Source organism: Candidatus Nitrosocosmicus oleophilus (assembly GCF_000802205.1).
Classification (GTDB): domain Archaea; phylum Thermoproteota; class Nitrososphaeria; order Nitrososphaerales; family Nitrososphaeraceae; genus Nitrosocosmicus; species Nitrosocosmicus oleophilus.
Genome location: NZ_CP012850.1, coordinates 115,343 through 230,685 on the forward strand (window position 1 = coordinate 115,343; position 115,343 = coordinate 230,685).

Below are 115,343 nucleotides of genomic sequence, written 5' to 3' on the forward strand. Positions count from 1 at the left end.
AGAAGGCGCCCACTAACCAATAGACAGTAAAAATAAATCCCATAAGGATAGAAAGAAAGGATAAGCAGTATAAGCAGTATAAGGCAATCGTTCCCTAGTTGCCTTTAAAATTGTCTAGTCTACTCATGTTACAGTTTACTCTTTTTCTTTTGTATATTGTCAGCTATTAACATTGCATCATTCACAGATTTAGAAGATATTATCCCTATTTAATATTGAAAGAAAATTATGGCTATTGCATATATGACCTTCAAATGAACAATAAATTTGTTAGTTTGATAAGAGTTCTGATCCACACATGTTGCAATATTTCGAATGTGTAAGGTTCACAATTTTACAATTTAGACATTTAATACTAAATCTATTTTCGAATTCCTTTTGAACTCTATCAGAAGCAATCGATTCTATGTTATTAGCAAATTCATCCATCATTGTTTTGCATATTGAACCAAGAAAAATTGATGTAAATGGATCAGCGGCTAAATGATATTTACCTCCTTCGCGTTTTTGTACATTTATTGCAATTTCAGCAAATTCTCCCTCATGAAGACCTAGATGTTTAGTTGAATAGAGTTTGTCAAGGTTTGACTCTATTTTATGAAAGAAATAATATTCCTGAGGATAATTTTTCTTAAACCAATCGGTAAATTTTCTCCTTGCTTCTTCACTAGGCATTTCACATAACATCTAGAAACGAAAATATTTAAAACATCGACTTTTACATCTCATTATTGGCTCTTAGTGAAATTTTTTTAAACTAATTATATAATTATGATAATATTTGATTAATTATTAATTTTCGAATTAAGAAACTAGGCAGCTATAGGCCTCTCTTCCACCTTTTCAATTTCTGATAATTGCTTGGATATCTTCTTTTCCTTCTTTATTGTTTTTTCTTGATAATCTTTCGGACATATAATATATTCAAAACAGACCCCATACAATATCTTTGGAAACATGATTCATATAATTAGGCTTGAAAGAGAAAAAATAAAGGAATTTTATTCTTAGATAGAGGTAAAATTAACAAATCCAATTCGCACAAGCCATACTATAAATTTTGAGTTCCAAATCCAATATAATATTAATTTTTCAATGGTAGTAATATTTGTGTGAAAAAAATCCAATAGATCTGTTGTTGATCAATGTTACTATCATTGAATAATTTTTTTTTTAGTTAAAAATATGATCTTCAATACATAAACATGTAGAAAATTTTCACTCATGGAATTGCGTTTTTGTCCGCTAACTATTATCGAATCAAACAACTCGGTTTGTTTCTTGTCTTTGAGACTACATTTTATATAATCTGTTAACTCATAATCAGCTGAAGGTTTGATGTTATCGTTAGATATCACTAATCATAAGGAGTGAGATGTGTACCAATTAGAAAAAAGACATACTATTCCTATCATATTGGATTTCTTGAATGGTTTAAAAAATGTTTGACTATTCAATTCTAATTATCTAGCTATAACGGCGTTTACAGATAACATTTCCATTTTATTGATTCAGTAAAAAAATTAACTTTCTATTTGTTACTTAAATAATGCACGTCTCAGATCAAAGGACTTTGTTTTTATTTTTATATACAACATCGCTATTTACTATAGTAGTTGAATATCTCCGAACAAACTACACTTCATAATCGAAAAACTGATTTGATATATGACATGGATACTGCAGTGAGTTACGGAATTCGATTTTTAGAAAATGTTAGTGAGAGAATGGACATTTGTGTGGATAAGAATGGGCCTTCTATAATCATAAAATCAGATATTTATAAGAGTAATTATGTTAAAGCAAAAAATCGAGGTGCAAAAATCAGATTCATCACAGAGATTACAAAAGACAATATCCAATACTGCAAAAAGCTGGGTGAATTTGTAAGTGAACTCAGACATCTTGATGGAGTGAAGGGATCTGTATGTGTAAATAATTCGGAATTTTTAGGTATGTCAACTTGGAATGAGACAAAACTTTTGAACCCTGTTATTTACAGCAATGAAAGAGAAGTGATTGAACAACAACAATACATATTTGAAATATTTTGGAAAAAGGCTGAACCTCTTACACAAAAACTAAGAGAAATAGAAGAGGGAATCGTCCCCGAATTTATGGAATCAAGGAATAGTCCGGTTGATATACAAAATAAAGTCTTTGATCTTTTAAAGTCTGCTGAATCTGAAATTCTGGTAATAATGTCTACTTCTAAAGCATTTCACAGACAAACTGAATCTGGTACTTTTAAGTTGTTAAAAGAGCTAGGAAACACCAAACCATGGATAATTATTAAAATTCTAACCCCAAAAGACAATGAAATAGAGAGACTAATAACAATACTAAATAAGCCTAATTTTGTAGTTCGATGTATTGAACCATTATCCAAGGTATCAATTTTGGTAATAGATAGAAAGCAATCTCTCGTTGCTGAAACCAAAGACGATACAAAACAAATCATATCAGAGGCGGTTGGGTTTGTAACTTATTCAAATAGTCCACCCACAGTACTATCCTATGTAGCAATATTTGATAGTATTTGGAAACAAACAGAGATCTATCAACAACTAAAAGATGCACATGAAAAATTAAAAATTCATGACAACATGCAAAAGGAATTCATAAATATAGTGGCTCACGATTTAAGAACACCTCTTACTCCTATTATCGGACTGACTGAATATGTGAGAGATAAGACAAAAGATGTACATCATATGGAATTACTAGACAGAGTAGTAAAAGATGCAAAAAAATTATCTTATTTGAATGAAAAAATTTTGGATGTAACTAAATTTGAAAGTAAATTGTTTAAACCAAATAAAGAGGTTTTTAGTCTTAACGAATTAATAGTGAACGTTATTAAAGAATTAGAACATATCTTGGATGATGCAAAGAAAATAAAATTTGAATACCATTTTGATACCGAATATCTAGTGGATGCGGATAGTAGAAGAATAGGGCAAGTAATTTCTAATTTAATTGATAATTCTATTAAATCAATTTTGGAACAAGGTACAGGAAGAGGAGTTATATCAATATCTACGAGCATTGAAAGGATAACTAGTACCATTCCCAATTTAGGAGGCGACTATTACCCTCAACATATGATCATTGTCAGTATAAAAGATACAGGTATTGCATTAGATAATGAGATATTACCTAGATTGTTTACCAAATTTGCGACAAAGTCTTTTCAAGGTACAGGGCTGGGACTATATTTATCAAAAAATATCATAGAAGCGCACGGAGGTAAAATCTGGGCTGAAAATAATAAAGATAGATTCGGAGCCACTGTTTCGTTTAGTTTGCCATTAACAAATAAAGTAATCTAAAAAAGTTCTTTGATTTATATTTCTACATGAAAGTTTAAACAATAAATAATTCGCAGCAGATTTTACATGGAGAACAATTACGCCCTACAAGTGATTATGATTAAACTTTAAAATACTGATATAAATATGTCGATAAAATCTTTGTAGCATCATAAATCTATGGTTATGACATCAAATACGACAGTCTAATTCTTACAAGGATAAGGGTTTATTGTTAGAACAGGTAAAAGTTATACATATAAAATATGAAATTTTGTCATATTATGTTTACTATTATATCATCATAGACTGTGGATTGCCTTTGTTCTTTTTCCTTATTGGAATCATGGCTTGGAGTTTGGTTCTTTTTATCATTCCCGTAAACATTTGAGGAATATATTTTATATATGTTTTATCACAAAACATAAATACATTCAAACATATGATTTCTTTTGTGTGAAAAAATTAGCAATATTTAGTAAAATATTCAAAAATATATATTGACTCAAGGAGCTATCATTTGATCAAATCTATCATTCCATTTTCTATTACCATGCAAGTAAATGAAATACGAAAATTGTATAGAGAGATGACAAGCTTATCCAAACCGCATACTAAAAACCATCATTTTTTGGTACACCATTATAAGATTTACAAATAGGACATTGCAATATTATGTCGCGATAATTATATACCATTACATTTTCTAATAAGATAAATTCTCAATATCCACAAATGTGGGATTCGAGTGCGATGCCTTTGAAAAAGATATCTTTATCATCCAGTGTAAAAATTGTCTTCGTTTCAGTGTTCGGTGGCGATATGACTTGTAGTTTGACTATTTTAGTCACATGACATTCATTTACATTATCGGATTTAAGGCATCTTATTTTTCTCATAAAGAAAGAAAATCGAACAATACTACTCCAATCATGAAGATTTATTCTGACCCTTAGATTGGCTTAATTCGGTGAATATACCTTCTAAAATGATTGTTGTTTCTGTAACAGGTTTAGTTCTTACTTACCCGCAGAGATCAACTTCCTTGTTGTACTGGTATCACAATAGAAGGAAAAACAAATTGTAGCAGTTATACAAAATCATGTCATGTTTAACAATTCCTTGGCTTCGTAGAAAGCAGATAATTCTTTTGATATGTGATCAGCGAAAATTCCAAGTAATTCGAATTCGATAGGTGATAGAGTTTTTCTACTAAACATTGCCAGTACTCCTATAGGTTTTCCCGCATGAGTTATTGGATAACCTGCAAATGATCTCAGCTTTTCTTTTTCCGCCCATATAGGATACTTAATTCTTGGATCGTTTACTACATCATTTGTTATGACGGGTTTATTTCTTTTAACAATGGTGCCAATTTTACTGGTTAATCTTATCGATACTTTGGAAAACTCGCCGTTGTTGTTTCTATATTTTCCAGAGCTGAATTTTAAGATAAGATTTGTGCTATCTTTATCTAGCAACCACATTCTTGCAAATGTGGCATCAAAATATTTGACCAAGCTGTCTACTGTGAGTTGGAGCTTTGTGTTCAGATTTTCTGATTTCCTTAATGAATTTATTATTTTGTAAATTCTAAATTTCTTTTCGTTGGATTCTTGTTCGTCTAATATAGAATAAGGAGTTGCTTTTAGTATTTTAGAATCATAAGTTCGGTATTCTGAAACTAACTCTGTAAAGCGGCTAATAAAATTGTCACTTTCCAATTCATATTGTTCTATAGAATCAAAAACAAAATGGCAGATGAAATCAAAGTCCCCACTCATTCTAGCAGAAAACAAACAGAAATCTGAATTGTCAATGTATTTGCTTAATTTTTCCATGAGGTCAGAAGTATTTCGGGTAATTTTGAATTTTAAAAGAATGGTTCTGCTTATTTTATCCGAGATAAGGGATGGATTGAAGATGGGTGAATATCCCAAAATAGTATTAGATTGCTCTAACCTTTTTAACCGATATCGTATGGCTCTCTCCGTTATTTTATGTTCCATTTGACGAAGATGGTGTGCAATTTCAGCCACAGGTATACGAGCATTTTTACTCAGATCTGAAAGGATTACTTTGTCAATTTCATCGATCATCTTTATGACAAACTAAGATAAATTGATGCTTATTTCTATTTCGGAAAAAATAGAAAATCTAATTTTATGTCTATCAGGAAGGCTCCATAACATCATTTCCGTTTCAGAAATATTAGGACATTTTTTGTTTCAATGAAGAATAATACTTTGACTTTCGTATAATATATCATGCAACTAGATTTGTTTGAAATTGACAGAGTAATTGATGATATGGCAAGGGGATATGCAGCTCCATGTGCTACAACGTGGTTTAAGGTAACAAACAACAAAAATCCTACAAAAGAAGAGTATAGAAAAAAGGTGGTAGAATTTATGAAACATTTCGAATATGTTTTGGCCAATTTGTATCCTTCAAACACGCAAACAGAATATCTCAGAGATTACGTAAAAGGTGGACTAAGAAAAGCAATACATAGCATAAATAGTGGAAACAATAAAGAAGTAGAAAGACGTTATACATACTACACGGATTATAGCTAATATCCAAAATAAAAGGCAGATAGAGTATGTTAAAGTTAGCAATACCACTAATTATCATTTTTATAATCGCAGGAGCTTTAAGCTTTTCACTAGCGTTCACCTATTACCCAAAGAAGAATGTGAATGTCAATGTTGACGGTATCTGTTATGAAATTTTAGGACCTGCTTACAGAGACTATAAAGAACTTGAAGCTGAAAGAGAATTACGAGTCTTAGTACATGAATACAATGCTATAGAAGAACCAAATTCAGTTATCCCTATAGTGTATACAGGAACAAGAGATCAGGCGCAGGAGTTTGTCTCAATGTATAATGTCAAAGTAACCGACAACCAAGAAATTGGTGGGGAAATGTATTATACTAATGACTATATCGGTAAAACAATCATTAAAGGAGAAATATCAAAAACAAATTTGCTAAAGGTTATAGCGGATTTATCTTCACCCAAAAGAGTCTTGAATGAAAACGTTCTTTACCATTTGGGAATACAGAATAACACTTTCTTAAGTTCGGACGAAAGAGAAAAAATTTCTTCAGATTCAACTAGCTTTATGCTTGAAGGAATACAAAAGATATTAGAAAATAGAAAAGATAGTATCAGGCAGGCAGAATGCCGAAGTCAAATTCAAGTATGACACGTAATTAACAATTCTTGGTTTCTGATATCGGGGAAAATAGCAAAATTTTATGAGAAATCTGGAAAATGAAGATGAAAAATGTAGGTGACCATTTGAAACTAAGATGATAGCAAAGATCAGAATTGAGAACTGTCAAGCTATCCTCGTTATTCCTTTTTTTAAACTCTTGGTTTTATCGTCTTGTTACATCTCTTAATAATTAAACCCATGTAAAAGACCCATCCTCATTGTGGATCAATGGATATAAGGTTAATTTATTGCAAGTTGGGTAATTACAAAATATCTTGAAGGTCAATGCGTACAAATGTGAAGATCTTTGTTCATAGTTGCGGATTCTATTAGTAAGAACACACCTATACTCTTTATTGATGTTGACAACAATGTTTACTATTTCTTTTTTCTTCCTGGAAAGTAGTTCAGGCACAGCAACAGTAACAGCAACAAAGAAAGGAAATAATGGATAACACTATAAAAAAGATGGCATAGAAATTTGGAATTCCTCAAAAGTAGAGTATGGGTGTACCAATCATACGTCGACGAGGAAAACAGAAAAGGGATGTTTGCATTGTAGCAGTTAAAAAAGTTTGTTAGATAACTAGGCATATTCTTTACGATTTTCATTTTGTCATCATTTTTAAAGCTATATAAACAATCTATTCAAAAATCCTTAAACATATTAAATTCTCACTCAATCGATATTGTCATAAGCCATTACAATAGACGCTGTAAGTAAAAAGATATGCAGGCTAGATTCGGATAAGTCTTATTCAACACAAACTCCCGCTACTGCGACCTTTTTGAATAAGTGGGGTGACGCAACAGTACCTGGAGGATATCCAGACATTCTGTCGTTTGGATTCATAACTTTGTTAACTGCATTCTTGAACTGAGCTGCCGATTCCCAAATTGCATAGTTAATGAATATTCCGCTTCCACCAATTCCTCTATGTAATTGTGTGGAGATGAACCCGGCCTGTACCTTAAATTTCTCTGCTTCTTCGGCCCATGCCTTTACAAATTCATCGGACTCGGAAGGATTTACATTGAATTTGTTTATCAATATAACTGGACCAACATCTTCATTCATTTGAGAGAAAATCGATACGCTTTCATCCATTTCAACTACTTTAGGCATTTTCACTAATAGATACTATGAATATTTCAAGCTTATGTATACAAGGGTAATGTTTTTGCGTTTTTTAGGATGATTGAAATAAGCCCGATAGGGAAATAAGTATTTCTTTTTACTAGTTGTGGTCCTTTCTAGATTGTCAGTAAAGAATACATGACTTGTACTATCAGTAGTATTTTCGTAAGTAATGCCATAGGGAGATAAAGGTCTGTAGAGCCTGACTCAGAATACACATAATTGATAGAGAAATTTCAAAATATGCGATTCGTTTTATCAATCAAGGTAGCAGGTAAAAGAGGTATAGAAAGTGATATTAAATACGGTTACGTACAAGAATCCCGAATTAAGATATCTGATAGGTAATGATGCAATCCAAATGACTGAAGTAAAGGAACGTCAGACTAGGAATGTGGCGTTCTTGTTAAGTAGCTTCCACGTGTTTGATAGAGTTCAAAGTGTCGATAGTCGATTTGATTCTTGTTACATTAGCAGATCCTTTGTAGCTTATCTTTTGTATTCTATAAACAACAAGATGAAATATATCTCTAAATAAAGAAAACATTAACGCAGATTTCCATTAATTAACGTAAAAATGATGGAACTAAAATGAAATTCCATACTGTTATTGTTTTTTATTAGAGGTTATATCTTTCCTAGTTCTTCGTAGAATTCTTTGTTTGCAATTGACTATGATATAGAGGCTTGCCATTGTTTTTCAATAGGTTTAACAGCTAATTCAGCTGTTCTATTAATGGTACTTCCCCATTCTCTTTCAATTATTTTCTTAATTTTATCCAAATGGATTTTCTTTGGTGCTGTAAAATATGAGTTTTCCAATAGTTCCTTTGTTGTTTTGATTAGATCCCTTTTATAGATAGAACAGCTGTAGCTATCATTGTGTATCGTTTGGCGTCTTATCGCTTCTCCAATTCTAATGGACGTTGCACAATTTGAGTCACCTTGAGTCACATCGAGTCACATAGAGTCTCTATCATTTCCTAAATCACTTAGTGTTATTAACTATAATAAGGTAAGTATATAAACTGGTAAGTGATTAACTTGTAAGTAGATAGAGGATTGTTAAGTTGGTAGAACTCAAAACCTCAGAGCAATATCAAGAAAAGAAAGAAAATGCAAATCATAAAAAGCTAATAGAGGATATGGAATGCAAATGTTGTCCTGTATTTAATACCTTTAATATAATTGGTAAAAAATTTTCTCTCTTAATATTACGCAATATGCTTTATGATAAACAAAAACGATTTAACGAATTTTTGAATTCTATAGAGGAGATCAACCCAAAAACCTTGTCAATAAGGCTAAAAGAAATGGAAAAAGATGGTCTTATTAAACGTCATGTATACAACGAAACTCCAATTAGAATAGAATACTATCTTACTCAAAAAGGTAAAGAACTACAACCAATAATGGAACAGATGGCGTTGTTTTCGCTCAAATACTGTTGCGATCAAATATTTGACAACCCCGATCCTATTAAAATTGAAAAGATAACCGCCAAATCTATAAGAAAGTATTTGTAAATTAACAAACCTTTTGTATTTGATTTGGAATCGTTATATCTAGATTCTAATTTGAAAAGCTTATAGAAAGAGAAAAACAGAAATTATTGGCAGAATTAATAATTAGATTACTAACTATTTTCCTAAAAGATATTATATATTACATGTTTTATTTACTTTCTTAGGCCCCCGTATAGCCCATCAATAAGAAGCAACAATTAAAATGAATACCTATATATTTTATTTTGGTATCTCGATTTGGTATATTTTAATAAATTATTCGGAAGTTAAAAAGAATAACTTGGGATGATAATATTTATTCATTTCGTATGACTGAGTCAAAACAATTATCCCTCTGTAATCATTACTTCGTATAGAATCTATAGGTCAACTTTTTATATCCCTTCCTAATAACTATATAATCTCACAATTTCTATCTACTTACCAAATCGTCACCTACTATTTTAAATACTTACTTTATTATAGTTAATGAGATAAGGTAAGTTGATATGATCAAAGATAAGAGTGAAAAAAATAATATGATTAACCCAACGACGGTTGTTAGTCGCCATGCGTGGTTAACTTTAGCAATTCTTAGTAGTACCCTATTAACAGTTTTTTTCTCAGAAACCATGCTTCTTCCAGCAATACCAGAAATAATAGACGATTTGAATATATCTTTTGGAACTGCTGCATGGATATTCAGTGCATACTTAATTGTAGCTGCAGTAATGACCCCAGTTGCTGGCAGACTATCAGATCTTTATGGGAAAAGGAAAGTGTTACTATCATTACTTGTAATATATGTAATAGGACTCGCTGCTGGCGGATTTGCAGATAACATAACATTTCTACTTATTAGTCGCATTATTCAAGGGTTTGGGCTAGCAGCTGTCCCAGCAGCATTTAGTCTTCTTCGAGATACATTTCCGCCTGCGAAATTATCTATTGCTGTAGGAGTCTTTGGTTCTGCATACTCAGCTGGTTCAGTAGTTGGACTATTAGTTGGAGCTAGCATTATCCAAGCCTTAGGTTGGCATGCTACTTTTCTGGCCATAATACCTTTTTCCGTATTGGTAACATTATTGATTGCCAAATTTGTAAAGGAATATGAAGCACCAAAGCGATCTAACGGTTCAAAGATACAAATGGAGATATCAGAGAAGAAGAAAAAGTCATTATCTATGGATATTAAAGGTATAGTAGCTCTTTCGGTTACAATATCTTCATTTCTCATTGCACTTACAGTTATTCAAATCGGTGTAAACAATGAAAATGTATTACAAATTGCTGGAGCATTCATAATATCTGCAATTGCATTATCCATCTTTGTTATCATAGAAAGAAGGGCAAAACCTCCATTTGTTAACTTGAGACTGTTACGAGATAAAATCCTTCTACCTTCATTTATCTTACTAATAGCTACAGGAATCTCAATGTTCATGATTTATCCCACAATAGTCCAGTTAGTGAGGAGTCCAGCTCCATTAGGTTTCGGAGGTGATTCGATAGACGCTGCAAACGTTCAACTACCCTTCATGATCAGTTTCTTGGTGTTTGCAAGTATCACTCCATTTTTTATAAATAAGATTGGCAGTATAAAGCCAATAATAATTGGTGGAATCATTAGCCTACTTGGAACATTTGGATTACTAATGTTCCATGCTACCGAGTTCATAGTTTCTGTAGACTTGGCCATAATCGCCATAGGTCTATCACTTACAATGACTACAACTTGGAATATAATAGTGTCCTCCTCTCCAAAAGAATTTACTGGGATATCTGTAGGAATTGGTGCACTATTGTTATTCATAGGAATGGCAATAGGTCCTGCTCTGGCTGGAGTATACATGGCTGATCATGAGAATATTGGAACCTTAGTATCATATCCATCAGCTCACTCATATGATCTGGTTTTTTCAACCACTGTATTACTGTCGGCAGTATCCCTTGGATTTGGGCTTATACTAAGAAGAAAGACGATATATACTGTGGTTTAAGCACCGATACCAAGATCACAACCCCAATTTTTTTAGAAACATCTTAAAACATAATAACAAGACTGTTATTGTTTTCATGTCGTGAGATTAAGTGTCCTTAGACAGCGGAGTTCTATGAATTAGATACTATAATATCCCATTCCACAATACAACATAATTCAGTTTTTAGTCATCATACCAACCTAAAGGTTTCTTCATCATACTATTCATAAGAACTATCTTATCTTGCGAATCGATAAGGAAATAACCATAAAGGATTTGGTGGATTGATTATAGACAATAACAAAATTAAGGTGGTCAATGTTCTTATTTACGAGGTATCATCCTAAATCGTTTGAGGAATTTTTCATCTCCTTTGGTTCTTATAATAAACTGCTCTCTATGTAATTTTAGTGGTCGGTCCTCAGGTTTTGTCAATTCAATTCTTATTCTTGATAGAGTATTAATTCTAAAAATCAATCCTTGCGATGGATCGATGTTTATTTTGTTTGGGACAATTTCTTTGGTATTGCTTTCTATATTAATTGGTATAAGGATTTTCTTCATCTTCCCAAGTTCTGGATAGTTTATAACTAATTCTGCCTTAGCACCATTTAGGGTATTTGTTATCAAATAAGTACCGGGTCTAATTACCATCGCAGAGAAAATCACTCCATCCTTTAGTTCTTTGCTATCAAATGTTTTTATTTGTGATCCCTTTTCGAAGCGATAAATCTCTATCGAATAACCACCGGCGCCTGTAGAGACATAAAAAACCGCATAGTCCCCTTTTCTTAGTGTATAAGTGCTCATAATATTGCTTAAATCGATGTTTATCTGATTAGAAGTATCACTTACTTGCTTATTTACATCAGTGAGTTGAGAGGTCTCCTTAGAATTTATCGTAGATAAAGACGATAACCTACTAGATGGTCTTTCATCAAGAACATTTAATTTAAATCTGCTAACTATACCTGAACCTTTCATTATTATACCCTGATATTCTCCAGGATCTGTAAATTTACAAACAAGGGTAGAATGTGGTGTGAGGGACCCACTATCGATAGTGGTTTGACTAAACAAAAATCGGTTTATTTTAATGTTCATATCTAATTACCCACATCCCCTTCAAGGATCAACTCATTACCATTACCATCGATCCGAACATCCAAAAATTCAATTGGTAACTTTACTGGAATTAAAGGTATGGCAGAATTTCCCTCAAGAACTTCCAAGGGATCCTTGAGTTCCAGAATCGTAAGCGCTATGAATTGAGCCAGCTTATCAATCAAATCCTGGAATAGACCAACATTACTAATCAAACTTAAAATAAATTCACCCACATCGTCTCCAATATCTAGAATGTTTCGGATTATTCCTTCTATTCCACCAAGCACGGTATCTATAAAAGATATAGCCCAATCAGGGAGTCCCAAAGAACTAAGAAGACTGACAATTGCATTTGTAATCAGATTATGAAATAAATCTCCAATTGTGTCTGCTACGTCAATTATATCCAAGTCGATTGGAAGCGTAGGGACTAAGGTAAGTTGCCATCTGTTTGGAATTCCAGAGCCAACTCCATAAAACACCTTTGGAATTACACTCAAAGTAATTTCAGATGTTATTAGTCCACCCAAGTTCAAGGGTAAAGAAATATCAGGTGATGCTTCAAAAAGATCAATTGACGGAGCACGAATCAAACATCCACCAAATGGATTTGGAACGAGGCAAAAGCCACCAATAGTTTGTGTTGGAATATCTATGCCTATGTTAAGCTGCAATGTGTCCCATTTCACGTCTAATTCACTTATTAGAATAGAACCATTATTCCGCAGATCGATTGTGCCATTCTCTAAATGAGCCGAAACTGTATAACCTACTGAGAATATACCAGAGCCGCCCGTGTCTGATACTGAAAATTTAAATCCTTCAAGAAGGGCACCATATATTTTTTTAAATGTAGTTTCGGATATAGCAGCGGTTAGATCAAAGGTGCCTGTTCTTGATCGCGGCCTCACTGTTCTTGTTATTGTTCCACTGCCGCCACTACCGCCACTGCCGCCACTGCCGCCACTACCGCCACTACCGCCACTACCGCCACCATTTGGTGAGAATACGATATCCAAGTCCAAATTGTCTAAATTGATAAATGTTTTTAATTGATCATCTTCGATTGCAGGATTACTAGGAACGGTCGTAGTTCCTGAAAGCTGCAAATTTCCTGATACTTGGAAGTTACCATTGGATGGAGGAATAGTAATTATCCCAAATGTCAATTTGGAAATAATCTCAGCAACATGGGGAAAAATTCCATGATTAAGTACAGATTTTGCATAACATTCGATTGCATTTTCCAATCCTTGGGGTTTTAAATCCACTATCTCTATCCCATCAATTTTGAGCCCTATTTTTTGGTTTTCTGCTAATCCAGAGATTTTGCATCCACCTATAGCATACAAATCTAGACAAAAACATTCTAGTTTGGAAGTAGACGGTCTGGTATTTGGAGGCCTTCTAAGAACAGGCAAGTCCCCGAGACAATCCAAGCCGGCACAAACTTTGAAATGAGTAGCCAAACGTTGATTTGCCAATGGGACAAGTTCTGAAGGTAAAGGAAATACATTCCCTTCATGGAAATCTATTTCAGCTTTAGAAAGTTGAATTGCAAAATTTATTGCCAAATTGTTTGAACTAGATTGGCTTAATGGTAGACCAATGACAGGAATTGGTTCTAGTATTGTTAAAAGAGGATTCTGTTGTCTGTTTACTTCTTGCACAGCTATAATTTTTTCACACAATAGATTTGGATTTGATGCTAAAAAGGAAGTACCAAAATTAAAAAGAGACGGGCGCTGTTGCATAAGATGTTTAACCACTCTATTAATTCCTGCATCATGAAGAGCTGCATAAATATCACATTTTTCTGTAAGACTCAATAAATCCTACAACGTAAAGATATACTTATCTTTTGCTTTAGGATTAGTCGGGAATAAGATTTGATAATTTCAGATAAGATCTTTTGTCGAGATGTTAGCACAACATTGTAATTAATTCCAAGTGTAAGGCTAATTTGAGACTTCTTTTATAGCCTTGACAAAACTATCAAAGTTATTATTCAACGATATTTTGTTATCAACTGTTTTAGCCAAATTAAATGCTGGGTGTCCATTATCCAATATGTAGGACCACTGCCAAAACATTACGCCATGCGGTAAAAACTTCTTGAATGTTTTCAAATATTTGCTATGCTGGCTTGAGCTTATTTCGATTCCATCTCCAGTACCTGAGTTATACTCACCAGCTATGAAGGTATCAATTTTCATTAGTTTTACTATTAATCTAAAATACAACATTACTATGTAGTATGGAGGATATGGATGAATATCAAACATGATTTTATTTCCCACAGCAAGGGAGGGCTTAATTCTAGCCTGTGTCCAAGGAAAATTAAATGCACTGAGACGGCCAGCATAAGTATAACAAAATAGCAGGATCTTGTCTGTTATTTCGGCAACCTTATTTAACAAATGGTCATAATACCTTGAAACCTTTTTAAAATCACCGTGCCTAAATACCTGAGGTTCATTTAAAAGTTCAAATGCGATAGTTGATGTTTTGTTATTTACCGTCTCAATTACTTGCTGAAAGTATTCTATCTGTAAATTCCATCCATCCCTTCCATCCAAAGACTTTATCGTTTTATCCCACCAATTATTCCAAAATTTTTCTACATCTTCTCTAGACGGGGGTTTAAAGGAATTAGGTTTAGACGAGTTGTTTTGATATAGCTGAGATACAATAGAATTTGGAAAACCTATTCCATATCCAAGAAACGAAGAGCATTCCCATTGGTGGTTATCATATAAACACGATACATTGCTATTATCAGCCTCATCTGAAATAAGATTTAGTTCTTGAATAAAACCTTCTGGATCTTTTTCATAAGACTCCCAATAAACAGGAATTCTTACAATATCTATACCATGCTCCTGGAAAATTTTGAAGGAATCTTGTATATATCGTTGTGGGGGTATGAGTTTTGAACGATTTTGATAATCAGAGATCTTGAATCCGTCAAAATTAACTCCAATTTTCATTGTTTGTCTAACCCCCATTGACATTAATTATAAACATTTTTAGCTTCCAACTAGGATATCGATTACCAGACAAACTAGAGTTTAGGAGTCAATTGATGTGACTTTACTGATATCACTAAATGATGATTACGAACAATGTCTAGTTGATAACTTATTGACAATAGTTCTAATCTATTAGGATTATGTTCTCTGTGGTGGTTGGGTTCTAATACAAATATGGACTTCAATTCAAACAGAGTGGGAAGGGTTAGACTAGATGGAAAAGTACATCCTTGGCTATTATTGCAATTCTAGTTTATCTCGCAAGTTATCTGGTACAAGATTATTGGAAAAAAGAATCAATATGCTACATAAGAACGACTCTATATGTCTGCATTACAACATTCATATGCTTACCTTTTCACCAGAAACGGGAGACCGACTTTTGCGAACTGCGTAGTAAATCGCTCCAAATCCCATACTAGTTACGATCACCTGGACTATTTGACCAAAGTAGGGAATGGGAACTGCGTACAAAAGATTAAGTATGACAAATCCAATCAAAAAAGAAGAAATATTGTGGAGATCTCCTGACGACTTTCGTCCCAATAACTCGAGGATTTTTTTTCCGATAACAAATGATATCACCAAAGATGAGAGGATTAATCCAATAAGAAGAACTAATAAACCAAATACCGATACTGGCATCCCTACCACAGTGATTGCCGATAGTACTATTACAACCACGAACAATATGATTAAGAGAAATCCCACCACCGTGTTTTTTATTATAGATTTTTTCATAACCAATCGAACTGAATCAAACTGTTTAGGTAGTAACTTGACAAGTATAATACCTAAGATACCAAATCCTATAACAAACAAAATACCAAAAAGACTAAGCCAACCCTCTATATCCGGCATCATTGAGTCCTGGCTTCTTATCTCTAGGTCTCCGACAGTGCCATTGTTTTGGAAGTCATCAGTCATTGCTACCAGTTGTCCTGATATGTTGCCCTCGTTGTTAATAGATCCACCTGCAACATATGCGTCTTTATTTACCACAGAGGTAGGTTCGAAATGTACGCTGTTAGCTGCTAATATCACATTTGTTGATTCTCCCCCTAAATCTATTATATTACCAGCAGCCACGATTTTTCCTGAAACATCTGCATTTACCGTTACTTGTCTTCCGGCTAAAAGAAGGTCACCCTCTATTGGTGCATTGACATCAATAGTATTGGCAAATATTATCGCTCCTCTGACAGGGGCGTCGACATATACTGTTTCTCCAAAGATTATCACTTCATCTTGTACAGGTTCTTGGATTGAAATCTGATTTCCCGAAATAACTTGAAAAGCAAAGGCGTTATCTGGAATAACTAGTGGTACTAGAACTATAGATGCCATACATAAGATGAAAAAATACTTTATTCTAGCGGTCATGTCATTTTGAAACACCTTATGAGATAACCAGTTCTGAGTCAAATTCAAATTCATAGAATAAACACATTTCATATTTTCCATTCTATTCACATTTTATTAATACTTTAATTTAAGCAAGCAAGAATGTGGCCTAATGCTCATTTAATATATACAGAGGATAGTTTGGGATGCATTAACTAACAAACTGCAAGTCAAATGAGAATAAAGTAGTTAAGTAGCATTATGGACAGGTAAATTGACACTATCACAAATGCTGATCTTATTGAAGGATATTAAATCGAGTTTTTTAATCTCTTTTTATTATATACCCAAGGTTTTCCATCTAGGTAATTACATTAGAAATTTCTTTAGCCCAAGGACTTTTATCAGAAAGTTTTCTCTCAATTTCTTTTATTATTACCTCTTTGTGGTATTCTATACTAATGGGAATAAAGACATCTGTCTTTCTAACACCAGGATAAGATTCTATTCTTTTGACATTTGCGTCTAAAGCAAATACATCTTTGCTAAAATAGAGCCAATAAACAACATCTTGCTGACTGAGCATAGGAGAGTAGATACAAAAAGAATCCTTAAGATCTTCATAACTTCTTTCAAGTACCTTTGCATAGGAACCTTTTTCGATATATGTTGAGACAACAGACACGATATATCCTCGTATAGCAGTAAAGTTAAATTGTAAAGTGAAATCAAGTACATGGTTTTCGATCATCTTATCGAGCCTTCTAGCGACTGTTTTTGATGACATGGAAATTTTTTCGGAAATATCTGAGATCTCCATCCTAGGATTGTCCAAGAGACATTTAATTATTCTAAAGTCAATAAAAGTAGGATGCTCTTTAACATCCGGAAATACAGAGGTTTGGTTTTGTAGCAAAATATCTGGACCAATCATATCGACGAGTAATTTAATTTTCTCTTCGGCCTCTTTTTTGATGGCGAATTTGAAGGTGGAAATACCACCAAGAACATGTCCCGTATAAAGTATATCTCCTAACAAGCTAAGAATGCGTTTGGTGTGGTCTTGGTCGGCAGCTTTACTATTCATCCTTATCACTAATAGGCAAAACTTGCTATAACCGAGCACCAGTGGATTCACCTTGACAATAAAACTATCTATTACTCCGCAAGCTTGCATTTTCTTAACTCTAGCCTTTACACTTTTTGACGTCAAGCCTACCTCATTGCCCAATCCATTGTAAGACATCCTACAGTTTTTTGATAATGACTGGAGTATCTTTCCATCTAATTCGTCCAATGTAGTTGTTGTCAATACCTTATAATACTAATATCAGACATGAATAAAAGATTAACTTCCTATATTGGGATCAATACTACCACCAAGGATAAGAATAGGAACAGCATAATATTTGCCATGTCAACGAAAAAGATGACTAAAGAACATGAAAAAGTAGCTCTAGTCACTGGAAGCTCCAGCGGAATTGGATTTGAAACATCGCTATTATTAGCAAGAAATGGATTTCATACATTTGCCTCAGTAAGGAACCCCGAAAGGGCCAAAGCAATAATAGGTGTTTCTGACAAAGGTGAACTGCCAATACAAGTGGTTGAATTGGATGTAAACAGTGACAAATCGGTAAATGCCGCCATCAATAAAATTAAGGATGAAGCTAATAGAATTGATGTAGTTGTTAACAATGCAGGGTATTCACTCATTGGTGCCTTAGAGGATCTCTCGATGGATGAAATCAAGGAGCAGTTTGAGACTAACCTGTTTGGTACCATACGGGTAATAAAGGCAGTACTACCTATTATGAGAGAACAACATGCAGGAACAATTGTAAACGTAAGTTCTATGGCAGGCAGGGTTGGCTTTCCGCTCTTTCCAGCATATAGTAGTACTAAATTTGCTCTCGAAGGTGTATCAGAATCTTTGCGCCTTGAAACGGACCCACTAGGAATAAAAATTGTACTCATAGAACCCGGTACTATCAAGAGTAATTTTGCAAGTAATGCCATAGTGGGAAAAAAGGCTACAGAGCCTAGCTCACCATACGCATCATCGATTGAGACATTACTAAAATCTACAACTCGTTTTATCAATCAAGGTACTCCTGCAGAAGAAGTAGCGAAAGTGATATTAAATGCGGTTACAATCGATGATCCCGAGCTAAGATATTTGGTAGGTAATGATGCAATCCAAATGATTGAAGCAAGAAAAGCAATGCCCGATCAAGAATTTGGTACCCTTGTTAAGAAACATCTTCTTTCTCAATAAATAAAAGGACTTATAGATTTCATTCTTTTTTTATACAAATTTAAAGTAAGCGAATGGTTTCAAAAATCTACAGTTGATTCCTCATGGGAGAGGATTAAGTTCCAAGTAGTAGTTCCTAATAAAAGTAGTTGATACTCACTCGTCGTACTCATGCCAAATCTTTTTTAATTAGGTTTATCATGCGCTAAAGATTTTTAATTATGTGGTCAAAATCAAACGGTCATTTTTATCTCAGTATGATACAGAACCCAAACTCATAATATCGCAATGATAATGTAAAATGAATTTAACTGAAAAACTCTCCACTATCTCTTATGAAATCTATCAGATAAAGAACTTGAGGAATTTATTAAGGAATATTTTAATCTAAAATATTGATGACTGGAGTCTTATAATTCGATGTGAATAAACTCTAGATTGGCTCATTAACTTTGAAATCATATTCCCAATCTTGATGAGTATCACAGGAAATTGTGGTAGGGATGAAGAATTCACTAACTAATATCCGTTTAAGCTTTTCATTTTTTTAATAGTTCTCGACTTCTTACCAATCAAAATGTTAGCCCTGAAAATAGTGACCATGGATTCAATGGATTTAACCTTTTCAAAATGATAATCTGACCATAATATCAAGATTTATTAAAAAAAGGGTCAAATATATGCTAAATCTTTATAAAAAAATCTATAAAAAGGGATAGGAATGCTCGAAAAATAGATTATTCCATTGGTGGCCATTGTCGAGCAGCGAATGCGTAAGAATACAAACTTAAGTGGGGTGCAGCTCAGTATCGAAATCAAATGAACTCGAACTTGGTTAAAATATCTAAGTCCATAGGCCATGGTTTGTACTTATACTTTCTAGGTTAATCTTATATGAAAACATCTAATCCCAGTGTTATAATCAACTGCTCTCTCTAATTTTCTGCCAAAGTATTCTTAAATGATTTTTTCAACCAGATAGGAGTAATTATAGTAGTAGTAGCCACCATAATAATTATTGAGGTATAGATATCTGTAGAGAGTACTCCCGATGTCACCCCTACACCGGCCACAATCAATCCAACTTCGCCACGAGATATCATCCCTATCCCCACTCTCATCGAGCTCGTTTTGTCCTTAAGAAATATTAGAGATGGTAACCCACACCCGACTAACTTTGTGGAAATTGCTATTGCTATGATTATTCCAGAAATTACCAAAACATCCATATTAATACCTCTCAGGTCAACCTGAGCACCTATTATTGCAAAAAATAATGGTGCAAAAATAAATTGCAACTTTTGAGCATATTCTTCAACTTGTTTGACTAACTTGGTGCTGGCCACGGCCATTCCTGCAGCAAATGCACCTACAATTGGAGATAGACCTACATAGGCTGCAACACCTGCAATACCAAAGAAAATAGCTGTGGTAATTCCCTCTATACTACCTTTTGACTTCCACAATTTTTCTCTATGTAATATTCTTGGAACAAGAAAGATAGCACCAATGAGTAACACTGCGAATAATCCAAGGATTTTGAGAATAATAAATAATATATCCATTATTTGAGGTGCGGTGTCACCTGATTGCACCATAGTAACAACAACCGATAGTACGGCTATCGCAAGTATATCATCGACTATTGCTGCTCCAAGTATAAGTCGTGCCTCTTTTGATTGCATCTTTCCTAATTCAGTTAATACCTGAATAGAAATTGCTATACTTGTAGCTGTTAATGCTGTGGCTATGAGTAGTGTTTCAAATGAACCGAGTCCATATATTGAAAGAACTGCGAACCCAACAGAGAATGGCACGATTACGCCGATTGCGCCAACTGTAAATGATGCTATTCCACCTCTCAGAAATTCTCTTGGTGTAATCTCAAGTCCAGCAATAAATAAGATTATGATGGCGGCTAATTCTCCGATATATTTGACTGTTTCATCAAGAACCACCAAAGGTTCACCACCAAATAGTGGGAGTCCACCCAAAGCATAAGGACCGACGATTATGCCTGCCAATAATTCACCTAATACCACCGGTTGTTTTATCCGTTGGAATATTTCTGCTAATATTTTGGCAGAAAATAGAAGAATAGAAAGTGAAATGATAATATGAATAAAGACAGATTCGGAAGCCATAGACTACAAGTTTCCTTCAATATTTTCATTATAATAGTATAACAGTAGAGTAGATTGTTTTTTTTTTTTGATTGTACCCAACGAGCAAATTCTACATACACTATGCTTAACAATCTTAGAACAAACTTTTTGGTACGTCATCTAATTCGTAGTAGTAACCTAATATATTATCAACTGTGTGTTCTAGTTGAGTATTACTGTTTATTAGAACGAATACAGTTTTCTCAAATTCATAGATTTTTAGTATTCGCAAGTTTTCATATTCTAAAACTACCCATTTTAATCTTCCAAGAGTACTATTATTTACCATTGTTGTATGCATTACTTTATCTGTTTGATATTTTTTATCATTTCGGATATGGTTCATGTTCAGACCTAAAGCTGGGACTATTATAGAATCAACATAGTTTTTATCGATGTTGGAGTTCTTTGCAACATACAGTTCTTTCATTTGGGAGGATACCAAAATAAAAACAGCTAAAATGTCATCATCAACTTCTACTAGATGCCTTATTTTATCATAGTTTTTATTTTCTGCATTATGTTCATTCACTCTAATTTAGTATGAATTTAGACGGATAAATCGTTTTAATTTAAATTCCCGAAATCGTAGTAGGAAATAAAAATTCTTGTAGGAGTATAAACTTAGTTTAAAACTTATGAATTTCCTTAATCTAACTTAATTCTTATACTTGTATTTTTTTCAAGCTGAATAGATTAATTTACATATGTATGAGAGAAAAAACTACAAATTTTTGAAGCAAGCTGATTCCTAGTTTAGGAAGTATTTAGATTTGCTTGCAAATAAAATGAAAGAATTATCATGATATAAAAACACTCAGAAAAAAATCGTCTTTGAAAACCAAAAAGATTTCTGGCTATATAACCAGTGGAGGTTTATATCTCTTATTCTGGTTTCTTTGCGTAGTCCCCCATACCAGTAAAGTCAATAGAAACACATGGTTCATCCCCAATCACCCAAGCATCGTGCCCTGGCGGGATTATGGCAGAATCTCCTGGTCCCCCTTCAATTTCCGTTCCATCATCCATCCTTACTTTCATTCTTCCTGAGATTATTACTGAAGTATGTGGAGCCTGACAACTGTTTGTTTTAACTAGTGGTTTGACACATTCCCCCCAACTCCAACCGGGCTCGAGAGTTGCTCGACCAATTATGACATTGCCCAGGTTTACAATTTCAACCTTTCCCTTTGCAAAGGTTCTTACTTCATCAGGAGAGTCGAAACTTTTTGCTAGTATTTTTGTTGATGACATCTTTATTATCAAAAGTAGGTTTGTATTACTTTGATTATAAGCATTATTCCATATCTGTTCCAAATTCGTTCCAGATTTTTGAATTACTCCGACTATTTGTATTTCACAGAATGATTTCCTGTTATATCATGAAGTATCGATGTACGATCTTACCTTTAATTTAAACAAGAATGAAGATGATATGAGTAAAATTTTTCACAGATTATTACTATTAATCACAGTAAGGTGGATCGACTGATTTCTTCCAATTTCTTTGTCATTAAACTTTTAGTTCAGCACTACCAAATAGAACTGAAAAATGCCTTACACCATATTAGAGCGGTATCGTACTTTGATAAATCAGTACCAGGAGGTATATCGTAATTTTGATTTCCATTATTAGCTTTTAGTCTCCCAAGATTCACAAAATCTACTGCACTTTTATCTGTTGATAAATAAACATACAAATCAGGTCCATTTGTTACTTTTAGATTTTCTAATCTCAGTACATTTGTATTGTCCTGGAGGGGAATAATTTTTGCTGTACCTTCTGCATTGTGAATTCCATCATTAACACCGACAAATGCACCTGAAATTAGTGGTTGATTTGATTCAAATGAAATAAAAGTTTTATTCATAACTTCATCAATCTTGCGGCTGTTGTCATTATTTGAATTTGCATATTGAATCATCAGCTGGTTTTTCTGAGAATTGCTCATGTTCTCTGCGACTCTGACCCTCTCATCCTCACTCATCTTGTTATATTTCTCAAATGAAATTGAAGAAGCCGAATTGGAAGGAAACTGCTCATTTATTTCTGTTGATATGAACAATGGCGAGGCTAGATAAAGTGCTATCATCAAGCCGACGATACCAAGTGTTGGATAAGCAATTTTCTTAAATAGGGAGTAATGTCCATTACTTTTCATAATGAACAGATTAGATTGAAAGGTAATAAGGGATCTTCCCTATTAGACCCAAATCTATTCCAAATATTGGTTTTGGTTTTGGAATATTTTTTTGCAAAGTACAGTTAGTTGTAATCATGCAAAATAAGATCCTAAAATTGAATTAAATGGTTTGATATATGTATCGAATTTCAGATCGTTCCGGTCTTATCCGAATGTAAAAGTATATATCTGAAATCCCTTGCCTTTAACATCAATGATTATAGATCTTGGTTCATAGTCGTCGTAAAGTCCTACATTGTATAGCCGTTGTTTGTCCACCGTAACGTTTCCATCCTTTCCGATATCAATAGCGTGATTATCAGTGTCTATTTTTGACCTGTTGTTCTCCGAAATAGACACTTGCTGACCATTACCTGATGCAACAATGTTGATCGCTTTTGCGTAATAGGTCAGAATGATTTTACCATCATCACTAATTAATTCCATATTATCTTTATTGTTCTTCCAAATTCCGTCAAAGTATACGATATTAGGTTCCAATGACGTTTTATTTGGATCAAATTTGTAGTCTACTGATTCATCCGGTTGGAAGCTCTCTATATTACCCAACGGGGATCTGGCCGTAGAATATCCAAGATATATTTCAGGCGAGAGATTTTGACTAAGGTTTGTATAATCAAGACTATCTGATGTCATATTAGTCAGCATTGATTTGTTTAGGTTAAATGTTATTTCGGTCTGGTTTTCTAATGAGGCCCTTTCTGCAAGTAGTGTTTGAATAGTTTTTTCGGATTCATTGTATCCACCTTCTCCAATGTGATCGTCTCTAATATATCCCTGAGAATCTATAAGATAATGTCTTGGCCAGTAATTGTTGCTATAAGCATCCCATGTCTTGTGTTCGCTGTCGAGGACTACAGGATATTTGATACCAAATTCTTTAACAGCATCCTGTACATTCACCAGATTTTTTTCAAAATCAAACTCTGGTGAATGTACCCCGACAATAACAAAACCCTGGTCTGAATATCTATCATACCAATCGTTAAGATATGGAATAGTTCTGATACAGTTTATACAGGTATATGTCCAAAAATCCAAAAGTACTACCTTGCCTTTTATATCTGACAGTTTTACAGGTTGGTTGTTTGCTGTATTTATGTAAGAATCAATTCCAGTCAATTCAGGAGCCTTTACAAACCCACTTTTATCTATGCTAGTAAACGCTGTTTTATTTAACTTTACGGTTATCAGATCACCACTCTTAATTAATGACTTGTCGACCATGTCTTCTAATTGCTTTTGTTGTAAATAGCTTTGAGAGGTATTTACATAAAAGTTAAAGTAAATCCCAAATCCAGTAATTAACGAGATTACCGCAACGGCAGTAAGAATTGCACTGATATTATCTTTGTTCATAATTTAATCATCTCATCTCCTAATCGTCAATTGCCAATCAGCGGTCCAATGAATGGAATATTAACGAAAAGGGTTAATTGGTTGAAAAATATTAACAATCCTATTACTATTAGAATACTCCCCATTATGAGATTGAAATATTTTAAATGTTTTGTCAGCTTCTTGATTACTCCGGTTGCTTGTGAAAAAAACGCTCCTGTAATTAAGAACGGTATTCCCAAACCTAATGAATATGCCAATAACAAGTTGTAAGCCGTTCCAGGGTTTGTGGCAGCTAATGTAAAAGTACTGCCCAAGATGGGTCCTACACAAGGGGTCCATCCTGCGGCAAAAGCTATGCCAAATACAAAGGAAGTGATATAACTTGTCTTGAATTTAGGAATTTTAGTAAACTTTCTTTCCATATTAAGTCGACTTATTTTTAAAGATAAAATCAAATTTGTACCAAATGCGATAATAACAATCCCTCCTATGTAGGACAAATATTGTTGAAAATTATTTCCAATGGAAGTAGCAAAAATACTATTCAGAATGACACCCAATACTGAAAATACGAGTGAAAATCCCAGTACGAAATAAACTGTGTTGATAAAAATATTTAGTCGTGCCTTTTTTGAAATAAATACTATTTGATTACTATTTTGATTTTTATTTTCTTGGTGGTTACCTTGGACATTTTGAATGTAATCATTTGTTGCCTCTCTAATTGATGAGCTGGACAGATAGGACAAAAATCCAGGAATAATGGGCAGAATACATGGAGAAAGAAATGAGCCAAGACCTGCAAGACCTGAGAGTAAAACGCTAGTTTCTAATGCCAATATAACATCACCAACCTCCTTTCTTTGTAAGGTCCGTGGTTGCAATTACAATTGTCAATGCAATACAAATCAAAAGGTTTTTGTTCATGGAAACATTAATCATAAAAATGCATTAATAGTTATTTCCAGATCTATACCAAATCTATACCAGATCTTAATTGACAAAAAGGATATTTGATTTTATTTAAAGGACCGGTGAGTCATACACTGCTCCTAAAAAACAACAATTCGAAAACGAGAATAGATGATTGACTCTGGATTTTATTCCAGAGTTATCTTTAGGAATATGATAAAGCCCGCCATTTCAGCAATGGAAATGGTTAGCAGATAAGGTACAAGTACATCCGAAAACAGCATGGACATGATAATATATGAATAAACAGATATTATGCTGTTTATCATAAGTAAGCTGCAAAAGAAGATCAAGCCTAAAGTAAAGTTGGCCCTGCTGTTTCGGTAAATTTTTGCAAATGTAAAAACCAAAGCACCTAGTAATCCCAAATTCACCAAATTGATAAGTGCATTGATTGTACCCATCCAAACATCCATTTAACTAAATCGTATGTAATTGCAGTGTATGTATTTATTTATTTATTTCCAGATCTGTTCCATATTCTAATCTAGGTTTTGTTTAGTCTGGATTTTTGGATTTTATCTCTTACTTCTTTAAATGCCTCCATGTTTACCTCTAAATAAGTTGATATAAAGTACAAAATACCATATTTTTCTCCTTCTTTTGTAATTAAATTATTTTTTTCCAACACGTGTATATGGTGTTGTATAGCCTTATAGTCAATTTTGATAATATCAGATAATTGATTGATATTGTATGGTTGCTCAAATAGCAGTTCTATTATAGAGATTCGATTCATGCCGCCCCTTGACCCTGCAAATAAAAACCAAAACAGTTTCTTAGCGTTAGGGTCGGCCATTATCCATCTTATTTTTGTTTAACCATTTAATAGATACTCTATATAATAAGTTTGACATATTTGGTATTGAATTATCAAGATCCAGATTAAGCAGTTCTCATTTATGGGGCTTAAGTTCCTTGTGATAAAAAGTCGTGATGCAATTTAAAACAGGATAAATATTTGATATTGCTCATTTAATTTTTCGAGTCTGAACTGGTTCCATTCACGTTTTGTCAAAAAATGTCTCCAGGGGATTTAAACTGTAATATACTGAATTTTTGAAGTAATGTTTAGTTTTACTAACCTATCATTCTCTGATGTTCTGTTAATTTATCAGTTTCACCAATTATAGGATATTGGGGTTTTCGATATGCTTTTCTTGTAAGATATTTAATCTGATAAACCATGAATCGTGACCTTAGTTATCGGTCGATTTAGTTTGGATAACTTCTTGATAGTTGCAATTACTTTAATACCATACAAGGCTGTTCGAATCAAATCCTTACTACATACAGATGGATCACAGTTTTGTAGCCGTAGTTGTTATTTTCCAGTAGACAGCATGAATACAATTAGATAATCAATTTGTCTTAAAATGTAAATCTATTGAAGGTATTTTGTCATGGTATGATGACTATGTAGCAGGTATCAACTCAAAAAAAAATTTGATTTGACGCCAAAAGTTTACATTTTAGTATGATATATACAAAATCGTGAAATTAATATGAAGTATCTATACGTTTCTGAAACTAAAATAGATATGCTTTATCCTCAAATACTAAAAACCATCTTGGACAACATTGATGATGAATCGAATATTAATACTGGATTTGGTTCTACTTTAACAGCAATTCCGGATAGTGGAAAAACGCTCTATGACAAATTAGATTTAGTTTCTAGTTATATAGAAAAGGAAGGTACTGTCGGGACAGTAGATTCCCCCCTACAATATTTCAAGGGAATGCTTCCTATGCGTTGGGGCTCTTATGGTAGGGATGAAAAGTCACAATTGGTTTATTTTGGCGGTATTACCGATACTGGAACAGTATTGGGCCTCGGTGGATCAATGCATCATGTTTTAGAAAAAGAAAGAGGAGGTTCTCATGCTCAATCGCATTCATTATCTTTTGCGTTAGCAAACAAATTAAGTGTGGAATTAAATATTCCTTTGACTCCTGGAGATAAGTATGAGATAGAGGGACAGAGTAGAGCATTTGCTCTCAACGATGAATCTTATCTAGAGGCTGTATCGCTTGCAACACATCAAATGGAGGGGCCTTTACAAGATCTGGAATTTCTGGCCCAAAGACTAGTTGCAGGTGGTGAAGACAGAAAAGTTGTATTAGGAACTCCCATCTATGTTGCAGTCGCAGGATAAACTTTATCATTATAATTTATTAACCAAACGGGATTGCACTAGGTATGTGAAAATGCTATTGATTATTTACTTTGATTATCAAAAGAAAGATTTTACTACCTTCTTTAATGAAATCGGGTTCAAATAAAGCGATTCAGACGATCCTACCATAAATCGGACTCTTTAGTAGTATCCCGGGTAACAAATGCAATGGGCTGCTCTCCCCTAGCTTGTCGTGCTGATACTTGTTCTATAAGTTGTGACTGTGATCATAGATATTGCACTCAACCACTAAACAATGCAAATGAAGTTAATACAAAAACGATTTTATTCATCTTTGTATTGATTTGGGAGTATGTATTGAATCTTCTCAGACTTGAAAAAGTAAAGTTGTTCCTATTTAACTTGACACTATATACCAATGCCATGTAAATGAAAAACTGGATACAGAATCCGTTAATTGATCTCTATAATGATACTTACTGACAAATATATCTACAATGGGAAACTACTGGTATCATTGTGCTGAGGATTGTGATGGGTATATGCCTTGATTGGCTGTGTTGCCAACACTATCTACCGCCTTTTTGTGCTGCTGCGTTGTTTCCAGTGTTTGTTTGACTTTGTATGTTTGCGTTGTTTCCAGAACCAGCAGTATTGCCACCAGATACTACATCACTACCTTGGTTAGAGGATTGTGATTGGCCTATGCCTTGATTGGCTGAATTGCCACCACTACCACTACCATCTTGTTGTGCCAGTGCATTGTTTCCGCTATTTTGTTGGTTTTGTGCATTGAAATTGTTACAAGAATCAAAAGTTCCCGAACCTGATACACATAGAGCATTTTGGTCAGAAGATTGTGCTTGATCTATTCCTTGGTTAGCTGTGTTGTCATCATCGTCATCGTCATCGCTGCCACCACTTTGTGCTGCTGCGTTGTTTCCAGTGTTTGTTTGACTTTGGTCACTTAGATTGTTACATGAAAAAAAGGTGCCGTCACCTGATACACAAACACCGAGTTGGGTTGATATTTGTGATTGGCGTATTCCTTGAGATGCTTCGTTACTATCATCATTGGAACTAGAACTAGAACTATCGTCGTTACTACTGTCACTATTACTACTGTCACTATTACTACTGTCACTATTACTACTGTCACTATTACTACTGTCACTATTACTATTGCCATTGTTATTATCGAATACAATATTCTCGGCGGATTGGAGATTAGTTACACATACAGCTTCCAACTCACCATTATCGTTAAATTGTGGTGCCAGTTTAAAAGACACTACGTCTTTAACGCTGGTTCCAGGTTTTATTGTCAGGTCAGCTCCACTCAAGGCATCTGTGCCTGAGAATGAAGATGGAAGTTTTGTCAGGTCAGCATTGTCATCTCTAATATCGACCTCTCCGGGGGATTCAAAAGTTATAGATTCTACCTTTGAATCATTTCCGCAATTATCAGAATCTTGGCTCAATGTTACATAGTGATTATGCCATACTGGATCACTGGCATTTGATTGTTCTTCACTATCTTGAACTCCTGCATGAGTTGTACTAACTACCACAGCATCTAATCCCTAGTCAGTTAATACACCATATCCAAAGGCACCTCCATCACCATTCGTTGGGATGTGTCCATGAGTTTCAAGAAATGCACTCATTTCGTCTGAATCTGCACCTATCGTTGCTTCTCTGATATTGAGAAAGTCATTCTTATCTCCAGCTGAATTAGAAGACGTAGATGAAAATGCTAGACTTGAAGGTGATATCGCTAATACTAAAAGCATAAAAATAACAGGAATGAATTGATAATTCACTATTCAATGCAATATAGCGAAATATTTATACATTTTGTATTGTTATAACAAATTTTACAACTATTTCGAATTTTATGTAAAATACAACAATACAATATGATTTAGCAAAAGCAATCAGGTACACTAAGAGAGCCTGAGAGTTTGCTACGTAATTATGAAGTTAAACAAGCATGGATTCGAATTAGAAAAAATATTAAAAAATATCTCCCAATTAAAGATAAAGAAACCAAGCGAGAATGACCTTGATTAGAATGTGTTTTAATAAACTGAAGTGACTAGCGACAATACCCAATTTACTTGGTGAAATTAGATAACCGGTCCAATCTATTTGTGGTTATTATGATCGTGAATTGAAAAGGCTTGAGTGCACTGTGCCTAATCAATAAATAACAATAACAATACTTATATAATTATTCTTACCAAGTTAAAATATTTTATGACTGAAAATGAAAAATTTAAAAACATATATGAAAATGCATATAATCAGCAAAAACAAACCATGGAACTAAATTATACTCAATTCAAAAACATGATTGAAAATGCATATCTTCAACATATACAATCCATTGAACTTTATTATACTCAATTGAAAAACATGATTGAAAATGCATATAATCAGCATATACAAATGATCAAAACGAATGCATCTATAATGAAAAGCTATTCTAGCATGTTTGGAAATAACGAAATAGGGAAAAATATTGAAAAGATGGAATCAGATTTTTTAACTCTAAATGAGGAATCAAAAAAATCAATGATCGGTCAATTAGACCTCATTAAAGATAATTACCTATCTAATGCTGCTAAAATAAATGAAGGATATCATAAGATGCAAAGCATTGATAAGTTTGTTCCCAATCCTGATGGCTCAGTGGGATCCAAATAGAAATTTAAAGAAATAATTTTAGTTGAATAGTTTATTTCACTATTCAATCATGGGTTTTTAGCAGGTTACGGGTAAAAAGAATGAAACTTTTTTTGTAGAAGTAGTCTTTCACTTTATGACGGCTACATAATATGCCAAGTTCATCCAATTTTCATTTGTATCCAAATTTCAGATAGAGGTTTTGGCATTTACTACATAGACATCGAAGAACGATGTATCAAAAATTCATGATTCTGAAAGTGCATTCTGAAACGCATGCAAATTAGTGAATTAAGGTTACTAAACCTTCCGTCCCAGTGAGCGTACCCGTTACGTAAGTCCCATTGTTTGAAGGATTATACGTCAGTGCTAATGGCACATTATTAATATTTACTGTTTCTGATATATCATTACTAATACTGTCTATAATAGAAACAGAATTTGATACCACGTTAGCTACGTAAATGTTGTTGTTAGCTGGATTAAATTCCAATGCAACAGGTTCGGTACCGACCACAGTATTGCCAAGTAATGTTTGATTTGATCCTCCAATTACCGAAACAGTTCCGGAACCGTAATTTGCTACATAGGTATTTTCGTTAGAAGGATTAAATACTATTGCTTGCGGTAACAGGCCCATCTCAAGATTGTTGATTACAGTATTATTAGTACTTTCAATAATGGAAACTGTTCCTGAATCACGATTAGCTACGTAAATGTTGTTGTTAGCTGGATTAAATTCCAATGCAACAGGTTCGGTACCGACCACAGTATTGCCAAGTAATGTTTGATTTGATCCTCCAATTACCGAAACAGTTCCGGAACCGGAATTTGCTACGTAAATGTTGTTGTTAGCTGGATTAAATTCCAATGCAACTGGATCACGGCCAACATCAACTTCCGTTATAACAGTATTAGTATTACTGTCAATTATTGAAATAGAGTTAGAAATCTTATTTACTACGTAAATGTTGTTGTTAGCTGGATTAAATTCCAATGCAACTGGATCACGGCCAACATCAACTTCCGTTATAACAGTATTAGTATTACTGTCAATTATTGAAATAGAGTTAGAAATCTTATTTACTACGTAAATGTTGTTGTTAGCTGGATTAAATACTATTGCTTGTGGTGACATACCCACCTCAATGTTTTTAATTACAGTATTATTAGTACTTTCAATAATGGAAACTGTTCCTGAATCACGATTAGCTACGTAAATGTTGTTGTTAGCTGGATTAAATACTATTGCTTGGGGAAATTTTTCTACCGAAATGGTCGAAATCACACTGTCTCCAAAGACATGGTCCACTCCTTTTGATGAAATTAGAATCATAAGCGTAAAAATTAATCCTGCAAAAACTATTGAGAACATGTTTTATATTGTGTTATTACAGGTGATATATATAACAATTTCATAAATGTTTATGGCTCTGATGAATTGACTTAATCCCTGAACCAATAAGTTTGTGTCATATGTGGACTTTTTATTTTGATTTCTCGGTGAGGATGTCAACTTACTAAAGCATTCAAAATGGTTCGACGGGGCGCTAGAGATTTGATTATTAAACATGGTTCAACGAATAAGAATACTTATGACAGAAAAATGGACTGTATAAATTGGGTATTATGGTGTTGGAAGTAGTAGAACTTTCCATTACCCCGATTGAACGGTCTCCCTAGGGCTACCGGCTGAACGTCAGCGGTTCCGGCTTCGTACCAAATCGAACGGTGTATTGGCGGTTAGGGGGGTGAGGACCATGGGTCTGAAGATTTTATCAGCGCTCCTAGTGGCGGCTGAGTAGTCGGTCCAGACGAGATGTTCTTCTTCACTGATACCGCTACTGGCGCAAACTTGAATGAGGACTGTAGAGGCCAAGACGAGACCTTTGCCGACGCATACTATACTTATCCTGGAGCATCTCACCGCAAGTCCAACACGATCAAACGCAACTTCTGAATTCCGATTGCGGCAGCGATGACTGAATAAAGCATCCATAAATTCGAAATCCGAGCGTTTGGCAATGAGTTAAGCTTTGACAAATAAGAGGAATTTATCTATTAAGATAAGTTACAACATCGGAGTTTTTCAGAGGACTAAATATTTTTTTATTTTGACATTACGACTAGATATTTGATGCCTCCTTCTTGTGGTGTTGTAGATACGTCAATTATTTGAAACTCATCTACATTTTTTATCAAATCTGCAAGCCTAAAAATGTGATAATTATTGAATGATTCTAGAGCTAGGGTATTGGCACTTTCAAAAACAACTTCAACTATTCTTCCACACTCTCCATTATCATTACAAAAAACATTAGCAGGTTCGTTTAACAAAGTTTGATTCCAACTAGTATATTGTGGAATCGTAACTTGATTTGATGTACTGGTTGAGGATGGATTCTGTGATTGGAGATCAGTTTGATTTACCTCTGAAGTGGCAGGAGGAGTTGGTTGAGAATAACTGTAATTTATTCCTGCAATCCCAAGGGTTATAAATAATGCAGTTGTCAAATAGAATAATTTTGAGTATTTTTGAGTAAAGATTTTCATTTATAAAATTGAATCTTCTCCCCTTATTATTTTTTGATTTTCTAGACTTAGATATCTACAAACTATTTTTTGATATTGATATTTTATTTATAACTCTTCTAAGGAATGTGTAACCAAAATAAATTTTGAAAACAAATAACAGAAATAATTCAATTTGATAATTTTATAAACTATTATGCACAATGAATGACAAATGCAATTGTCTTTTTGATTTTTTTATAATTTGGTATATGTCGAATACAAAAATAGTTTCAATTAATGAACAGAACCTTCTATCAGTGTCACAAGTTTAAATCTAGACTTTTGCTTTATTTTTCAAAATTGGAGTAAAGTATAATTTCCACTGTATTTCACCTCTCCTAACCTCGTAAACGTAGTAGGTTGATTGATAATTATATTTAATCTAAAATACTTAATATTTGGTAATCATATTGAGCAATTATGAGAACAAAACTCAAAGAATTCATTGACAAAACACCAGATACTTATCATACCTTTGAAAGTGCTCACTATAATCTGCATATAAATTCAGGTAGAGAATATCTTTCATTATATGGTCAAAACGCTACTAGGCCTGATGTAATTATATCAAAAGATAATCAGGTTGATGATTTAGAGATAAAACACGAACCCAATAAAAAACAAGTCATCATATATAGAAAGGGGATTGAATTCATAAATTTTGAGTATCTAAGTCATTTCACTGTTAACTTTGAATTATCCAAAAATTATAGATGAGAAATGATATTATGGTAAAAACCATTCCTACCCAATCCCATGTTGACAAATGGCATGGTTATCTCTATATCTTATTAGCTGGTATTCCCCTATTAGGATTGATTATATAGTATGATACAGAGAGATGGATTCAATTATTAAAAATCTCTTGATAAGTTATTTTAATAAAATATTAAATCCATTGTTTGATGTTGATACTAAAGAAAAGAATGAAAGCTAAATCTCTGTGATTGTTAAATATCTTGATTTTTTTCTACGTATTCCCTTAAAATCTGTATTCCTTGGTCCCCCCTATTTTTAAAAATCTGTTTCTTGGTCTGGGGGTCTTTCATGTTTATTCTTATGATTAAAGCTAATTATACATAATGTTCTAATCCAGCGAGTTTTAACGATGGCAATCTATCCTCTAACCACCAAAGCCCAAGGATGTTGTAAACAATATTCCCTAGACCAAGGAATATCCAATACATTCCACGATATTCCAGAATCTACTGAGCTGTATATTCCCCTGTTATTCAAACAATAGAATTCATCCTTGATCTTGGGATTAGCTTGAAGAATAGAAATTACTGTTCCCTTGGATTCAGGTAAACCATTATTAGACAACGTCCATTCTTGATTTTCTCCGTTAGAATCACGTCTATATACAAAGGTCTCTAGATCTTGAATAGCATGTGACTTCCAAGCATTACTAGCTGCTGATACTACTATATTTGAAGGATCATCTGAATTTACCGCAACACCATAAAGATAAGTATGATTTCCTAATCCCTTATTTTCTCTATACCATGTATTTCCATAATCTCTGCTTTCAAAATATCCATCGCCTGCTGCAGAGTAAAGTCTTTGTGGAACCTTCTTATGAGTTCTTAACGTGTGAGTATCATATGGTCCGTCTTTTACTTTGTCTTTCCACGACTTACCTCCATCAGTACTCTTGATTAGTGCTCCTGCCTCAATTGCAACGAAAATATAGTCTTTATTATTTACATCAGGTTCTATCCAACGAACGTGATGAGTCCATGGTCTGGGAGGAAATGACCATGCCGAAGATGAAGGTAATTTGTTAAATTCATCGATTTTTTCCCATATGCTACTTCCATCAATTGACGAATAAATTATACTTGGTTCCATTCCTACAAATAACTTGTCAAACTCCTTTTCACCTTTTTCCATAGGGCTTGTAGCAAGAGACATAATGTTACAACCAGAGGTATTTAACGAGGTTTTCTCCCATGTATCACCGCCATCATCAGTTTTCCAAAGTCCATTATCAAAAGTACCACAATACGCTCTCTTAGAGTTTTGAGAATCCAATGCCAGGCTGCTCGGACTCAACCCTTTTAAGTGTTCTCGAACTCTCCACCCATCTTTTGAAGAATCCACTACCAAAAGTGAGTTTTGTAGTGAAGCTAAGATAGTAGTCAACTATAATAATCATTTTTACTCCTAGATAACATTATTTGAGAATTAATTTAGAAGGTATATGAAATGCCAACCTGACGACGAGTAGATACCCAGGACAATCATCCTCACAACTCTGTTAGTTCGCATCCATTGGAAATAGTAACAAACTTGATTATAAAGGTAGGTTGAAATAAAATGCCGATAAAGTAACAATTTAGGATTGTCACGAACATACCAAATAAAGAATTTTCACTATCAAGCCAATGGTAAAATATCGATTCAACCTAAAATTAAGAGTGATCGAAACTCCATCTATCAGTCAATACAATACGTATTTTTTTAGTTGTCTTGTTAATACCTTTTATTTGAGAAAGACAAGGAATGCATTTCCAACATTAAATACAATTAAGAAGATTCCGATAATCCGGATTGGATAGGATGAATGTCAATATTGGAACAAAGAGTGGTTTTGTCTATGATTTGAAAACATAGTTCAAAGAGCAACATCTACCTCATACATCCCATAGATTCATTACTTTTCCTTTGAGTTCTTCTATTTATTGATACATTCTCACGATGGGAGAGCCAAGAACAAGCGAAAAACCTTAAATAATTCTTCTCAAACAACTGACCCATTAATGGAAATTATCTTCGATGAGTATGACATGAGAAAATTGCCACCTAGAGAGCGACTAGACAAAATTACATATATTTTAAGAAACGAAAGAGACGAATCCATTCGATGGGATTCTGTTTGGCTTGCAGGAGAGATTACTGAAGTGATTGACACAAGTGATCCTATTTTTGCTGAAATAGCCGACCTGATGGTTTGGGTCTTGCTTAATGACGATAATGGGATTGTAAAACATGAGGCTGCTTTTCAAATTGGCGTGCGAAACATGAGAGCGAAGATTCCTTACCTAGTTAACTCTGCTCTAAATGATAAAAATGAACTTGTAAGACACGAAGCTATAGAAGCTTTGGGTTTGATGCGAGCCCACGAATGTAAGGAGGATTTGAGAAAGATGTTAGATGATCCTAGCGATGCAGTTAAAGAAACTGCTGTTTTTGTACTAAAAAGACTTGATAGGCTGACAAATAGAAGAGGCTATAAAGTAGAGGCGATACTGTAATAGATCTAATCATCAATATTATCAAGTTTGGCTTATGACATTTCTTTATGCTATAGTTACTAAGAATTGGTGAAAAAGACTTTGACATGGAAGAAGCTATATGTTGGGAAAACGAGTGGCACAGGTGAAGGGCTTTTTACAAAGGTAAACTTTAAGAAAGGAGATCATATTTTCACCTGGGAAGGAACATTGAAAAAGGGTAGATATCCTTACTATGTAGGCTCCAGGTGGTTACAAATAGAAAAATACCAGTGGATCGCTCCGCTTAGAAGTAATCCTGGCTGTACATAAATCATTCTTGCAATCCAAACTCTGGGATCAGAAATTCCGTAAATATTGTTGCAATGAAAAATATCGAAGAAGGTGAAGAAGTGACTTTTGATTATTCGACTTCGGAAAGTGAAAATGGATGGTATTTGAAGTGTCATTGTAAAAATAAGAATTGCAGACGCATCGTTAGATCTTACATGCATTTATCTGCAGAATTAAAACTAAAGTATAGAGACTTTATTTCTGAATACCTCAAATGATCTAGTATACTTGCTAATCTAGAGGAGAATAATGGGAAGATTCTGCTTTGTTGCATAATTCCTTATTCTCCGGTTATCATCATGATCATCATGTTATATTCTTCTAAAAATGTTATACAATGATACTTTTATCATGATCTCCTTTACCATGTTTTGAAACCTGTTTGCTGATGTGTATTCACCAAACATTCTCTTTATAGCTGAGAACACAGTTTCAGATATCCATCTCTGTCCGTATTTTCTTTTTGTCTTCCATTTCAACAGATCCTTTGCTTGTAACTTTACTTCGTTGTTCCTTAACCTATTGTTTTTAGGAGAAACAATAGAGTTCCTTCTTACCTTTATACCTGGATTGATCTTTTTGTCCTCAAGATACACAAAGTTTGGATTTGAATCATAGGCTCCATCAGCTAGTACCGATTTTATCTTTACAGTGTTTGGTTCTCTCGAATCCAAAACATGATTGACTAGTTTCTTTAGCATTTTCCCATCATGTACCTTCTCATCTGTCACTTCCAAAGCAATGATTTTCCTGGTCTTTATGTCTACAGCAACGTGGATCTTGAGATATCCTTTTCTATTTTGTGTATTCCATTTCTCATCCATCCACTGACCTCTGTTAGTAATCTTGATACCTGTACTGTCTATTGATATTATTAGGTCATCATCGTCATCCATCTTGTCTCTTTTAATATCGATGTTTAGCTTGTTGATTCGTTTACAGATGTGACCATAACTTGGTGGATTAGCAGGTAACCTTTTTCCTGTGGCCTTAATTATACCTTGGGTTTGTCTGTATGGTAGGTGAAATAAATAGCGAATGTAACCAATGGCCAAGATGAAAGAATCTGGAAATACAAATGGTTTACCCTTTTTGTTTATATTCATATTCTCTATCTCTGAACCCCAACCATCAAGGAAATCATACGAGAAGAGGATCTCACCGCGTTGAACTAATGAGCGATTGTAAGAGGGCCAGTCTATCACAAATAATCAATCTGTTCATTCCAGCTAAATATGTTGAGTTAGGCGACAAAGCAGAAGATTCCTTCAATATTCCCATGTAAGATGAAAAATATCGCAAAGGATGATCACAGTGAAATTAAATCCAGTTAGGAGAGACACACGGAAATTTACAAGATAGAAATGTGAAGATGTGAAGATATATGAGATAGGAACTCGTACTCAGAATAACGACGGCCTCGTTTTATTTGTGTAATACTCATGGTTATCTTTGATTGGGCTGGACTTTTAGAATGTTTTTGATATTACTGCTGTAAAATCATTCTATATTTGTATTAATATAGATACATAATACCTTGAAATTTTTTTAATACCATTACGAAAAAAACTAAACTACCAACCCTGTAGATGAGCATTGTGCTAAGGAAATCATACGAACACTAGAGTCAAACTAATATCGGCAAGAGACAAAATGAAAATGATATGACAGTACAAAGGATCAGGACACATCAAATTAAACTGCATTGTACAATAAATTGTCGATGAATTTAAATAATTTGTAGAAGATTGACATTCAATTGAGCAGAGCAAAAAATATTGAATCTGCTTTTCAAATCAAGTATAAAACGAAGTATTTGCTCTTCGGATTTATTATTGCAATAGCTGCAGCTATCGTAATTATACATATAATACTATATAATACTAACGATGATAGATACATAGGCACAACTTCAGCAGTTTTGTTGGGATCATCCACCTGTATGGCACTGTTTATAATACTTTCAAATCCCAGAAATATAGAAGTTCAGAAATTTAAACTCGTTTTCGTAGGAGTATCCCTCTGGTTCCTTGGTGAATTCTCCTACACGTATTATCAAATTGTCTTGGGTATAGATGCTCCATACCCGGGTATCGGAGAAATTTTCTATGTTGCAGGATATGTGCCTCTAATTCTTTTTACCTACAGATCATTTAAGACTATAAACAGAAACGGCATTATAAAACATAGTTCGATAGTAATTGTAGTAACACTAGCATCTATTTTGCCTGTAATATCAACTATCCAAATTTTTAGTCAAGAAGTAAATTTTCAAATCCAATTGCCCGACATAGTGATTAGTACCATAACTAACTATGGTGATATCGTTTTACTCTCTCTTTCAATACTCATTCTAACCAAGTTACCCAGAAGTAACCCATATATCTATCATTGGATATTATTTACCTCTTTCCTGATATTAGCAACCATCACAGATCTCATCTACTTAACCGCAGCGATTGTTGATGAAGAATTTCTTTCAAAGACTGAATGGACATGGAAAGCGATGTGGGCGTTGGCCTATCTATGCATTCTAGCTTCATTATTTTGGTATTATAAACTGATTCAAATATTAAGCGAAAACTCTGCAGAGTACTACAGCCGATTGCTGGAAATGTCAGGCTATGCAGCAAAATATGATAACAATATTTCAGTTGAAACCAAAGGAGAACTTCTCAAGGAGGATCAATTGCATACTGATAATATGCAAGATTTCAAATTGGTTGAAAATCGTATTAATGAAATAATAAAAGGTGCAAAATACGAGATCGCTATTTTATTTTGTAATTTAACCTCTTTGAGAATAAGCGAAACCCATAGTATCCTAGAATTTCTAAAGGAAAAAACAAGGTCGAATATTTAGTAAGGATTCTTTTTCCGTCAGGTGTCGACGACAGAATTATTGATAGTTATAGCGAGATTGCCAATGTACGGATCTTTGAAAGAAAAATAGATGATGATAATATTATCATAGTACCTGACTATAATAAAGTATTACTGACTTCGACTTCTACCGCAGATCCTATCAAAGACGACAAGGAACCAGCATATTTTGTATCATATTCGGATAACGAAAGAATAGCCTATGCATACATAACAACGTTTGAAAAATTATGGTTACTTCAAACCGTAACGAAATTGGAGGTAAGATGAAATCATTTACTACTTGAATTTTAACTATCATACTAGTCCCTCTGTGGAGAAAAAGATTGATCTCCCCCTTGATGCAATTCCTCCATCTAAATATTTCCTGTTTTATCACAGAAGTTTTGAGAATCTTGTGTACAAACTAAAATCCCAAATCTACATAGGCACAATATATAAACCTCACATATATTGAAGACTTTTGAAAAATCAGAATTCAATTATCTTGATCTGTTTTTCTTTACGAATTCATAAATATCTAAAAAGAAACTGAAATTTCTTAAATATGTATGATTCTTAATATATTTCAGAGTATGAATACTATAGATTGTATTGCCACAAAACTGGATATAAGAGAATTTAATGATGAGAATGTCTCGTCAAGCATAATATCTACAATTCTTGATTCTGCCAGGTATAGTGGCAGTGGCCTAAATACTCAACATTAGAGATTCATAGTAACAAAGGAAAAAAATAACCTAAAGAAATTGTCTGAAGATAGTATTAGCGGGCAATGGATAATTGGAGCAAATTTTGCTATCATAATATTAACAGATCCAAAATACGGTTTTCATGTACTGGATGCAGGAAGAGTTATACAAAATATACAATTATCTGCCTGGGACAACGCTGTTGGTTCAGGATTATATACTGGGATAAGAGAAGATAAAATGAGAAACGATTTCAATATCCCATCTAGTTTGAGCATCTCTGCGGTGGTAGGTTTTGGGTATCCTAAAAAGTCCATTACAGGGAAGAGGAAAAATCGCAAACCATTAAACGAATTGGCTTACAAAGAAGTTTTTGGAAATTCTGATAATTTGCTGTAATCGGTCACAGAAAAGAATCAACAAAATTTATTCTGATATGACATCCGATGAGGAGTGTGCGGGTTTCCGTTGCAATTTTCCGCATAAAGGAGGTCCAAACAGGATATTTCAAGATTTATTTACACTTTTCAAATACTGAATATTCAAAATGAATTATTATGAGATACCGTTTATGTAAACAATCTGGTCAATATTATTGATTTAGACCTGTCCTCTATTTTTAATATTTGATATTAGATGTTTAACAACGCGTTTCGTATGATTAGATTCTATGTACAAATTTAGATAGTATCAGACTGTATTCCTTAACCAAATTAGTTGCACATTTTTGAAAATGCTTCTTCAGCTGCCTTTTTCATTTCCTCTTTTGTTAGATCCTTGATGTGTGTCGCTATTGACCAGATATGTCCAAACGGATCCTGGATAGTTCCATGTCTATCACCATAGAACCGATCTTGAACCGGGAATAACGATTTTCCCCCTTCAGTTACTGCAAGATTAAATGTTTTGTCCACATCTTCAACATATAGATACAGCGATACTGGACTTCCACCAATGGTTGTAGGCGATAAACTTTTCATTTCTGGAAATTCATCTGATAGCATAATCTTTGAATCACCGATCAGTAATTCTGCATGAGCTACGGATTTGTTATCCGGCATCATCATGGTTCCCTTGTCAATTGCTCCAAACACTTTTTTATAATATTCAATTGCCTTTAGTCCATCCTTTACTATTAACATAGGTGTGATGGAATGATACCCATCTGGAATTTTTTTCACTTCGTTCATTGATTATTTTATAAATTGCTTAAATTTATGATAGCTTGTTTAAGTTTGTTGACAGTTTGTTAACTATTGTGATTAAATGTGTATAGCAGTAATACTCAGTGTAAGTTTTTAGTTGTTAGGTGTCCCAACATATTATTAAAATGTTTTAAAATACATTGGATACAAAGATCTGAAATTTTCAAACATAAATAGAAAGGTTAATCAGGATATTAGATATAAGCAACAACTAATGCTTCCATTTATTTTCCCAATCCTTTTGGTTTTAATTTCTCTTTACTTCATAGTGGAGCAAAACTGTCCCAGAGTCAAATGCTATTGATTCAACAAGGGATAGTTTACGAACCTCTTTCAAGTCCCCAAATATGGTCTTTCCATTCCCAATTGCAACAGGATTGATAAACAAATAATACTCATCAATCAAGTTTTCTTTAATCAAGGAAGAATCAAATGAAGCACCACCATAAACTATGATATCGCCACCTTCTTGGCTCTTTAAGTTTGTAATTTCTTCCTTTAGATCGCCAGTTGCTATTTCAGTATTTGGCCACTCAGATTTGGTTAGTGATTTAGTAAAAACAATCTTTGGTGTTTCTATCATTTTTTTAGCAAATGGATACCAGGGGTCATCGGGTTTTTTCACAAAATTAGACCAAGTTGTTATAAAGTCATCAGTCATTTTCCTTCCCAAGAGAATGGTATCAACTGGTTCGTGTAACCTGTCTTCATATTCTCGGAATTTTTCATCCCAAGTAAAGTCTATCCAGTCCATTTCATTATTGGGTCCTGCAATACAGCCATCAATGGACATTCCTACATGTAGTTTTAATTTTCTCATAGCCTTGTTATTATCACTCATCTATATTCCCCCAAAATTTTTAATTTGAAGATGCTGTATTGTACGTGTCAAATTTCATTGACTCAAAATATTCTTGCAAATTAGGATTAACCATTGGTATTAGGACATGAAGGGCCCTAATAACTATAGAAGGGATCAAAAGTATAGTTGAAATTCATCTCGCTCTGTCAGTGAATAACGATCATGGGCATAGTCTTTCCAATTGGAGATAGATTCACAATTAAAGGAATTTTCTTTTTGACAGATACCACAATTAAAGTTCATCATTCAAAGAAAATTTCATACTTGTCTCATACAAAAAGATTATTTCTTGTTGTTGATTCTAGTATGAGTTACGGTATTGATATCGATTCGATAGTAAATAGTTTGAATTATTATGTTATCTTCAAATAGAGTTGCATTTCAACTTTAATGAATGAAAGTACATTCATGGATCTTCCCTATCTATAAAAAAATATAATTACTTTATAGTTGGCCATGTGTTTCAGAAACTAAGTTAACAATGTCTCTTCCAGGATTTAACAATATCTCCTTACATTCGACTGGTAAATCCTTGGCTAAAATCTTTTCTTTGTATTTATTGTAAGCATGAACTACCTCATCTTTTTTCATTCTATAGAGTAATTGTTCAGTTGTAATAACTTCTCTAGCTTCATTAATGATCTCATCGCCTTCTTCCATGGACATAATACCTTCTGAAATTAAATCTTCTATTCCAAATATTAGTTCCATCCTGTCAATTGAAATCCGGGCATCAAATTGACCTGCTTGTATCAATTTTCTAACACTATTTGGAGTAAAGTCTGTAACTTTGCCAAATGTTGCCTCAGGAGTTTCAAGCCTATCAATTCTCCATACCTTGGATATTCTAGGTTTTCCCAAAAAGAGATCTCTGTTAGTTGTGAATTTGTATTCACCTATTCGTGCAATCGTTTTTGCTTTTTTGTTTAAGATCTCATCAATTTCGGTAGAGAGACCTTTGGACCTTGCAAGGTTTATAAGATCTCGTGTCATGTTGACAAAGTCTGTAAAAGCATATGCTACCTGCTCATCATATGCAGTTCTATCGTGGAAGAAAATATCGTTCTCCCTATCATCTACTAGATCCTTGTCTGTGGGAATATCTCTAGGTGTAAGAGGATGCAAGTTGACTATAAATACTTCGAGTTCTGGAATGCGGGCTATCAAGGCGGTGCAGCTCTCCTTGGCTTCTATCTTATTTTGATTAATTTTTGTATATTCCATCCAATAATTTCGATGTGCTGATAAAAGTTCTCTTAATGGAGTGTTACTAAGATAACCCCCATCCCAAAGTTGTCGTGTAGTTCCAGTATGAGAATCTTCAATATGAGAATGATTCATGGCGTATTTACCCAGAGCACTGGCTAGTACCTGATCTACTCCTATACCGTCATAGAAAATCAAGTGTCTATTCTCAGAGTTTCCGTATTCAGAATACCATCTACCTTTTTTGATATTCTTGCTACTATTTTCATTATTGTCTAATTCGGAGTCATAACCAAGAGTACTATTATCTATACCTTTATCATCCAATCTATGATCATTTTTTTCAGGTGCATCATGTAATTTCTCATAGCTATCGAACACTACAGTAGAACTAAAATCTTGAATATCAACGCTAGTAAGTAATAGTCTTGGTTGTCCATCTTCTAATCGAGTCTTTATAGGAAAATCTACAAACTTTGATAAGTAATCTTTTAATGGGGTAAAATCATATTTCCACCATGGTAAGAAATCGGTAAACGGATTTAGAAATTTTGAACCTAAATGAGGAATAGATTTAAACATATTTGGAACTCCACGCGGACTAAAAGCAAATTCAAAAATGGACCAAAACCTTCTAGCATTTTCTGCATCAGCCAAATCCTGATTGAGTATTTTCATATTATCCCAGTAGATTCGAACTAATGAATTCCTGTGAAATAAGCTGTCTGCTATTGATGAACACATAAGTCCTTCCCAAAATTCTAAAAGTTTCTCATCTGAGCCATCCCAACTATTATTTTCTAGATAGTGCCCAATCAAAACAGTTGAGTTTATCGCACCTATCGAAGTGCCTGCTACTATATCAAACAATCTTCCATCCAAGCTTTCCTTTCTCGCTTTCCTATAGATTTGTTGATAAGTACCCGCTTCATAAGCGCCTAATGCTCCTCCACCCTGAAAAACAAGAGCTCTCTGAAAATAATTATCTCCACCTATGGACATTTAAGATATTCTCCAAACCTTTTTTTGTTGAATATTAGTACTCCAAATTCCAGCTTATTCATAGAATAGGTATCCATGTATTCAAATTTAATCTTTTGAATAGATTTATTATCAATGATTAATTTGAGATAGAGAAAAGAAAATAATTTTCTATAACGGTTTGCGTAAACATGATTCAAGATTGAATACATTATCTATTAATAGTAACGCATCACTATATAGCAACATGGTAGATACGACTGAACAAATCACTTTTTCAAAAAAATAAAGCTAATGGAATTAATGTAAGGTATTTTAGAAAAAGCTCAACAGAATAGAGAATATGGAGAAAAAACCAGATATTCCTATGTTGGCAACGGGCGGGGATGTAGCTAGAGGCAATTATACTGCAATAACACTTCAATTAGTTGCAAACAGCGTTACAGGCATAACGTTACCAAATATAGTTCATGTTAACACCCCTTGAGGAGACCCAAACTTTCATATCAAACAAATACATTAATTTTTTAAATAATATTATTTTTTAGACTTGGATCGTTTTGTGTATTAGCAACAGCTTCCATCGGTGGTAATTAAGTTCCTAGTAGCAATTGGATTTATATTATTACAGTTTACTGATAAATTAGAGTTTTTAACACACACCTATGCTCCCGCTCATGTTTGTGTGTCATCTTTCATTAACAATACTTAGAATATTGCCATCGGGATCTCTAAACCAGGCAAGCTTCATCTTACCATCAATATGAATATCCCCTTCTATTGTTACGTTCTGGCGGCTATAGTGTTCGAAGGTGACATTCTTTGATTTCAGTGTTGGTACAATATCTTCTATATTCTCACCTACATACCAAGTTACTGCTGTAGCCTGATTGGTTCCAGCATATTGTGACTGATAAATGAGGAGGTCAGTAGTACCGCTCCTGAGCAATATCGAGCTCAATCCTTCGGCCCCAACCTGTTTCAGACCCAGTATTTCTTCATAAAATTTTTTGGCTATACTCAGATCCTTAGCAGCAATATTTACTGTAAGGTTTTTGTCTCCCAACATTTCGATGCATTAAATGCTATGATATATTAAATAATCATTGCGGGCAATACACTCCATAATTCAAAAGATTAGCAAATTTTGATTGCCTAGGAACAACGAAATTGTTGATTAAGATCATGTAAAGCATTTCCGATTCTACATTTTTGCCTAGATGTAAGTCAAACGATAATTTATCGATTAAACTAGTAATCCCTAGTCTCGTTTTTATATAGTATCTTCGAGCTTTGAATTCAATAAATGAGACACATCACGTGAATATGTACTTTTTAAATATGATAATTAACAATAATACATCTAAATGCTATTTGATAAAATAACAAATGATAGAAGGAAAGTTCTATCTTTTTCTACCATAGTTGTAGCATTGTCTTTAGGTTTCTATCTAGTACCGAATACAATTGATACGATGGTTACGAGCGGTCAGATCTTTGTTAGCGCTTTTGCTCAACAAGTATCGCCAGATATGCCTAATACTGATGACAGTTTTACAAATGTAGATATAAATAATAATACTCTATCGTCAAGTAATAGTTCGGGTCAACCTGCAGAAGAGGATTTAATTAAACTGTACGATAAGGTGGATCAGTCTGTAGTTCAAGTGACACAAAAATCAGATATACCGGGCAAGTCTAGGCTTGGTTCGGGTTTTGTATATGATAAGGAAGGACACATAGTTACCAATTACCACGTCGTGGCGGGAGACAATATTAGTAAAGAGTTTGACATAACGTTGACTGATGGTTCCACATATAAAGCAAAAGTTGTAGGTACGGACCCTTACTCCGAGATAGCTGTTTTAAAGATCCCAGTAGAAAATAATACCCAAGTGAGTGAGAAGCTAGTACCATTACAGGTAGGAAACTTTTCTGATGTTAGTGTAGGACAAAGGGTAGCCGCTGTTGGTAATCCATTTGGATTGTCAGCATCTATTACTGAAGGAATTGTAAGTGGCTTGGGAAGACTACTTCCTGCTTTATCTCCTGAAATGGATCAAATACCCCTAGTTGAAGATTCACCTGCTTTTTCAATTCCAAATATTATACAAACAGATGCTGCAATAAACCCTGGAAATTCCGGTGGACCGCTACTAAATATGAATGGTGAAGTAATAGGAATCAATACAGCTATATTCTCTGCTACAGGTGTGTACTCTGGAGTAGGTTTTGCAATTCCTTCTTACCTAATACAGAAGGTAGTACCATCCCTTATTACTACAGGGGAATATCAACACCCCTATTTAGGGATATCGGGAACAGACATTGATGCAGACATTGCGGAAATAATGGACCTTAAGAATACTACCGGGTTTCTCGTTATACAGGTTACCGCTGGTAGTCCTGCGGATAAGGCCAGCATACATGGAGGATCGATATTAACAAAAATAGACGGAAGAGATGTAGAGCTTGGAGGAGATGTAATAGTAGGAATTGATGACAAGCCTATTAGAAAAATAGATGATCTACTTTCTTATCTAGATAAAGAAAAGAAGGTTGGAGAAAATGTCACTCTTTCAATTGTAAGAAACGGGCAAATAGAAGAAAAAGTTTTAACCTTGGCAGATAGACCTGCATCTACAGTTTTAGGCAGCGAACTTGTACAAGAAACACAAGAGGATAGACCAGCCCTTGGTATTAATGGTATTAACGTTACACCTGAAGTAGCCTTACAGATGAACGTACCTTCTAATATTACTAATGGAGGTAAAGGATTCTTAGTAATTGACGTCCTTAGGAATAGTTCAGCAGAGAGCGCGGGGGTTAGGGGAGGATATATCGCCTCAAATATTGATGGCAACCAAGTAGAGCTTGGAGGAGACATAATAATTGGAATTGATAATACCACTGTAGGATCGGTAGATGATATTAAAAAAGCACTTTCTACAAAACAGATAGGAGATAGTGCACAACTCACTATTTATCGAGATAACAGTACACTAAATGTTCCGGTAGTATTAAAGAAGGAATCACATCAGGATTTGGTAAAAAATACCACGCCTCTACTCCCTCCTTATACTTTACCACAGAATCCTGGAGATTCTTCTCCATTACAACCTTTCAATCCATTTAATGATTTTGGTGATGAGGGCATCTATAATCAATGTGTCGAGATAATGGGCAAGAATAATTGTGACAGATTATTTGGGAGGTAAGAAACAAAGTATTATTTTTTAGTCCCACAATTTTGCTTTGACAATTAGTCAATATCTTATAGTTGGCTAACAGTATTTTTACTATTTTTTTATTTTTCTTTAATACTTTTCTTAATAGTATTCTAAATCTTTTTTATATATAATCAATCTTCTCAAATATTTTGTTTCTTTTTGCACTAACCAATCATTCAATGACTACTTATAAGTAACAATTCTCAGTCATAGGGATAAAGTTTCCTGCGATAATTGGGGTTCTAATATTACAAATAGTAATCAGAGTTGTAAATTATATACTATTCTGCATGAAAATAATCATTGTTTGAAATCTTGAATTTAATATAAATATTATCTCGAGAATGAGATAAAGCATATATCTCAAAACAAGAACATATAGGCATAATATTATTTCTAAAAATGATAATTGGTATAGTAATAACTTAAATTCTCTACCAAGGGTAATTGCAGGCATAATTAGGTTTAGAGTTTGAAAGTATTCAAACTAGACAAATCTTGATCATTGTCCATGGATGTCGATAAATATCCTTAGTTTTATTTTATCTAACTTTATCGTCATAGATTAAGGGATTTGTTAATTCTTAATTTGTTATCTAAACTTTTAGTTTCAACCATTATGTTATATTAAAAACTTTTGCTACTACTCATTGAATATAGTTTGCATTAAATTCATAATATTTGTTAAATATCTTTATCATAAAACACAATTATGATTGAAAATAATGGTAGTAAGACTAATTATTTTTATGATGTCATAGTTATTGGTGGTGGTTCTGCCGGTTTAAGAGCTGCGATTGAGGCTCACGACAATGGATCAGTTGTTCTTCTAATTAGCAAGAGTAAACAAGGTGATCCTCATACGGTACTTGCAAGAGGAGGAATCAATGCTGCACTTGGTATTATGGACCCCAAAGATAACTGGATGATACATGCCTCTGATACCTTAATAGAAGGCGAACATATTGCGGATTATGAGAGAGTTGAAATTCTTTGCAAGAGTGCTCCTGAAGCTGTCTCTGAATTAGTTAACTGGGGTGCTAGATTTCATATGGAGGAAGATGGTAGACTAACACAACGTTTCTTTGGAGCTCATACATACAGAAGAACTGTTTTTTATGAAGATTGGACTGGCGATGAGATAATCCGTGTACTAATGCAACAAGTCAAGGAAAGAAAAATCGATCTCATGGATAATGTCTATATTACAAAGTTGCTATTTAAAGACAACATAGAAAACGTGGATGGACATCCAAATTCTTCATCATCCAAAATAAAAGGAGCAATCGGCATGGACATCAAAGACAAACAACTTGTAAAGTTTAATTGCAAATCTTTAATACTTGCTTCAGGTGGATATACAAGAGTTTATTCGATAAGTAGTTCTAGAAATTATGAACACTATGGTGAAGGAATTGATCTGGCATATGAAGCAGGAGTAGACTTGGTAGATATGGAAATGGTTCAATTTCACCCTACGGGTATGGTATGGCCTGAAAATTCATTAGGTACACTTGCTACTGAAGCTATCCGAGGAGAAGGAGGTATTTTACTGAATTCAAAAAATGAACGGTTTATGAAAGAATATTATCCAGAAAGGATGGAACTGGGTCCTCGAGATGTAGTTGCACGAGCTATTTACAACGAGATAGCAGAAGGAAGAGGTACTGTCCATAAAGGAGTTTGGTTAGACGTCACTCATCTTCCCTTAAAAAAAATTTTGGACAGATTGCCCACGATGTATAAACAATTCAAGGACATAGCCGGAGTCGATATTTCTAGAGAGAAAATGGAAGTTGGTCCTACTGCACATTATTCTATGGGCGGATTATCAGTAGACATAAATTGCAAAACAAAAGTTGAGGGTTTATTCGCAGCAGGCGAGGTAATAAGTCAGATTCATGGTGCCAACAGGTTAGGTGGTAACAGTCTACTAGATACCTTGGTTTTTGGAAAAATAGCTGGGAGGGAAGCCTCGATTTTTGCAAAGCAGTTACCGACCCCACAAGAAGATAATCCTTCAGAGTCGGAAGCATATAATGACATACAAAAGTTTGAAAAAGATCTTTTTGTTGTATTGGATAACCCATTAAGTTTTCGCAAAGAAATACAAGATATAATGGATCAAGTTGCAGGAATAGTAAGAAGTGCATCAAGTCTTCAAAAAGGGTTAGAAAAAATTCTAGCTTTAAAGGATAGGTTTTATTCTCAGATTCGGATATTTCAAAAAAATGAATTAAATAATGAAAACCTCATCAAGAATTTCATTATGACTTTGGAAGTCAGATCATCTTTGGTCGTATGCGAGTCGATAATAAGGAGTGCTTTTATGCGAAAAGAAAGCAGAGGTGCGCACTTTCGTTCTGATTTTCCAAATATCGATAACGATGTATGGCATGTTAATATCTATTGTACCAAAGTAGGTGGAAAAATGATACTATATAAACAGAATGTTAAAGAAGTAAAAGGTATCCTGAAAGAAGTAATAAGAGATCATTCAAAACCCATTCATAATAATGAGTCCGAATAAGGAGTAACAAACATCATTACGTAGTATTAGGACTTATCAATTTTGTTACTGTTGTAGTCTACCTCTTAATAATGATAGGCTGGATTACAATTAGCATTTCTATTGTGGACATTATGCTAAAAACCACCTCCTCTTCCTCCCTTGACCATGAAAGAGATAATTACAGTGTTGCAATTCCGTGACCCGGCGCGATTCAATTGGTCACGTTGAATGAGTTATTAGATGTACTTTCGGGAAGTTTTTCTAAAGTCCACTGTTGACCCAAGCCATTATTTTGTGTCCAAGTTTGTATAAAAGCACCGGGAAGAGGGTTTGATGCTCGAATTTCAAGAACCATGCCATTAAGTTTACTCTTTATGAAACCATCACCGGTAATTGTCCACTGCTGACCCAAGCCATTATTTTGTGGCCAGGTTTGTATATAAGCACCTGGACGTGGATCTGATGCACGAATTTCAAGAACCAAGCCATTAAGTTTACTCTTTATGAAACCATCACCGGTAATTGTCCACTGCTGACCCAAGCCATTATTTTGTGTCCAAGTTTGTATAAAAGCACCGGGACGTGGATCTGATCCTGGAATATCAAGAACCAAGCCATTAAGTTTACTCTTTATGAAATAAGTTGTTTCACTGTATGCATAGTTTAAATGATTTGAAGATAACAAGAGTATGCTGACTATTCCTAAACCTAAAGATATTGCTGTAATTAAATGATAGTTGTGTGTATTTCCCTTATTTTTTGTCATGGTGATTGATGTACTGTGTGATCCTGGAAATATATAAACAAATTAATCTTAGGGATCATATTAATAATGTTTAACCACTATAACGTATTTCTAACTAAATCCTTTGATTCAATTATGAAGTTTGATTATTATTAAAAAGTCATTATTTCCTTTAAATTAATACTTGGTATCCAGTTCATATCATCATGATCTAAAATTAGTGTTAAACAATCTCTATTTTACAATAATGCAAATTAATCCATAATAAATATCTAAAATCTGGAGAATATAAACTGGTGGAGATTTTGATGTATAAATGAAACGAAAGTCCTTTCCCTTCGATTTAACTTTAAATCCTACAAGAGGGAATATATAAAGGTCATAAAATATGCGAAAGAGTAGTACCTATTGCACCATGCTTATTTTCGTGTCAATTTCTTGTATGATTTTTGTAATATATGCGGATGCACAATCGTCAACTAATAATAGCATAGACATCAGTGGTATTTACTTGTCAGACAAGCAGACAATTTATGATGTTAAACAAGCAAATAATACGGTTTGGATATTAGGTACTGCAGCTCCAAATGTTAAGCCAAGTACCATTGCAGACATTTTTAGTGGAACGTTAGCAAATAACAATAGTAAAATAATCGGAAAATGGATAGACTCTCCATTATCAAATAAATCTAATGGTGGTAATGTTGATTTTGATCTTTTGATTGACGATTCGAATAATAATAATATGACTTTAACTAAGAACCTGTCAACATCAGGATCAAACAACGTTTATCCAGCAAATATATTGACCAAATATGACCCCAGTCTTCATGGTCCTTTAACAATTTATGTGTCAATGGAAAATTTATTGGTCAATGAAGCACGTGCTCCTACTTCCGATATTTTATACGTTGGCATAAGTGGTCAAAAGAATAATGACAATCCTTTAACCGCAACTAAATATTTAGGAGCTAGAGGAGATGGTTCAAACATAACAACAAATCTAAGAATTGGACCTTTTATAATGAATAATGAAAATGATTCCCTTAAAGTAGAAATATTGGGACTAAATAAGGCAGACAGTACAATATCATTTACAATAATCAATCTTAGAGATACGCTTAATCAACTAATGGAACCATCATACAATATTTCTGATTTGGTTCAGGCGACAAACGTCATTAGGTCCCTATCACCAGGATTAATTCCAGGAGGATGTAATGGTTTGGTATTCATAGATGAGATACCTTTATCGTCGGAATTTTTAAGAAATTCAACTGCCTTTAACGAACAACACAATATAGAAAAAACCTATCCTGGAACGACAAGTCCACCTGGATGCGGACCACCATCAGAGTATGTCGTTAAACTATCCATAATGGCTCAGAAATAATTCTACAAACTCTCATCCATTGAGATCATGTTTATTGTGATAACAGGGTTCCATTACAACCGATATAAAGACGTCATTCGATTAAAGTTTCATTGAATTGTAAGGAATGCAGTATTACTAAATATTTTCCATTGGAAGACTAAACTACTGATTCAATTCTATCTTAATTAGATAGAAGGATACGTAATATGGTCGATACTATTCTAGTTACTGGTGCTATCGGAACTGTTGGAAGCGAAGTTGTAAGACAACTTTCCAAAGTCACGAAAGGTATTGTTAGAGCTGCAATTTACTCTCCAAATAAAATTGATACTCTCAAACAAATTGTTAATCAAAGTATCGAATTTGTAAATTTAGACTATTTGGGATGAAAAACAGTTCAAGCTCTTGCTAACGTTCAAAAGATTTTTCTAGTAACAACACCTTTGCCTAATTCCGTAGATATAGTATCTAAATTAGTAAAAGAAGCCAAGAATAATGGAATAAAGTATATAGTAAAATTATCAGTAATGAATTCTGATGCTCAACCTGGGTATGCAATGGGAAAATTACACAGACAAGAAAAAAAGATTATAGAAGAATCAAAAAAACCACACACCTTTTTACGTCCAACTTCATTCATGCAGAATTTTGTAAATTATTTGGTCAAACCAAAAGAAATCAAAATGTTTTCTACTTTCACTGATATGACGTAAAAATTGGTTTTGTAAATGCTTGAGACATTGCGACTGTGGCAGTAAAGATACTTACTTTCGACTAGGACCAATATACTTATGATTATAAATCATTTAATGTTACTAGTCAAGATATGCTTTCTTATAGTCAAGCTGCAGAAATCTTGTCCAAAGAAATTGGAAGGAAAATATCTTACATAGATATCACTGGAGATACGCCCGCAACGGAATGAAGCAGAATGGTGTGAGCGATTGGCTGATTGATGTTATCATGGATAGTTTGAACTTTATTATTAGAGGTGTATATGGGTCACAAACTAGCGATGTGATTGAACAGATTACAGGACGAAAACATATCTTTTGACCAATTTGTCAGAGATTATTATCGTCACTTCAGATAAAAAAAGAAGTGAGAAGACGTGTATTGAAACAGGGTGGCTAAACTCTAATCAGTTTGAATTGGAGAACATTTCCATAAATTTTGTCAATGTAACATGATATACCAGAGACTATACCAGAGATGGGCATTAGAATGGTATTATTGGTTATGATTTGGTTTTGCCAAAATCCCATGTAGAGAAGAACTTGGGATTTATTTCGATGACTACACCTTCTTCGCTCTTTGAACGATCCATAATAATTTTTGCTACCGGATGATCTAATGATCCTAAATATTTCAAAATTATCATTTCTACTGTAGGTATGATGATCTTGGGGTCTTCGAAAATGGTAGCTACACCTTTGCCTTTTACACCTTTATATGGACTGTTTCCATCTTCAACACAAAAATAAATATTGGGTCTTTCTCGGACATTCCGACTCTTATTAGTTGATTTACCTGTCATAATGAATAGTTTTTTCTCATCTTTATTGTAGTAGAACCATACAGGTTGAATGTTGGGATCGCCCTTATCATCAATGGTAGCAAACTGTAAGTTTAATTTGCTTTCGAGGAATCGATCAGCCTCCTCCTTAGTCATGCCAGGAATCTCAGGACTTGCATTAAGGATCTTCACAATATTTGAGATCTTGCCAACATAATAAAAACATCGTATGATCTATGTTGAGAGAGTTAGTTCTATGATCATTTTTGGGTTGATTAGTCATAATGATATACATCGTAACTCTACGGATCTATGACTAATTTGTTAGACATTAAAAGAAACCTTACTTATCGGTTAGTTCTCATCTATATGGATTAAGTTCCTGATGATAACAGGATTCTTATATTAAATATCGTAATTAGCTGTTTAGTTATGGACAAGAAGCAGAATAGTCTATCCTTAATACTCTTTGTTATCATTGGATTATATTCGGCACATTTACTAGGTGAATTTTCAAGTGCAAAAGGAACTGTAGTTGGCAATAATCAAGATAAAGTTCTTGTGATGTATGCTGGGTCGCTTGTAAAGATATTTGAAGACGTAATTGGACCTGCGTTTCAAAGTGAATCTGGATATCCATACATCGGAGAAGGAAAAGGCTCTGTTCAAGTTTCAAATTTGATTAAGGATGGATTCAGGGCACCTGATGTATTTGTTAGTGCTGGAACGGTACCAATGACAAGGCTAATGAACACTACTCCCCCCTTAGTAGATTGGCTTTTAAAGTTTGGATCAGCTGAAATTGTAATTGCTTACTCGCCCAATAGTCCACACTTTGGTGACTTAGAGAGAGCAAGAATGGGTGAAATCCCTTGGTACGAAGTTGTTTCTCAAGATGGTTTCAAATTTGGCAGAACAGATCCTGAGTTAGATCCAAAAGGATACTATGGAATAATTACCGCTGAATTAGCAAATTCCTATTACAATGATTCATCTATCAAGAATAGAACATTTGGAGAGGATAGAAACCCCAAACAGATATTTCCAGAAGAAACACTCAAGACTGTGTTAGAAACTGGTTCATTGGATGCAGTCATAGCATACAAGCATGAGGCTATATCAAGAGATCTTCCCTACATCACTTTACCTAAGGAAATTAATCTAGGTGATCCCACATATTCTGATTTGTATAAACTTGCAAATTATACACTGCAATCCGATCAAAAAACAATTTACGGTGAACCAGTCGAGTTCTCAATCACCATACCAGAGACGGTGAAGAATATGGACGGTGCAATCTCTTTTGTAGACTTTATGCTTTCTAAGAATGGTTCACAGAAACTTAAAAGTCAAGGCCTTAATCCGATTAACATAACATCTGAAGGAAATACCAATGAGATTCCTTTGCCTATAAAAGAGGCAATTCCATAATAAGGCAGGCAGTCTTGTAGTCTTGTCCATTGTTGAACAAATTGTATGACCAGGTAGCCTTGCTCATCCTGTGGGGAAAGTCCCTCCCTCGTGATAATATGGTTCCAATGTAACTTACTATCAAATCTCACCCTTCCTCATTCGCTAACAAGGTGAAATGACGGTCTAATTCTCATTCTCTAGAATGAGAGTAGCTTTTATGTAACTTCAAGCTCCCTTCTTACTAATGGATAATAAAAATAATTTATCGAATATACGTCTACTTTTAGCTATTGCCGGCATGTTGGTTTTATCGGGACCCATCTTGTATGTTTTCTCTAATAATGTATTTGCGCAAACAAATTCTACTGGTAGTATTGATTTGCAGCCAAATATTAATGCAGAAAACATTTTTAACACCAAAACAATGACGCTAGGTAATAATATAAAAAATCTTGTTATCCTTATTCCTGATGAAGGTCATCATGCTGCTGGCGAAGATAACGAAGCCAGATTTTTGGATCAACACTTTGTACCAGAAAATGCTGTAATTAACACCGGTACTACCGTACAATGGTTTAATGGTGATGTAGGTCATGAACGTACAATAGAAGTTAAGGACACTGATGGGAGCACTACATTTTTTAATACTGGAGAGATAGTCGATAGTCAAGCATCAAATCATATTACATTTAGTAATCCAGGTGCGTATAACTATGAAGCAGAAGGTGACCCCGGTGTAACAATGACCGGTTCCGTAACAGTTGGAAATATTCAATCATCAGTAACACCGTCTAGTACAGCCATCTCCTCAAGTTCAAACTCTAGCAATATTGACACAGTAGGAATTTTGATGGTACCAACACAAAATATTGATGACTACATCCAACAGATAACAGGTGCAGGAATTACTGTTGACAATACGTATGACTTTAAAGACTTGAGAGGTGGGCAAGAAGGAACAGGCGATACGCAAACATTAATTGTATGGACTACAGGTGGCAAAGATTTAGGTGAAACACTTTCATTCTTCAGTGGACTTTCCTCTGAATTACCTTATAGTTAATAATTAACTATTTTTTTGTCATTACTTTTTATACCTTGAATTATTTTACCATTCATGAAATCATAATACATCAATATGATCAAGTCGTCATGCATTGTTAAAGTTCCTAGTGGTGCTAGGGTTTTAGATTGGTCTAATCATCCCGTGTGAAGACAAGGATATTCTATGAGGATTAGTACATACACCAACATGTTTAATAACAAAATCCTAGTTGAGAAGTATTAAAGGCATCAATATGATATGGCGCCGTCAACACCATGATTAGAGTTTTCAAGTCTCATGCTTTTGTGCCTATGACCAATGGAACAAGTAGTTGCGAATCTATTGTTTTTGACGATAGATACTTATCACATGAATGTAGCCTTCAATACTATTTCTCTAGGACATGGTAAGAAATTGGTAACTAAAGTTAATAAATGATATACTTAATTCATTTGAGAATTATGAAATAATCATTTAATCAATTATTCAAGAATATATCATCTTTTTTGATAATAATGATACTTAATTTATATAACAAACAGAATGGCTCAAATAGGTTTGTCTTTTCATACATATCATTCTAATTCGGCTGGTGAAACAATTATCAAGATTGAAAATGCAGATAATAAGTCTCATTTGTACGGTTGGGTACCCAGTCGGTCTACAAAAAACTAAACAATGCTTAAAGAAATACAAAACGTATCAATTAGTTAGATCTTTTAGTTTACTGTCTCTACTGTACTTAGTGTATCTTGTATACTATTATGCTTGTGCTTCCGATGTTTCTTGTAACAATATAATATCATATAGAAAGAAAAAAGATCGTCGTTTTCCTATATCATTTACTTAGAGTACGCTTCCATTTTACATACATATTTTCTTATACAGATATTGACGAGCTTCCTATCTCTATTCTCAATAAACTTTGGAATTTAATCTGAAATTCAAAAATTAGTGGTATTTACAATCAAAAATTATTTTGTTAGATGTGAATCGATCTGCTTTTGTTGATAAAGAATCAGAGCCATAATAAACGCAAAATGTCTGGAAGGAATGGAATCTGAATTCTCTTTGATACTTGAATTGATTGATTTATGGTAGCGGTCATAGCAATTACTTATCATTTTTATGAAAATAAATTCATCATCTTCATTAAGACATTCAATGAATTTATTCCAATCCTGTATTATCTTGTTAAATCCAATTTGTATTTCAATTTCTGATTCTTTGCTTGACTGACAGACTTGAAAATCTTCATCTTTGATATTGTTGTTTTCGATTTGTATCGATGTAGTCAATGTGCCATGAACTATCTTGAAATTGTTGAAAATAAGACTTAGAATAATTGGTTCAATAGTTGTTGGATTAGATAAATTAGATGACGCATAATGATATAGTTTAGGGACTGAAAACAATCTATCAAATCGTTGTCTGTCTGCTTTACAGAGTTCTTTTTTAAAATCTATCCATTCTGATCTTTCAAGGTCTATTAACATTCTAAATGAGGAGACAGGACCACCCATCAGGCTTCACTCAAATTAACTAATCTTGTTGGTGGGAAGACTTTATCCCTGTCTAGATATGCCAATTGTTTGGTATTAACTATATTTATAGAATTGTTGTTCTGGCATGCTACTATTTGTTCTATTTTAAAAATCTGTTCAGTTTTATTTTTATTTTTATTTTTATCGGTAGAGCACTTTATGTTGATAGCGTTATTGAATTTGAATGTTATAGAATTGTCCTTAATATTCCCACAATCATCGCAAGTTAGAATTACGAAATATTTTACTGAAAGACCGATCAAAACATCAATCATTTCATTGATTATGTTTATATTCTCTTGAATAGCATTTCTTGGTGTTTCTGAATAACCATTATTCTCAAATTTTTTCATTCTACTTTTTACATTTGAAGAAACCAAAGTATCGAACAGATCCAATACAATGATCTGTAATTTGTTACCTATTTCTTTTACTATCTTGGGAAGTTCATAAATTAACATATTAGCCAATTGCGAAAATGTGAAGGCTCTCGCAATGATAATCCCATCAAGGATACTGTTAAGGTCTGTTTCCTTCTTTATTGTTTGATTAACTAAATTGATATAGAAACTTCCTAGATTATTACCGCTTCCTGCATCTATTAGAATGGTTCTTTTCTTTTCAACCTTATTATCTTTATCACTTGTTTTACATGAATGATAATCAATGCAAATTCTTGCAATAACACGATTCAAAAAATTACTGCTTTGACGGGATTGATTTTGGATACAAATGTTTTTCTTATCTGAAAAAGATAAGAGTTTATCGATCTCAGGTACACCAAATAATTTCCTGTTTATATCATTAAATTCATCAAAGGCAGTACAAAAATTATTATCTACATTGTAATTGTTCTCTAGACAATGGGACGCTTGCATATTAACCTTTTACACCTACGTAAAGTTATTTCAGATAGTTTCTGCACTAGACGATGAGCGCTTGAAGATTTTTCGAATTGGCTTTGTTGTACAAACTATGGGCAATTTTATTATTTTTTTTGAATTTGTCATACTACTATATGTTATAACATGTTAATATATATTACGCAGCGTAATACAAGTATCCATTATGTAATAATTATCATAAAACTAAACATCATGCTATCATATTATACCACCTAAAAGGCATCGAACAAATGGTGTAGAATTAGTTACCTTACAGGCAATTGCCGTAAAGCGCAAAGAGAAAAATGAAAAAGAGAGAAAGGTAAAAGAATCCATGGCTTTAACATGTTTAAGACTTGATTTACGGAACCCGAAATTGCACTATCCGCACCACACATATTCTTTCATTCATATTTAAAAGTAAATTATTTATTAAAATTAATTTTAAGGTTCTGCTAAAGGTAAAAGACAATAAACAAATAAGAAATTTGAATTCTTTGATATTAACATAATCATAAATACTCTCATTACCATATATTTTGGAAATGTATGATCAAATGCAATTCAAAAAAATTTTTGGTCCCTCTTTAGCTCTTATTTTTATTATCTTTTCTACAATTCCAATAAAAGCTTATTCGTATGATGGATTTTCAGTCACAAAAAATGATACAGTTCATGATGTCTCCAACTCCTCCAAAGTTTTAGTCAATATAACTTTTGATTCCCTTTTTATTAACAATGATAAGAATCTATTCGGAAAAGGTTTATGGAATTTTTCAGTTGATATAAATGATAAATCAATAGATCTACTTGTTAACGAAAAGGTAGACGAGGGACAAACAATCAGGTTTAACGGAAAAAATATCTCATTAGTAATACCAATATCAGATACCCTTTATTTGTTTTCTCAGCCTTATTATGTTCAAAAAACAGGAAAAATAGGTATTCTTGATTGGATATCTGAAAAGTATAATCAAACTAATAATTTTGGAAATGGAAGTCATATTGCAATTACCGATGATGGTAAAGAGGATACTGTTAATATTAATTTGGTGATTTACAAATACACTGCAATTATAAACAAAGATCCTGATTATGTTTTAAAATATCACATAAAAGCAACTCCAATAAGCAATAACAACCTGGCATACTAACTAACCTCCTCCTCCTCCTCTTTTATAATCATGTTATCTAGGACAATACATGATTCATAATTACTTTGTACTATCGTCAATATGTTTAATATTACAGGTGGAAATATACCATCATACTAACGTATTTTTTCATCTCTAATATATTTAAAATAAGTTCAAAATTGCATCATTAGTTAATGACAGTTTACGTCTGTTAGGAATAGTTCTGGTATTGATATTTTAAATAGGATTCTCAAATCAATAGTAGAAAAAAATACTTTCGCTTTCCATAGATAAACCAGAATTATGATTGACTAATTCTTTTTTGCAAAACCTGATACTTGACATCCCGGTAAACAATTTTGTACCGTAATATTAATGGTAATGTAATCATCAATATGCCTGTGATTTTCATGACCTATGATGGTTATAACATCATTAGATGAAATACTCGACGTAGTTCCCAATAAACATACATAATTCTTTGACTGATCTTTATTTAGAAATTTTTTGTATTCATCAAATTCAACAATAAGAAAAGGATCTCCGTTTAAAATCAAAGTGCCTTCGTTATTTTCATAAAGTGAAAGTTTCCCACTAAATTTCTTAATTCTTCCAGAAAAACACCAATTAGTAAATTCATGGCAATCCAATATATAATTACTCTACCGCTAACATATTAATGGTATCACTAGGATTTTGGGATTATTAATCCTGAAAAACTTGAAAATATTCAAACAAATAATAATGTAGTGTCAAAAGGCAAGATTGATTGCGAGCTAAAAATATTGATCATGTTCGCCCGTCAAATTTCTTACTAAATGCATATCTATCATCTATGACATTTGAAATAGAAAGATGGCTGAATTCATTAGCAGTAAGCAGCATAAACCTAACCACCAGCTCCCATTTGAAAGATTTGCATCAAGTATTAGATACACTGATTTTGACTTCTTCAAGAAAGATAATGATTGGATAATGTATATTTCAGACATCAATGGGCAGTTTAACTTATGGAGATATAACTCTAGTTTGACTTATGAGGGACAATGCTCTCCTTATCCATTAACTAATTTTATTGATCATTCTTTAAGACATTTTTTTTCTTCTCCGATAGATAACAGTTTAATCTTTTTCGCGGATCATCAAGGGGATGAAAATTTCCAGATATATAAAATTGATGATATTTTCAATTCATGGTATGAACCCATAACATCGGATCCAACGATAAGACATGAGTGGGGTTCAGAATGTTTTAGTCATGATGGAAAATACATTACTTATGGTTCGAATCGAAAGAATCCCTCAGACATGCTTATATATATAAGAAATATGAATCGTGAAAAAGATTTTTGCATTACGGATAATGAGGGTTGGTATATTCCTGGCTACTGGTCTCCCAATAATAAAAAACTAAACTGTTCTCAATTAATAACTTTAACTGATTATGCTATATGGATTCTCGATGTAGAAAATAGAAGTATGGAAAAAATTAATTTAGAGTATGAACAAAAAAGCAAATTTATTGTTGGACCCTGGTCCGTTAATCAAAATGGCTTTTACCTTTTATCCGATTTAAATAGAGAGTTCATGGGTCTTGCATTCTACAATATTGATACCTCAAAACTGGAATGGATATTAACCTCTCCTTACGATATAGAATTAATAGACATTAGTTTAGATGGAAAACTGCTCCTATGGACAGAAAATGTGGATGGTTATAGTAAATTGTACAAGAAAGACATGGTGAATCAAGAAATTATGGAAATTACTCCAACCATTAAGAAAAATAACAAGAGTATTCCTTTGAACGGCGTTATTGAAGATCTCAAATTATCTACAAACGGAAAAAGAATCGGCATCATGATGGATATGCCTACGTCTCCAACCAATATTTATTTGATAGATCTCGAAAAGAATGAGGAGGATAACAATTGTACGCGCGTTACTACATCTTTATATGGTAATTTATCTGATGATATACTAGTCAAGCCACAATTAATAAGATACAAAAGTTTTGATGAATTAGAGGTTTCTGCATTCTTATATGTTCCCAATAATACTAATTTCAAAAAAATAAATGAAAAGGATAAGGTAAAATATGGTGCTATTTTGTCAATTCATGGTGGTCCTACAGCTCAAGAAAGGCCATACTATGATTATTCCGGGTTATATCAATATCTTTCTAACAATGGATTAACAGTGATTGCACCCAACTTTAGAGGAAGTACCGGGTATGGTAAAAGTTTTGAAAAAAAAATATATCATGACTGGGGTGGCAATGAACTAAAGGATCTAGAATATGCAATTAAATGGCTCATGTCTCAGGATTGGATCGATCCTAAAAGGATAGGGTTATTTGGTGCTAGTTATGGAGGATTTGCAGCATTAAGTTGTATAACTCGTCTACCCCAATATGGATTCAGAGCAGCAGTGGATATTGTTGGTCCAAGCAATCTTGTAACATTTGTCAACACAGTACCTGAACATTGGAAAAGTCTCACTAATGAGCTGGTAGGAGATCCAGTCAAAGAGGAAATTTTTCTTAGGGAGAGGTCCCCTATTACTTTTGTAGATAATATCAATCCACTGACTAGTCTGTTGGTGATACAAGGAGCTAATGATCCCCGAGTAGTTAAAAGCGAATCTGATCAGATAGTTGAAAGAATAAGAGAAAAGGGAATGGACGTAGAATATATGATTTTTGAAGACGAAGGACACGGCTTTACCAAATACAATAATCAAATAAAGGCATTAAAGAAATCTGCAGAATTTCTCTTGGAAAAAATATCATCATAAATATTTCAAAATTTTCTGAGCCATTTCTGGGATACCATTAAACTGGTCAAAACTATTACGAATTCGATTAGAAGCTAGATGTTTTTCATATTTGATAATAATATTTGGTGATCAATTTTAATAAATGAAATAGTATCTACCATCATCACTAATGATTTCTAACGAGATTTCTTACAAAATTACAAGCGAGGAGTTTGGATTAGAAATAATGCCTATCAAGATGGAGCATCAACTTAAAAAAATATTCGTATCTGACAATCTGACAAACAAAGAGTATGGGACTGTGTCATTTCATATAGAAGAAGGATTTCCACTAGCACTTTTCACAGAGAGTTTTCTTATTTTTCCTATAAGATGCAAGCATAATGTCATAAATATGATCAAAATTCCCATAGAGTCGACCTATGAATGGAGGATTATGGATGGAATTACGATAGGTGCTATTAAGCATAACAGCGGGATGGATACAAAATACTCAGATAGTTATATTGGTAGCAATTGTGCTATTTATTTTCCTCAAAGAGGCAAGATGAAGAATCCAATTGGAACACGCAAAATTCAGATAGGTCTAAAAATTGAACCTGTATTTTTAGAGAACAAAACGAAGAATCCAATAAAAACCGAGTCAACAAGACCAGACGATATTTCTAACATGATCATTCTAGATTCTGAACAGGAGCGCAAATATCTTTTGGAAATGTTTCTTGAAAAATTGTGTGGATTTCGAAACAGAAATTCGTATGAAGTAAAGCTGCAATGCAAAAGTATGGTTAATGAGGGACAGTTTGAAAATAGCGAGATTTCTGTCTACTCACAAACGGAACCTGAGACCTGTATCGATCATTACCCTTATATGAAGGTATTAGATGAGAACACTCTCTGCTTTACGTGTAATGATATCACCAAAAGCTGTATCATGTGCAATATTAAGCTAAATCTCAAGTTATGGCATAACGCGAGTCTTGATAAAGTTAGAATAAACTTAGATAGTGATCGATTCTTTACATCAGAGTACGTTAATCTCTCTACCAATTTATTTGATATCATGAAAGTTTATGAAATTGCTTTTTTTGAGATTGAAAACAACGGTAAATCAACTTTAAAGTTTAGAATATTGAACTGTCCCATTCTAAAGATTCTTGACACTATTTGGAGCGCCACTGGTGGTTCATTTCCTTGCGGGAATAAGGGAAATTCAGTAATATTTCAATCACCTCAAGAAAAGGAGTTGCGTAAGTCTCCAATAACTCTTTCAATATCCTGTATTTTTCCATCATCAACTTCTTATATATCTCCGAAATTAGTGGACCATAGAAAAATATTACTAATGAGAAAAATGGTATTTGGAGGATAAGATAATATCTGTGACACACCTCACATATGAAATCGTAAACTAGTTTCAATTACCTTGACATTAACTTTGACTTTTATACTTACGGAACCGATCTGGAGTTTGAAAGGTTACTAGAAGAACTTTAAATTTTTTTATCTAAAGTAGCATAATCAACTGGGTTAACACAGGAATGTAAAGGTCCAGAATGAACCTAAAGCCATGCATATATAGATTTGTTAGAATATGTTGTGGAATTGGTCCTAAACTGGTAAACCATTGAGATGTAGGAAAGGAGACAGGACCCAAACCAGGAAGAGTTATCAACAATATGATCTTGGCGATTTACATTATTCAGTCGTTTTGCAAGAGAATAAATTGTTCAACAAGAATCTGAGAATCAGTTTTTCGTTGAGGATCAATATTCCTGTAGACTGGACTTAGACGTTAACAATTATGTTTAGAGTGGGTATCAATCTAAATATGAAAGAAAACATATAGGACATTGTTCTAGGCTGCATCCATTCGAACTAAAAGAAGTGTGATTTTAATGTCTCTATTAGGATGGACCTAAATTATTTCTCAATACTTTTGAAATTATTAGTACCCTCCGTCTAGATATAGATAGCCAGGATTCTTTACCATGAATCTTAAATTGATATCGACGATGTAAGGAATTGAGATATTTTGACATCTTGGTCTAAATCAATTGCTATAGATTATATTACATGTTAGAGTTGAGATAGACTATATTACATAGTAGAGTTGATAATGTATAAAAATGGTAAACAAATCAAATCCTGACAATAACAATCTAAGAACCTGGAGTCACATCAACCTAAGAAAGCATGCACAAAATTACGAGAGACGTGTATTATTCTCAATTATTTCTGTATTTGTTTTATCTACAGTTTTCGTTTTAACAAATGCCTATCCTACAGGTAATGCACATGCACAATTATATCCTTTTATCGCATCTACTCGTGGATCATTTGATGTATCCAATGGGAATGATACTCAAAAAGTAGAATTGCCTTCGGTCCTTTCAATTTTAGATAGAAACGATTGTCCAGGAGAACTAGCAATCTATGTTCACGGCATATGGGCCAATGATTCGCAAGCAGAAGAGCAAACGGACAGAGTATCCCTATCATTACAGAATTCGGGTTATAGTATTCCACTGATAGGATTTAGTTGGGATTCAAATACGGCTTTCTCTCTTGATAACGTAACATTATCTTATCATGGATGGATGATAGCAAAAAAAATAGCTAATGAAAATGGTCCAATATTAGGAAAATTTATTTCTGATTATAAGACAGAGTGTCCCGAAGATAAGATAAGGATTATTGCGCATTCACTTGGATCAAGAGTAACTCTATCGGCTCTCCAATGGATTCATGAGAACATCAAAGATCAAAATAATAACAATGTTTCGAGGGAAATAACATCAGTACATCTGATGGGTGCTGCAGTTAACAATGACCAAATCTCAACAAACCCAAATGATTGTATTTCTTACACGCCTTATCTTCCCTGTTCCGGAGTGGCCATTCAGTCCGAAGTAGGATATTTTTCTAATTTGTTTAATCCCGAAGATAACACGTTAGCAGGTGAAATAAATCCATTCTGTTGGATATGTGGTTTAGTAAAAAGCCCTTATGAATTAAGTGAAGGTCATAATGCCCTTGGAGCTTACGGAGCTGCATCTACCATAGGTGTACCCTCTAATTTTGATGAAACGGATGTATCAAATCTAATCATTGTTGATACCGATTCAAATAAAGATGGCGAATGTGATATACTATATCCTGTTACTCATATCTGTACAATTTCTAAAAACGGGGATAATTATATGGGATACATAGGATATAGGGATGATATCGACAGGCAAACTGTGTATGATAGCGGGGCAATAAAACAAATAGTTAATGATTGGCAAAGTGAGAACAACTAAACTAATCAGATATTATTATATGATAGGAACAAACGTTGGAAATTAAAATACAAACCAAGTCGCTCTCGGTCGAGATTAAACTCCTATGGGCAGCAGGATTTGATAAATATCAAATGAATTAAGTTTACGTATTAATCTCTGTAAATGACGAAATAGGTTATGCAACATAATTATTTGTACTTCTAATCACACTAACCATTTAAATTGACTTTTGCAACTCTCATTCGAACACAATGGAGTGTTATTAAAATTATGAAAGAGATATGAGCTAGAACTTCCAGCTCCCTATTAGAGAAAAGTCTTACAACCTTTAGGTTCATTTTGACTTTTGAGTCTATTATTCAGATACTCTATTCAAGTCATTTTGGAAATTCATCACATTCTTTATAAGCGATTTTATAAATTTGATATTACATGGTAATCAAACCCAATAACATAAATATTAAATAATAGTACGTTATTGTAATCTTATGCATAACATATACAAAATTAGCTTGATAGCAATAACTATTCTCTCAGTAATTATAGCCTCAACAGCTATAGTGGCTGAATCATTCGCAGACCACCCTGCTTCAAAAAAATTAAATGATCGCTCCAAAGCTTTAGATAAGGAAGCAGAACAGGCAAAAAAGGATGGTAACGACGTAAAGTCATTTGCAAAGAGTCTGACAGCTAAAAAATTGAGAGAGAAAGCCTAATTTTCCCTATCATCATATTTTTCTTTAAGACAAATACGATCTTCCATTGGTTCAAGTACAGCTGAATTAATAAATTTGAGTTCCAAAGTGGATTATTTGGATCAAGATAGTTTTATATGGTTACAGACAGGCCCAAGTAGAACGAAGAATTTTTAGTTACCATACATATACTCTTATTATATCCCAATCAGTCATAAATTTGATATAATTATTATTTTCTTTTATTTCTGGTTTGAATGCGAGGAGTGCATAATCAACTGATGGAGTTTATGCTCATGCCATCTTCTTATAAGGTAGTAATTTTCAATACTATCTGTAATGGTTAAAATGATGGATTTGGACCCAAATGTAAATATTAAAACACAGTTAGAGGAAGGCAATACCAACCCAGTGATCCTATTAAACAAATTCATTGTAAGACCCGAGGATATAGAAATATTTCTTAAAGTATTTGAGAACACTACTAAAATAATGAAACAACAACCCGGATTTATATCAGCACAATTACATCAGGGTATTGCTGGAAGTCATACGTTCTTTAACTACGGAGTTTGGGAGTCTGCTGCACATTTTAAGCGGGCCTTTAATAGTCCTGAATTCCAAAAAGCCATGTATGAACTGCCAGAAGACACTGTGATGTCGCCTCATTTGTTTAAAAAGGTGGCAATATCTGACATATGTGTAGACTAGAGGCATATTTTTTTAATTCGGAATTTTTACTTTGAAATTACAACAAAAAGTGCTTTGGGTAATGGATTTAATGTGCCCTGATAAACGGTTTCCCTAATGCTTTGTACTTTGAATCCATTATTCTCAAATGTTTTTTTTATCATATCATATGAAAATCTGTAAGGTCCAGTATCTCTCATTGGTTCTTTTTCGCTAAAGCACTTTAAGAATAATAACCCTCCATCTTTTAAAATTCGGTGTACTTCCTCTGTATATTTTAATCTTTTTTCTGGTGAAATTACGTGAAAACATCCCCTATCAAAAATAAAGTCAAATTCGTTACTACATAGATGAGAATTTATAATATCATCAACTATAAACTTGATTTTATTGTTCTTTTTGCTATTATAACGAAATGATGCTTTACGGATTGATGTAGGTGACAGATCAGATGCAGTAACATCAAAACCTCTTTCAAAAAGTTTTATTGCTTGTGTCCCGGGTCCAGTCCCAAGATCTAGGAAGGAGCCTTTTTTGATTTTCATTTTACTCAATTCCAATTCTAAATCAGGATCAAGAGATTCATTATACCACGGCATGGATTTTACCTCTTGGTTCTTATATAGAGTTTCCCAGTCAGGAAATGACCTTGTATTTTCTGTCATAAACAACTTCTATGTAACAGGGAATAATATTAACAAAGTCTTTCTTTGGGATATTATCTTTTAGTTTCTGAAGCCATTAGGACATTGACAATCATAAATTCAGAGAATCGAACTTGGGACCAAAATTCCCTGAACGATAAGATTGTTGTTGCATCTCTGATATAATATACTTCACAATGGGTTAAAAAAAGATGCAATTATGAAGTGGACTGGTAGAGGTCAAGGTCTCAGTGGTAGTGGGGTTCTAATGCAATGGGATAATGAATGCGAAGATAGGTGTTAATGAAACCGCCAGTAGAGATACAAAAAAGGGTTAAAGTAAGGGTGCTACTTGAATCCTGAATCAAAGTCTCAGGCATAGGTTCCACCAACAAAGGATTAATCTAAACAAAAATTTGTAGAATTTAAGTGGAATATATAATGGACATATCTAATTTATCAGGTATTCGGGTCATCAAGTATTCGGTGCATCTCACACCAGAGACACCATCTTTTCTATCTGATTTACTATAAGCCAATTTTTTGAATATGGCTCTAGTATTAAATTCTATTGTAAGACGATTTTGAAACAATATCTGCTGCTAATTGGAAAGCTCAAATAGACATTAAATATCTCATTTTTGAATAAAAATGACCAGTATGGGGATTTTGTGACTAGGTGTAAAAGCAAATCTGGTCTTTAGGTGACTCTAAGGAGTTATTTGATGCAAAGTAAATTGCCCTACTAATAGAAATAAATCATCAAATGTGAATGGTCTTTTATATTAATTCATTGCATATTGTAGCATAACTGAAGGAGCGTCTTTTGACGATTGGGGGTTGTGATCACCATCCAGCACGTTATCTAAACTTTGAAGAACTATGGGCTATTGTCTTTGAGTGGTAATGAGATTATTTGCTATAAATATCATAAAGACATCAAAACCATAAACCCATTAAACCTCCTACTTTCTCTGCCTCTTACTCGAATTAAACGCAAGCAGTGCTGAAGAAGTACTAATGGTTTGTAAAATCTTTTACTTTAGCTTTGGCTTTGGTGATGGTGCCAATGTATTGTGGTGTAGTGTGTGACAGAGTAAGTATAAGAATCAGGTGTTATTATACGTCCATCAAGACAATAATTTGCATCTGGTTTGCTTCCCCGTTCTATGGAGCAACGAGGCTCTAGGACTTTCTTCGGCGGATGGGCCCTAGGCAATGGAGATGTTTCAATAATAACCCCCGACTAATGGATTTGGAAAATAAAATGTATCTATTCCTTTTCTGAATTGGTGATAGAGTGAGCTGTTTGAACATATCCCACTTCACCTCCACCAATTGGATAGCGAAATGCAAGTTGGGGCTAAAATCGATCCACCTGTAATCCATCCGATCTGACCATGCAAGTTTTGGTGGAAATACAAAAATTCACTCAGAAAGATGTGAATCACAGCACGGATGAAAGTCGTCCTCATCATGATAATCAAGGTACTTGGAATATGCTTTTATTCAAAGCAAACAGATTTTACAATATTTAGTTATTGTCTAGGAGCATAAAATATTATAAAGGCGCCTATAAGAACTATAAAACCTCCAAATATTTCAAATCTGTCGGGTCTTTTTTTGTCTATTGTTAAACCCCAAATGATTGCCATAACAACAAATATTCTTCCGTAAGCAGCATATACCCTACCAAAATTTGATGGCTGAAGAGTTGGAATCACTCCATATACGAATAGTATAATACCTCCAACAAGTCCGATGTTTATTTTTTTTCTCTCCCTTAGCCATTGCCATACAAGATATCCCCCTCCTATTTCAGCAATTGCAGCAACCAAAAACAATCCAAAAATTGAAATGATAAAGATCAGGTCATAATTATTCGGAAGTATTAATTCTAATTTTTTCTCCCTCTTTACGTGGATAGTAAAAAATAATGATGACGCCTATGCCAATAACAATAGTTCCAACTATATCATAAATATCTGGGGCCACTTCTTCAAAGAGATAACCCTAGGCCAAAGCCATTATTATGAAAATTCCCCTGTATGCGGCATATGTTCGATGGAAATGAGTTTTTTGAAATGTAGGAATTATTCCATATAAAAACAAAACAAAACCACCTAATACTCCAAATATCCAACTATAGCTTTCCCTTAACCATAACCATACAAGGTAACCGCCTCCTATCTCGCATATACCTGCAATAAAAAAGAAAAATAACGATATAAAAATGATAGAAAGTAAATCGGGTGGCAGAAGGATGGATTCATTTATTTGTATATGTTACTTTTAATTTTTCTTTACCTCATAATGAAGCAAAACCAGACCGCAGTCAAACACCTTTGATTCGATCAATGTAAGTTTTTGGATCTCTTTCAAGTCCCTAAAGATAGTCTTTCCGTTTCCAATTACAATAGGGACAACTAATAGATAAAATTCATCAATTAGCTTTTCTTTAATCAAGGAAGAATCGAATGAGGCACCACCATAAACAAGTACGTCCTCCCCATCTTGGTTTTTTAACTTGTTGATTTCGTCTTTGAGATCACCTTTTGCAATTTCAGTATTTGGCCATTCTGATTTGTTTAATGTTTTCGTAAAAACAATCTTTGGAATCTCGATCATTTTTTTAGCGAATGTATTCCAAGGATCATCAGGTTTGTTCATCCTGCTAGACCAATGTGAAATAAATTCATCGGCCATTTTTCGTCCCATGATAATGGTATCAACTGATTCTACTATATCATCAATATATTTCATACATTCATCATCACAAATTAACCAGTCCATTTCATTGTTGGGGCCTGTTATACAACCATCTACAGAAATTTCCACCTGTAGTTTTAATTTTCTCATTTCATCATTATTACTGTTATTCATGCATGATTCTTCACCATTTTCATTTGGATGATCATACAGTCTCTTCTAATTAATTCAATTGATTCAAAAAGACATTCTTGCAAATAAGGATTAGTCATAAGAAATAGAACATGCATATACCTAATAAGTATACAAGGGATCAAAAGTATATTATAATTGTATAAAGCTCCTTAATTTTATTTATACACATTGTTACCTTTTGATTTTCTTTTTTTGGTTTTCTAAATCCTAATATGTTGATATTACAAAATACATTGGATTTATAATCTCTACTTGACTAAATGGAAGCAATGCAACCCTCACCTATCACTAAGTAATTTATTTCCGATTGTATACAGCCGTTGGGTTCAGGTTAGCTGTGGGTTCAGGTTCGCTGTGGTAGTAGAGTTCAACCAGCACTGAGAGAATATTTCAATCACAGTATCATTTCTTTATGGAGATTTCTTGTTTTCATGGGAATCATAAAATAATACAATTTTCTAAACCCCATAAAGAATATAAAAAGCCAAAAATAAATAATATACAGTAATATTTAGTACCGTTATTATGGACCCTATTTTGAAGAATTCTACAAATGAGAACACCTTCATTCCTCTAGATTCGGCAGTTTGCATTATGATGATATTACTTGCAGCTCCAAATATGGTAAGATTACCAGCAATAGTACTTGCTGACGCTAACATTAGCCAAGCAGATACATCATCTTTATCAAAGCCATGCTCAATCATGAAATGATTGTAGATAACGACAAAAGGTACATTGCTAAGTATTTGACTCATAGTTATGCTTACTACAGAAATAATTGCGTTATTACGAAGCATGTTATAAGTTTCATTATAAGTATTATCTAGGTTAAATGGGGGAAAATAATCCATTATACTGGGAATTAGTCCGGATGTCCATAATGCGGACGTGAAAATGAACATACCAACAAAAAAGATCAAGACAGAATAATTTACATCTTTCAGTATACAAATTCTTTCTTTACATAATATGTATAATATAGCTGCACCAATAAGGGATATTATGCCAATATCAACATGAACCTCAAATAAAAGATGTGTTACCTCTGATAATATCATGGCTCCAATAGTAGATAAGAAAACCAATACAGAAATTTTAGCAAATCTATTGGTAAATGAAAATTGGATTGGTTTTAACTTATTTGAAACTTCACAGTTATCTTGATTTTCATTACTTAAATCCTTACTATCATTTTTTACATATAGCTCTTCTAAATGAGGAGATTTTGTAATCAAAGTCTTCTTATAATAAAGATGCAAAACTAAACCACTTAAAAATAGATTTATGATAGTAGGAGGTCCCAATATTGAAAGAAATGTCATAAAAGGTAAAGCCATACCGCTCTGACTAGCAATAAGTAGGTTTTGAGGACTTCCAATGGGTGTCATCGTACTCCCAATATTTATCCCAATAGCGATAGAAATTAACACTATCGATGGTTTAATTTTTAATTGGTTTGAAATGGATATAGCAAAGGGGATTAAAAGAATGGCTGCGGTATCGTTTACCACGAAAGCTGCCAAAAAGCCTGACAAAAATACAATTACTATGATAATATGATTCGCCTTTTTGATCCTAAGTAAGACTGTTCCAACTACGTAATTAAGTACACCAGATCTTTCGAGAGCAGAAGTAATACTAAACATTCCAAAAAGAAATATTATGACTTGAAAATTAATTGATTCTAAAGCAGATTCTATAGGAATTATTCCAAATCCTAAAACAAGAATAGATCCAATTGACATTATTATCCAGAATGGAAGATTGTTTAGTCTTATCCTTGCAATCAGCAGGAAGTAAACCAATAAAAAAATGCCTAATGTAATAATTTCATTCAAATCTGATGTACTTCCAAGTTATATCCATTTAATGAGAATTCACTATTAATTATTTTTTGATATTTCATTATTCTATGCTGCTATATTATAGCAGAGTCAGTATTTTCTATTTCCATCTCAAAACCTATCATTTTGGAAATGAAAAGAATAGGAGATCTTATGGTGAAATAAGGAAGAAGAACTATAGGAGTCCGACCATCTTGAAAGAGAGAATTCAATTGAATTCATAATTTGTGGATTAGAATAAAATACAAATAATCTTTTTCTTTTTTTATTTTAGTTCCATAGACTACTAACCTAACCGTTTAATCAATAGTTTTTTTGATCAAATTCATAATCATTACAAATTACTGGAATTAATTCGAATTTTAACTCAGGTTTATTATCCAACGCCTTAAAATGAATTGACATTAACAGTTCTCATCCGTAGGGATTAAGTGCCCTCCGATAGTAGAGTTCTAATACCACGATATTTTTCTTATGTGTCAAAATTAGCAGTGCGTGTTTGATGATATATAAGATTAGTTCTTTGGTTCATCCAACTTTTTATTTATTGGTTAGATATACGTATAGAAACAGGCTTTAAAGGCGTTCTTTCTTCAGATATCAAAATAACATGTAGTAACCTGGAGGGACAATCAATATGTAAATTATTTCTATCCTGTTTTACTAAAACTTTCCAAACTTATTCTTTAATTCTATAATATATTCATCGATGGCAAATTCTTTGAATTTGTCAGATTCTAAATTAGATAAACTATTTTCTATCTGTCTACCCACGACATTATGTTTGTCATCATTTTTCATGCCTAATACCTCTACTCCTACTGGCTTGTCGTTTTTATCCAAATCAACATAGATATTTTTGCTTATAGGTTCGGTTTTTACTATTTTATTATCTGTGAATTTGACGTATCCGGCATCTACATCATTATTATAATAAGAATTCATATTATCTCACACTAAGCTAAACTAGATCGAATCCGACCAATAAAAGTATGTCGGATTCTTTACTACATGATATATATGAGATTCTGCGATGAAGTTTCACAAAATCTAATCGATACCTAACTATAAATAATACAGATCCAAATCCTAGTGATACAGAAGTAATCATTTTAATAGAAATAATTAATTGTACTTGAATTAATCTTATATTAAATTAGAATTATAAACTTAAAAAAAAGATAGGTTGTTTTGGACTTAGCTTTGAGCTGCTGCGTTGCTACCAGAGTTTTCTTGGTTTTGAACGTTGATGTTGTTACCAGAGCCTACTGTGTCTCCACCAGATACTACCTGGCTGTTTTGGCTAGAGGATTGAGATTGACTGATGCTTTGGTCTGCAGAGTTTCCGCCACTGTCGTCATCATCGTCTTGTGCTAATGCATTGTTTCCACTGTTCTTTTGGTTTTGGAAGTTTACATTATTACATGATAGAAATGTAGTTCCACCAGAAGCACACAAGGCATTTTGAACTGAGGCTTGTGATTGAGATATTGATTGCTCAGCATGATTGCCTTTTTTCTTTTTGGTTGCAAAGGCATCATTATCCATCGCTACAATGGGACTTGCGAAAAGAGCTAATGCGACCACTATTGCGATTGATGCTACAATGAGTTTTTTATTTTTGTTGTGAATATTTGTTTTATTCATATCTTTGATACAATAGAAAAAATATATTGGGATTGCTAACTAGATGCAATACCCTAATATTCTAGCAGTTTTAGAATTAGCTCATGAGATCTCAAACTAGTCCTATAACATTGAATAGCACAACAAATTCTTTGATCCGATTAAGCGTATAAGTGCTTGATATCTGATAATTTGGTGTGATATTTAGTAACTATCTGGGCGCGTGGGGATTAAGTTCCTATTGATAATAGAATTCTAACGTAAATATTCTAAGTAAAACCAATTTTTAAGTAAACTATTAAAAGTTACACAATGAGAATCATGAAAAAAGATAAAAAATGAACTTTATTGGTCAGGATAGTAAAGAAGGAAAGGTACAGCAATTTTTAGCATTTCAATGGGGGGCACGTCTGTGAAGAAACAACTACACAATATTACCAAACCTATTTGTTTATCTGGATTAAATCCAACAAATGAGCTATAGCCATCTATACCTCCATTATGCCATACTACCTGAGTGCCTAAATTAGTTGTACTAAACCATGACAGTCCTTCGTATGCATATGGTGTTGATTCATTTCCTGATGGATCTGGAAATGGTACTTGTAGCTCATAGAATGGATATCTAATTGAATGAGTTTCCTCCATAGCCGAATTGATCTTTGTATCTATTAATCCTAGGTTAGCTGAAACATATTTTAACAGATCATTAGCTGTAGAGTACATCGCACCTGCAGCTTGAACTTCTTGAGGTAAGAACACCAATTTGCTTTCATTTCCAACCATATGACCTGCTGCAAATCTTGATTTAATATCTTGAGGTATCAATATGCCAGTTTTATTCATTGCAAACCCAGTACTATTCATTCCTAACACATTCAATATTCTGTCTTCGATGAGTTGAATTAGTGGAACACCCATCTTCAATGAGATGGCCTGTCCAACCATTCCCATTCCGATATTAGAATACTTGGCTACTGTTCCTGGCTCATCTTCAAATGTTGAATTAGATAGAAATTCATATACTTGTTGAGTTGTATAGTATTTATTCCATATCCACCCTGAGGGCCAATATGGTAATCCAGAAGTGTGTGTAGCTAGATCGCCTAATGTGATCTTGGATCCATTATATGAAGGAACAGTGACATTGGAAGGAAGATACATTTCCAAGGGATCGCTTAATTTCACTACACCCTGATTGACTAAATCAGCCAAAACAGTAGCAACGAATGTTTTTGTAACGGAACCTACGTCAAATATCGTATTTCCATCAACTGGTGTAGGATTAGATTTAGATATATTACCATATGCAGATACTTGAGTACCGTTTGGAGTGATAACCCCTACTACAATTGCTGCAGGTATAGAGGAATTAGAAGAAATATTACTAGCAATTGTTTTGTTGCCAAACAAATGTTCCAAAACTCTTGGTTTGTATTTATCCAAAATTGCCTTTGAAAGATCATTTATTTCAGATTGATTCAAAGATGATGATTGCAGGTTGTTCTCTTTTGGGTTTTGGGCTGATACATGAATGTTCCAAGATTGAGAAAGACTACTTGCTGATAAAATGATCGATACTATAAAGAATGCTACAAATGATTTAGCCAAGGAATGATACCTTTTCAATAGCGTGATTATAATTGGCCAATATTTAAAGTATTAATCCAAGAATGGATTTCATTCCACAAAATCTAGTTATTTTACCTTTTATGATGAGTCATCATCAAAAATACTTCAACCCATTAACCAAATAACACCGTGATCATCAGTAGACAGAAATGACTTACTAAAGCCCTGTTTACCAGAAAGTACTATATTAGTCATTAAACTACGTACATGCAGATCAGTTTTGAAATTGATATCTCCCGAATATTGATGAAAGGTAGTTTGGGCGCGTGGGAATTAGTGTCCTAGTGCTAGTAGGTTCTACAACACTGGCTAAAATAGATAATTTAAAAGAAGGCATCTTAATAACTAGAAATCAATCACTATAATCGGAGTGTCAATTTATTATTGATGTCAAAATTTGTGACAAGTCTCGATAAAAAGATATTAACAAACTCAATTACAATCATATTAATTTTTTCCATTGGCTATAATATTTTTGATGTTTTTACTTTTGTGAAAGCAGAAAGAATCAGTCCCTCCAATACAGATAATTCACTAGGAGAATCCTTGCTAGAACTACCACCTCTAAAGTCAAATAAAGCAAAATCCACACAAAATGATACAGACTACTCACATAATCTATTGATTCTATACAATACTAATACTATAGATGGTGACTCTAATGTAAGATCTAACTCCACAATAATCACAAGTGGAAATAAGATTATAGATGTAATCGATAAAGATAGTCCTGACAAATATTATTTTTATAAAAATAATACCAATTCGATTCTAATCGACCTTTCAGGTAAATACATTATCCCAGGCTTATTCGATATGCATGCACATGTAGCTGGGGTTATGAAAAACTCTTTCAACCAAACATACTCAGATGAGGCCCTGCAGCGGCTTTTGGCTTTTGGGATTACAACCATCAGGAATCCTGGTGGCCCTACCGAGTTATCTGGGGGTTTGAAAAATAATGTGTCCTCTGAAAAAGTAACAGGCCCTCAAATATTTACTGCCGGAAGATTATTAAATTCACCTAATATTTCAATACCTTTTGTAGAAAAGAAAGTTAATTCAGTATCAGAAGTTGATGAAGAGATTAATAATCAGGCAAAAGCAGGAGTTGATTTTATCAAATTGTATGTTGGTCTGACACCTGATCTAGTGAAGGAGGCAATAGATAAAGCTCACTCTCTAGGACTCAAAGTAATTGGCCATCTATATTTGACAAGTTGGACAGAGGCAGCTAATGACAAAATTGATTTCCTTACTCATGGTGTACCAGTAAGCCCATACTTACTATCATCTCAGAATAGGGAAACTTTTCTAAAATACGGTGATGGTCCTTTTGCTCATTTCCTTTGGTTACAACTAGTCTCGGTCAATGGTAAAGAAATAAATGAAATGATAGAGTCCTTAGTAAAAAATAATGTATATGTCGATCCTACGTTGAGCGTTTATGAGTCAATGGCAAAGGATGATCCAACAAACGGTCAACATATATGGCCTAAAGTCTTGCAGTTAACAAAAAAAATGTATGATAATGGAGTAAAGCTTTTGACCGGCACTGATATTCCAAACTTTGACCTTGCTCCAGGAAAAAGCCTTCATCATGAACTGGAATTGCTTGCAAATGCAGGAATACCCACATCAAATATTATTCAGATAGCTACCAAAAATGGTGCAGAAGCCTTAGGAATATTAAATTATACAGGGACGATTGAGAAGGGAAAAGAGGCTGATCTAATAGTGCTTTCATCAAATCCAGTTGAGAACATCAGTAACACAAAAAGTATTGAACTGATAATCAACAACGGTAAAATTGTTAATAGAAACAGTTTGTTATCAAAGTAAACATTTTATAGAAAATTATTTGTCTTATTCTAGATAAGTGTGTGAATGGGACTTTAACAGTCTAAGTAAAATAACAAGATCCATCCACAAAAATGCATAGTCTAAAGACACATCCTTTGTCGATTTTATTTCTGGAAAATGAGGAAAAAAATCATCATTTGACCCCTTTGACAAACGCCCAACTCTATTCTTATTTGTTTGACATTCTTCGCTAGTTCTGGGGACATAAATATATAGGCAAGTCTTGATGCTTAGTTCCATTACCATGGATACCAATAACAGTTCTCATCCGTGAGGATCTGTGTTATATTAGCCTAGCCAGATAATTAATGAGTAGTCTGAGCGCCAGGGATTAAGTTCCCAGTGGTAGAGGGGTTAATAAACTGATCAATAAGGCTATTTATATAACGGTTAAATAATCAAACAGCTGGTCGGGCTTTGAATTCATTGGATGCATGGTAACAGTCAAGATATTTATGTATAATGAGATCATTCAGAATTGTCAAAAACAACCACATTCTAAAATCTTCCAAAGGCAGAAAAGTGGGCTTAACAAATAAACTTGTAAAAATTTGTTTTCCCGTATGTTCTTATAGTAAAATGCTTCTTTAATAATATCAAGGGCTACTTTCGGCCACCCCGATACCCATGTTTCTTCCATTGGACTTGGAATTTGGAGATTGTTATATTCCACATCTTGTTTATTGATCTTAAAAAAACAATTCATTATTTCTCCACTGTCATTGTTTATCAGGACAGGATTAGAGTCACAGGACAAAAACATATTATTAGTAATTTTAATTGGTTTTCCATTTTGTAATATGGAGATAGTATCATCTAAAGTATTAGCTAATCCTATGCTTGCATTTTGAATGTTGTTTTCTTTTATTATTTTTGCTGCTTTTATCCAATCAAATGTTTTTAATGATTTAGTCTTCGTTCTATTATGATTATGATTATGAACATCCCCATCACTATCTGTATTAAATCGATCCCACAAAACTCTAATACCTCCTTCCGTCCAAGTTGACTCTTTTGATATGCCGACAAAGCTTAAATTTGATATGACTAATTTTTCTTAAAATAAATACTAGTTTGTGCAATTAGCAGTGGTAAAAGGCATTTATTGTTGTTAATGAGGTAAGAAGTTGTATATTGTGAACACTTTATTACGCTCAAGAAATTTAACGTAAGTTATTACAAACATCGTTGGCTCAGGTATCGCCAATGCAATTATTCTATTAAAGGTTCTATGGTCTGTTCCCTGTGGCAATGGGGTCCTAAGACCAATAGCAATATCTTATCAGTTGCAAATGATCTGACTACCAAGTTTTTTTTGAGTCAGGCTACTTAAGTATGCGATAGCCTTCTCACGTTGAATACAATCCTTTGACCTCGGCAAACCGATGTGCCCAATTGGGCGGTACTTGATTGTTTAGAATGGCTTCTAGTCGATCTAGGTATGCATGCCAACCAGGGGCGAAAGTTAAAGCTGTCGATTTCGTGAGGTGGTTGTGAGTCACAATAAGAAGCGTATCTGAATCGCCATTCTGCTTGAGCTCCCATCGGATAATCGATTCAGGTTCTCCTTTGGGAAACATTTGATTGGGAGCGATAAACCACTCATGTTCAAAAACGCGATGAAGATCAAAGACCAGAATATTCCCTGTAACATGAGATCCAGATACAACATTCAAAAGATCAATCGTACCGTCCTTGTACCCATCGAATGTTCCTTTGTAATCTGGCAACCATCTGAATATTTCTTTTTGTTCTGTAATTGCCTTCCAGACTATTTCTTTTGGATGCTTAAGTCGTCGTTCAAACCTTATTGTTCCATACTTTTCTTCAACTGTTATTGTTCCTTTAGATATGGTATTAGGAGATTCTCCACTGCGTTTCTCAATTGTAGACAATTGTTGTATAACTTTTTTATTTGTTGTTTCAAACTCTTTCATACCCTAATAATACCTATACAGATACTTATCTTTAGGGGAAGCGAAACTCCCAACATTGGACAACTTTATAACTCACTTTTGCAATAAATGAGTGATGACTGCGGACGAAGGGGCAGTAGTACTTGATAAAACTGATCTGACTATTCTTTCCACATTAGCTAGGAACTGCAGATGGTCTTATAACAGCATAGGTTCAACAGTAGACTTAACATCAAAGAGTGTAAAGGCACGAGTCAAGAAGATGATACATCAGGGAGTCATCGAAAAATTTGTAGTTAGAGTTAATCCTGCAGCTTTTGGATATAAGGTAGATATTATACTTGTAAAAACTAGTAATGGAATAGATAAAGATGATGTCATTGAGCGTGTAAAACAGCTTGGTGACATTGCATACCATGTACATCATATGGGAAGAACGTGTGTGGCTGCCCTAATCATCGAAAAACCATTAGATGATCTATTTGTCCAATCATTGAATCATCGCTTAGAACCTGCAACTGTTGTAAGTATCACTACTTTAGAACGCCGCGTTGAATCCATTAATTTAAGTGAAACGGATCTGAGAATAATAAAGTGTTTATTGTTCTCAGGTGCGAGGACAGAGATATCGGACATATCAAGGGAAGTTGCTATTTCTGAAAAAACCACGACTAGACGCCTTACTAGAATGAAGGAGGCAAACATATTAGATTTCTCAATCCAGTGTAGTCCATCTGTGATGATAGGATATATTCAATTTGTTATTCCGATTATCACCACAAAATTTCATCGTCGGAGTGTACTTGAACGCATGTACTCGGAATTTCAGGCGAACATTTTGTACAGCCCTAGTGTAATTGATTCAGAGGATAGGCTGACTTTCGTACTCTTTAGCGAAAATGTATTTACAATCGATTCTGTTTTGGATAAGGTAAGTTCCTTTGAAGGGGTTAAAAGTGCGGATGTATATATACTTACAAAATGGCAATATCATGACGATTGGATAATGAAAATAATTAGTAATAGGATATCACAACGACAACCGTTTTTATATAGATCTATTAAAATAAATAATACCATTTATTAATAACAGTTCTCATCCTCGCTGATTAAGTTCTGAGTGGCAAAAGGTTATAATACAATTAGGAATATTGAACAATCAATAATAATACAATAAATATTATTGGTGTAAGGGTATTATCGATGTTTATTTATACTACTTACATATTTTATTATTTATGACAGCAACAAATATAAAGTGGAAGATGGAAGGCGACTACTTTGAAGGCTGTAATTGTGACTCAATATGTCCCTGTATATTTAAGGGAGACCCAGATGAAGGTCATTGTGATGTAACTGTAGCATGGCATATACAAAATGGAACATTTGATGATAAAGTTAGTCTTGATGGAATTAATGTGGTAGCGTTATTCCATGCACCTGGAAATATGTTTACAGGTCCAAAATGGACTGCAGCCCTATATATCGACGAGAAGGCAACAAAAGAACAAACCGATAGTCTCGTAACAATATATTCAGGCCAAGCAGGAGGCTTTTTTGCTGCAGCTACCAACTTGATTGAAAAGATGTTAGGAATAAAATCAGTACCAATTGAATTTGGTGTGGAGGGCAGACGTCGTTGGTTACAAATCAAAGATTTATTGGAACTTCAAATTCAGGGAACAGAAGGTGCGGATCCCAATAGAGAAGCGTTAGTGACCAACCCTTCATTCTCGGCTGCACCTGGGTCGGATCTCGTAATATCAAAATCTAGTAATTATTCATATAATGACTACGGAATGAAATGGGATAATTCCGGCAAAAACGGATTCTATTGCAAGTTCAAATATTCATCATAATGATATTTGAATAATTCAGATTAATGAGCTAGTATCATCATTTTGGTAACCATATTTATTGCCCAATAATAAATTACAACTCATCCAACTTCTAAAAAACTTACTCTTACTTTCTAGTAAGGGCAATTTTTCCATAAAGAAATTAGAAAGGATCAGGCTAGGTTCATGGTGAAAAGATTGGAATACTTATATATTCTTCCATTATAGTAACAGTTCTCATCCTTGAACTAAGGTCACGATGGTAGTAGGGTTCTATAATATCTAATATCACAGAGCTCTTTGACCGGATTATTCATATTAGTGCTTAATATCTAATGGATTTGAAATGATATTTAGTAACAATCTAGGCGCTTGGATATACGATTCAAGGTTGAACGTAATCACAGCATTTAATGACACGGAATCAGGTAGAATTTGGATAAGATCTTGAAGAGATATTAGCGTAGGAGTGATCCGGAAGGGTGTCTTTACACAGGTCGTTCATGAAATGGAATAGAATAATACACAGAAAAACCAAAGATTTTTCCATCTATTTATTCAGATCTCATGTTTTCAATTTCTCTTTACTTCATAGTGGAGCAAAACTATTCCAGGGTCAAACGTCATTGATTCAACAAGGGATAATTTGCGAATCTCTTTCAAGTCCCCAAATATAGTCTTTCCATTCCCAATTGCCACAGGATTGATAAACAAATAGTATTCATCAATCAAGTTTTCTTTAATCAAGGAAGAATCAAATGAGGCACCACCATAAACTATGATATCGCCACCTTCTTGGCTCTTTAAGTTTGTAATTTCTTCCTTTAGATCGCCAGTTGCTATTTCAGTATTTGGCCACTCGGATTTGTTTAATGTTTTCGTAAAAACAATCTTTGGTGTTTCTACCATTTTTTTAGCGATAGAGTATTCGGGGTCGTCAGGTTTGTTAATAACATCAAACCAATAGGATATGAAGTCACTTGTCATTTTTCTTCCCAGAAGAATGGTATCGACTGGCAGATGCAACTTGTTTACATATTCTTTGAGTTTTTCATCCCAATTCCAGACCAACCAGTCCATTTCATTGTTCGGTCCTGCGATACAACCATCCATGGACATTTGTACTTGTATCTTTAATTTTCTCATTTCCTTTTTGTTATCGTCCATTTATTCATTCCTACTATAATTCCCCTAAGGATCTTGCTATCTCCTTCTTGTTTAATTTCACCGACTCAAAAAAACTTTCTTGAAAATTAGGATAAGTCATTGGTAATAGGACATGAAGGGTCCTAATAAGTATAGAAGGGATCAAAAGTATATTACAAGTCAGATTCCTTTTATGCAGTAGCACGGCATTAAAAAATGAAAGTTTATTTAAAAAGATGTTATCCATAGTAAACGATAACAGAAATAAAATGAGAGAACTAACGGAAATGGACATAAATCCATCAAACGAGGGGATTAACAAATATGTAGACGAAGTATTAGGTATTATTAAGCAAACAAGAAGTCATGAAAATTCGAAATTACCAAGTGAGTTATCCTAATACTCTTCTGTTTTTACTTCTGTTCTTTGTTTTGGTTATTAGCTATAAAACATTTATGGTACAAATGACAAAGTAAATCGACATTCTCAATCCTAAACCAGTGAACACAGTTAGGTCCTTGTATCAATTTACTTATTATCTATATTATGTAAAGCTGATTACAATGAAAACAAAACTAATCTTTAGTTTCGGTCTAATACCATTAATTTTAGCAACACTATTTTTGACTGTTGCTACTAGTATGGATGCAAATGCTCAAAACAATACAGCACAGGTATCACAACAACCGCTTGATCAAACTGCTGATCCACAACAAATCAAGAATTATCTTAATGGAGCCATCCAGGCCTTAGACAGCGGTAATAATACACAAGCAGAACAACAATTAGACTTAGCCGATGACCAAATGGAAATATTGACAGGGTCTGCGGCTGTTGAAGATGACGACGCGGAAGAGGAGGAAGGAGTAGAAGAAGGACCTGGTGAAGATGCTGATGAACAAGGTGACATCGACGTAAACGATAAAGAAGATACTCCCTGATAAATTGGATTCAAGGTCAGTTTATTCAAAAGGAATAAAATATTATATAATACATTTACCTTTTTTTGTTAGTTTAAAGGGACCTGAAATAAGATTAGAAACCAATACAATTATACTTTTCAATACTAATAAAAAAGATCTCAACAATTGACGAAGATCTACATGAACATTCCGATCCCATAATAACCTACTAAAAAATTGATTTGATTTTCAATAGGCAAAATAACCATCATATGCCATAATATTAATAAATTGTAAATTCGATAAGTGGTTAGTTGCTGTACCGACCAAATCACAAAATATTTTGGAATTTCCTTAACTTTTCATTTGTAATTTATTTCAGCAACTTGTAAGATGTAAAAATAGATAGCCCTCATTCAAAAACAGATGATATGGAGTGATTATCTGATATAAGTATGGTCCATTAGAGTATGACGATAATGGACGATTTAAAAGCATTAATGATATCTTTAGTAATAGATGACGATTACTCCACTATTAGGACCCAACGGTAAAATTCCTATTTTAATTCGAGATGATGATACTAATTTTTTTACGAAGGGCAATATGCTAGAATCAATATATTCTAACGCATGGAATAATCAATTCAAAATAAGTCTATCTGTGATACCTTATCAAAAGACAATTAATGATGTTTGTGTCCCACCCGATTTCAGGAACTTTCCAGAACATCATTCCATTGAGAACAATGAAGGATTATGCACATTTTTAAAAGAAAAGATCAGACACAATAAGATTGAGATTGTTCAACATGGTGTAACTCATGATTTAATTGATGGTCGAGGAGAGTTTAGTCAACAGATTGACGGAAAGAATGAAGATATAAACAGAACTATAAAAGATACATTTACTCATTATTATAGGTCACTAAATACAGATCACAATGGAAAGAACAGCAAGATGGGTTTTGAATCCTATGTAAATATTGGAAGGGATATAATAAAAAAATCCCTTGATATTAATCCAGTTTTGTTTGTTCCTCCATTTGATGACTTTTCTACGCACAATCTAAATCTCCTATCATGTCTTAGCATGATTCCTATCTATGGGCAATCAAACTACCATAGATTTTTTAGATCATCATATGTTCCCAATTATTTTAAAAAATATTTTGCAAGTAAACTTTTAAAAAAATTTGCCAATGTGGGATTTATTATTCCCTTTATCATGTCTAATGTCGATTACTATAATAACAAGCATAATCAGGGAATAATGCTATATATCCCTAGAAGGCTAAAAATAAATCCTATTTCAAATTCCAATAAAAATGCAGAAAATAAGAAAGGATCTTCACAAACATGTGTAAAATGGATATCCAATACCATCTCTTATTCCATAATTCAAAGAACACCTCTAGGTATTCTAAACCACTATCATCATTATTTTTATGATTGGAATTATGATTCTATTACTAGAAAAAACTTGTTTGAACAATGGAATCAAATATTACAGCTGCTCAGTAAAATTCCCTTTTCATGGAAGACAACCTTCTTCGATTTATATCAACGAATAAGAAAGATAAAAAAAATTAATATTGCATTTACAGGTCAAAAGATAACTATAAAATCAGGTAATGAGTTGATTAAAGAAATCTCTTTTAAAGTAGACAAGGTACTACAGTCAGTAAAAGAAGATATAGTTTATGACGAACAAGATAAGACAATAATTACCATTGATCAATTAAAGCCTAATTCCACATTTGTTTTTTATGTCAAATAATGGACAAAATGAGTGTACATAATACTGTGAAAAGTACTCCCCATAATTGGAAAAATTAATAACTCAAAACTACGAAATGCATCAGACCATATGTATCATATATGGTCAATAATAAAGCAAAGTAGAACTCTAGCCAATTTCGAAATTTCTCATCTTTGCTTGAATACATCCATGGAATACGATTCAAGGTCGAATAGAATCTATGACTACTCTATGAAATCAAATAAAAAAAGCAACGTTACATCCATACATTTTGAAATTATCCGATGATTTACCATACTAACTGTCAGGTCGTAGTTGAATATTGGAAATGGATCCTACTTCGGTTGGGACCATCAAAAAATATTATACCAAATTAAATCAATAACCATTTCTAAAACCGACTTAGTGAACGATTATGTAACAATGATATACTATTGATCCCTTTGTTATTTTTATAATATCAAATCATATCTATTCATATGAGTAGTTCGTATAACTTTGAACACCAAAAGGATACCGGCGGTCTGATCCAAATTATTTTTATCCGCGCCCCAAAGAAGAATCATGATGCCTTAGCAAAGATTGGCAAGCAAACGGATGATTTTTTTAGGAAACACGGCGTGTCAAAATTTGTGTATAGATTGAATGCAAGAGAAAACATGATGGATTTTGTAAATGTATCAAAAATTATTTCTGCAAATGATGACGAAGATGTAAATTTAGAAATACTTTCCTACAGAGATGCCAAGCATGTAGAAGAAGTTATGAAGGCTATGGAAGGCGATAAAAGGGCAAACGAATTGTATAAGGAAGCCATGGAACTCATTACTCCTGGATCAATAGTGTTTGGTGATTTTAGTAAGTTGGAAAAAATATCCTGAATAGTCGTTCTCTTTCTACAATTTTCAAAAATTCATAAAATCAATATATAGATTTTTTACACTTTTCCAAATGTTCAGCCCCTTATGAATATATCCGTGTAAACACCATTCGAGGTTGAATAGAATCTAGAACTAATTTGATGTGAGCGTTTGGAAGAGGGTCCAAATCCCGGTGAATCATAATATCATTGCTAGATAACAGAACATGGAGTTTGGACTCGTGGGGATACGATTTAAGATGGAATGTAATCTTTAATCTTTTTAGATTAAGCGTCCGTTGCACTTTCACAGACTTCCCTGGTATTGCCTTCTACAGACATACATCCTTCAAGAAATCCTTGATGATAGTCATCTCCGCAATTGTTGTAAGTTCTCTGATTAAAAGGATGATCCTCCCCATCGACTATGCCTCGTTCAAAACAACTGATTTCATTACTACTTGCATTCACGGAGGTTATACCTCCGACGGTAATCAAGAGGATTGGTAGTAAGGTCAATATTAATCCTATTTCATATGATAAACCTCTGATTCGATAAGTCTCTATACGAAACCTATTTTTCATCATGAACTAATATATCAGTTATTATTTATGTTTTTATTCTATGGGTCCTATTTATAATGATATCCAAAATGAGAAGGTAATGTAACTAGCCAACAGGTAAAGTTTGTTGTAAACACTGCAAGATTTGTAATCAAGGAATGGCCCATCAGAATATTAGCTATATAGGAAATATTTTTGCTTGTCAAGTTCAATTTTTATCCCTTAATTGAATGCATCCATGGGGACAAGTCTTGTTCAAATGCCTACCTTCGTGTTATCAAAATGAGAATCTTTGCAGTTAACACATCAAGGGGTGATTTGAACACTGTTGCAATACTCGACGGGACAAATACAAAAATCATCATTTTATAGATTACTTATTCAATTTTATCCAACAAAAAATTCAAAAAAGGCCTTGACTGTGGTCCTTCAGCTCAAATTTCTTCATTATTCTTCATCCTCAAGCAGATTAGTATCAAATGCTACTGCTTTATAAGGTTCTGATGCGTAGATAACACAGTGATGAACTTTCAACAGATCGTGAATCCATCTTGGTCTCATTGATTTTTCTATTTTAGAGATATCATAAAAACACATTTGCGAATTATTAAAACTATCAAAATTATTATGCCCAACTTCTTCCAAAACAATGCCTAGTTTCATTCCTTCCTCTGTTTCTGTATCTGTTATCGTTCTTCCTGCAAATCTAAATGGTGGCTTCATTCCTATGGTGGCATCTTTTCTTATATGCTTAAGCACTCCTAAAGTATCTAGTTTATTATCATCCAATCTTTCAATGGTATAGATACGTAACAAGTTATTATTTTTATAATATCTTACATCAATACCTTCCTTGTTTAATTTATTTTCAATCTCATCTGGATTATCTGAAGTAAAGAAAATACATGATTCACCCTTATTAAGCCCATTTAAAAAATACCTAGCTATTATCCAAAAGGCATATTTTTGGTCATCATATAATAACACGATATGTTTGTTTTTTTCTAATTGGTCAACAAATGTCAGTGGGTAATAAATTTCACCGTTATTATCATCATGCATATCCATTTTTAATTTCTCAACCCCACTACTTTCGATGAATCAAAGTATCTTATACCCATTTCTATCAAAAAGGAAGCAATTCGGTCAAAATCCCTTAAAAAATCTCTTCCTTTGGGAGTTATTTGAAGTGGATTCTTTATTATCATTTTATTGTTCTCTAATTCATTAAGATACTTGGCAAGTTTATCATACGCAAGATTGCTCCTAAGTTGTACTCGAGTAGGCTTTACTTTACTATTACCATCACCACTGTCATTGTCAACTAGCTCATCTAAAATACCTTTGAGTATATCATGATATAATTCCATTTTATTACGCTTTGGTTTTGGCAGATCAATTAACAACTTTTTTTCTTATTAATAAACCTCCCCTTGGGGAGTTATCCTTTTTATTTATTTATTCTAGAGTAATTTTGAAACATAATATGAACAATCACCAAGGTAATAACAGAAACTTCAGTTATTCAGAATTTATGATCGCACGATCACCAAAAAGTAACTACGAAGCATTAACAGCACTTGAAAAAAAAAGTCATCCGAAATGTTTGAAAAAGAGGAAGTACATTATGAGTTATTTCGACTTGCAGTAAAGACCAGTTGGGAAGGATTTGAAAACATTTCTAAATCAGTTTCAGCTAGTGTAGATAATGAAGACGTGTGGATAACCATTATGTCGTATAAAGATAAGAAACATAGAGATGAATTTGTAGCGAAAATGTCGAACGATAAGGAATGTCAACAAGGTTATGAAGAATGGGCAAGGCTTCTTTCCCCTAATTCAAAAGTAATAACCGGAGAATTTGACAGACAATTGTAAAGGTATATAAAACAACATCAAACTATTTTTTTTCTAAAAAATTTATGTATTTATTAAGGTCTGCAATAACTATCAAAAACGGTGAGGCACGATTCGGTGAATACAATCCCAAAGTTATATAAAATCAGATAAAACACATTGATTAAATTTTGGCCAAATTATTGATCATATTACCTGATAATAAATCAATGAGTTTGGCCTTGTGGGGATTAAGTTCCTAGGGGTAGCGTGGTTCTAAAGCGATATATAGATTTAATATGAAAATAAATTTTTCGATAATAGAACCCATATTCTAGTTATGAAACCTCCGAAAAGGTTAAAACTAAATATATATAAATAAGAAATATCGAATTGAAATTGCCATTGATTGTCACTACAAGTATTATTAACAGAAAAACGTACTTAATGACATTTATTGTTTGGGCAATAATAATAACCGATGTCATCTTTGGCACCTTTTTTGACGTTTTAGGGAAGCCTCTCACTTCTTCTTTTGGTATAATATTATTTATGATAATGAGTATTCTGGTATTTTTTGCATGTTTGTACGCCCTTAGAGATTATATGATTGCATTGCGCAAAAACTTTGAAGCTCCTACGTTTTTTAATAGGCTATACAAAGCAACTCCTATTTTTATTTATGCTCTTTTAGTCATCTTTGGAATCATAATTGTTGAAATGGTGTTATTTTCACAATATAGTACTTACCTGCTAATTCTACTTCTCCTAATAAGTACGGTATCTATCTTGTTCTTTGGTTTTCGCACATACAAATTCTTATCATGGTTCAGTTTGAGTGTCAAAAAACGACATAATATCATGATATTGGCATTTGGTATATCATCGATGCTCCTTTGTATCAGCACTATAGTCGCTATCACACTCGATATAAAACAATTAGTCGTTTCAAGACCGCCCACGATAGATTCAGATTTCCCCGCTAGTAATTCCATGGCTAGCAGACAATTAACTAGTATAGAACTTGTTATTCACCTCTACGGGTTTCTTGTCCCTCAAGTTACTGCAATTGCTATCGCAGAAACAGTTGCTGTTGCATTTTTCCTTCGTTACTTTAAGGATCGAATAGGGAAAAAAATATTTTGGATACTTATAATTTTACCCCCTACACTTTTTTTAACTGGTGTATTTGGTCCTCAATTTTTAAAGTCAACTGGAAGTGAATTCGTATATATGGAGTCGAGGTTTCTTATTTTTAGGATAATAGGTACCGCAGGATGGATTGCAGCTGATTTTGTAATAGCTTATGCATATATTTTAGTAGCGAAAAGTCTTAGACGACAGATTTCCTCTTCCCCTATTATTAACTATTTAATTATAGCAGCATTAGCAACCATTTTAATTTCTCCAACGACCAATAACTGGATAACAAACAATTCATATCCGCCTTTTGGAGCAATCCAACGTGCTTTTATTGTGTTTGCTTCTTTTCTTTTTACCATTGGAATATACGCTGTTGCGTTGTCAGTGGCTCAAGATGCAGAATTGCGTCAGTTAGTCAGAAAATATGTAAAGGAGTATGCTCTTTTAGATACTTTAAGTAATGCAGAGGAGAATGCAGAGAAGATACGAAATGTTGTAAAATTAATCCGTCAACACGCAGACATTTTGGAAAAAAAAACGCAAGTAACATCTACAATGCTAGATGATAAAGAAATTAGACGTTATTTAGAGATTGTAATTATGGAGACTGGAGCAAAAGAGAACAGGGGTGGAAAAGGGTGACAGTACAGTCGGTGTATAGCTTTAAGCCAAGGATATTTTAACAGGGCAGTTTAGATTAACCAAAGTAATTCGAATAGAATCGAAAACTATGATGGCAGTATTCTGGCAAAATAGCAGAGTTTACTTCCAAAAGTATCAATAACCTAATTAAAAAGGGTGAAAAAGATGTAAAAGAGATCCTCAAATAATTAGTATCACAAAGTAGATTTTGTTTTAATTAATATAGGTAATCAGTTATCATTGATTGATAATATTTTATAACCGTGAAAATACGATTCAAGATTGAATAGAACTAGAATTATTATGACATGAACGCCTTTAAAAAGATTCAAATCCTGTCTTGACATAATATCATTATCAAATACGGTATCATCGCGTTTGGGCGCGTAGGGAGATTGTTCAAGGTTAAATCTGAGCGGGGTAAATAAGATTGTAAAAGCAAACGACATCTTACTTTTAATTTTTCTTTATCTCATAGTAGAGTAAAACTAGACCGTAGTCAAACTCCTTTGATTCAATCTTCAATCAAAGGTAAAAATTAATTTAATCAATTATTTTGTTTATAAGCAAACCTGCTGTAGATGTATTATAATGGCACTGAACCAACAAAAAAATAACAAAATATTTACAAAGATAAGAAAGAAAATGAGCCAAATACAAAACGACAGATTAAATTTACAAAAAGTACATCAAATTGCAAGAATAGTCAGTCCAGATGATAGATTGACCAAATATACTATTCCCGGGATGATAAAATGGCTAAAGACAATGGAATTAATGGAGAAGATGAAATAAGTTCATTTATGATGTTTAGTGTTGAACATAAAAATAGAGTTACATATTATTTCCTTTATTTTTAAGGTTCGAGTTCGGAAGAACAATTGTCTAAGATTCTATGTAAAATAAAGAAAATGTTTCTATTATCATTTTTTCAATCTTAAGACTTAGTGTTTTGTTGACTGTTTCGGTCAATCGGACCAATACAATTTATTAGAATTGTAATAAATTTATTTACATGTATAAACACAATCTTGATAAAAATCATGGGAAACATAAAATTTAGAAATTATTTAAATACTAATAAGTTCTCGCTAATAAGTATTGAGCATAGATGAGCAATAAAAACGATAATGAAGTTCCTCCACAAGATTACAAACCTATTGAACAATATATCCTAAATGGAATAAGTTACAAAATTATTGTATCAGGCAATCAAACTGAGAACAAGTATTCCATAATTGAAATTACGTTTCCCCCAGGTGAAGAGTCAGAAATACCATTACACAAGCACGGAAATGAATCATTGGTAATGCACGTCATTGAAGGCAATTTTTCCTTTAGATATGATAAAGAAACTCTTGAGGGAAATCAAGAAACTGTGTTAAGATTTGAAAAAGACATAAGTCATTCTTACAGAAAAATTGGAAAAGATCAAGGCAAACTGCTTGTAACTTATACTCCTGCCGGATTGGAAGACTTTTTTAGAGAATTAGGAACATCCAAAATTGAGGATTCAAAAAAATCTATACAATTTGATCCAGTCATAATTCATCTGTTAGAGAGCAACTACAACTGGAGATTCATTTTTGAATCGGATTAAATCTGAGAATTATTGATTATATATTAAGATATTTTAAAAAAAGTGTGTGGATATATTGTGTATTATAACCGATTGGTGAATTTCTTTTTCTAATGCATCTTTTAATAGTCGGACGTGCTTTTCTCTATCTTGCTTTATTGTTTTCCACATATCTGCTAGATCTTGTCGTCCATCCTTTTCTGCATCTTGTATATACTTGCCTATAGTATCGTATAGAAAATCAGCATCTTTTCCCAAAGTTCGCAATATATCATAAGCTCTATTCGTTAGGCCTGTATCGGTAATGTGAGACACGTATTATAATAGAACTATTGGTTTTTATGTTTTGTTGATTGCTGGTCTTGTATTATGACTAATGCGAAATACTCATGAAATGAAATCATACTTGTCATAATAACTAGTATTATGAGAGACAAAAATAGTACATCTTGTTTGATCATTTGTCTACATTGTGGTGTCGCTAAGTGATATGAGTTGAATTCTAGTCAACCTCTGAATATTTCATATTTGTTTGACTGCAACTAGCTAGACAGGATTCGAGATGGAAACCCATCTGAAATTGATTGGACATTACCGTATGGAAAAAAATACAAATCCTCGAATTATAATATCATTACCATACAAAAGATCATTAAGTTGGCGAGTGGAGATACGATTTAAGGTTTAATATTAGCCATATACAAAGTTTACAACTGTATATCAAGAACCTATTCTTTTTGTTGATTGCTATGGACTTTTAAATGGCTCTTAGATATGCCATATTACTATTACCTGATTGTAGAGTAACAATAAATTGCTATTATAAAATATATATTATCGAACTCTTAACTCTTAACAAAATACTAGAAATAATGAATTTCTTTTCCAAAATTAGGCAAGACTAAAATGAGTAGTATGTTTTGTAATAGTAATTATGTTTTAACTACGGTATCAACAGTCAGTTTCATACTGCTTTTTTCAACAATTACAAATCCACTATTGGGATGTGACTTGGACGATGTAAAATCATCAATAGCATATGAAGAGGCGATAGACGAATTCGATTTGCCAGCAAATACCAAAAACTTTATCATGGAACTTGACAATGGATTAATTGCAAACTATTACCTTGCGCTTAATCAAACTTTTGTTTTTGATGGCGTATCAGGTGTGATTACAGAACAGAATGATAAAGGCGATGAGGGTAATGACGGGGATGGTAAAAAGAAGATTAAATATTACGTAGACGTTACGGTAACAACAATCTACTCTTACCCACAGGCACAAGGTAAATCTCAAGATCCACGAAATGATCCCAAGTATGATTCAATTGACTGGCAGGATGATGATCCAGAAAAAAACTTATCGATAGAGGAAATGGATGAGATACTTGAAGAGCAAGAACAAGAGGAACAGGATAACGACAATGACAATGAAGGCTCAAACGATGAAACCAGCGATAGTAGTAATGGACTAGATGATAGTGGTGGAGATGATAACTCTTAGGGAATTGTTGAAACAATTACTAAAAATTTAATTAAATAAATATTATTTTGTTATTTACTACATGTAGTAACAGTTCTCATTGTGGCAAATGCGTGCTGATATAGACATCTTTATCAGGACTTTACATTAGATTGAACAAAGTTGAATTTAATAATTATGAAAAATATCATGATACTTTGTAATCCACCACATTGAGACACTATTTCAAGATATTACTAAAAATACTTTGAATGAAAATCCTACTTTAGTCATTGTAAAAACGGTCTAAAATCTATTAATCCTGGAATATCCAACAGGTCGATTTCACTTGCCATTTTAACGGCTTGCTCAGTTTCCCCATCCTCATTCATGCATTTATTGTAAAATACACAGTAGGGACACTTGTTGTTTCGTACTTTCATGTTAAGCCTGGGAAGTATAGATACATCATTTTCCTTTATGGCCTTTACAAACAGTTTTTTTCGGCGTACCATCTCGTTCTTAAGTAGTTCCCTGGCTATGTCGTCCTTGGGCAACAAAACAGACCAGCTCTCAATTCTTGGACCCTTACCATCAAAGGGCCGGAAAAAATAATCGCCCTTTTCATCTGATTTTATCCACCGCATTTCCCTATTACTATACCTGATTGATATAATCCCTTTTTCTATTCCGGTTATGGTCATATAGTAAAGTAACTGTCTAAGATATGATTTGAATCGTTCATCTGTGATATCCAATCTTTGAGTACTTTGAGTATCCTTTAACTCTATAATTACGTCTCTGTCCAAAATATCTGGATGTGCAATTAAACCGTCCAGTTCTAGATCAGCTTGTGCCACACCCATATTAGCTAAATCTGTGATTACAAATTCACTGGCCTCTCCCCTTATGAAATGATGTATAGATTCATCAGAAAGGGGCTCAAAATCCGGAAACTTACGACCGTAATACTGTTTTCGAATACATGTAGAAGGTAAGATATCAGAAACATGTACCTCATCCTCAGACCTCTTTCTTTTTTCATACCTTGACCTAAGAGAATCCTTTAAAAGATCCGTAAATTCATGGTCTGAGCGAATAACTATGGTCATAATAGTACTATTTATCTACCTATTACAAATTAACATTACTTTATTGTCTGTATCACCCCAAGTATTCTGATTCAAGATATCAAAAATAATAAAATGGGCCAAAGGAAAAGATAAAAGAACTAATAGAAGTTGCACAAAAGCGATCACCAGTATTTGACATAATTTCTAACCCAACGCCAATTGTAGTTACTTTGCAGGAATAGATAGTAATGAAATTACAATCTATAGTAATCGTTCACAACACCGAATTAAGTCTAAAGTGAACAGATGCAAAAAGCAAATAAAAGAATAAAAATCAGAATAAGGAATTTTGTATTAAATTGACCAATATAGAACATGTTTTGAGATTAAGACCCGGAACCATAAATGATGCGCCGGAAGTTGGAAAAATAATTTTTGATGCATTTTCACAAATTGCAGACAAACATGGTTTTCCTCGCGAGTTCCCTACTGTGGATATCGGAATAAATGTAGCTTGTTCTTTTCTCTCTAACCCTGGATTCTATTCGGTAGTTGCCGAAGATATTGAGGGAGACGGTAACAAGGTCATAGGAAGCAACTTTTTAGATGAACGGTCAAATATGGTAGCAGGAGTAGGACCAATAACAATTGATCCAAAATTCCAGAATAAGGGAGCAGGTCGACAGTTAATGAACAATGTAATAGAGAGGGCTAGAAACAAAAACTATCCAGCAATACGTTTGCTCCAAGCCTCATATCATAATCGATCATTAGCGCTTTATACCAGATTAGGATTTGATGTTAAAGAACCAATCTCAACGCTGCAGGGAAAACCAATTTCAGCAGTCATTCCTGGAAGATCTGTCCGTGTAGCAACCGAGTCGGATTTGGAATCATGTAACGCAGTCTGCAGATCGATTCATGGCCATGATAGAAATGGTGAGCTCAAAGACAGTATAAAGCAAGGGATTGTCAAAGTAGTATTGCACGGGGAAAAAATTACAGGCTATACAAGTGGATTGACATATTTTAACCACTCGGTGGGTTTTACTAATGACGACCTAAAGGCCCTCATAGCCTCAGAAACTGATTGTTATGGAGGACCCGGTATTCTTATTCCAAGTCGAAATGCCGAGCTATTTCGCTGGTGTCTTAACAATGATCTAAGATTAGTTCATCAACTTACCCTCATGACTACTGGGATGTATAACGAACCTGTTGGATACTACATGCCATCTATTTTATACTGAAATCATGAGAACATTGACAGGTTTTATAACTTGTTCACAATGAGTCTTAAAATATTTTCTAAATCCATGTAATCCTTTAAAATCATGTTGTTTCTTTCTCTTTCTAGAATAGGGCTAACATCTTGTTGAGAAGATATTTCACCTATAGGAATTTTTATCCCTTAATAGTATTAATCCGTAGGACACCTTTCAAGGTTGAATAGAATATAGAATTAATTTGACACGAATGTTTGGAAAAAGTTCAAATCCGGCGATTCATAATATTATCATTACCACATATAGTATCATTGATTTTGGGTGAGTAGGGATACGATTCAATGTTGAACATAGTCACAAACTATAGTGGCATGGAAAAATGTAGAAACAAGTAGAATAGATTGTATAATTGATCAAAAAAAGATAAATTGGTTTGTATATATCAATAAGTGATATTGATTACCCAGTACGACTTTGACCAAATTAATTGATGCTGATATCAAGGATATTTTTAATTGTTTTTGTTATCCTTTGAGTCAGCATTTTGTTCTTCGTTATTGTCTTCATTGGCATTGTTATTTTCCTCCGATCCCCCATTGTTTGCATTATTATCATTATTTGTAGAATCGGTATTGTCATTATCCAAAGATCCTCCATTTTCTTGCTCATTTTGATTATCCTGGCTATCAGTAATCTCATCTATGCTGGCATCATCGCTTTCGCAACCTATGCCATCGCCATCAGTATCTAGATTATTTGGAGCGTCGCTTACAACTGATGTATTTGTTTCTCCGACGTCTCCACAGTTTATATCATCATTACTTTCATTTTGACTGCCATTAGTCAAAGTACTGTTATTGTTTTCTGAATCCGTGGAATTATTTTGGCTACTGGTATCATTAGTTTCTTCAGATTTTTCAATTACTTCAAAAGTTGTTTTGTCAGTTTCTGTATCATATCCATCTGCATCGACATTTATCGTAACATCAAATGTCCCAGGTTTTGAATTTGGACCAATTTCATCTTTGAATGTTGCTACACCACCTTGATTTGTCTGGCCATTGCCACTTTCATCGTGTTCACCAGCATAAAATATCCTGAATGCCACATCGGCCCTTGCAATCTTTTCTCGTGTGTTTGCATCACTAACAGTTACATCGATGGTTTGTACGTTCCCTCTAACTATAGGATCTTTTTCAACAGCTATAGCAATTTCTAAATCATTATTTGATGCGTCAGATCCATCAGAATTGTCATTATCGGAACCCGAGGAGGATGACTGATCGCTATCACTATTAAAATTATTTCCTGTCGTAGATAAAGGATTAACGTTTAATGGAGAGTCCAAGAACAATCCACTGTCAACAAATCCTCCAATAGGCTCAAGTGGAAACTTGGGATTCAAAGGGAAATTCATAGAACTCTGTACCGAATCAACGTTAAGTGAATAGAACTTGGCTTGGGATTTAGTCTTGTTATCGGTAATTGTAATATCAAAAGGTGCCATTTGGTTATTTGCAAGACTGCCTACATTTAGTCCAAAACTTTGTGTTCCAATAACTCCAAGACTTGAATTATCATAAAATGTTGTAACAAGATTTAAGAATTGTTCTGGTGAAGGTCCTTGGTTAATTATGTTACCTGTAATGTGAGGGTTTCCAACATTGTCTAAAAATGAACTACTGCCGTTTAATATCAGTGTAGAGGGTTTTTCGATTGCAGGTTTAGATGTAGTAGAAAATTCCATAAAGTTAAATTTGCCTAATATTTGAGGATCCTGTATTACTATATCAAACGGAGATAGTTCGCCTTGTCTAAGAGTTCCAATAGATGAAAAAGCAGAGTGGTTGCCAACTAAAATGTTATTGTTTGTATCAGATAAAAATGTAGTAACTAAGATATTTGTTTGAGGATCTGTTGAGGTGTTATTTACCTCACCTACAACATGGAAATTGCCAAAATCATCTACATAGGTAGAGGTGCTAACAATCTGGATAATATTATTGTTATTTGTAAGTTGAGCAAAAGCAGATTCTGTGATCCAAGAATCGGATCCTCCAGGGTAAGAAACTGTCATGAAAACTAAAGAAATCATAAATGATATCAAAATTAGAATGATTGAAAACGATTGCATAAGTTTATAACATAAATACAATAGTCTGATATCTAAGAATAAAAGTATAAACCTTCTCATTACAATTGCAATCAAATGTAAAATGAGACAAGAAATAGATATTGATTATTTAACGTTTTTAACATTACTTAATCAACCAAAAGGAAATCCGTGGGGATACGATTCAAGGTCGAATATAATAAAAGTCAAAAGTGATGACCGGTACATTATATGTAAACAAAATCAAAGTCAACCATTACAAAGATCTAATGATTTAAGAGAAAGCAACATACATCGAATTTCAATACAGAGCACCTCTTGTCTAATCCGACACCATTAAATCATTGATGGTTATTTGGGAACTCAATACTATCGTCAATTGCAAATATTCAGTTATTTAGGAAAATTGTGCTCATTTCTTTACTATGTCAAGTATTATAGGATGATTGGACGATTGGGACAGTTATTTATTGAAAATTGTGGAGGACATATATCTAAGGAATCTATTTCACAATGATCAATCCAATACAAAAAGGTTTTTTGATAAATAAAATAAATTAAAAGCATGAAACCAGATACAGCCAACCATTTTTCCTCAAAATCCAGAGAATATTCTTACGCCAGACCAAAATATCCAGAGGATCTTTTTAAATTTCTAAATGAGATTACTCCTGTTAAGGATCTGGCTTGGGATTGTGCGACAGGAAACGGACAGGCCGCCATAAGTCTTTGCAAATACTTTAAAAAGGTGATAGCAAGCGATGCAAGCAAGAATCAAATTGATAATGCATTTGATCGAGACAACATCAACTATGAGGTGTTTCTTGCAGAGAAACCCAATATCCAAAGCAACTCTGTTGACCTAATCACTGTAGCGATGGCAGTTCACTGGTTTGACTTTGAGATGTTTTATCGAGAAGCCAGACGAGTAAGCCGAAGTAGTGGGATAATAGCATTATGGGCCTATGGAATGCAAAAAATTAGACCTGAAATTGACAAAATAAGCGAAAGACTTAATGTTGGCGGAGATATTCTCGGAAACTATTGGCCAAAAGAAGTCAAATTTGTAAAAGAAGAATATAAAACAATACCGTTCCCTTTTAAGGAAATTGCTGTTCCCAAATTTGAGATAGAAGTAGACTGGAATCTTAACAATCTTCTTGATTACATGCAAACGTGGTCAGCAGTAAAAAGATTCTATGCGGAAAATAAATACGACCCATTGAGTGTAGTCAAAGAAGACTTGAAGAATTTGTGGGGAAAGGATGATGAAATAAAACTAGTTAAATGGGATCTAAACCTCAGAGTAGGAAATATCTATAGCTGATATTCTATTGCCATGCTGGGTTATTTTTTAACTTTAAACCTGACCCTTGTGGTGAATCATCTAATTGAGACAAATAAAGGATTAGATCTTATTATTACACCATCAAATAGCTTCTTCGGAACCATAAAATACACTGGACTTTGTAATCAATCCATCTTGAAATTCAAATTTCTCAATAACAGATGTTCTATGTTTACCATCCAATGTTGCATAGTATTCAAGTAGAATCTTGTTTTCTTGTATCAATACTTCTTTGGGCGTAAAATTCAGTGAAGGAAAGTTATTTTTCAAGGCTTTTAACCAATATTCCTCTAATTCTTTTTGGTTAGATATTTTTGATGAGGTGCGCTCTGGATATACAACTTTGACTTTAGGACTAGAGAATTCAATATTTTCCGAATACATAGATAAAACTGTTTTTATATCATGTTTATTCCAGCCATCAATCCAATTTTTCACATGTTGGTTTACAAATGATTCAGAAAGAGCCATATACATCCTATTGTTATTCTTGATTCAAATATAATTTTTCGGAGCAAATAAAGATTTGATTTTGAAAAAATAATAGTCAGGTAGAAAGAAATTTAACAGTTCATTTGAACAGCACAAATGTAACACGAACCCAATCGAGTCATTGCATATTTACCATTATAGAGATCACTAAGTTTTGGCACGTGGGATATAATTCAAGGTTGAATAGAATCCAATTCTTATTACTATTTTCAATGTAAATGATTAATGATTATCTATCCTTCTATTAGATAACGTTTATCCGGAGAATCATCTCGCCTTACGACTGAAGTTCACGACAAAAATCACCCAATCAAATATTTCCCGGTTCCACATGATTGACAACAACAATCATCTCCTTCTTTACAGTCATTGAGGACGTAGAATTTTACACATCTGCTACAAAATACAAAATTAACTAGAATGCCATTCTTGTCTCTGGCCTTCAACATTTCCGCAGTTATCCGCATTTATTGTTATCAATCTTAAGAGTCCAATTATTAAATATATGCGATATTTAACCTACTTGTCTTATCTTCTTTCATAAATATATACGACATTTATGTAATAGGTTCGTTTTATGATAAATATTTACCATTGTAAAGTAACTACTATGATCATTGAGAAAAATAAATGTGTTCGTAGTGCTGTTTGTGACTATTCGGGAGATATAATTCAAGGTTGAATAGAATTACAGCATTTAATGAGATTCAATAATCAAAATTTGCTGTTTTAAAATATGACAACATAGGCAGAACCCAGTTTTGAAACACTAGGAGTGTGATTTCAACCCATTATAAAAACATGGAATCAAACTCTTCATGCAGATATTAAATATAAAGATGTAAGGAATTTGACGATTCTGTCATGATTTCGTATAAATAAGTAGGCAAACACTACAAAATCTCTTAAACTTTATTATATTACCAAAGATATGGCCCCAGGGGATTTAAACATGGTAGGTAAAAGGGTTCAATTACCATACTTGTACTTAAAAGATATTCTGACTGGATTTAACAACAAAGAGACAATCATTCATTCAAATTAATATTATCTATTAATTTTTCATAGTATTCGCGGGAGTTTCCTATTTTATCAAATTTTTCTTTCTCCAGTCTGGTCAAATTGTCATTTACTAGTGTTTCTTGGTCATTAAGTAACATATCAGCCATAACAAAAAGTCTTTGGTTTTCCTTTGATATATGAAGGGAAACATGTTGAACATACTCATCAATGTTTTTTACAAGTTCGGCTTGTTCTCCTGAAGCGATATAAATTTTAGTTGAACTGATTATCGAGTTTGCAAGCTCTTTAGTTATCTCATGTTCGTATAACATTCTTGCTATGGGACCTCCTTCTCTGGGCATACCTTTTTTTTCCAAGGTTGGAAACAGTGATTCCTCCTCCTTGCCATGATGACAGGTATTTGTAAAATTGATTGAAAAATCAATTGCTTGATTTAGAATTGAATCGGGTATTTGTTTCCCGTTCTTTAACAATAATGAAATAGTCTTTAATGCGCTGATCATTTTTTCAATTAAAGCATGATCCCTTCTTAGTGATTCTGTGGCTGACATATATTACTAAACGCTTAATTTCTTTTATAATGGTTTAGTTCTGATTTCTTAAATTTTTGTCTTCTTAAGGCTATCCAATCTTTGTTTTATACACTAAACATATGAATTATGAGAAATGCTCAAATTTAATGAGGCTGAACAAGGGATAGCCTTTTACGCAACTACAATGCAAAAGGAGTCATAATAATATTCCCTAGTAAAGTATCAGTAAGTTTGGACATTTGGGGATTGAGTTCCCAGTGGTAGTAGGATTCTACCATATTCAGTGAACCAGTGTATTGATAAACAAGTATTTGGTCAATTCTTTGTAAGATTACAAATGTATGATCATGGATTTGAACATTAATCAGACTCATGAAATGAAACTCCTGTACATACCTAAATACTAGATCAATACGAATTTTCACTTACTAGTTCGTACTTTTAACATTATTATAATTCAGTATTCCATGAAATATTGACTAACATTCAATATCATTATTTGTTTTTATATCACAATATCCAATAGAAATTGCATAGGGAGGTATAGTATTATTGTCCAGAGATATGGCAAATACAAACAAAGATTCTGATTTAATAAAAGTAATAACTGGTTCTGAAAACATCACTAATTTTATGTTACAAAGCTATCCTAGAGCAAAAGCAATAATGGACACCTGTTATGATCTAATGGGGCCAGGTATCATATCTACAGATAAGCGGATAATGAATGCGGTATTGGATTTGATAAATAGGGGTATCAAAATACGACTGATCACCGACATTACAAAAGAGAACGTGGAGTATTGCAAGGAGCTATTAAAGGTCTCTGAAATACGCCACATCGAAGGAATCAAAGGAAACTTTGGCATAATAGATGAATCAGAGTATGTAATTCATCTTATAAGTAAAGAATCTGAGGCCCCAAGTCAAATCATTTATAGCAATGATATTCGATCTGCTGAGGCACAGCAATTCCTATTTAATACTCTATGGAAAAGTGCCATACCAATAGAAGAGAGAATAAAAGAAATAGAACAAGGTAAAACACGCGAATTTATCGAGACCTTGAGAGACTACGAGGAAATTGAAAAAATCTATCTGGAAATGGTAATGACTTCAACCAAGGAATTACTCTTGCTGTTCCCAACTGTGAACGCATTCCATCGTATAGAAAGAAGGGAACTGATTTCGTCACTAAAGAAGATTGCGAATAGAGGAGTTCAAATCAAAATTCTCACCCCAATGGACAAAGAAATAAAAAAATTAGCCAATACAATGTTTGATCTAATTGAAATTAATTCGGTCGCATCTCAACAAGGAATTAATTCAACCATCATAGTATCAGATAACAAGTCATCTCTTGTCATAGAACTCAAAGATGACAGCAAAAACATCTTCAGAGAAGCAAATGGTTTAGGCATTTATTCAAATAGTGTATCCAGTGTTTGGACACATACGACAATATTTGAAAACCTATGGGTTCATTCCGCTTCTACAATATAACACTTGAATAATGCTCCGGGTCTGAATTTCCTATTGATTAATACTCCACGATCAATATTTTTATATTAATATTTAGTCAATATATTCTTTAAAGGATCAGTTTGGGCACTTGGGGATTAAGATCCCAGTGGTAGTGGAGTTTTTTATAGTAATTTGAGGATATCACATTTTTTAAACGATAACTGGACTTAAACCTGATTTGTATCCTTAATATGCTTTCTAATCCTTGACCATGCTTGTTTAGTTGTATTATCCATAGGTCGAATATCTGATTCTTTAAGTTTCCCATAATGATCAAATTCTCGAGCAAGTGCTGATTGTATTCTATTTAGAACCTCTAGTCGATCAGTTCCTACAATCACAGATTCAGTGGTATTTATTCCAAAATCATCAAGAATCTCTTCAGATTGGTTTATGATTAGATTCAAGAACAAATACGATGCCGGCTTATTTTTCAAAAATTTCTCATAGGTAAAAAAATCATCAGATGTCTTTACACTTCTGATGAACTATTTCCTTATCAGCCTTTGTTTTGGATTTGTTTTGAGAAGAAATCCAAAATCTAAAAGTTTAAAAGAAAGATATAATAAATTAAGTTATCAACAAAGTGAATCGAAAATGTTAATTGGAGATAACATATAAAAAATGCCACAAAGATGTAAAGGTACTTGTCAACAACTCTTAGAGTACAACGACGATTTGGACATAGAAGTTAGAAAATATATTCGATATGGTTACTTAAACGGATATAAACGATGTTCTATTTGTGAAGTTTTTATAAAATCATTAAATCCTAGTAACATGAAATGTTTTTGCTGTGGTGTACAGCTAAGATCGAGACCTTATAAATCAACACTAAAGGAAAATTTCAGAAACTCATTGAATAACAATAACCAATGTGGGATAAAGAAATCGATAACGATATCTACATGAAAAGATTTTGTACTCAATTCTAGCCTAATACACGGATAGAAAAATTGAGTATCAAACCGGGGTTATATTTCATGAAGGGATTGCAGGCTTACCTATGAATGAAAGATGTTTGTGAAAGTGTTAGATGACTCAGACATAGATTGTTTTGATCGAACTATTTAGGATTGAAATATTAAACTTACTATAATCTACCCTCGCCAATCAATTTTTCTTCTTTTTTGCGTTTTCACATCAAACCTTTGACATATAAAGTTATATACTAGTGTTTTGTGATTATCTACATGATGCAAGACACACAAAAGGCAATCAATGTCGAACAACAACAATATCCAATAATCTATTGCAATGTTTGCAATTCACTGATAATCAAAAGAGCCTCTTGTAATTGCTGCGGACTTGACTATTGTACTTTTCATCATTTACAACATCTCATAAACATTGGAGCAGTGCCACGAGATACAGACATTGCGGACTTTAGAAAACAGATGGAAAGTATAAAATAACATATTTTTTTAAAATAAATGATGTTCCTTGTGTTATTTTTGATAAATTCATCCACAAGCTTTATTGGAGAATAACTAATGAGCATCAAAGAACGACGATACTGCATTAATTAATGAAAAATATCCCCCTATAGTACACTGATCGATTAAAAGTTAAATTTAGATACAAAGCGTTATCTTCAGTCTGATTCAGAGTAACAATCTGGGTGCGTGGGGATTAAGTTCCCAGTGAATGTGGGATCCTATAGCATGAATCTATGTATTATCACATAATACACTTCAAAACAAAAAAAAATTTAAAAATTTAGGCTGTTAAGGGTTTTTCTTCTGCCTTTCTAAATTCTGATTGTTGTTGGATTGTTTTCTTTTCTTTTTCTATCGTATTCTCTTGTTCTTCTTCTAGGGGCAGTTCATAATCACAGCACATGAAATGAATTAGAAAACATCGTATATATAATTATAATAAAAAAGATGCGAGACTTTATGGATACCACTTTGAAACTGATAAACCTTGATTTACTCACAACGGTTTTGCACGTTTTGGTATATGTCTATAATTTACTCATCCTAGTCCTCCTGCTTAACTTGATTACTTTTCAAATACGGGGATATACAATGCAAGATTGAATATAATCTATTTTCTACAAATTGATTGACAGCATAATGAATTAATATTTCTTAATCGTTAGTATGGGTCGGTTTTGGATGTGGAGCATGTTTGTCTGTAAACCTCATTAAAACATAATAAATAATGATCACTTGATAATTTATCTCAAAATTTGTGATATGAGGAGTATGAATAAACTTTTTGATATGGACACGAGGGGATACGGTTCAAGGTTGAATATGATCCGATAAATAAAATATTGAAATCCATTACAATCGAAGGTTCCTTACTACCAACGAGCCACAATCTTATACCCATTATATAATATTATGAACATTACAATTTGAAAGAAAATGAAGGAAATTTTTGTTTTTACAAGTTTGGTGCTGTCATTTGTGTTGACAGCCTCGTTAACAAGCATTTCATTGGGCCAGATGGCATTAGCCCAAGACCTGTCCAGTCTTAAAGATCATGCAACAAAGTTACTCACGGGAAATGACAATAGTCAGAGAACAGATAATATGTCAGAATCAGCATCCGATAATTCTACCTCATCTGACTCCTCATTAACACAGAGAGCAACCGATGCATTAGGTGCATTCTTAAAATAGAATACTTGGATCAAAATCTATAAAGGATTTTATTTATCTTTAACTATTATTTTGATGCCTCTCAAATTCTAGAAGTATAATAGTTTTTTATTGATTGTCATATTCTTTCTGAGCAGTGGATGATGACAAGCCTATACAAAATACGATCTGAATTGATAATCATTACCAGATAAAAGAACAGTGAGTTTGGACGCGTGGGGATTAGGGTCCCAGTGGTAGTAGGATTCTAATGTAATCTGCATGTGGCATTTTATTTCCGGTAATCGATAAAGAAATAATGCTTCTTTAAGTTATAATATTATCTTCAATGGGGAGACTGTTACAATCCTTGTTTTTTTAACTTAAAAATTTTATCATATTTCTGAAATATCTTATAACCAGATTTTACAAATTTAGTTGATTTGTAAATTTTTACAGATGGTTTGAAAAATTTTAAAGGAAATAAGACGGGTATAAGAATAGTCAAAAGAATATCTAACCAATACTTTTTTAAAAAATAACTCAAATCTTTATCTACATATAGATATTTAATAAAGAGATCTACTGATAGCAATAAAAACAGGAGCCAGGGGACAAACTCAAAGTAAACTTTGTATTCCTTTGGTATAGGTACAATAGATTCACTCATTCCAAACAATTCATAATCATAGGACAAAAAACCAATAACTAATAAAATTAACAATGCAAATATCGCTAGATCATTGACAATAAGTAATTTCTGAACCTTCCGCATTGTTATATCTCGAATACAATTTACACAGTACATAATATAATCAGATGGTTAAGATATAGATCTCAATTTTGAAAATAATGGATTTATCAAAGTCCGACATACTAATAGTGATAGTAATGATACAAAGTAATTTTGATAAAGTCGAGTCGTTTGTTGTTGCCTTTCACTAGGATTTGAGAATTTACAATAGAAATATTAAGTTTAATCAATTATTCAAAATTAACAAAGTTACTATCACCCCGGGTATCAAAATATTTATCTTGGGTTGAATATGCGAGGGTATGATTCAAGGTTGAATATAACCCATCCATTTGGTAATGTTCTCTCAAAATCCAGTATGGAACTATCTTTATTATTTGACGCTGTTTGAGAAATTGTCATTCAATCACTTATCGATTACATCATTAGTGCGTCAATTCTAATCTATCATTTATGCTCAATATACCAATCTTCTGTAGAGATAATTTAAGAGAAAGCAATTCTTTGAGAAAAACTACTATTAGAAAAGCTTACAGAAATATTACAATAACGGATTAAGCACAAAATGCTATTTCGTATCTTGAAAATGATTCTGCAGTGAATTTAATATCTCCTGATATTGTAATTGCTTTTCCATTACCTGGACATTGATGAAGGTAATCACCATTTGTATCTTGTTGACCTAATCTACTTTGTTGATCGAGTCATAAAGGTATTTTGGGATGAAGCATTGGGAATATTATCCAATATAATTGGAATTAGACCAAGGGTCGATGCGATAGCTATCACGAAAATCATTTTTTCATTGTGTTTGTATTTTCTATTCAACCTATCCATATAAGTTGGGTTCTATATAATACGGGTAAATAATTTTTTTGCCGTAATTGGCTATCTTTAATGAATAGGAAGATAACTGAAGATCTAAAAGAGAGAATAGATAAAAACGGATTTCCAGTAGATTTTATATTTTGTTGTAATTACGTTACATTCATCTCAATAGCCAAAAATAGAATAGGTGATGATGTTATCTGTATCTAATGTAGAACTGATAAATTTATTACTTGAATTTATCCGAGATTAATATCTACATCACCTAAAGCTGCTCTCTTAATTTGAAAGTAATTTGCATAATTGAATTTAATGATTTCAGAATCTTCATGATAAATATATACTATCTTTTCATCCGATAACTGAATTATTCTATATTGTGGGAATTTAATACCCTTTCTGATAAATATCAAATTAGTTTCTGCCCTTTCGTCAAACTTATCGACATGAGGATGCAATGATAAATTCATACCCACCATATCTATAACTAATTCGTGTGTTGTATTACTAAAGGAGAAATAATTATATGGTTTGTTTGAATCTGTAAATTCAACTAATGTTTCTAACATGAGTTAGATGTATGTAATCATGATATATAATTCCAGCACAATAAAGTATACTTTTGATGTCAAACTAATCATGATAAAGAATATTCCGATGCTATTCTATAATAATCCCTAAAGATCTGTGTATTATTTCGCTCGATATAATTGCCTATCCGTGGTAATAGTAATAACAAAACAAAAACGACAACTAGAAAAACTCGAAGGGATAAAAAGCCAAGAATTGATTTGTTAGATTTTATTGATGACAATATAGGAATATCCAAAATAGTTTCTATCAAACTGAATTCCTTTATTCAAGAAAACCTTATGTTTTCAAAACTATTTTGTATTAAGTTAACTGGAGGGTTAGGAGGAAGAGTCGAATTCATATCATATCATTACTATTATAGAGATCACGTGGTTTGGGGCGCGTGGGGATACGATTCAGGTTTGAATAGAATCTAGGGATAATTTGACATATGTAACAGGAAAAAAGTTTTGTTCCGTTGAGTCATAATAGCATTACCAAATAATATATCATTAAGGTTGGATGCGTGGGGACTATTTGAGTCTCCTCTATATAAAGTTGATATAGGTTAAATTTATAGCGTTATTAAAGATGTTTGGAAATCCAATTCCTTTGTCTCCATGATCTTCTGTTATAATTCTAAGTTCAATTTCTGCGATGAGTATATGTGCAGAAAGCATAATAATACCTGCCATACCAAACATTATCCAAAGTTATAATTTAGAACTTAACGACTCTGCTTGGATAATAGGTGTTTTCATCATAAGTGGCGCCATAATGACTCCAGTAAGTAGTCAAATATCAGTTATTTTTGGCAAGATTAACACCTTGACAATATTGATGATACTATGTAGTATTGGAAATATAGTGGGAATAGTTGGACAAGATTATAATTCACTTATTATCTCCAGAGCTCTTCAAGGAGTAGGGCTGTCTATCATTCCTATAGGTCTTGCCATTATGGCAGATTTGTTTCCAAAAGATAAAATAGCAATTGGACAAGGGTTGTTACGCACAATTACTGCCTTTGGTGGTGTAGTAGGATTGATTGTTGGTGGATACTTAATTCATTATTTTGGATGGAAATCCACATTTTTTGTAATCACACCGATACCTATCATTTTTATTATTTTAATTTGGATATTCATTCCTCAAGATAGTAGTAAAAAGGAGAAGATAGAAATAATAAATCGATTACGACCAAAAAGACTAGTTTTGTACCAAGTCCAAACCGTACTCTATTACTTCTAGACATCATAAAAAATTTTAAACAACGTAATAAACCTAGAGAACAAAGATCAAAAATTTTAAATTATAAAAAAAATCAAAAATTACGAATTGGTATCGACATTGGAGGTATTATCACATTAAGTATTTCTTCTGTATTTTTTTAGTCGTAATTACTAATTTTGAAGAAGGATCTACTAATTTTTCATTTCATTCAACAGACTTTCAAATTATTTTACTCTCAATTAGTATAGCACCAATTTTGTTATTCATTAATTTTGAATGTCAATATAAAAATACTAAATCCAATACATCAAATTCTAATCATCCAATAGTTGATTTCAGTATTTTACATAGTCATCGAGCTATTTTGCTGTCTATATTTATGTTAATCATGGCAGGTTTTTTAATGTATACTGTAATACATATAATTCCCATTCTTTCTAAAGGTCCCACTCCATTGGGATTTGGTAATAATGCCATAGAAACTTCTTACATAATGTTACCAATACCCATGGCTTCAGTCGTGGGAGCAACTGCAATTGGATTTTTTGTATCTAAAATAGGTGATCCAAAATCAATAATTATTGGTGCTATAGTTATTACATGCAGTTTTATAGTCATTACTAATTTTTATTTAAACGAACAATACGTTCTAGTATCTATTTTTGTTATTTCAATAGGATATGTGTTAATGCACATTGCGGCTATAAATCTAATTATGTTATGTGTTCCAATAAAAATGATTGGTGCATCTGTCAGTGTTGCAATATTTTTGAAATATATCGGTGCTGCTGCTGGCCCTGCCATATGCGGAATATATATGGGGACCCACCTCTCTCCTGTATTTACTATTAGTAACAATAATACTAACGGGATGCTACAATTATTTCCTTCTTCTAAATCGTATCAGTTTGTATTTCTATATTGCACCACTGTAGCCATTATCATTATTTTTATTGCTGTTATAGCCAATAAATTCTCACCAAAATGTCAAAATTATTCTTGTGAAGAACGGGGGGAGATTGGTAATATTGCTAATAAATTAATCAATGAAATACAAATATGGGAAGGTATAGAAATTAGACCTCATACATTTGGGAGGATTTCAATTTAAAATGAATGGAATGGATATAGGGCATATACATGGAGATAAGATTGTTGATCTTCCTCTTTCCTCACATATCCAGCTAAAGATTTCTTTATTAAAAGAAAAAAATAACAATAATATCAAATCATCAGATTATCATATTTATCCTGGAACAAAGTGGATAGTCTACTATTTAAAAGATGACTCAGATATTTCAACGGTATTAAGAGATTTCAAATTTCAATACGACCATATCAGAGCTCATTAAGTACACAGTAATTACAATAATATTTGAAGATGGCAAAGCACATCTATGATTTACAACCTGTTTAGAGGTTTTATTTCTGTAAAATATGAACAAATTTAATATTATATAATAGTATCTAAGAATTTATCCGCTTGGGATAAGGTATTTGAACTCTAACTCCGAATATTCTTTAGAAAACAGAGTTTATTTAAATTGATGAATTATACTATTACAGAATGAAATATTATCTTTTAGGCAAGAGCGGCCTTAGAGTTTCAGAGATTTGTCTTGGTACAATGACATTTGGTAAAGAATGGGGATGGGGCGCTTCCAAAGAGGAATCTCGCAAGATCTTTGATGCTTACGTAGATGCAGGAGGTAATTTTATCGATACTGCTAATATATACACAAACGGAACCAGTGAAAAATATGTTGGCGATTTTGCTTCTTATGATAGAGAGAGATTTGTTATTGCTACTAAATATACTTCTAATACAAGAGCAGGTGATCCCAATGCAGGTGGAAATCATCGAAAGAACATGGTACAATCGTTGGAGGCAAGTTTGAGAAGGCTAAATACAGACTACATTGATCTTTATTGGGTGCACGCATGGGATCAAACAACGCCGATAGAAGAGATGATGCGTGCACTAGACGACATGATCAAATCAGGAAAGATACTGTACATCGGAATTTCAGATGCGCCAGCATGGATAGTCTCACAGGCTAATACTCTCGCAAATCTTAAAGGTTGGACTGAGTTTGCGAGTATTCAGATTGAATATAATTTAATTGAAAGGACTTCAGAGCGGGAACTACTTCCCATGGCAAATGCCCTTGATATTGGAATAACAGCATGGTCTCCGTTAGGAAGCGGAGTACTTACAGGAAAATATAACAAATCAAGTAACAAAGCACTTTTAAACAATATAGTAAACAAAGATTACAATCAGAAAGAGAGTACAACTAACGATTCTAAAACTAGGACTATTTCATCATCATCAATTTCTGATGAGCAGAATGATAATAGACTAAACGTAGCAAGTTTTTCAGAAATATCAAATACTTTACTCAAAGCAAGAAATTTGAGAATTGCTGAAGAAGTTGTAAAGATTGCTCAGGAAATTAAGCGCACGCCTTCGCAGGTTGCACTGAATTGGATAAGACAATCGAAAAAGATATTTCGAAATAAGATAATACCAATAATAGGAGCAAAAAACCTTGTACAGATAAATGATAACTTGGCATGTATGGAATTTGTACTATCTGATGACCAGATACAAAGGTTAAATGAGGTAAGTAAGATTGAACTAGGCTTTCCGCATGATTTCCTATTCACTGATGCAATTAGGAATATAATTTATGGAGGTACATATTCGTCAATATATGATCATAGAAGATCCAGTTAAAGCCAGAGTTTAGAATGTTTTGGTCGTTTGAGATTCGTGGTTAGTTCGGCCTCTTCAATTCCTTGTTTTTACTCTTTTTCACTCAAGTAGTTTGTATTGTACCTTATCCAATTCAGTGAATCAAGATAATTATAGGATTAAGAATTGATATATTTGATAATGGGGCTCTCTTTTCTAACAAATGGTTGATAAAGTAGAGGTAACAGTTACAAATTTAGAAAAAAAGCATAAGGGTAAAACAGGATATGAGAACATGTACTCAGTGGTTAAACATATCTATATGGATGATGGGAAAGTAGATATGGTCGGTTTTGCAATTGATAAAGAAAATCTTTGAATCCTAAAGGCTAAGATTGATGCAGCATCAATAAATGATAGCATATCAAATCAAGAGAAAATACTAGACAAATAAAATAATCATAATATTTTACTGTTCAATCTAATAGTCATAATTAACAATATCCATTATATTATTTATTTAATGGTTATTGTTATTGAAACTATATAGAAATATTACAATTGCATTTTTCATATTTTTAACTCTGTCCATTGGAGTTGTGTCTACAAACCCTGTAGCCAAATCAGTTTACGCGTGAAATAACACGTTATCACAAGAAGGAAATAGTCAAGATGATCAAGAAAAAGAGCAATCTCTAACATCTGGACAAGATAATCAAGTAGTATCAGGTGATAGTAGTATCTTATCTGGAAATAATATACAATGTAATAGTCAGATTAATTCAAAGACTACATCCGGTATTTCTGACGATTTATGTGCTATTGGTGGCTTAAATATACCTGATCCAAATGAAGACAAGGTAAAAATAAAATTAATAATAAAATTTGATGTCGACCCGGAATGTGTACCAGGCCGTGCTACGAATCATGGTTGTAATGGTCATGGAGGACACTATATGATATATTCTGGTGCTGGAACAAACAATATATTTAGGGATGTCACTGTAGGAGAAGGACAATCGGGAAAGACTGTTGAAGTGTCTTTGCCATATAACCGCTGTATGGGAGTTACGATATCTGCTTCAAACCCATTTTTAAACCCTAATGGGTATGAAGTTGTCTCCAGTCAAATTGATAGCAAGCCAAATGGATATGACTGTACGCAAAGACATGTTGGTCTATTAGAAGCTATAAGTTGTACTACTTTCAATGCTACAATGGATGGCCAAGAAAAAGTATTTTCTTTCACATTCAAAATAATTGACAGATTTTAAGCATGTGAAGGTAAATGGTTACTATGAATAAGTATCTAGAGCGTGGGGATACGGTTCAAGGTTGAATAGAATCTAGAGCAAAAACAGAACCTATCTAAAACATAAATCAATTATAGATCTTTGGAATGATTTGGTCAAGTATTGATACAAGATATCCATCAAAAATTGTTAGATAACTATATATTCACTTTATTGATGATTAATTATCTATCTTCAATCAAAATTTTCATAGATAGTGTAGATAGATACTTAATGAAACAAATTGATTTGATAAACAAGTCATTACCATCAACCAAATCAATTCAAATGAGATCTGACTGAAACAAGAATTTTGGTTTTGCCGGTAATAAGATTATCATGCAGGAATTTTGACTTTAATCTCATTGTTGTCGTTGATGACTTGATATGTTTGCATATTGTTTGTCTTTACGTATGACAAAATTTCTCCTGCTTTTTTGAAATAGTCTTGTACATTCTTTGGTAAGGAACTCATATCCATCCCAGACATTATCGGTTCACTGAGTTTTTGACCAGTAATAATATCGAATGTGGCATGATGTAAAGGACAAGATATTATTTTCTTTTCGGTGTTGACACGAATCTGTCCCATAGACAGTGGAGCATTCATGTGACCACATCGCTCATCAATTGCATAGAATTGGCCATCAATATTTACAACTACTATTTCTTTCCCACCTATGTCAACATGTTTCATTGATCTAGGAGGTATTTCATTTGCCAGTGCAACTTTGACATAGTCACTTTCACCGTTCATTAAGTAAGACAACATAATTTTACTTATAAATCTATCGTATATCCGATATATTGATCTATCTAGGTTGATTATAATGACTTTTTTTCTAAGAATTTCCCAACTATATCATCTGTGATTGAATACATCCTTGGGAATACGGTTCAAGGTTGAATAGAACCTTTGGTCTACTTTATGAAATCAATTGTAAAGCAATAATGTTATCTTTAGAAATGATATGAGGTAAAAGAAAGAGTCAAACGTTTACAAACAGACAAAATTATTCTAATATTTTACTGCTTAATCTAAAAGTCATAATTAACAATAGTCATTATATATTCTAATTCATCCTCTATTTTGTGAAAATCAAAAGAATAGGTTTAACAGTCTTTAATATAATTCTGATTTTAGCAATTGGACTAGTCTCGGCCAATTTGCCATATTATACCATGGCCCAAAATGAAGGATTAGCACAAGACGGTAGTAATGGCGAAGCAGATCAAGACATTGAACAATTACAAGTATCGAAGCAAAATAATCAAGTAGTATCTGCAGATGGGTCCATCGCATCTGGCAATAACATTTTGTGTCAGACAATGAATAATATAGATGTAAACTCCATCATAGATACTAATTGTCAAAATGAAGGATTAGGTGGTCCTAGAATTTTGACTGCTGTTGATATACGTACTTTTGACGATCAGGGTCTAAGACCTTCCAATATACTAGTAACCGTGACGGATAGCAGTGGACAGGAAATTTTAAGGCAAACTGATCGGAACGGCAATGTAATTGAATTTTTTGATCCTAATCCTATTGCGGGTCCCTTATTTATCAAAGGTACATATACAAATGGTACGGCTATCACCAAGGACATCGTAGCAGTGGAGGGAAAATTAATCCCCACTTTTGGACCTGACAGACCTATAAATTGCGAAATTACTGACAGAAATGTCTTTGAATGCATAGGCGAGGTTGGTACCAGCGTAATACCGCTTAATAATCAAATAAGAGTAGGTGTAACATCTAACTAAGTCTATAATCTTAAACTATTTTTTATTGCTTGAATCGATAAATCATCAATTACACTCAAATCCTTTTTTTCCATATAGTCAAATCCTGTATTTTTTCCATACAATATCCAATTAATATGCTAATGCTGTAAAAAATGATTCTCGTAGCAAAAATTGTTATTAGCATAGACAAATGTTTAATATAAATTACAGTTTTCATACGTGGGGATTAGTAACAAATTTGACTAATAACTGCGGTTAAAGGATCCAACTGGGTCTAAAAAAATTTTGGAAATTAGAGTAGAAGGATGATTATATCCTCTTATTATTAGTAATTTTTAGATCTAGTTTAATAAAGTCATTATCTCCTTCATCGTCATTCAATACTGTTTCGTTTAGGTTACCAACGCCATCTTTAGGAACATTCAATAATCCAGATTTCTCTCCATCTAAATCGGTCGTATCTTCAGAAGTTCCCTCATACAATCTGATATTATAATTAACATCAATAGACGAATTAGTTTTCCAATCTAAGGTTAAACGTATCTCTCCTCTTACTTCTCCTCCCACCTTCTCAATCCAAACAGGTATGTCTACATGTGTATCAAATGGTCCTAATTGATAGGTTGCAGGGACGCCACCATTAAATGAAGCAGTTTTTTCTTCATCATCACCGAAGTCTTCATAATCGTGCAATACCATAGGCCCTTCAATTATAACTTCACGATACCATGGTGAGTCAGGGTTTAAGGATGCAGCTGCCAGTATAGCCCGAAGATCATTTATACCTCCATAGCCCATTTCTATATTCCAGGTACCATTAGAATGATCTGGATCTTTACTGTAAGGTAAAGTACCAACTTTATCTGCGGTCCTTTCTATGATGTTTCGGGC

At 33.3% G+C, this 115,343-nt stretch carries 111 protein-coding genes and 3 pseudogenes (1 of these 114 cut by a window edge); 56 read left to right on the forward strand and 58 right to left on the reverse strand.

From position 1 onward, the window contains the following. Window positions 1-270: 270 nt before the first annotated feature. Complete coding sequence (locus NMY3_RS00615; RefSeq protein WP_196817030.1) at window positions 271-675, reverse strand: hypothetical protein; 405 nt, start codon at window positions 673-675, stop codon at window positions 271-273. Window positions 676-1,616: 941 nt separating this feature from the next. On the opposite strand from NMY3_RS00615, the gene NMY3_RS00620 reads away from it, so the two are divergent. Continuing rightward, a complete protein-coding gene (locus tag NMY3_RS00620; RefSeq protein ID WP_196817031.1) occupies window positions 1,617-3,332 on the forward strand; it encodes a sensor histidine kinase in 1,716 nt (571 codons plus the stop codon). Window positions 3,333-4,411: 1,079 nt separating this feature from the next. On the opposite strand, the gene NMY3_RS00625 is transcribed toward NMY3_RS00620, so the two are convergent. Beyond that, window positions 4,412-5,410 (reverse strand): GAF domain-containing protein, encoded by a 999-nt coding sequence (locus NMY3_RS00625; RefSeq protein WP_196817032.1) that lies wholly within the window; start codon window positions 5,408-5,410, stop codon window positions 4,412-4,414. 168 nt (window positions 5,411-5,578) lie between these two features. On the opposite strand from NMY3_RS00625, the gene NMY3_RS00630 reads away from it, so the two are divergent. Together NMY3_RS00630 and NMY3_RS00635 are read left to right on the forward strand one after the other, a co-directional pair. Further along, entirely contained in the window at window positions 5,579-5,890 is a 312-nt protein-coding gene (locus NMY3_RS00630) for a hypothetical protein (RefSeq protein WP_231100158.1), read from the forward strand. 26 nt (window positions 5,891-5,916) lie between these two features. After that, on the forward strand, window positions 5,917-6,525 hold the full coding sequence (locus NMY3_RS00635) for a hypothetical protein (protein WP_196817034.1): 609 nt from the start codon (window positions 5,917-5,919) through the stop codon (window positions 6,523-6,525). A gap of 766 nt (window positions 6,526-7,291) precedes the next feature. Here NMY3_RS00635 and NMY3_RS00640 read toward each other — a convergent pair. Next, entirely contained in the window at window positions 7,292-7,663 is a 372-nt protein-coding gene (locus tag NMY3_RS00640; RefSeq protein WP_196817035.1) for an antibiotic biosynthesis monooxygenase family protein, read from the reverse strand. Window positions 7,664-7,967: 304 nt separating this feature from the next. Here NMY3_RS00640 and NMY3_RS00645 point away from each other — a divergent pair, with 304 nt between their 5' ends. Further along, window positions 7,968-8,213 (forward strand): hypothetical protein, encoded by a 246-nt coding sequence (locus NMY3_RS00645; RefSeq protein ID WP_196817036.1) that lies wholly within the window; start codon window positions 7,968-7,970, stop codon window positions 8,211-8,213. A gap of 134 nt (window positions 8,214-8,347) precedes the next feature. On the opposite strand, the gene NMY3_RS00650 is transcribed toward NMY3_RS00645, so the two are convergent. After that, on the reverse strand, window positions 8,348-8,629 hold the full coding sequence (locus NMY3_RS00650; RefSeq protein ID WP_196817037.1) for a hypothetical protein: 282 nt from the start codon (window positions 8,627-8,629) through the stop codon (window positions 8,348-8,350). Window positions 8,630-8,745: 116 nt separating this feature from the next. Between NMY3_RS00650 and NMY3_RS00655 the strand changes: the two genes are divergently transcribed. Beyond that, window positions 8,746-9,201 (forward strand): winged helix-turn-helix transcriptional regulator, encoded by a 456-nt coding sequence (locus tag NMY3_RS00655; RefSeq protein WP_231100159.1) that lies wholly within the window; start codon window positions 8,746-8,748, stop codon window positions 9,199-9,201. A 488-nt stretch (window positions 9,202-9,689) separates the two neighbouring features. After that, window positions 9,690-11,180 carry an MFS transporter gene (locus NMY3_RS00660; RefSeq protein ID WP_196817038.1) on the forward strand — a complete coding sequence of 497 codons (1,491 nt, stop codon included), beginning with the start codon at window positions 9,690-9,692 and terminating at the stop codon, window positions 11,178-11,180. A 306-nt stretch (window positions 11,181-11,486) separates the two neighbouring features. Here NMY3_RS00660 and NMY3_RS00665 read toward each other — a convergent pair whose 3' ends face one another. The 5 genes from NMY3_RS00665 to NMY3_RS00685 all read right to left on the reverse strand — a co-directional run bounded on the left by NMY3_RS00665 (window position 11,487) and on the right by NMY3_RS00685 (window position 17,957). Further along, window positions 11,487-12,266, reverse strand: a complete 780-nt coding sequence (locus tag NMY3_RS00665; protein ID WP_196817039.1) for a hypothetical protein — start codon at window positions 12,264-12,266, stop codon at window positions 11,487-11,489. Between the two features lie 2 nt (window positions 12,267-12,268). Beyond that, window positions 12,269-14,098 (reverse strand): hypothetical protein, encoded by a 1,830-nt coding sequence (locus NMY3_RS00670; protein ID WP_196817040.1) that lies wholly within the window; start codon window positions 14,096-14,098, stop codon window positions 12,269-12,271. A 129-nt stretch (window positions 14,099-14,227) separates the two neighbouring features. After that, the gene (locus NMY3_RS00675; protein ID WP_196817041.1) at window positions 14,228-15,259 is read right to left on the reverse strand and encodes a cellulase family glycosylhydrolase; all 1,032 of its coding nucleotides are present in this window, start codon (window positions 15,257-15,259) and stop codon (window positions 14,228-14,230) included. Between the two features lie 384 nt (window positions 15,260-15,643). After that, the gene (locus NMY3_RS00680) at window positions 15,644-16,684 is read right to left on the reverse strand and encodes a hypothetical protein (protein WP_196817042.1); all 1,041 of its coding nucleotides are present in this window, start codon (window positions 16,682-16,684) and stop codon (window positions 15,644-15,646) included. Window positions 16,685-17,006: 322 nt separating this feature from the next. Then, window positions 17,007-17,957 (reverse strand): Lrp/AsnC family transcriptional regulator, encoded by a 951-nt coding sequence (locus NMY3_RS00685; RefSeq protein WP_196817043.1) that lies wholly within the window; start codon window positions 17,955-17,957, stop codon window positions 17,007-17,009. A 24-nt stretch (window positions 17,958-17,981) separates the two neighbouring features. Here NMY3_RS00685 and NMY3_RS00690 point away from each other — a divergent pair, with 24 nt between their 5' ends. Next, window positions 17,982-18,923, forward strand: a complete 942-nt coding sequence (locus NMY3_RS00690) for an SDR family oxidoreductase (RefSeq protein ID WP_196817044.1) — start codon at window positions 17,982-17,984, stop codon at window positions 18,921-18,923. Between the two features lie 914 nt (window positions 18,924-19,837). Here NMY3_RS00690 and NMY3_RS00695 read toward each other — a convergent pair. The 8 genes from NMY3_RS00695 to NMY3_RS00730 all read right to left on the reverse strand — a co-directional run bounded on the left by NMY3_RS00695 (window position 19,838) and on the right by NMY3_RS00730 (window position 26,386). After that, window positions 19,838-21,046 (reverse strand): cation:proton antiporter, encoded by a 1,209-nt coding sequence (locus NMY3_RS00695; protein ID WP_196817045.1) that lies wholly within the window; start codon window positions 21,044-21,046, stop codon window positions 19,838-19,840. Between the two features lie 115 nt (window positions 21,047-21,161). Continuing rightward, a complete protein-coding gene (locus NMY3_RS00700) occupies window positions 21,162-21,599 on the reverse strand; it encodes a hypothetical protein (RefSeq protein WP_196817046.1) in 438 nt (145 codons plus the stop codon). Window positions 21,600-21,952: 353 nt separating this feature from the next. Beyond that, on the reverse strand, window positions 21,953-22,321 hold the full coding sequence (locus NMY3_RS00705; RefSeq protein WP_196818437.1) for a cupin domain-containing protein: 369 nt from the start codon (window positions 22,319-22,321) through the stop codon (window positions 21,953-21,955). A 278-nt stretch (window positions 22,322-22,599) separates the two neighbouring features. Beyond that, window positions 22,600-23,229 (reverse strand): DM13 domain-containing protein, encoded by a 630-nt coding sequence (locus NMY3_RS00710; protein WP_196817047.1) that lies wholly within the window; start codon window positions 23,227-23,229, stop codon window positions 22,600-22,602. Window positions 23,230-23,415: 186 nt separating this feature from the next. Further along, window positions 23,416-24,630, reverse strand: a complete 1,215-nt coding sequence (locus NMY3_RS00715) for a thioredoxin family protein (RefSeq protein ID WP_196817048.1) — start codon at window positions 24,628-24,630, stop codon at window positions 23,416-23,418. 26 nt (window positions 24,631-24,656) lie between these two features. After that, window positions 24,657-25,451, reverse strand: a complete 795-nt coding sequence (locus NMY3_RS00720) for a cytochrome c biogenesis CcdA family protein (RefSeq protein WP_196817049.1) — start codon at window positions 25,449-25,451, stop codon at window positions 24,657-24,659. 261 nt (window positions 25,452-25,712) lie between these two features. Beyond that, on the reverse strand, window positions 25,713-25,988 hold the full coding sequence (locus NMY3_RS00725) for a hypothetical protein (protein ID WP_196817050.1): 276 nt from the start codon (window positions 25,986-25,988) through the stop codon (window positions 25,713-25,715). An 83-nt stretch (window positions 25,989-26,071) separates the two neighbouring features. Next, window positions 26,072-26,386: an ArsR/SmtB family transcription factor gene (locus NMY3_RS00730; RefSeq protein WP_425319415.1), complete on the reverse strand. Its 315-nt coding sequence runs from the start codon at window positions 26,384-26,386 to the stop codon at window positions 26,072-26,074. A gap of 703 nt (window positions 26,387-27,089) precedes the next feature. Between NMY3_RS00730 and NMY3_RS00735 the strand changes: the two genes are divergently transcribed. Beyond that, complete coding sequence (locus NMY3_RS00735) at window positions 27,090-27,743, forward strand: DUF7019 family protein (protein ID WP_196817052.1); 654 nt, start codon at window positions 27,090-27,092, stop codon at window positions 27,741-27,743. A gap of 551 nt (window positions 27,744-28,294) precedes the next feature. On the opposite strand, the gene NMY3_RS00740 is transcribed toward NMY3_RS00735, so the two are convergent. Further along, window positions 28,295-29,296, reverse strand: a complete 1,002-nt coding sequence (locus tag NMY3_RS00740; RefSeq protein WP_196817053.1) for a hypothetical protein — start codon at window positions 29,294-29,296, stop codon at window positions 28,295-28,297. A 12-nt stretch (window positions 29,297-29,308) separates the two neighbouring features. Continuing rightward, entirely contained in the window at window positions 29,309-29,548 is a 240-nt protein-coding gene (locus tag NMY3_RS00745) for a hypothetical protein (protein WP_196817054.1), read from the reverse strand. A gap of 436 nt (window positions 29,549-29,984) precedes the next feature. Between NMY3_RS00745 and NMY3_RS00750 the strand changes: the two genes are divergently transcribed. Continuing rightward, window positions 29,985-30,434, forward strand: a complete 450-nt coding sequence (locus NMY3_RS00750; RefSeq protein ID WP_196817055.1) for a hypothetical protein — start codon at window positions 29,985-29,987, stop codon at window positions 30,432-30,434. A gap of 262 nt (window positions 30,435-30,696) precedes the next feature. On the opposite strand, the gene NMY3_RS00755 is transcribed toward NMY3_RS00750, so the two are convergent. Both NMY3_RS00755 and NMY3_RS00760 read right to left on the reverse strand, forming a co-directional pair. Continuing rightward, window positions 30,697-31,788 carry a beta-propeller fold lactonase family protein gene (locus NMY3_RS00755; protein WP_231100161.1) on the reverse strand — a complete coding sequence of 364 codons (1,092 nt, stop codon included), beginning with the start codon at window positions 31,786-31,788 and terminating at the stop codon, window positions 30,697-30,699. A gap of 734 nt (window positions 31,789-32,522) precedes the next feature. Continuing rightward, window positions 32,523-32,966 carry a hypothetical protein gene (locus tag NMY3_RS00760; protein ID WP_196817057.1) on the reverse strand — a complete coding sequence of 148 codons (444 nt, stop codon included), beginning with the start codon at window positions 32,964-32,966 and terminating at the stop codon, window positions 32,523-32,525. A gap of 441 nt (window positions 32,967-33,407) precedes the next feature. Between NMY3_RS00760 and NMY3_RS00765 the strand changes: the two genes are divergently transcribed. Beyond that, window positions 33,408-33,704, forward strand: coding sequence for a hypothetical protein (locus NMY3_RS00765; protein ID WP_196817058.1), 297 nt, complete (start codon window positions 33,408-33,410; stop codon window positions 33,702-33,704). 399 nt (window positions 33,705-34,103) lie between these two features. On the opposite strand, the gene NMY3_RS00770 is transcribed toward NMY3_RS00765, so the two are convergent. Next, window positions 34,104-35,132, reverse strand: a complete 1,029-nt coding sequence (locus tag NMY3_RS00770; RefSeq protein WP_196817059.1) for a WD40/YVTN/BNR-like repeat-containing protein — start codon at window positions 35,130-35,132, stop codon at window positions 34,104-34,106. A gap of 539 nt (window positions 35,133-35,671) precedes the next feature. Here NMY3_RS00770 and NMY3_RS00775 point away from each other — a divergent pair. From NMY3_RS00775 to NMY3_RS00785, 3 genes are all read left to right on the forward strand, one after another. Further along, window positions 35,672-36,244 carry a HEAT repeat domain-containing protein gene (locus NMY3_RS00775; RefSeq protein ID WP_231100162.1) on the forward strand — a complete coding sequence of 191 codons (573 nt, stop codon included), beginning with the start codon at window positions 35,672-35,674 and terminating at the stop codon, window positions 36,242-36,244. Window positions 36,245-36,313: 69 nt separating this feature from the next. Next, window positions 36,314-36,535, forward strand: coding sequence for a hypothetical protein (locus tag NMY3_RS00780; RefSeq protein WP_196817061.1), 222 nt, complete (start codon window positions 36,314-36,316; stop codon window positions 36,533-36,535). Between the two features lie 53 nt (window positions 36,536-36,588). Continuing rightward, on the forward strand, window positions 36,589-36,774 hold the full coding sequence (locus NMY3_RS00785) for a hypothetical protein (protein WP_231100163.1): 186 nt from the start codon (window positions 36,589-36,591) through the stop codon (window positions 36,772-36,774). Window positions 36,775-36,867: 93 nt separating this feature from the next. On the opposite strand, the gene NMY3_RS00790 is transcribed toward NMY3_RS00785, so the two are convergent. Next, the gene (locus tag NMY3_RS00790) at window positions 36,868-37,761 is read right to left on the reverse strand and encodes an IS5-like element ISThar1 family transposase (RefSeq protein ID WP_196815659.1); all 894 of its coding nucleotides are present in this window, start codon (window positions 37,759-37,761) and stop codon (window positions 36,868-36,870) included. A 554-nt stretch (window positions 37,762-38,315) separates the two neighbouring features. On the opposite strand from NMY3_RS00790, the gene NMY3_RS00795 reads away from it, so the two are divergent. The 3 genes from NMY3_RS00795 (at window position 38,316) to NMY3_RS00800 (ending at window position 40,530) form a co-directional block, all read left to right on the forward strand. Continuing rightward, window positions 38,316-39,419, forward strand: a complete 1,104-nt coding sequence (locus NMY3_RS00795; protein ID WP_196817062.1) for a hypothetical protein — start codon at window positions 38,316-38,318, stop codon at window positions 39,417-39,419. Window positions 39,420-40,014: 595 nt separating this feature from the next. Then, the gene (locus tag NMY3_RS16825) at window positions 40,015-40,149 is read left to right on the forward strand and encodes a hypothetical protein (protein WP_257719995.1); all 135 of its coding nucleotides are present in this window, start codon (window positions 40,015-40,017) and stop codon (window positions 40,147-40,149) included. A gap of 39 nt (window positions 40,150-40,188) precedes the next feature. Next, window positions 40,189-40,530, forward strand: a complete 342-nt coding sequence (locus NMY3_RS00800; RefSeq protein WP_196817063.1) for a nitroreductase family protein — start codon at window positions 40,189-40,191, stop codon at window positions 40,528-40,530. Window positions 40,531-40,844: 314 nt separating this feature from the next. Here NMY3_RS00800 and NMY3_RS00805 read toward each other — a convergent pair whose 3' ends face one another. From NMY3_RS00805 to NMY3_RS00815, 3 genes are all read right to left on the reverse strand, one after another. Further along, on the reverse strand, window positions 40,845-41,321 hold the full coding sequence (locus NMY3_RS00805; protein ID WP_196817064.1) for a VOC family protein: 477 nt from the start codon (window positions 41,319-41,321) through the stop codon (window positions 40,845-40,847). A gap of 262 nt (window positions 41,322-41,583) precedes the next feature. After that, window positions 41,584-42,177: a dihydrofolate reductase family protein gene (locus NMY3_RS00810; protein WP_196817065.1), complete on the reverse strand. Its 594-nt coding sequence runs from the start codon at window positions 42,175-42,177 to the stop codon at window positions 41,584-41,586. A 465-nt stretch (window positions 42,178-42,642) separates the two neighbouring features. Continuing rightward, a complete protein-coding gene (locus NMY3_RS00815) occupies window positions 42,643-44,406 on the reverse strand; it encodes a patatin-like phospholipase family protein (protein WP_196817066.1) in 1,764 nt (587 codons plus the stop codon). A gap of 322 nt (window positions 44,407-44,728) precedes the next feature. Here NMY3_RS00815 and NMY3_RS00820 point away from each other — a divergent pair, with 322 nt between their 5' ends. Next, window positions 44,729-44,872, forward strand: a complete 144-nt coding sequence (locus tag NMY3_RS00820; RefSeq protein ID WP_196817067.1) for a hypothetical protein — start codon at window positions 44,729-44,731, stop codon at window positions 44,870-44,872. Window positions 44,873-45,073: 201 nt separating this feature from the next. On the opposite strand, the gene NMY3_RS00825 is transcribed toward NMY3_RS00820, so the two are convergent. Continuing rightward, window positions 45,074-45,454: a VOC family protein gene (locus NMY3_RS00825; RefSeq protein ID WP_196817068.1), complete on the reverse strand. Its 381-nt coding sequence runs from the start codon at window positions 45,452-45,454 to the stop codon at window positions 45,074-45,076. A 298-nt stretch (window positions 45,455-45,752) separates the two neighbouring features. Between NMY3_RS00825 and NMY3_RS00830 the strand changes: the two genes are divergently transcribed. Together NMY3_RS00830 and NMY3_RS00835 are read left to right on the forward strand one after the other, a co-directional pair. Then, window positions 45,753-47,603 carry a trypsin-like peptidase domain-containing protein gene (locus tag NMY3_RS00830; RefSeq protein ID WP_196817069.1) on the forward strand — a complete coding sequence of 617 codons (1,851 nt, stop codon included), beginning with the start codon at window positions 45,753-45,755 and terminating at the stop codon, window positions 47,601-47,603. A 724-nt stretch (window positions 47,604-48,327) separates the two neighbouring features. Beyond that, window positions 48,328-50,145 carry an FAD-binding protein gene (locus tag NMY3_RS00835; protein WP_196817070.1) on the forward strand — a complete coding sequence of 606 codons (1,818 nt, stop codon included), beginning with the start codon at window positions 48,328-48,330 and terminating at the stop codon, window positions 50,143-50,145. 193 nt (window positions 50,146-50,338) lie between these two features. Here NMY3_RS00835 and NMY3_RS00840 read toward each other — a convergent pair whose 3' ends face one another. Further along, window positions 50,339-50,893 (reverse strand): RICIN domain-containing protein, encoded by a 555-nt coding sequence (locus tag NMY3_RS00840; protein WP_196817071.1) that lies wholly within the window; start codon window positions 50,891-50,893, stop codon window positions 50,339-50,341. Window positions 50,894-51,260: 367 nt separating this feature from the next. Between NMY3_RS00840 and NMY3_RS00845 the strand changes: the two genes are divergently transcribed. The 3 genes and pseudogenes from NMY3_RS00845 to NMY3_RS00855 all read left to right on the forward strand — a co-directional run. Beyond that, window positions 51,261-52,265 (forward strand): hypothetical protein, encoded by a 1,005-nt coding sequence (locus tag NMY3_RS00845; RefSeq protein WP_196817072.1) that lies wholly within the window; start codon window positions 51,261-51,263, stop codon window positions 52,263-52,265. Window positions 52,266-52,453: 188 nt separating this feature from the next. After that, on the forward strand, window positions 52,454-52,636 hold the full coding sequence (locus NMY3_RS00850; protein ID WP_196817073.1) for a hypothetical protein: 183 nt from the start codon (window positions 52,454-52,456) through the stop codon (window positions 52,634-52,636). Between the two features lie 18 nt (window positions 52,637-52,654). Then, window positions 52,655-52,960, forward strand: a pseudogene (locus tag NMY3_RS00855) (NmrA family NAD(P)-binding protein); the annotation flags it as partial. 524 nt (window positions 52,961-53,484) lie between these two features. On the opposite strand, the gene NMY3_RS00860 reads toward NMY3_RS00855, so the two are convergent. Beyond that, complete coding sequence (locus NMY3_RS00860) at window positions 53,485-53,955, reverse strand: pyridoxamine 5'-phosphate oxidase family protein (RefSeq protein WP_196817074.1); 471 nt, start codon at window positions 53,953-53,955, stop codon at window positions 53,485-53,487. A gap of 240 nt (window positions 53,956-54,195) precedes the next feature. On the opposite strand from NMY3_RS00860, the gene NMY3_RS00865 reads away from it, so the two are divergent. Together NMY3_RS00865 and NMY3_RS00870 are read left to right on the forward strand one after the other, a co-directional pair. Further along, window positions 54,196-55,194 carry an extracellular solute-binding protein gene (locus NMY3_RS00865; protein WP_196817075.1) on the forward strand — a complete coding sequence of 333 codons (999 nt, stop codon included), beginning with the start codon at window positions 54,196-54,198 and terminating at the stop codon, window positions 55,192-55,194. Window positions 55,195-55,420: 226 nt separating this feature from the next. Continuing rightward, the gene (locus NMY3_RS00870) at window positions 55,421-56,239 is read left to right on the forward strand and encodes a cupredoxin domain-containing protein (protein ID WP_196817076.1); all 819 of its coding nucleotides are present in this window, start codon (window positions 55,421-55,423) and stop codon (window positions 56,237-56,239) included. 956 nt (window positions 56,240-57,195) lie between these two features. Here the strand turns inward: NMY3_RS00870 and NMY3_RS00875 are convergent. Together NMY3_RS00875 and NMY3_RS00880 are read right to left on the reverse strand one after the other, a co-directional pair. After that, complete coding sequence (locus tag NMY3_RS00875; RefSeq protein WP_196817077.1) at window positions 57,196-57,744, reverse strand: hypothetical protein; 549 nt, start codon at window positions 57,742-57,744, stop codon at window positions 57,196-57,198. Then, entirely contained in the window at window positions 57,744-58,643 is a 900-nt protein-coding gene (locus tag NMY3_RS00880) for a hypothetical protein (protein ID WP_196817078.1), read from the reverse strand. The genes NMY3_RS00875 and NMY3_RS00880 overlap by 1 nt, the downstream gene beginning before the upstream one ends. A gap of 563 nt (window positions 58,644-59,206) precedes the next feature. Between NMY3_RS00880 and NMY3_RS00885 the strand changes: the two genes are divergently transcribed. After that, window positions 59,207-59,803, forward strand: a complete 597-nt coding sequence (locus NMY3_RS00885) for a hypothetical protein (RefSeq protein ID WP_196817079.1) — start codon at window positions 59,207-59,209, stop codon at window positions 59,801-59,803. Between the two features lie 293 nt (window positions 59,804-60,096). Here NMY3_RS00885 and NMY3_RS00890 read toward each other — a convergent pair whose 3' ends face one another. After that, a complete protein-coding gene (locus tag NMY3_RS00890) occupies window positions 60,097-60,435 on the reverse strand; it encodes a hypothetical protein (RefSeq protein ID WP_196817080.1) in 339 nt (112 codons plus the stop codon). A gap of 205 nt (window positions 60,436-60,640) precedes the next feature. On the opposite strand from NMY3_RS00890, the gene NMY3_RS00895 reads away from it, so the two are divergent. The 5 genes from NMY3_RS00895 to NMY3_RS00915 all read left to right on the forward strand — a co-directional run bounded on the left by NMY3_RS00895 (window position 60,641) and on the right by NMY3_RS00915 (window position 67,256). After that, complete coding sequence (locus NMY3_RS00895; RefSeq protein ID WP_196817081.1) at window positions 60,641-62,581, forward strand: S9 family peptidase; 1,941 nt, start codon at window positions 60,641-60,643, stop codon at window positions 62,579-62,581. Between the two features lie 151 nt (window positions 62,582-62,732). Continuing rightward, window positions 62,733-63,935 (forward strand): hypothetical protein, encoded by a 1,203-nt coding sequence (locus tag NMY3_RS00900; RefSeq protein WP_196817082.1) that lies wholly within the window; start codon window positions 62,733-62,735, stop codon window positions 63,933-63,935. A gap of 757 nt (window positions 63,936-64,692) precedes the next feature. Further along, window positions 64,693-65,868, forward strand: a complete 1,176-nt coding sequence (locus NMY3_RS00905) for an alpha/beta hydrolase (protein ID WP_196817083.1) — start codon at window positions 64,693-64,695, stop codon at window positions 65,866-65,868. A gap of 470 nt (window positions 65,869-66,338) precedes the next feature. Further along, the gene (locus NMY3_RS00910) at window positions 66,339-66,566 is read left to right on the forward strand and encodes a hypothetical protein (protein ID WP_196817084.1); all 228 of its coding nucleotides are present in this window, start codon (window positions 66,339-66,341) and stop codon (window positions 66,564-66,566) included. 327 nt (window positions 66,567-66,893) lie between these two features. Then, window positions 66,894-67,256: an antibiotic biosynthesis monooxygenase family protein gene (locus NMY3_RS00915; protein WP_196817085.1), complete on the forward strand. Its 363-nt coding sequence runs from the start codon at window positions 66,894-66,896 to the stop codon at window positions 67,254-67,256. Between the two features lie 26 nt (window positions 67,257-67,282). On the opposite strand, the gene NMY3_RS00920 is transcribed toward NMY3_RS00915, so the two are convergent. From NMY3_RS00920 to NMY3_RS00955, 8 genes and pseudogenes are all read right to left on the reverse strand, one after another. Next, window positions 67,283-67,900 (reverse strand): class I SAM-dependent methyltransferase, encoded by a 618-nt coding sequence (locus tag NMY3_RS00920; protein ID WP_196817086.1) that lies wholly within the window; start codon window positions 67,898-67,900, stop codon window positions 67,283-67,285. A 1,517-nt stretch (window positions 67,901-69,417) separates the two neighbouring features. Next, window positions 69,418-69,747, reverse strand: coding sequence for a YnfA family protein (locus tag NMY3_RS00925; RefSeq protein ID WP_425319416.1), 330 nt, complete (start codon window positions 69,745-69,747; stop codon window positions 69,418-69,420). Between the two features lie 10 nt (window positions 69,748-69,757). Then, window positions 69,758-70,114 (reverse strand): annotated as a pseudogene (locus NMY3_RS17005) (YnfA family protein). A 57-nt stretch (window positions 70,115-70,171) separates the two neighbouring features. Then, window positions 70,172-70,762 (reverse strand): dihydrofolate reductase family protein, encoded by a 591-nt coding sequence (locus NMY3_RS00935; RefSeq protein ID WP_196817088.1) that lies wholly within the window; start codon window positions 70,760-70,762, stop codon window positions 70,172-70,174. Between the two features lie 479 nt (window positions 70,763-71,241). After that, window positions 71,242-72,624 carry an SLC13 family permease gene (locus NMY3_RS00940; RefSeq protein WP_196817089.1) on the reverse strand — a complete coding sequence of 461 codons (1,383 nt, stop codon included), beginning with the start codon at window positions 72,622-72,624 and terminating at the stop codon, window positions 71,242-71,244. 669 nt (window positions 72,625-73,293) lie between these two features. Next, window positions 73,294-73,575, reverse strand: a complete 282-nt coding sequence (locus tag NMY3_RS00945; RefSeq protein ID WP_196817090.1) for a DUF2283 domain-containing protein — start codon at window positions 73,573-73,575, stop codon at window positions 73,294-73,296. A 252-nt stretch (window positions 73,576-73,827) separates the two neighbouring features. Further along, the gene (locus NMY3_RS00950; protein WP_196817091.1) at window positions 73,828-74,277 is read right to left on the reverse strand and encodes a hypothetical protein; all 450 of its coding nucleotides are present in this window, start codon (window positions 74,275-74,277) and stop codon (window positions 73,828-73,830) included. Between the two features lie 324 nt (window positions 74,278-74,601). After that, window positions 74,602-75,867 (reverse strand): serine hydrolase domain-containing protein, encoded by a 1,266-nt coding sequence (locus NMY3_RS00955; protein ID WP_196817092.1) that lies wholly within the window; start codon window positions 75,865-75,867, stop codon window positions 74,602-74,604. Between the two features lie 420 nt (window positions 75,868-76,287). On the opposite strand from NMY3_RS00955, the gene NMY3_RS00960 reads away from it, so the two are divergent. After that, the gene (locus NMY3_RS00960) at window positions 76,288-77,730 is read left to right on the forward strand and encodes an amidohydrolase family protein (RefSeq protein ID WP_196817093.1); all 1,443 of its coding nucleotides are present in this window, start codon (window positions 76,288-76,290) and stop codon (window positions 77,728-77,730) included. A 24-nt stretch (window positions 77,731-77,754) separates the two neighbouring features. Here NMY3_RS00960 and NMY3_RS00965 read toward each other — a convergent pair whose 3' ends face one another. The 3 genes from NMY3_RS00965 to NMY3_RS00975 all read right to left on the reverse strand — a co-directional run bounded on the left by NMY3_RS00965 (window position 77,755) and on the right by NMY3_RS00975 (window position 79,688). Beyond that, entirely contained in the window at window positions 77,755-77,991 is a 237-nt protein-coding gene (locus NMY3_RS00965) for a hypothetical protein (protein ID WP_196817094.1), read from the reverse strand. Between the two features lie 241 nt (window positions 77,992-78,232). Next, complete coding sequence (locus NMY3_RS00970; RefSeq protein ID WP_196817095.1) at window positions 78,233-78,730, reverse strand: hypothetical protein; 498 nt, start codon at window positions 78,728-78,730, stop codon at window positions 78,233-78,235. Between the two features lie 370 nt (window positions 78,731-79,100). Next, entirely contained in the window at window positions 79,101-79,688 is a 588-nt protein-coding gene (locus NMY3_RS00975) for an SRPBCC domain-containing protein (RefSeq protein WP_196817096.1), read from the reverse strand. A 94-nt stretch (window positions 79,689-79,782) separates the two neighbouring features. Between NMY3_RS00975 and NMY3_RS00980 the strand changes: the two genes are divergently transcribed. Together NMY3_RS00980 and NMY3_RS00985 are read left to right on the forward strand one after the other, a co-directional pair. Next, on the forward strand, window positions 79,783-80,754 hold the full coding sequence (locus NMY3_RS00980; protein WP_196817097.1) for an AsnC family transcriptional regulator: 972 nt from the start codon (window positions 79,783-79,785) through the stop codon (window positions 80,752-80,754). A 151-nt stretch (window positions 80,755-80,905) separates the two neighbouring features. Then, window positions 80,906-81,526: a DUF1326 domain-containing protein gene (locus NMY3_RS00985; RefSeq protein ID WP_196817098.1), complete on the forward strand. Its 621-nt coding sequence runs from the start codon at window positions 80,906-80,908 to the stop codon at window positions 81,524-81,526. Window positions 81,527-82,078: 552 nt separating this feature from the next. Here the strand turns inward: NMY3_RS00985 and NMY3_RS00990 are convergent. Continuing rightward, on the reverse strand, window positions 82,079-82,672 hold the full coding sequence (locus NMY3_RS00990; protein WP_196817099.1) for a dihydrofolate reductase family protein: 594 nt from the start codon (window positions 82,670-82,672) through the stop codon (window positions 82,079-82,081). Between the two features lie 215 nt (window positions 82,673-82,887). On the opposite strand from NMY3_RS00990, the gene NMY3_RS00995 reads away from it, so the two are divergent. The 4 genes from NMY3_RS00995 to NMY3_RS01010 all read left to right on the forward strand — a co-directional run bounded on the left by NMY3_RS00995 (window position 82,888) and on the right by NMY3_RS01010 (window position 86,196). Beyond that, a complete protein-coding gene (locus NMY3_RS00995) occupies window positions 82,888-83,052 on the forward strand; it encodes a hypothetical protein (RefSeq protein ID WP_196817100.1) in 165 nt (54 codons plus the stop codon). A gap of 163 nt (window positions 83,053-83,215) precedes the next feature. Further along, window positions 83,216-83,593, forward strand: coding sequence for a hypothetical protein (locus NMY3_RS01000; RefSeq protein WP_196817101.1), 378 nt, complete (start codon window positions 83,216-83,218; stop codon window positions 83,591-83,593). A 480-nt stretch (window positions 83,594-84,073) separates the two neighbouring features. Then, complete coding sequence (locus NMY3_RS01005; RefSeq protein ID WP_196817102.1) at window positions 84,074-85,333, forward strand: DUF2334 domain-containing protein; 1,260 nt, start codon at window positions 84,074-84,076, stop codon at window positions 85,331-85,333. 461 nt (window positions 85,334-85,794) lie between these two features. Continuing rightward, window positions 85,795-86,196, forward strand: coding sequence for a DUF1428 family protein (locus NMY3_RS01010; RefSeq protein ID WP_196817103.1), 402 nt, complete (start codon window positions 85,795-85,797; stop codon window positions 86,194-86,196). Window positions 86,197-86,462: 266 nt separating this feature from the next. Here NMY3_RS01010 and NMY3_RS01015 read toward each other — a convergent pair whose 3' ends face one another. From NMY3_RS01015 to NMY3_RS01025, 3 genes are all read right to left on the reverse strand, one after another. Then, entirely contained in the window at window positions 86,463-86,693 is a 231-nt protein-coding gene (locus tag NMY3_RS01015) for a hypothetical protein (protein WP_196817104.1), read from the reverse strand. A gap of 492 nt (window positions 86,694-87,185) precedes the next feature. After that, window positions 87,186-87,800 carry an MEDS domain-containing protein gene (locus tag NMY3_RS01020; protein ID WP_196817105.1) on the reverse strand — a complete coding sequence of 205 codons (615 nt, stop codon included), beginning with the start codon at window positions 87,798-87,800 and terminating at the stop codon, window positions 87,186-87,188. An 8-nt stretch (window positions 87,801-87,808) separates the two neighbouring features. Further along, window positions 87,809-88,144 (reverse strand): winged helix-turn-helix domain-containing protein, encoded by a 336-nt coding sequence (locus NMY3_RS01025; RefSeq protein WP_196817106.1) that lies wholly within the window; start codon window positions 88,142-88,144, stop codon window positions 87,809-87,811. Between the two features lie 196 nt (window positions 88,145-88,340). On the opposite strand from NMY3_RS01025, the gene NMY3_RS01030 reads away from it, so the two are divergent. The 4 genes from NMY3_RS01030 (at window position 88,341) to NMY3_RS01045 (ending at window position 91,959) form a co-directional block, all read left to right on the forward strand. After that, window positions 88,341-88,616 carry a DUF1428 family protein gene (locus tag NMY3_RS01030; protein WP_196817107.1) on the forward strand — a complete coding sequence of 92 codons (276 nt, stop codon included), beginning with the start codon at window positions 88,341-88,343 and terminating at the stop codon, window positions 88,614-88,616. A gap of 351 nt (window positions 88,617-88,967) precedes the next feature. Beyond that, on the forward strand, window positions 88,968-90,359 hold the full coding sequence (locus tag NMY3_RS01035) for a hypothetical protein (protein ID WP_231100165.1): 1,392 nt from the start codon (window positions 88,968-88,970) through the stop codon (window positions 90,357-90,359). Window positions 90,360-90,950: 591 nt separating this feature from the next. Continuing rightward, window positions 90,951-91,154, forward strand: a complete 204-nt coding sequence (locus NMY3_RS01040) for a hypothetical protein (RefSeq protein WP_196817109.1) — start codon at window positions 90,951-90,953, stop codon at window positions 91,152-91,154. A 316-nt stretch (window positions 91,155-91,470) separates the two neighbouring features. After that, entirely contained in the window at window positions 91,471-91,959 is a 489-nt protein-coding gene (locus NMY3_RS01045) for a cupin domain-containing protein (protein ID WP_196817110.1), read from the forward strand. Window positions 91,960-91,992: 33 nt separating this feature from the next. Here the strand turns inward: NMY3_RS01045 and NMY3_RS01050 are convergent, their stop codons facing one another. Then, window positions 91,993-92,253: a hypothetical protein gene (locus NMY3_RS01050; RefSeq protein WP_196817111.1), complete on the reverse strand. Its 261-nt coding sequence runs from the start codon at window positions 92,251-92,253 to the stop codon at window positions 91,993-91,995. 591 nt (window positions 92,254-92,844) lie between these two features. Here NMY3_RS01050 and NMY3_RS01055 point away from each other — a divergent pair. Beyond that, window positions 92,845-93,444 carry a hypothetical protein gene (locus NMY3_RS01055; RefSeq protein ID WP_196817112.1) on the forward strand — a complete coding sequence of 200 codons (600 nt, stop codon included), beginning with the start codon at window positions 92,845-92,847 and terminating at the stop codon, window positions 93,442-93,444. Window positions 93,445-93,692: 248 nt separating this feature from the next. Here the strand turns inward: NMY3_RS01055 and NMY3_RS01060 are convergent, their stop codons facing one another. Next, entirely contained in the window at window positions 93,693-94,514 is an 822-nt protein-coding gene (locus NMY3_RS01060; RefSeq protein ID WP_196817113.1) for a hypothetical protein, read from the reverse strand. Window positions 94,515-94,834: 320 nt separating this feature from the next. On the opposite strand from NMY3_RS01060, the gene NMY3_RS01065 reads away from it, so the two are divergent. Further along, complete coding sequence (locus tag NMY3_RS01065; protein WP_196817114.1) at window positions 94,835-95,725, forward strand: GNAT family N-acetyltransferase; 891 nt, start codon at window positions 94,835-94,837, stop codon at window positions 95,723-95,725. Between the two features lie 487 nt (window positions 95,726-96,212). Here the strand turns inward: NMY3_RS01065 and NMY3_RS01070 are convergent, their stop codons facing one another. Then, complete coding sequence (locus NMY3_RS01070; protein WP_196817115.1) at window positions 96,213-97,796, reverse strand: hypothetical protein; 1,584 nt, start codon at window positions 97,794-97,796, stop codon at window positions 96,213-96,215. A gap of 583 nt (window positions 97,797-98,379) precedes the next feature. Here NMY3_RS01070 and NMY3_RS01075 point away from each other — a divergent pair. After that, the gene (locus tag NMY3_RS01075; protein WP_196817116.1) at window positions 98,380-99,141 is read left to right on the forward strand and encodes a class I SAM-dependent methyltransferase; all 762 of its coding nucleotides are present in this window, start codon (window positions 98,380-98,382) and stop codon (window positions 99,139-99,141) included. Window positions 99,142-99,243: 102 nt separating this feature from the next. Here the strand turns inward: NMY3_RS01075 and NMY3_RS01080 are convergent, their stop codons facing one another. From NMY3_RS01080 to NMY3_RS01090, 3 genes are all read right to left on the reverse strand, one after another. Next, window positions 99,244-99,633, reverse strand: coding sequence for a nuclear transport factor 2 family protein (locus NMY3_RS01080; RefSeq protein ID WP_196817117.1), 390 nt, complete (start codon window positions 99,631-99,633; stop codon window positions 99,244-99,246). Between the two features lie 1,049 nt (window positions 99,634-100,682). Beyond that, entirely contained in the window at window positions 100,683-101,228 is a 546-nt protein-coding gene (locus NMY3_RS01085) for a hemerythrin domain-containing protein (protein ID WP_196817118.1), read from the reverse strand. Window positions 101,229-101,389: 161 nt separating this feature from the next. Then, on the reverse strand, window positions 101,390-101,584 hold the full coding sequence (locus NMY3_RS01090; protein ID WP_196817119.1) for a hypothetical protein: 195 nt from the start codon (window positions 101,582-101,584) through the stop codon (window positions 101,390-101,392). A gap of 178 nt (window positions 101,585-101,762) precedes the next feature. On the opposite strand from NMY3_RS01090, the gene NMY3_RS01095 reads away from it, so the two are divergent. Further along, the gene (locus NMY3_RS01095; protein WP_196817120.1) at window positions 101,763-102,713 is read left to right on the forward strand and encodes a hypothetical protein; all 951 of its coding nucleotides are present in this window, start codon (window positions 101,763-101,765) and stop codon (window positions 102,711-102,713) included. Window positions 102,714-102,901: 188 nt separating this feature from the next. On the opposite strand, the gene NMY3_RS01100 is transcribed toward NMY3_RS01095, so the two are convergent. Further along, complete coding sequence (locus NMY3_RS01100) at window positions 102,902-103,171, reverse strand: hypothetical protein (protein WP_196817121.1); 270 nt, start codon at window positions 103,169-103,171, stop codon at window positions 102,902-102,904. A 187-nt stretch (window positions 103,172-103,358) separates the two neighbouring features. On the opposite strand from NMY3_RS01100, the gene NMY3_RS01105 reads away from it, so the two are divergent. Further along, window positions 103,359-103,646: a hypothetical protein gene (locus tag NMY3_RS01105; protein WP_196817122.1), complete on the forward strand. Its 288-nt coding sequence runs from the start codon at window positions 103,359-103,361 to the stop codon at window positions 103,644-103,646. A gap of 281 nt (window positions 103,647-103,927) precedes the next feature. After that, window positions 103,928-104,149 (forward strand): hypothetical protein, encoded by a 222-nt coding sequence (locus NMY3_RS16620; protein WP_231100166.1) that lies wholly within the window; start codon window positions 103,928-103,930, stop codon window positions 104,147-104,149. A 304-nt stretch (window positions 104,150-104,453) separates the two neighbouring features. On the opposite strand, the gene NMY3_RS16830 is transcribed toward NMY3_RS16620, so the two are convergent. Next, the gene (locus tag NMY3_RS16830; protein WP_257719996.1) at window positions 104,454-104,576 is read right to left on the reverse strand and encodes a hypothetical protein; all 123 of its coding nucleotides are present in this window, start codon (window positions 104,574-104,576) and stop codon (window positions 104,454-104,456) included. A 533-nt stretch (window positions 104,577-105,109) separates the two neighbouring features. Here NMY3_RS16830 and NMY3_RS01110 point away from each other — a divergent pair. Continuing rightward, complete coding sequence (locus tag NMY3_RS01110) at window positions 105,110-105,367, forward strand: hypothetical protein (RefSeq protein WP_196817123.1); 258 nt, start codon at window positions 105,110-105,112, stop codon at window positions 105,365-105,367. A gap of 1,779 nt (window positions 105,368-107,146) precedes the next feature. Here NMY3_RS01110 and NMY3_RS01115 read toward each other — a convergent pair. Beyond that, a complete protein-coding gene (locus NMY3_RS01115) occupies window positions 107,147-107,476 on the reverse strand; it encodes a hypothetical protein (protein WP_196817124.1) in 330 nt (109 codons plus the stop codon). Between the two features lie 141 nt (window positions 107,477-107,617). On the opposite strand from NMY3_RS01115, the gene NMY3_RS01120 reads away from it, so the two are divergent. The 7 genes from NMY3_RS01120 to NMY3_RS01150 all read left to right on the forward strand — a co-directional run bounded on the left by NMY3_RS01120 (window position 107,618) and on the right by NMY3_RS01150 (window position 112,685). Then, window positions 107,618-107,917, forward strand: coding sequence for a hypothetical protein (locus tag NMY3_RS01120; RefSeq protein WP_196817125.1), 300 nt, complete (start codon window positions 107,618-107,620; stop codon window positions 107,915-107,917). A gap of 211 nt (window positions 107,918-108,128) precedes the next feature. Beyond that, window positions 108,129-108,731, forward strand: a complete 603-nt coding sequence (locus NMY3_RS01125) for an MFS transporter (protein ID WP_338140374.1) — start codon at window positions 108,129-108,131, stop codon at window positions 108,729-108,731. Between the two features lie 148 nt (window positions 108,732-108,879). Then, window positions 108,880-109,824, forward strand: a complete 945-nt coding sequence (locus NMY3_RS01130; RefSeq protein WP_338140375.1) for an MFS transporter — start codon at window positions 108,880-108,882, stop codon at window positions 109,822-109,824. 1 nt (window position 109,825) lies between these two features. Next, on the forward strand, window positions 109,826-110,065 hold the full coding sequence (locus NMY3_RS01135) for a luciferase family protein (RefSeq protein WP_196817128.1): 240 nt from the start codon (window positions 109,826-109,828) through the stop codon (window positions 110,063-110,065). Window positions 110,066-110,280: 215 nt separating this feature from the next. Further along, window positions 110,281-111,453, forward strand: coding sequence for an aldo/keto reductase (locus NMY3_RS01140; protein WP_196817129.1), 1,173 nt, complete (start codon window positions 110,281-110,283; stop codon window positions 111,451-111,453). A gap of 181 nt (window positions 111,454-111,634) precedes the next feature. Further along, window positions 111,635-111,790 (forward strand): hypothetical protein, encoded by a 156-nt coding sequence (locus NMY3_RS01145; RefSeq protein WP_196817130.1) that lies wholly within the window; start codon window positions 111,635-111,637, stop codon window positions 111,788-111,790. Window positions 111,791-112,367: 577 nt separating this feature from the next. Further along, a complete protein-coding gene (locus NMY3_RS01150; RefSeq protein ID WP_196817131.1) occupies window positions 112,368-112,685 on the forward strand; it encodes a hypothetical protein in 318 nt (105 codons plus the stop codon). A 355-nt stretch (window positions 112,686-113,040) separates the two neighbouring features. Here the strand turns inward: NMY3_RS01150 and NMY3_RS01155 are convergent, their stop codons facing one another. Continuing rightward, a complete protein-coding gene (locus NMY3_RS01155) occupies window positions 113,041-113,460 on the reverse strand; it encodes a Rieske (2Fe-2S) protein (RefSeq protein ID WP_196817132.1) in 420 nt (139 codons plus the stop codon). Between the two features lie 335 nt (window positions 113,461-113,795). On the opposite strand from NMY3_RS01155, the gene NMY3_RS01160 reads away from it, so the two are divergent. After that, complete coding sequence (locus NMY3_RS01160) at window positions 113,796-114,470, forward strand: hypothetical protein (protein WP_196817133.1); 675 nt, start codon at window positions 113,796-113,798, stop codon at window positions 114,468-114,470. A gap of 291 nt (window positions 114,471-114,761) precedes the next feature. Here NMY3_RS01160 and NMY3_RS01165 read toward each other — a convergent pair. Further along, window positions 114,762-115,343, reverse strand: a pseudogene (locus NMY3_RS01165) (S8 family serine peptidase); its annotated part runs 204 nt beyond the window's last position; the annotation flags it as partial.

What these genes read in the sequence shown, in the direction of transcription:
- NMY3_RS00690 (WP_196817044.1), top strand. Translation starts at nt 17,982, where the DNA reads ATGAATAAAAGATTAACTTCCTATATTGGGATCAATACTACCACCAAG.
- NMY3_RS00640 (WP_196817035.1), bottom strand. Translation starts at nt 7,663, where the DNA reads ATGCCTAAAGTAGTTGAAATGGATGAAAGCGTATCGATTTTCTCTCAA.
- NMY3_RS00845 (WP_196817072.1), top strand. Translation starts at nt 51,261, where the DNA reads ATGCGAAAGAGTAGTACCTATTGCACCATGCTTATTTTCGTGTCAATT.
- NMY3_RS00920 (WP_196817086.1), bottom strand. Translation starts at nt 67,900, where the DNA reads ATGACAGAAAATACAAGGTCATTTCCTGACTGGGAAACTCTATATAAG.
- NMY3_RS01145 (WP_196817130.1), top strand. Translation starts at nt 111,635, where the DNA reads ATGGTTGATAAAGTAGAGGTAACAGTTACAAATTTAGAAAAAAAGCAT.
- NMY3_RS00760 (WP_196817057.1), bottom strand. Translation starts at nt 32,966, where the DNA reads ATGAAAATCTTTACTCAAAAATACTCAAAATTATTCTATTTGACAACT.
- NMY3_RS01150 (WP_196817131.1), top strand. Translation starts at nt 112,368, where the DNA reads ATGATATATTCTGGTGCTGGAACAAACAATATATTTAGGGATGTCACT.
- NMY3_RS01045 (WP_196817110.1), top strand. Translation starts at nt 91,471, where the DNA reads ATGAGCAATAAAAACGATAATGAAGTTCCTCCACAAGATTACAAACCT.
- NMY3_RS00895 (WP_196817081.1), top strand. Translation starts at nt 60,641, where the DNA reads ATGGCTGAATTCATTAGCAGTAAGCAGCATAAACCTAACCACCAGCTC.
- NMY3_RS01060 (WP_196817113.1), bottom strand. Translation starts at nt 94,514, where the DNA reads ATGACCATAGTTATTCGCTCAGACCATGAATTTACGGATCTTTTAAAG.
- NMY3_RS00785 (WP_231100163.1), top strand. Translation starts at nt 36,589, where the DNA reads ATGAAAAATATCGAAGAAGGTGAAGAAGTGACTTTTGATTATTCGACT.
- NMY3_RS00630 (WP_231100158.1), top strand. Translation starts at nt 5,579, where the DNA reads ATGCAACTAGATTTGTTTGAAATTGACAGAGTAATTGATGATATGGCA.
- NMY3_RS00840 (WP_196817071.1), bottom strand. Translation starts at nt 50,893, where the DNA reads ATGACAAAAAATAAGGGAAATACACACAACTATCATTTAATTACAGCA.
- NMY3_RS00825 (WP_196817068.1), bottom strand. Translation starts at nt 45,454, where the DNA reads ATGTTGGGAGACAAAAACCTTACAGTAAATATTGCTGCTAAGGATCTG.
- NMY3_RS01155 (WP_196817132.1), bottom strand. Translation starts at nt 113,460, where the DNA reads ATGAACGGTGAAAGTGACTATGTCAAAGTTGCACTGGCAAATGAAATA.
- NMY3_RS00750 (WP_196817055.1), top strand. Translation starts at nt 29,985, where the DNA reads ATGACTGAAAATGAAAAATTTAAAAACATATATGAAAATGCATATAAT.
- NMY3_RS00865 (WP_196817075.1), top strand. Translation starts at nt 54,196, where the DNA reads ATGGACAAGAAGCAGAATAGTCTATCCTTAATACTCTTTGTTATCATT.
- NMY3_RS00765 (WP_196817058.1), top strand. Translation starts at nt 33,408, where the DNA reads ATGAGAACAAAACTCAAAGAATTCATTGACAAAACACCAGATACTTAT.
- NMY3_RS00975 (WP_196817096.1), bottom strand. Translation starts at nt 79,688, where the DNA reads ATGAAAGAGTTTGAAACAACAAATAAAAAAGTTATACAACAATTGTCT.
- NMY3_RS00905 (WP_196817083.1), top strand. Translation starts at nt 64,693, where the DNA reads ATGGTAAACAAATCAAATCCTGACAATAACAATCTAAGAACCTGGAGT.
- NMY3_RS16620 (WP_231100166.1), top strand. Translation starts at nt 103,928, where the DNA reads ATGATGCAAGACACACAAAAGGCAATCAATGTCGAACAACAACAATAT.
- NMY3_RS00820 (WP_196817067.1), top strand. Translation starts at nt 44,729, where the DNA reads ATGGAGAAAAAACCAGATATTCCTATGTTGGCAACGGGCGGGGATGTA.
- NMY3_RS01140 (WP_196817129.1), top strand. Translation starts at nt 110,281, where the DNA reads ATGAAATATTATCTTTTAGGCAAGAGCGGCCTTAGAGTTTCAGAGATT.
- NMY3_RS00625 (WP_196817032.1), bottom strand. Translation starts at nt 5,410, where the DNA reads ATGATCGATGAAATTGACAAAGTAATCCTTTCAGATCTGAGTAAAAAT.
- NMY3_RS01075 (WP_196817116.1), top strand. Translation starts at nt 98,380, where the DNA reads ATGAAACCAGATACAGCCAACCATTTTTCCTCAAAATCCAGAGAATAT.
- NMY3_RS00705 (WP_196818437.1), bottom strand. Translation starts at nt 22,321, where the DNA reads ATGTCATCAACAAAAATACTAGCAAAAAGTTTCGACTCTCCTGATGAA.
- NMY3_RS01135 (WP_196817128.1), top strand. Translation starts at nt 109,826, where the DNA reads ATGAATGGAATGGATATAGGGCATATACATGGAGATAAGATTGTTGAT.
- NMY3_RS01105 (WP_196817122.1), top strand. Translation starts at nt 103,359, where the DNA reads ATGCCACAAAGATGTAAAGGTACTTGTCAACAACTCTTAGAGTACAAC.
- NMY3_RS00735 (WP_196817052.1), top strand. Translation starts at nt 27,090, where the DNA reads ATGAAGTATCTATACGTTTCTGAAACTAAAATAGATATGCTTTATCCT.
- NMY3_RS00990 (WP_196817099.1), bottom strand. Translation starts at nt 82,672, where the DNA reads ATGGACGATAACAAAAAGGAAATGAGAAAATTAAAGATACAAGTACAA.
- NMY3_RS01090 (WP_196817119.1), bottom strand. Translation starts at nt 101,584, where the DNA reads ATGAGTCTGATTAATGTTCAAATCCATGATCATACATTTGTAATCTTA.
- NMY3_RS00995 (WP_196817100.1), top strand. Translation starts at nt 82,888, where the DNA reads ATGTTATCCATAGTAAACGATAACAGAAATAAAATGAGAGAACTAACG.
- NMY3_RS00695 (WP_196817045.1), bottom strand. Translation starts at nt 21,046, where the DNA reads ATGGCTTCCGAATCTGTCTTTATTCATATTATCATTTCACTTTCTATT.
- NMY3_RS00880 (WP_196817078.1), bottom strand. Translation starts at nt 58,643, where the DNA reads ATGCAAGCGTCCCATTGTCTAGAGAACAATTACAATGTAGATAATAAT.
- NMY3_RS00715 (WP_196817048.1), bottom strand. Translation starts at nt 24,630, where the DNA reads ATGAACAAAGATAATATCAGTGCAATTCTTACTGCCGTTGCGGTAATC.
- NMY3_RS00725 (WP_196817050.1), bottom strand. Translation starts at nt 25,988, where the DNA reads ATGGGTACAATCAATGCACTTATCAATTTGGTGAATTTGGGATTACTA.
- NMY3_RS00660 (WP_196817038.1), top strand. Translation starts at nt 9,690, where the DNA reads ATGATCAAAGATAAGAGTGAAAAAAATAATATGATTAACCCAACGACG.
- NMY3_RS00885 (WP_196817079.1), top strand. Translation starts at nt 59,207, where the DNA reads ATGCAATTCAAAAAAATTTTTGGTCCCTCTTTAGCTCTTATTTTTATT.
- NMY3_RS00945 (WP_196817090.1), bottom strand. Translation starts at nt 73,575, where the DNA reads ATGAATTCTTATTATAATAATGATGTAGATGCCGGATACGTCAAATTC.
- NMY3_RS00665 (WP_196817039.1), bottom strand. Translation starts at nt 12,266, where the DNA reads ATGAACATTAAAATAAACCGATTTTTGTTTAGTCAAACCACTATCGAT.
- NMY3_RS00815 (WP_196817066.1), bottom strand. Translation starts at nt 44,406, where the DNA reads ATGTCCATAGGTGGAGATAATTATTTTCAGAGAGCTCTTGTTTTTCAG.
- NMY3_RS00965 (WP_196817094.1), bottom strand. Translation starts at nt 77,991, where the DNA reads ATGGAACTAAGCATCAAGACTTGCCTATATATTTATGTCCCCAGAACT.
- NMY3_RS00900 (WP_196817082.1), top strand. Translation starts at nt 62,733, where the DNA reads ATGATTTCTAACGAGATTTCTTACAAAATTACAAGCGAGGAGTTTGGA.
- NMY3_RS00675 (WP_196817041.1), bottom strand. Translation starts at nt 15,259, where the DNA reads ATGAAAATTGGAGTTAATTTTGACGGATTCAAGATCTCTGATTATCAA.
- NMY3_RS01030 (WP_196817107.1), top strand. Translation starts at nt 88,341, where the DNA reads ATGTTTGAAAAAGAGGAAGTACATTATGAGTTATTTCGACTTGCAGTA.
- NMY3_RS01000 (WP_196817101.1), top strand. Translation starts at nt 83,216, where the DNA reads ATGAAAACAAAACTAATCTTTAGTTTCGGTCTAATACCATTAATTTTA.
- NMY3_RS00680 (WP_196817042.1), bottom strand. Translation starts at nt 16,684, where the DNA reads ATGACCGCTAGAATAAAGTATTTTTTCATCTTATGTATGGCATCTATA.
- NMY3_RS00810 (WP_196817065.1), bottom strand. Translation starts at nt 42,177, where the DNA reads ATGAGTGATAATAACAAGGCTATGAGAAAATTAAAACTACATGTAGGA.
- NMY3_RS00710 (WP_196817047.1), bottom strand. Translation starts at nt 23,229, where the DNA reads ATGAAAAGTAATGGACATTACTCCCTATTTAAGAAAATTGCTTATCCA.
- NMY3_RS00910 (WP_196817084.1), top strand. Translation starts at nt 66,339, where the DNA reads ATGCATAACATATACAAAATTAGCTTGATAGCAATAACTATTCTCTCA.
- NMY3_RS01080 (WP_196817117.1), bottom strand. Translation starts at nt 99,633, where the DNA reads ATGGCTCTTTCTGAATCATTTGTAAACCAACATGTGAAAAATTGGATT.
- NMY3_RS00935 (WP_196817088.1), bottom strand. Translation starts at nt 70,762, where the DNA reads ATGAATAACAGTAATAATGATGAAATGAGAAAATTAAAACTACAGGTG.
- NMY3_RS00615 (WP_196817030.1), bottom strand. Translation starts at nt 675, where the DNA reads ATGCCTAGTGAAGAAGCAAGGAGAAAATTTACCGATTGGTTTAAGAAA.
- NMY3_RS01010 (WP_196817103.1), top strand. Translation starts at nt 85,795, where the DNA reads ATGAGTAGTTCGTATAACTTTGAACACCAAAAGGATACCGGCGGTCTG.
- NMY3_RS01110 (WP_196817123.1), top strand. Translation starts at nt 105,110, where the DNA reads ATGAAGGAAATTTTTGTTTTTACAAGTTTGGTGCTGTCATTTGTGTTG.
- NMY3_RS01115 (WP_196817124.1), bottom strand. Translation starts at nt 107,476, where the DNA reads ATGTTAGAAACATTAGTTGAATTTACAGATTCAAACAAACCATATAAT.
- NMY3_RS01040 (WP_196817109.1), top strand. Translation starts at nt 90,951, where the DNA reads ATGGCACTGAACCAACAAAAAAATAACAAAATATTTACAAAGATAAGA.
- NMY3_RS00875 (WP_196817077.1), bottom strand. Translation starts at nt 57,744, where the DNA reads ATGGGTGGTCCTGTCTCCTCATTTAGAATGTTAATAGACCTTGAAAGA.
- NMY3_RS16825 (WP_257719995.1), top strand. Translation starts at nt 40,015, where the DNA reads ATGAATACTATAGATTGTATTGCCACAAAACTGGATATAAGAGAATTT.
- NMY3_RS00835 (WP_196817070.1), top strand. Translation starts at nt 48,328, where the DNA reads ATGATTGAAAATAATGGTAGTAAGACTAATTATTTTTATGATGTCATA.
- NMY3_RS00830 (WP_196817069.1), top strand. Translation starts at nt 45,753, where the DNA reads ATGCTATTTGATAAAATAACAAATGATAGAAGGAAAGTTCTATCTTTT.
- NMY3_RS00870 (WP_196817076.1), top strand. Translation starts at nt 55,421, where the DNA reads ATGGATAATAAAAATAATTTATCGAATATACGTCTACTTTTAGCTATT.
- NMY3_RS00950 (WP_196817091.1), bottom strand. Translation starts at nt 74,277, where the DNA reads ATGAATAAAACAAATATTCACAACAAAAATAAAAAACTCATTGTAGCA.
- NMY3_RS00635 (WP_196817034.1), top strand. Translation starts at nt 5,917, where the DNA reads ATGTTAAAGTTAGCAATACCACTAATTATCATTTTTATAATCGCAGGA.
- NMY3_RS00755 (WP_231100161.1), bottom strand. Translation starts at nt 31,788, where the DNA reads ATGTTCTCAATAGTTTTTGCAGGATTAATTTTTACGCTTATGATTCTA.
- NMY3_RS00915 (WP_196817085.1), top strand. Translation starts at nt 66,894, where the DNA reads ATGATGGATTTGGACCCAAATGTAAATATTAAAACACAGTTAGAGGAA.
- NMY3_RS01085 (WP_196817118.1), bottom strand. Translation starts at nt 101,228, where the DNA reads ATGTCAGCCACAGAATCACTAAGAAGGGATCATGCTTTAATTGAAAAA.
- NMY3_RS01020 (WP_196817105.1), bottom strand. Translation starts at nt 87,800, where the DNA reads ATGCATGATGATAATAACGGTGAAATTTATTACCCACTGACATTTGTT.
- NMY3_RS00980 (WP_196817097.1), top strand. Translation starts at nt 79,783, where the DNA reads ATGACTGCGGACGAAGGGGCAGTAGTACTTGATAAAACTGATCTGACT.
- NMY3_RS00985 (WP_196817098.1), top strand. Translation starts at nt 80,906, where the DNA reads ATGACAGCAACAAATATAAAGTGGAAGATGGAAGGCGACTACTTTGAA.
- NMY3_RS01005 (WP_196817102.1), top strand. Translation starts at nt 84,074, where the DNA reads ATGACGATTACTCCACTATTAGGACCCAACGGTAAAATTCCTATTTTA.
- NMY3_RS00805 (WP_196817064.1), bottom strand. Translation starts at nt 41,321, where the DNA reads ATGAACGAAGTGAAAAAAATTCCAGATGGGTATCATTCCATCACACCT.
- NMY3_RS00850 (WP_196817073.1), top strand. Translation starts at nt 52,454, where the DNA reads ATGGTCGATACTATTCTAGTTACTGGTGCTATCGGAACTGTTGGAAGC.
- NMY3_RS16830 (WP_257719996.1), bottom strand. Translation starts at nt 104,576, where the DNA reads ATGTGCTGTGATTATGAACTGCCCCTAGAAGAAGAACAAGAGAATACG.
- NMY3_RS01055 (WP_196817112.1), top strand. Translation starts at nt 92,845, where the DNA reads ATGAGTAGTATGTTTTGTAATAGTAATTATGTTTTAACTACGGTATCA.
- NMY3_RS01070 (WP_196817115.1), bottom strand. Translation starts at nt 97,796, where the DNA reads ATGATTTCTTTAGTTTTCATGACAGTTTCTTACCCTGGAGGATCCGAT.